This is a genomic window from Dechloromonas denitrificans, from assembly GCF_001551835.1.
GTDB lineage: Bacteria > Pseudomonadota > Gammaproteobacteria > Burkholderiales > Rhodocyclaceae > Azonexus > Azonexus denitrificans.
This window is the reverse complement of the sequence record NZ_LODL01000010.1, coordinates 55,276-164,694: the sequence shown is the minus strand read 5'-3', so window position 1 is coordinate 164,694 and position 109,419 is coordinate 55,276. Positions and strand designations below refer to the sequence as shown.

Annotated in this window: 109 protein-coding genes (1 of these 109 only partly in view); 57 read left to right on the top strand and 52 right to left on the bottom strand. The window is 62.0% G+C overall.

Annotated features, from left to right (window positions below):
- Window positions 1-91: 91 nt before the first annotated feature.
- The 3 genes from erpA to rplM all read right to left on the bottom strand — a co-directional run bounded on the left by erpA (window position 92) and on the right by rplM (window position 1,455).
- Window positions 92-442, bottom strand: a complete 351-nt coding sequence (gene erpA / locus AT959_RS05040) for an iron-sulfur cluster insertion protein ErpA (RefSeq protein WP_066881728.1) — start codon at window positions 440-442, stop codon at window positions 92-94.
- Window positions 443-624: 182 nt separating this feature from the next.
- A complete protein-coding gene (gene rpsI, locus AT959_RS05035) occupies window positions 625-1,017 on the bottom strand; it encodes a 30S ribosomal protein S9 (RefSeq protein ID WP_066881247.1) in 393 nt (130 codons plus the stop codon).
- 9 nt (window positions 1,018-1,026) lie between these two features.
- Complete coding sequence (gene rplM / locus AT959_RS05030) at window positions 1,027-1,455, bottom strand: 50S ribosomal protein L13 (protein WP_066881245.1); 429 nt, start codon at window positions 1,453-1,455, stop codon at window positions 1,027-1,029.
- A 497-nt stretch (window positions 1,456-1,952) separates the two neighbouring features.
- Here rplM and AT959_RS05025 point away from each other — a divergent pair, with 497 nt between their 5' ends.
- Window positions 1,953-2,381: an OsmC family protein gene (locus tag AT959_RS05025; protein WP_066881243.1), complete on the top strand. Its 429-nt coding sequence runs from the start codon at window positions 1,953-1,955 to the stop codon at window positions 2,379-2,381.
- 10 nt (window positions 2,382-2,391) lie between these two features.
- Here the strand turns inward: AT959_RS05025 and coq7 are convergent, their stop codons facing one another.
- The 3 genes from coq7 to AT959_RS05015 are packed head-to-tail and all read right to left on the bottom strand — an operon-like array spanning window position 2,392 to window position 4,078.
- Window positions 2,392-3,015 carry a 2-polyprenyl-3-methyl-6-methoxy-1,4-benzoquinone monooxygenase gene (gene coq7, locus AT959_RS05020; RefSeq protein WP_066881241.1) on the bottom strand — a complete coding sequence of 208 codons (624 nt, stop codon included), beginning with the start codon at window positions 3,013-3,015 and terminating at the stop codon, window positions 2,392-2,394.
- A gap of 5 nt (window positions 3,016-3,020) precedes the next feature.
- Window positions 3,021-3,539: a CNP1-like family protein gene (locus AT959_RS20330; protein WP_240481724.1), complete on the bottom strand. Its 519-nt coding sequence runs from the start codon at window positions 3,537-3,539 to the stop codon at window positions 3,021-3,023.
- Window positions 3,539-4,078, bottom strand: a complete 540-nt coding sequence (locus AT959_RS05015; protein WP_066881239.1) for an RNA pyrophosphohydrolase — start codon at window positions 4,076-4,078, stop codon at window positions 3,539-3,541. Before AT959_RS05015 ends, AT959_RS20330 begins: the two co-directional genes overlap by 1 nt.
- Before the next feature lie 112 nt (window positions 4,079-4,190).
- On the opposite strand from AT959_RS05015, the gene AT959_RS05010 reads away from it, so the two are divergent.
- The gene (locus tag AT959_RS05010; RefSeq protein WP_066881237.1) at window positions 4,191-5,921 is read left to right on the top strand and encodes a proline--tRNA ligase; all 1,731 of its coding nucleotides are present in this window, start codon (window positions 4,191-4,193) and stop codon (window positions 5,919-5,921) included.
- Window positions 5,909-6,520 carry a lytic transglycosylase domain-containing protein gene (locus tag AT959_RS05005; RefSeq protein ID WP_066881235.1) on the top strand — a complete coding sequence of 204 codons (612 nt, stop codon included), beginning with the start codon at window positions 5,909-5,911 and terminating at the stop codon, window positions 6,518-6,520. Before AT959_RS05010 ends, AT959_RS05005 begins: the two co-directional genes overlap by 13 nt.
- A 9-nt stretch (window positions 6,521-6,529) precedes the next feature.
- On the opposite strand, the gene ffh is transcribed toward AT959_RS05005, so the two are convergent.
- On the bottom strand, window positions 6,530-7,888 hold the full coding sequence (gene ffh / locus AT959_RS05000) for a signal recognition particle protein (RefSeq protein WP_066881233.1): 1,359 nt from the start codon (window positions 7,886-7,888) through the stop codon (window positions 6,530-6,532).
- 152 nt (window positions 7,889-8,040) lie between these two features.
- Here ffh and AT959_RS04995 point away from each other — a divergent pair, with 152 nt between their 5' ends.
- The 15 genes from AT959_RS04995 to slmA all read left to right on the top strand — a co-directional run bounded on the left by AT959_RS04995 (window position 8,041) and on the right by slmA (window position 20,741).
- Window positions 8,041-8,757: a cytochrome C assembly family protein gene (locus AT959_RS04995; protein ID WP_338032493.1), complete on the top strand. Its 717-nt coding sequence runs from the start codon at window positions 8,041-8,043 to the stop codon at window positions 8,755-8,757.
- A gap of 3 nt (window positions 8,758-8,760) precedes the next feature.
- A complete protein-coding gene (locus AT959_RS04990; RefSeq protein WP_066881229.1) occupies window positions 8,761-10,035 on the top strand; it encodes an HlyC/CorC family transporter in 1,275 nt (424 codons plus the stop codon).
- 74 nt (window positions 10,036-10,109) lie between these two features.
- Window positions 10,110-11,825 (top strand): type IV-A pilus assembly ATPase PilB, encoded by a 1,716-nt coding sequence (pilB, locus tag AT959_RS04985; protein WP_066881226.1) that lies wholly within the window; start codon window positions 10,110-10,112, stop codon window positions 11,823-11,825.
- Between the two features lie 15 nt (window positions 11,826-11,840).
- Window positions 11,841-13,064, top strand: a complete 1,224-nt coding sequence (locus tag AT959_RS04980; RefSeq protein ID WP_066881224.1) for a type II secretion system F family protein — start codon at window positions 11,841-11,843, stop codon at window positions 13,062-13,064.
- Window positions 13,064-13,918 (top strand): prepilin peptidase, encoded by an 855-nt coding sequence (locus AT959_RS04975; protein WP_066881222.1) that lies wholly within the window; start codon window positions 13,064-13,066, stop codon window positions 13,916-13,918. The genes AT959_RS04980 and AT959_RS04975 overlap by 1 nt, the downstream gene beginning before the upstream one ends.
- A 72-nt stretch (window positions 13,919-13,990) precedes the next feature.
- Window positions 13,991-14,254, top strand: a complete 264-nt coding sequence (locus tag AT959_RS04970) for an FmdB family zinc ribbon protein (protein WP_066881220.1) — start codon at window positions 13,991-13,993, stop codon at window positions 14,252-14,254.
- The gene (locus AT959_RS04965) at window positions 14,254-14,868 is read left to right on the top strand and encodes a DUF502 domain-containing protein (RefSeq protein ID WP_205629840.1); all 615 of its coding nucleotides are present in this window, start codon (window positions 14,254-14,256) and stop codon (window positions 14,866-14,868) included. The genes AT959_RS04970 and AT959_RS04965 overlap by 1 nt, the downstream gene beginning before the upstream one ends.
- 19 nt (window positions 14,869-14,887) lie before the next feature.
- Window positions 14,888-16,690: an aspartate--tRNA ligase gene (gene aspS, locus AT959_RS04960; RefSeq protein WP_066881216.1), complete on the top strand. Its 1,803-nt coding sequence runs from the start codon at window positions 14,888-14,890 to the stop codon at window positions 16,688-16,690.
- Window positions 16,691-16,698: 8 nt separating this feature from the next.
- Window positions 16,699-17,061, top strand: a complete 363-nt coding sequence (locus AT959_RS04955) for a guanyl-specific ribonuclease (RefSeq protein ID WP_066881214.1) — start codon at window positions 16,699-16,701, stop codon at window positions 17,059-17,061.
- A gap of 5 nt (window positions 17,062-17,066) precedes the next feature.
- Window positions 17,067-17,495, top strand: a complete 429-nt coding sequence (locus tag AT959_RS04950; protein WP_066881212.1) for a barstar family protein — start codon at window positions 17,067-17,069, stop codon at window positions 17,493-17,495.
- The gene (gene nudB / locus AT959_RS04945) at window positions 17,492-17,935 is read left to right on the top strand and encodes a dihydroneopterin triphosphate diphosphatase (RefSeq protein WP_066881210.1); all 444 of its coding nucleotides are present in this window, start codon (window positions 17,492-17,494) and stop codon (window positions 17,933-17,935) included. The genes AT959_RS04950 and nudB overlap by 4 nt, the downstream gene beginning before the upstream one ends.
- A 126-nt stretch (window positions 17,936-18,061) precedes the next feature.
- Window positions 18,062-18,478 (top strand): Hsp20/alpha crystallin family protein, encoded by a 417-nt coding sequence (locus AT959_RS04940; RefSeq protein WP_066881208.1) that lies wholly within the window; start codon window positions 18,062-18,064, stop codon window positions 18,476-18,478.
- Between the two features lie 84 nt (window positions 18,479-18,562).
- Window positions 18,563-19,450: an acetylglutamate kinase gene (gene argB, locus AT959_RS04935; protein ID WP_066881206.1), complete on the top strand. Its 888-nt coding sequence runs from the start codon at window positions 18,563-18,565 to the stop codon at window positions 19,448-19,450.
- Window positions 19,450-20,094, top strand: a complete 645-nt coding sequence (locus tag AT959_RS04930; protein ID WP_066881204.1) for a pyrimidine 5'-nucleotidase — start codon at window positions 19,450-19,452, stop codon at window positions 20,092-20,094. The genes argB and AT959_RS04930 overlap by 1 nt, the downstream gene beginning before the upstream one ends.
- A gap of 35 nt (window positions 20,095-20,129) precedes the next feature.
- The gene (slmA, locus tag AT959_RS04925) at window positions 20,130-20,741 is read left to right on the top strand and encodes a nucleoid occlusion factor SlmA (protein ID WP_066881202.1); all 612 of its coding nucleotides are present in this window, start codon (window positions 20,130-20,132) and stop codon (window positions 20,739-20,741) included.
- Window positions 20,742-20,789: 48 nt separating this feature from the next.
- On the opposite strand, the gene hemB is transcribed toward slmA, so the two are convergent.
- Both hemB and yihA read right to left on the bottom strand, forming a co-directional pair.
- The gene (gene hemB, locus AT959_RS04920; protein WP_066881200.1) at window positions 20,790-21,791 is read right to left on the bottom strand and encodes a porphobilinogen synthase; all 1,002 of its coding nucleotides are present in this window, start codon (window positions 21,789-21,791) and stop codon (window positions 20,790-20,792) included.
- Between the two features lie 132 nt (window positions 21,792-21,923).
- A complete protein-coding gene (gene yihA, locus AT959_RS04915; protein ID WP_066881198.1) occupies window positions 21,924-22,586 on the bottom strand; it encodes a ribosome biogenesis GTP-binding protein YihA/YsxC in 663 nt (220 codons plus the stop codon).
- 109 nt (window positions 22,587-22,695) lie between these two features.
- On the opposite strand from yihA, the gene AT959_RS04910 reads away from it, so the two are divergent.
- The 5 genes from AT959_RS04910 to AT959_RS04890 all read left to right on the top strand — a co-directional run bounded on the left by AT959_RS04910 (window position 22,696) and on the right by AT959_RS04890 (window position 26,452).
- Window positions 22,696-23,331 carry a c-type cytochrome gene (locus AT959_RS04910; RefSeq protein WP_083518213.1) on the top strand — a complete coding sequence of 212 codons (636 nt, stop codon included), beginning with the start codon at window positions 22,696-22,698 and terminating at the stop codon, window positions 23,329-23,331.
- A gap of 128 nt (window positions 23,332-23,459) precedes the next feature.
- Window positions 23,460-23,891 carry a CBS domain-containing protein gene (locus AT959_RS04905; protein ID WP_066881194.1) on the top strand — a complete coding sequence of 144 codons (432 nt, stop codon included), beginning with the start codon at window positions 23,460-23,462 and terminating at the stop codon, window positions 23,889-23,891.
- Window positions 23,881-24,735: an HDOD domain-containing protein gene (locus tag AT959_RS04900; protein ID WP_066881191.1), complete on the top strand. Its 855-nt coding sequence runs from the start codon at window positions 23,881-23,883 to the stop codon at window positions 24,733-24,735. Before AT959_RS04905 ends, AT959_RS04900 begins: the two co-directional genes overlap by 11 nt.
- 106 nt (window positions 24,736-24,841) lie before the next feature.
- Window positions 24,842-25,783: a protein-methionine-sulfoxide reductase catalytic subunit MsrP gene (gene msrP / locus AT959_RS04895; protein WP_066881189.1), complete on the top strand. Its 942-nt coding sequence runs from the start codon at window positions 24,842-24,844 to the stop codon at window positions 25,781-25,783.
- Between the two features lie 3 nt (window positions 25,784-25,786).
- Window positions 25,787-26,452: a protein-methionine-sulfoxide reductase heme-binding subunit MsrQ gene (locus tag AT959_RS04890; protein ID WP_066881187.1), complete on the top strand. Its 666-nt coding sequence runs from the start codon at window positions 25,787-25,789 to the stop codon at window positions 26,450-26,452.
- Here AT959_RS04890 and AT959_RS04885 read toward each other — a convergent pair whose 3' ends face one another.
- Both AT959_RS04885 and bioB read right to left on the bottom strand, forming a co-directional pair.
- The gene (locus AT959_RS04885; RefSeq protein WP_066881185.1) at window positions 26,453-27,331 is read right to left on the bottom strand and encodes a methyltransferase domain-containing protein; all 879 of its coding nucleotides are present in this window, start codon (window positions 27,329-27,331) and stop codon (window positions 26,453-26,455) included.
- The gene (gene bioB / locus AT959_RS04880) at window positions 27,328-28,311 is read right to left on the bottom strand and encodes a biotin synthase BioB (RefSeq protein ID WP_066881183.1); all 984 of its coding nucleotides are present in this window, start codon (window positions 28,309-28,311) and stop codon (window positions 27,328-27,330) included. Before bioB ends, AT959_RS04885 begins: the two co-directional genes overlap by 4 nt.
- An 85-nt stretch (window positions 28,312-28,396) precedes the next feature.
- Between bioB and AT959_RS04875 the strand changes: the two genes are divergently transcribed.
- Window positions 28,397-29,113, top strand: a complete 717-nt coding sequence (locus AT959_RS04875) for a ComF family protein (RefSeq protein WP_066881181.1) — start codon at window positions 28,397-28,399, stop codon at window positions 29,111-29,113.
- Window positions 29,114-29,165: 52 nt separating this feature from the next.
- Window positions 29,166-29,630 (top strand): tRNA (cytidine(34)-2'-O)-methyltransferase, encoded by a 465-nt coding sequence (locus AT959_RS04870; RefSeq protein ID WP_066881179.1) that lies wholly within the window; start codon window positions 29,166-29,168, stop codon window positions 29,628-29,630.
- Here the strand turns inward: AT959_RS04870 and AT959_RS04865 are convergent.
- Genes AT959_RS04865 through AT959_RS04840 form a run of 6 tightly spaced genes read right to left on the bottom strand, consistent with a single transcriptional unit; the run spans window position 29,627 to window position 32,508 of the window.
- Entirely contained in the window at window positions 29,627-30,616 is a 990-nt protein-coding gene (locus AT959_RS04865) for an NAD(P)H-dependent glycerol-3-phosphate dehydrogenase (RefSeq protein WP_066881177.1), read from the bottom strand. The two genes, AT959_RS04870 and AT959_RS04865, sit on opposite strands and share 4 nt — an antisense overlap.
- The gene (locus tag AT959_RS04860) at window positions 30,613-31,059 is read right to left on the bottom strand and encodes an SH3 domain-containing protein (protein ID WP_066881173.1); all 447 of its coding nucleotides are present in this window, start codon (window positions 31,057-31,059) and stop codon (window positions 30,613-30,615) included. The genes AT959_RS04865 and AT959_RS04860 overlap by 4 nt, the downstream gene beginning before the upstream one ends.
- A gap of 3 nt (window positions 31,060-31,062) precedes the next feature.
- Window positions 31,063-31,521 carry a protein-export chaperone SecB gene (gene secB, locus AT959_RS04855; RefSeq protein WP_066881726.1) on the bottom strand — a complete coding sequence of 153 codons (459 nt, stop codon included), beginning with the start codon at window positions 31,519-31,521 and terminating at the stop codon, window positions 31,063-31,065.
- Window positions 31,522-31,549: 28 nt separating this feature from the next.
- On the bottom strand, window positions 31,550-31,813 hold the full coding sequence (gene grxC / locus AT959_RS04850) for a glutaredoxin 3 (protein WP_066881170.1): 264 nt from the start codon (window positions 31,811-31,813) through the stop codon (window positions 31,550-31,552).
- Window positions 31,810-32,235: a rhodanese-like domain-containing protein gene (locus AT959_RS04845; protein ID WP_205629831.1), complete on the bottom strand. Its 426-nt coding sequence runs from the start codon at window positions 32,233-32,235 to the stop codon at window positions 31,810-31,812. Before AT959_RS04845 ends, grxC begins: the two co-directional genes overlap by 4 nt.
- Before the next feature lie 3 nt (window positions 32,236-32,238).
- The gene (locus AT959_RS04840; RefSeq protein ID WP_066881722.1) at window positions 32,239-32,508 is read right to left on the bottom strand and encodes an ArsR/SmtB family transcription factor; all 270 of its coding nucleotides are present in this window, start codon (window positions 32,506-32,508) and stop codon (window positions 32,239-32,241) included.
- A gap of 243 nt (window positions 32,509-32,751) precedes the next feature.
- Here AT959_RS04840 and AT959_RS04835 point away from each other — a divergent pair, with 243 nt between their 5' ends.
- From AT959_RS04835 to AT959_RS04820, 4 genes are read left to right on the top strand one after another with little or no spacing between them, the layout of a single operon-like run.
- A complete protein-coding gene (locus AT959_RS04835; RefSeq protein WP_066881168.1) occupies window positions 32,752-34,110 on the top strand; it encodes a murein hydrolase activator EnvC family protein in 1,359 nt (452 codons plus the stop codon).
- The gene (locus AT959_RS04830; RefSeq protein WP_066881720.1) at window positions 34,107-35,546 is read left to right on the top strand and encodes a S41 family peptidase; all 1,440 of its coding nucleotides are present in this window, start codon (window positions 34,107-34,109) and stop codon (window positions 35,544-35,546) included. The genes AT959_RS04835 and AT959_RS04830 overlap by 4 nt, the downstream gene beginning before the upstream one ends.
- A gap of 19 nt (window positions 35,547-35,565) precedes the next feature.
- Complete coding sequence (locus AT959_RS04825; protein ID WP_066881166.1) at window positions 35,566-35,967, top strand: hypothetical protein; 402 nt, start codon at window positions 35,566-35,568, stop codon at window positions 35,965-35,967.
- The gene (locus AT959_RS04820) at window positions 35,964-36,791 is read left to right on the top strand and encodes a HesA/MoeB/ThiF family protein (RefSeq protein ID WP_240481722.1); all 828 of its coding nucleotides are present in this window, start codon (window positions 35,964-35,966) and stop codon (window positions 36,789-36,791) included. The genes AT959_RS04825 and AT959_RS04820 overlap by 4 nt, the downstream gene beginning before the upstream one ends.
- Here the strand turns inward: AT959_RS04820 and ribD are convergent.
- Genes ribD through AT959_RS04800 form a run of 4 tightly spaced genes read right to left on the bottom strand, consistent with a single transcriptional unit; the run spans window position 36,706 to window position 40,208 of the window.
- The gene (gene ribD, locus AT959_RS04815; RefSeq protein WP_066881164.1) at window positions 36,706-37,794 is read right to left on the bottom strand and encodes a bifunctional diaminohydroxyphosphoribosylaminopyrimidine deaminase/5-amino-6-(5-phosphoribosylamino)uracil reductase RibD; all 1,089 of its coding nucleotides are present in this window, start codon (window positions 37,792-37,794) and stop codon (window positions 36,706-36,708) included. The genes AT959_RS04820 and ribD overlap by 86 nt on opposite strands.
- Window positions 37,791-38,255: a transcriptional regulator NrdR gene (gene nrdR, locus AT959_RS04810; protein WP_066881163.1), complete on the bottom strand. Its 465-nt coding sequence runs from the start codon at window positions 38,253-38,255 to the stop codon at window positions 37,791-37,793. The genes ribD and nrdR overlap by 4 nt, the downstream gene beginning before the upstream one ends.
- Before the next feature lie 6 nt (window positions 38,256-38,261).
- Window positions 38,262-39,512: a serine hydroxymethyltransferase gene (gene glyA, locus AT959_RS04805; protein WP_066881162.1), complete on the bottom strand. Its 1,251-nt coding sequence runs from the start codon at window positions 39,510-39,512 to the stop codon at window positions 38,262-38,264.
- Window positions 39,513-39,551: 39 nt separating this feature from the next.
- Window positions 39,552-40,208 (bottom strand): histidine phosphatase family protein, encoded by a 657-nt coding sequence (locus AT959_RS04800; RefSeq protein WP_066881161.1) that lies wholly within the window; start codon window positions 40,206-40,208, stop codon window positions 39,552-39,554.
- A gap of 102 nt (window positions 40,209-40,310) precedes the next feature.
- On the opposite strand from AT959_RS04800, the gene AT959_RS04795 reads away from it, so the two are divergent.
- The 3 genes from AT959_RS04795 to AT959_RS04785 all read left to right on the top strand — a co-directional run bounded on the left by AT959_RS04795 (window position 40,311) and on the right by AT959_RS04785 (window position 43,037).
- Window positions 40,311-40,904: a TRAP transporter small permease subunit gene (locus AT959_RS04795; RefSeq protein ID WP_066881158.1), complete on the top strand. Its 594-nt coding sequence runs from the start codon at window positions 40,311-40,313 to the stop codon at window positions 40,902-40,904.
- Window positions 40,904-42,379 carry a TRAP transporter large permease gene (locus AT959_RS04790; protein ID WP_066881155.1) on the top strand — a complete coding sequence of 492 codons (1,476 nt, stop codon included), beginning with the start codon at window positions 40,904-40,906 and terminating at the stop codon, window positions 42,377-42,379. Before AT959_RS04795 ends, AT959_RS04790 begins: the two co-directional genes overlap by 1 nt.
- A 193-nt stretch (window positions 42,380-42,572) precedes the next feature.
- Window positions 42,573-43,037, top strand: a complete 465-nt coding sequence (locus AT959_RS04785; protein ID WP_066881153.1) for a Dps family protein — start codon at window positions 42,573-42,575, stop codon at window positions 43,035-43,037.
- Between the two features lie 72 nt (window positions 43,038-43,109).
- Here the strand turns inward: AT959_RS04785 and AT959_RS04780 are convergent, their stop codons facing one another.
- The 3 genes from AT959_RS04780 to pmbA form a co-directional block, all read right to left on the bottom strand.
- On the bottom strand, window positions 43,110-44,198 hold the full coding sequence (locus tag AT959_RS04780; protein ID WP_066881152.1) for a TRAP transporter substrate-binding protein: 1,089 nt from the start codon (window positions 44,196-44,198) through the stop codon (window positions 43,110-43,112).
- Window positions 44,199-44,374: 176 nt separating this feature from the next.
- Entirely contained in the window at window positions 44,375-45,463 is a 1,089-nt protein-coding gene (locus AT959_RS04775) for a TRAP transporter substrate-binding protein (protein WP_066881150.1), read from the bottom strand.
- Window positions 45,464-45,561: 98 nt separating this feature from the next.
- Window positions 45,562-46,905, bottom strand: a complete 1,344-nt coding sequence (gene pmbA / locus AT959_RS04770; RefSeq protein ID WP_066881148.1) for a metalloprotease PmbA — start codon at window positions 46,903-46,905, stop codon at window positions 45,562-45,564.
- Between the two features lie 69 nt (window positions 46,906-46,974).
- Here pmbA and yjgA point away from each other — a divergent pair, with 69 nt between their 5' ends.
- Window positions 46,975-47,511 (top strand): ribosome biogenesis factor YjgA, encoded by a 537-nt coding sequence (gene yjgA, locus AT959_RS04765; RefSeq protein WP_066881718.1) that lies wholly within the window; start codon window positions 46,975-46,977, stop codon window positions 47,509-47,511.
- A complete protein-coding gene (gene mog, locus AT959_RS04760; RefSeq protein ID WP_066881146.1) occupies window positions 47,504-48,088 on the top strand; it encodes a molybdopterin adenylyltransferase in 585 nt (194 codons plus the stop codon). The genes yjgA and mog overlap by 8 nt, the downstream gene beginning before the upstream one ends.
- A 6-nt stretch (window positions 48,089-48,094) precedes the next feature.
- Here mog and AT959_RS04755 read toward each other — a convergent pair whose 3' ends face one another.
- Complete coding sequence (locus tag AT959_RS04755) at window positions 48,095-49,639, bottom strand: hypothetical protein (RefSeq protein ID WP_066881144.1); 1,545 nt, start codon at window positions 49,637-49,639, stop codon at window positions 48,095-48,097.
- A gap of 159 nt (window positions 49,640-49,798) precedes the next feature.
- Between AT959_RS04755 and AT959_RS04750 the strand changes: the two genes are divergently transcribed.
- Window positions 49,799-50,593, top strand: a complete 795-nt coding sequence (locus tag AT959_RS04750; protein ID WP_066881142.1) for a thymidylate synthase — start codon at window positions 49,799-49,801, stop codon at window positions 50,591-50,593.
- A 59-nt stretch (window positions 50,594-50,652) separates the two neighbouring features.
- On the opposite strand, the gene AT959_RS04745 is transcribed toward AT959_RS04750, so the two are convergent.
- The 4 genes from AT959_RS04745 to AT959_RS04730 are packed head-to-tail and all read right to left on the bottom strand — an operon-like array spanning window position 50,653 to window position 52,154.
- Window positions 50,653-50,898 carry a hypothetical protein gene (locus AT959_RS04745; RefSeq protein ID WP_157651209.1) on the bottom strand — a complete coding sequence of 82 codons (246 nt, stop codon included), beginning with the start codon at window positions 50,896-50,898 and terminating at the stop codon, window positions 50,653-50,655.
- Between the two features lie 23 nt (window positions 50,899-50,921).
- Window positions 50,922-51,482 carry an HPP family protein gene (locus tag AT959_RS04740; protein ID WP_205629830.1) on the bottom strand — a complete coding sequence of 187 codons (561 nt, stop codon included), beginning with the start codon at window positions 51,480-51,482 and terminating at the stop codon, window positions 50,922-50,924.
- Window positions 51,479-51,694 carry a hypothetical protein gene (locus AT959_RS04735; RefSeq protein WP_066881138.1) on the bottom strand — a complete coding sequence of 72 codons (216 nt, stop codon included), beginning with the start codon at window positions 51,692-51,694 and terminating at the stop codon, window positions 51,479-51,481. Before AT959_RS04735 ends, AT959_RS04740 begins: the two co-directional genes overlap by 4 nt.
- Window positions 51,687-52,154: an RrF2 family transcriptional regulator gene (locus AT959_RS04730; protein ID WP_066881136.1), complete on the bottom strand. Its 468-nt coding sequence runs from the start codon at window positions 52,152-52,154 to the stop codon at window positions 51,687-51,689. Before AT959_RS04730 ends, AT959_RS04735 begins: the two co-directional genes overlap by 8 nt.
- Window positions 52,155-52,280: 126 nt before the next feature.
- Here AT959_RS04730 and ccoG point away from each other — a divergent pair, with 126 nt between their 5' ends.
- The 4 genes from ccoG to AT959_RS04710 all read left to right on the top strand — a co-directional run bounded on the left by ccoG (window position 52,281) and on the right by AT959_RS04710 (window position 56,360).
- A complete protein-coding gene (gene ccoG, locus AT959_RS04725; RefSeq protein ID WP_066881134.1) occupies window positions 52,281-53,687 on the top strand; it encodes a cytochrome c oxidase accessory protein CcoG in 1,407 nt (468 codons plus the stop codon).
- Between the two features lie 167 nt (window positions 53,688-53,854).
- Window positions 53,855-54,088 carry an alpha-amylase/4-alpha-glucanotransferase domain-containing protein gene (locus AT959_RS04720; RefSeq protein WP_066881132.1) on the top strand — a complete coding sequence of 78 codons (234 nt, stop codon included), beginning with the start codon at window positions 53,855-53,857 and terminating at the stop codon, window positions 54,086-54,088.
- A gap of 91 nt (window positions 54,089-54,179) precedes the next feature.
- Window positions 54,180-55,760: a glucose-6-phosphate isomerase gene (gene pgi / locus AT959_RS04715; RefSeq protein ID WP_066881130.1), complete on the top strand. Its 1,581-nt coding sequence runs from the start codon at window positions 54,180-54,182 to the stop codon at window positions 55,758-55,760.
- 108 nt (window positions 55,761-55,868) lie between these two features.
- Window positions 55,869-56,360, top strand: a complete 492-nt coding sequence (locus AT959_RS04710; RefSeq protein ID WP_066881128.1) for a dihydrofolate reductase — start codon at window positions 55,869-55,871, stop codon at window positions 56,358-56,360.
- Between the two features lie 19 nt (window positions 56,361-56,379).
- Here AT959_RS04710 and AT959_RS04705 read toward each other — a convergent pair whose 3' ends face one another.
- The 4 genes from AT959_RS04705 to AT959_RS04690 form a co-directional block, all read right to left on the bottom strand.
- Complete coding sequence (locus AT959_RS04705) at window positions 56,380-58,608, bottom strand: arginine/lysine/ornithine decarboxylase (RefSeq protein ID WP_066881126.1); 2,229 nt, start codon at window positions 58,606-58,608, stop codon at window positions 56,380-56,382.
- A 71-nt stretch (window positions 58,609-58,679) separates the two neighbouring features.
- Entirely contained in the window at window positions 58,680-59,246 is a 567-nt protein-coding gene (gene dcd / locus AT959_RS04700; RefSeq protein WP_066881124.1) for a dCTP deaminase, read from the bottom strand.
- A gap of 71 nt (window positions 59,247-59,317) precedes the next feature.
- A complete protein-coding gene (gene apbC, locus AT959_RS04695) occupies window positions 59,318-60,409 on the bottom strand; it encodes an iron-sulfur cluster carrier protein ApbC (RefSeq protein WP_066881122.1) in 1,092 nt (363 codons plus the stop codon).
- Between the two features lie 78 nt (window positions 60,410-60,487).
- Entirely contained in the window at window positions 60,488-61,174 is a 687-nt protein-coding gene (locus AT959_RS04690) for a response regulator transcription factor (protein ID WP_066881120.1), read from the bottom strand.
- A 194-nt stretch (window positions 61,175-61,368) separates the two neighbouring features.
- On the opposite strand from AT959_RS04690, the gene metG reads away from it, so the two are divergent.
- A complete protein-coding gene (gene metG / locus AT959_RS04685) occupies window positions 61,369-63,465 on the top strand; it encodes a methionine--tRNA ligase (protein WP_066881118.1) in 2,097 nt (698 codons plus the stop codon).
- A 392-nt stretch (window positions 63,466-63,857) separates the two neighbouring features.
- Window positions 63,858-65,117 carry an FAD-dependent oxidoreductase gene (locus tag AT959_RS04680; RefSeq protein ID WP_066881116.1) on the top strand — a complete coding sequence of 420 codons (1,260 nt, stop codon included), beginning with the start codon at window positions 63,858-63,860 and terminating at the stop codon, window positions 65,115-65,117.
- Between the two features lie 42 nt (window positions 65,118-65,159).
- Here the strand turns inward: AT959_RS04680 and AT959_RS04675 are convergent, their stop codons facing one another.
- Both AT959_RS04675 and AT959_RS04670 read right to left on the bottom strand, forming a co-directional pair.
- The gene (locus tag AT959_RS04675; RefSeq protein WP_066881714.1) at window positions 65,160-65,660 is read right to left on the bottom strand and encodes a DUF411 domain-containing protein; all 501 of its coding nucleotides are present in this window, start codon (window positions 65,658-65,660) and stop codon (window positions 65,160-65,162) included.
- 2 nt (window positions 65,661-65,662) lie between these two features.
- On the bottom strand, window positions 65,663-66,814 hold the full coding sequence (locus AT959_RS04670) for an ABC transporter substrate-binding protein (protein WP_066881114.1): 1,152 nt from the start codon (window positions 66,812-66,814) through the stop codon (window positions 65,663-65,665).
- Between the two features lie 55 nt (window positions 66,815-66,869).
- Here AT959_RS04670 and AT959_RS04665 point away from each other — a divergent pair, with 55 nt between their 5' ends.
- Window positions 66,870-67,208, top strand: a complete 339-nt coding sequence (locus AT959_RS04665) for a hypothetical protein (RefSeq protein WP_066881112.1) — start codon at window positions 66,870-66,872, stop codon at window positions 67,206-67,208.
- Here AT959_RS04665 and AT959_RS04660 read toward each other — a convergent pair whose 3' ends face one another.
- Window positions 67,209-67,403, bottom strand: a complete 195-nt coding sequence (locus tag AT959_RS04660; RefSeq protein WP_066881110.1) for a CopG family transcriptional regulator — start codon at window positions 67,401-67,403, stop codon at window positions 67,209-67,211.
- A 103-nt stretch (window positions 67,404-67,506) separates the two neighbouring features.
- Between AT959_RS04660 and AT959_RS04655 the strand changes: the two genes are divergently transcribed.
- Both AT959_RS04655 and AT959_RS04650 read left to right on the top strand, forming a co-directional pair.
- Window positions 67,507-69,198 carry a SulP family inorganic anion transporter gene (locus tag AT959_RS04655; RefSeq protein WP_066881108.1) on the top strand — a complete coding sequence of 564 codons (1,692 nt, stop codon included), beginning with the start codon at window positions 67,507-67,509 and terminating at the stop codon, window positions 69,196-69,198.
- 12 nt (window positions 69,199-69,210) lie between these two features.
- The gene (locus AT959_RS04650; RefSeq protein ID WP_066881105.1) at window positions 69,211-69,552 is read left to right on the top strand and encodes a zinc ribbon domain-containing protein YjdM; all 342 of its coding nucleotides are present in this window, start codon (window positions 69,211-69,213) and stop codon (window positions 69,550-69,552) included.
- 37 nt (window positions 69,553-69,589) lie between these two features.
- Here AT959_RS04650 and AT959_RS04645 read toward each other — a convergent pair whose 3' ends face one another.
- The 5 genes from AT959_RS04645 to AT959_RS04625 are packed head-to-tail and all read right to left on the bottom strand — an operon-like array spanning window position 69,590 to window position 78,563.
- On the bottom strand, window positions 69,590-71,047 hold the full coding sequence (locus tag AT959_RS04645) for a complex I subunit 4 family protein (RefSeq protein WP_066881103.1): 1,458 nt from the start codon (window positions 71,045-71,047) through the stop codon (window positions 69,590-69,592).
- Complete coding sequence (locus tag AT959_RS04640) at window positions 71,044-72,555, bottom strand: complex I subunit 4 family protein (RefSeq protein ID WP_066881101.1); 1,512 nt, start codon at window positions 72,553-72,555, stop codon at window positions 71,044-71,046. The genes AT959_RS04645 and AT959_RS04640 overlap by 4 nt, the downstream gene beginning before the upstream one ends.
- Window positions 72,555-74,081 (bottom strand): proton-conducting transporter transmembrane domain-containing protein, encoded by a 1,527-nt coding sequence (locus AT959_RS04635; RefSeq protein WP_066881099.1) that lies wholly within the window; start codon window positions 74,079-74,081, stop codon window positions 72,555-72,557. The genes AT959_RS04640 and AT959_RS04635 overlap by 1 nt, the downstream gene beginning before the upstream one ends.
- A complete protein-coding gene (locus tag AT959_RS04630) occupies window positions 74,078-77,116 on the bottom strand; it encodes a DUF2309 domain-containing protein (protein ID WP_066881098.1) in 3,039 nt (1,012 codons plus the stop codon). Before AT959_RS04630 ends, AT959_RS04635 begins: the two co-directional genes overlap by 4 nt.
- A gap of 1 nt (window position 77,117) precedes the next feature.
- Window positions 77,118-78,563 (bottom strand): complex I subunit 4 family protein, encoded by a 1,446-nt coding sequence (locus AT959_RS04625; protein WP_088178939.1) that lies wholly within the window; start codon window positions 78,561-78,563, stop codon window positions 77,118-77,120.
- 166 nt (window positions 78,564-78,729) lie between these two features.
- Here AT959_RS04625 and AT959_RS04620 point away from each other — a divergent pair, with 166 nt between their 5' ends.
- From AT959_RS04620 to AT959_RS04605, 4 genes are all read left to right on the top strand, one after another.
- Window positions 78,730-79,329, top strand: a complete 600-nt coding sequence (locus AT959_RS04620; protein WP_066881096.1) for a peroxiredoxin — start codon at window positions 78,730-78,732, stop codon at window positions 79,327-79,329.
- Between the two features lie 134 nt (window positions 79,330-79,463).
- Window positions 79,464-80,054: a response regulator gene (locus tag AT959_RS04615; RefSeq protein WP_066881094.1), complete on the top strand. Its 591-nt coding sequence runs from the start codon at window positions 79,464-79,466 to the stop codon at window positions 80,052-80,054.
- Between the two features lie 100 nt (window positions 80,055-80,154).
- Complete coding sequence (locus AT959_RS04610) at window positions 80,155-81,672, top strand: methyl-accepting chemotaxis protein (protein ID WP_066881092.1); 1,518 nt, start codon at window positions 80,155-80,157, stop codon at window positions 81,670-81,672.
- A gap of 115 nt (window positions 81,673-81,787) precedes the next feature.
- On the top strand, window positions 81,788-83,908 hold the full coding sequence (locus tag AT959_RS04605) for a c-type heme family protein (protein WP_066881089.1): 2,121 nt from the start codon (window positions 81,788-81,790) through the stop codon (window positions 83,906-83,908).
- A gap of 1 nt (window position 83,909) precedes the next feature.
- On the opposite strand, the gene AT959_RS04600 is transcribed toward AT959_RS04605, so the two are convergent.
- Entirely contained in the window at window positions 83,910-84,380 is a 471-nt protein-coding gene (locus tag AT959_RS04600; RefSeq protein WP_066881087.1) for a WbuC family cupin fold metalloprotein, read from the bottom strand.
- A complete protein-coding gene (dnaE, locus tag AT959_RS04595) occupies window positions 84,377-87,829 on the bottom strand; it encodes a DNA polymerase III subunit alpha (RefSeq protein ID WP_066881085.1) in 3,453 nt (1,150 codons plus the stop codon). Before dnaE ends, AT959_RS04600 begins: the two co-directional genes overlap by 4 nt.
- Before the next feature lie 124 nt (window positions 87,830-87,953).
- Between dnaE and AT959_RS04590 the strand changes: the two genes are divergently transcribed.
- Window positions 87,954-90,722, top strand: a complete 2,769-nt coding sequence (locus AT959_RS04590; RefSeq protein WP_066881083.1) for a sensor histidine kinase — start codon at window positions 87,954-87,956, stop codon at window positions 90,720-90,722.
- A gap of 72 nt (window positions 90,723-90,794) precedes the next feature.
- Entirely contained in the window at window positions 90,795-91,598 is an 804-nt protein-coding gene (locus tag AT959_RS04585; protein ID WP_066881080.1) for an enoyl-CoA hydratase, read from the top strand.
- Here AT959_RS04585 and AT959_RS04580 read toward each other — a convergent pair whose 3' ends face one another.
- Entirely contained in the window at window positions 91,599-94,157 is a 2,559-nt protein-coding gene (locus AT959_RS04580) for a GGDEF domain-containing phosphodiesterase (protein WP_066881078.1), read from the bottom strand.
- Between the two features lie 122 nt (window positions 94,158-94,279).
- Between AT959_RS04580 and AT959_RS04575 the strand changes: the two genes are divergently transcribed.
- From AT959_RS04575 to AT959_RS04565, 3 genes are read left to right on the top strand one after another with little or no spacing between them, the layout of a single operon-like run.
- Window positions 94,280-95,887: an ArnT family glycosyltransferase gene (locus AT959_RS04575; RefSeq protein ID WP_066881076.1), complete on the top strand. Its 1,608-nt coding sequence runs from the start codon at window positions 94,280-94,282 to the stop codon at window positions 95,885-95,887.
- Window positions 95,884-97,017 carry a sialidase family protein gene (locus AT959_RS04570; protein ID WP_083518208.1) on the top strand — a complete coding sequence of 378 codons (1,134 nt, stop codon included), beginning with the start codon at window positions 95,884-95,886 and terminating at the stop codon, window positions 97,015-97,017. Before AT959_RS04575 ends, AT959_RS04570 begins: the two co-directional genes overlap by 4 nt.
- A complete protein-coding gene (locus AT959_RS04565) occupies window positions 97,014-97,562 on the top strand; it encodes a hypothetical protein (protein ID WP_066881072.1) in 549 nt (182 codons plus the stop codon). Before AT959_RS04570 ends, AT959_RS04565 begins: the two co-directional genes overlap by 4 nt.
- On the opposite strand, the gene AT959_RS04560 is transcribed toward AT959_RS04565, so the two are convergent.
- The 3 genes from AT959_RS04560 to AT959_RS04550 form a co-directional block, all read right to left on the bottom strand.
- On the bottom strand, window positions 97,540-98,343 hold the full coding sequence (locus AT959_RS04560) for a response regulator (protein WP_205629829.1): 804 nt from the start codon (window positions 98,341-98,343) through the stop codon (window positions 97,540-97,542). The genes AT959_RS04565 and AT959_RS04560 overlap by 23 nt on opposite strands.
- 133 nt (window positions 98,344-98,476) lie before the next feature.
- Window positions 98,477-99,031 (bottom strand): flavodoxin family protein, encoded by a 555-nt coding sequence (locus AT959_RS04555; protein WP_066881071.1) that lies wholly within the window; start codon window positions 99,029-99,031, stop codon window positions 98,477-98,479.
- A 33-nt stretch (window positions 99,032-99,064) separates the two neighbouring features.
- Window positions 99,065-99,769: a pirin family protein gene (locus tag AT959_RS04550; RefSeq protein ID WP_066881069.1), complete on the bottom strand. Its 705-nt coding sequence runs from the start codon at window positions 99,767-99,769 to the stop codon at window positions 99,065-99,067.
- 104 nt (window positions 99,770-99,873) lie between these two features.
- Between AT959_RS04550 and AT959_RS04545 the strand changes: the two genes are divergently transcribed.
- Both AT959_RS04545 and AT959_RS04540 read left to right on the top strand, forming a co-directional pair.
- Entirely contained in the window at window positions 99,874-100,785 is a 912-nt protein-coding gene (locus AT959_RS04545) for a LysR family transcriptional regulator (protein ID WP_066881067.1), read from the top strand.
- A gap of 271 nt (window positions 100,786-101,056) precedes the next feature.
- Window positions 101,057-101,473 (top strand): nitroreductase family protein, encoded by a 417-nt coding sequence (locus AT959_RS04540; protein ID WP_066881066.1) that lies wholly within the window; start codon window positions 101,057-101,059, stop codon window positions 101,471-101,473.
- An 81-nt stretch (window positions 101,474-101,554) separates the two neighbouring features.
- Here the strand turns inward: AT959_RS04540 and AT959_RS04535 are convergent, their stop codons facing one another.
- The 4 genes from AT959_RS04535 to AT959_RS04520 all read right to left on the bottom strand — a co-directional run bounded on the left by AT959_RS04535 (window position 101,555) and on the right by AT959_RS04520 (window position 105,867).
- On the bottom strand, window positions 101,555-102,862 hold the full coding sequence (locus tag AT959_RS04535; RefSeq protein ID WP_066881064.1) for a leucine-rich repeat-containing protein kinase family protein: 1,308 nt from the start codon (window positions 102,860-102,862) through the stop codon (window positions 101,555-101,557).
- An 88-nt stretch (window positions 102,863-102,950) separates the two neighbouring features.
- On the bottom strand, window positions 102,951-103,577 hold the full coding sequence (locus AT959_RS04530) for a ParA family protein (RefSeq protein ID WP_066881062.1): 627 nt from the start codon (window positions 103,575-103,577) through the stop codon (window positions 102,951-102,953).
- Window positions 103,574-104,893, bottom strand: coding sequence for a TAXI family TRAP transporter solute-binding subunit (locus AT959_RS04525; RefSeq protein WP_066881060.1), 1,320 nt, complete (start codon window positions 104,891-104,893; stop codon window positions 103,574-103,576). Before AT959_RS04525 ends, AT959_RS04530 begins: the two co-directional genes overlap by 4 nt.
- Complete coding sequence (locus AT959_RS04520; RefSeq protein WP_066881708.1) at window positions 104,893-105,867, bottom strand: quinone oxidoreductase family protein; 975 nt, start codon at window positions 105,865-105,867, stop codon at window positions 104,893-104,895. Before AT959_RS04520 ends, AT959_RS04525 begins: the two co-directional genes overlap by 1 nt.
- A gap of 60 nt (window positions 105,868-105,927) precedes the next feature.
- On the opposite strand from AT959_RS04520, the gene AT959_RS04515 reads away from it, so the two are divergent.
- Together AT959_RS04515 and AT959_RS04510 are read left to right on the top strand one after the other, a co-directional pair.
- Complete coding sequence (locus tag AT959_RS04515) at window positions 105,928-107,220, top strand: HD-GYP domain-containing protein (RefSeq protein ID WP_066881058.1); 1,293 nt, start codon at window positions 105,928-105,930, stop codon at window positions 107,218-107,220.
- 4 nt (window positions 107,221-107,224) lie between these two features.
- A complete protein-coding gene (locus AT959_RS04510) occupies window positions 107,225-107,782 on the top strand; it encodes a dihydrofolate reductase family protein (protein WP_066881056.1) in 558 nt (185 codons plus the stop codon).
- 20 nt (window positions 107,783-107,802) lie between these two features.
- Here AT959_RS04510 and AT959_RS04505 read toward each other — a convergent pair whose 3' ends face one another.
- A protein-coding gene (locus AT959_RS04505) for a UvrD-helicase domain-containing protein (protein WP_066881054.1) crosses the window boundary here: on the bottom strand, window positions 107,803-109,419 show its 3' portion. Its footprint extends 519 nt past the window's final position; the window shows 1,617 of its 2,136 coding nt (coding positions 520-2,136); its start codon lies off the right edge, out of view; it ends in the stop codon at window positions 107,803-107,805.

Genomic DNA, 109,419 nt, shown 5'->3' with positions numbered 1-109,419 from the left:
ACATTATAAAAAAACAAAGCCCCCAAACGATTGGAGGCTTTGTCAGCAATCTGAGGCGGCCAAGCCGCCTTTTCAACAGAGAAATCAAAGATTACGCAGAGAACGACGAACCACATCCGCAAGTCGAAGTGGCATTCGGGTTCCTAATAACAAACTGAGACCCCTCCAAGCCCTCGGAATAGTCAATCTCAGCACCAAGCAAATATTGATAACTCATCGGATCGATCAACAATGTGACGCCATTTTTTTCCATCGTCGTATCGTCCTCATTTACCTCCTCGTCGAAGGTAAAACCATACTGAAATCCAGAGCAACCTCCGCCCGTAACAAAAACACGCAATTTCAGGCCCGGATTCCCCTCTTCCTCAATCAACTCTTTGACTTTGTTGGCCGCATTATCAGTAAAGAGCAACGGAGAGGTCATTTCGGTCACAGCGTTCATCAGAAAAACTCCTAAAAAAATCATGTGAGATTATGCGAGTCCGCATTGCCCCGGTCAATGCAGTTAGTTTCGGGCGACCAGCTTTAGTTCCACGCATTTCCCCCATACAGCAACACATAATTTAAGCCAACGTGAAAAACAAAAAGCCGCCCAAAGGCGGCTTTTTTGCAACAGCATGCGCGTTAGCGCTTGGAGAACTGCTTGCGACGACGTGCTTTATGGAAACCGACTTTTTTACGTTCAACTTCACGAGCATCACGGGTAACAAAGCCAGCCTTGGAAAGAGCTGGCTTAAGCCCCGCATCGTACTCGATCAAAGCACGGGTAATACCGTGACGAACTGCACCAGCCTGGCCCGACTCACCACCACCGGTCACATTGACCTTGATATCAAAACCCTGAAGCTGCTCAACCAACTCAAGCGGCTGACGAACAATCATCCGCCCCGTTTCGCGAGAGAAGAATTGATCCACCGGCTTGCCATTTACAACAATAGCGCCAGAACCACGCTTCATAAAAACACGAGCAACGGCGCTCTTGCGACGACCGGTACCGTAGAAATAACTTTCAGCCATGTTGACCCCTTAGATTTCCAGAGCCTTGGGCTGCTGGGCGGTGTGAGGATGCTGTTCACCGGCATAGCACTTCAGCTTCTTCAGCATGGCATAGCCCAGCGGACCCTTCGGCAGCATACCCTTTACGGCAGTTTCCAGAGCACGCCCCGGAAAACGCTGCTGCATCTTCTTGAAGTTGGTTTCGTAGATACCGCCCGGATAACCGGAGTGACGGAAGTACTTCTTACCTTCGGCCTTGTTACCGGTTACAACGAGCTTCTCGACGTTGGTAACAACGATGAAGTCACCGGTGTCAACGTGCGGAGTATAAATAGCTTTGTGCTTGCCACGGAGGCGACGAGCAATTTCGGTGGCGAGGCGGCCGAGCACCTTGTCTGTGGCGTCTACCACAAACCACTCGCGCTTCACCTCATGTGGCTTGGCGGAAAACGTTTTCATGTGTGTGCCGTCCTGAAAAATTGGGCGCAGATTGGAGAAAGGCGCGGATTCTAGTCGACTCCAACAATCGATGTCAAGAGCTATATAGATCTTGATCTGGAGTAATTAAAAAAAACGCGGCTCGCTGAGCCGCGTTAAATCCACACCAAAGGAGGAGGGTGGAGGAGACAATCCTGAACCGCGGAAAAATCTTTAACAATCAACCTTGGTTCGTACGCTTCGTATTCTGCACGAAGAGACAGACAGAGGCAAGGTTTTTTGTGCGCCGCACAATGCATTTAATTATCAAAGAATAGTTAAAAACAATAAATCATATATCATTGTTTTTTCGCAAAAATTTTAACGCGCGTTTAATCGATACTGAAATGTTAAACCAAAAATTTTCGATATCATTGCCTCCAATCACCCTCATGTCGTTGTGCGCCGCAGCAAGGCATCGCACAACTGCCCGATGCATTGATATCCGCTAAAATCCAGACTCTTTCAAGGAGACGCAGATGGAATGCACTGTTAGATGGATGGGCAATGATGCCGGCATGTCTTTTGTCGCAGAGACAGGGAGCGGCCACGCTGTCGTTATGGACGGCGCCCCCGAAGCCGGCGGGAGAAATCTCGGCCTACGGCCAATGGAAATGGTCTTAGCGGGGACAGGTGGTTGTACCGCATTTGACGTCGTGCTTATTCTAAAAAAAGGCCGGCACGCAGTCAGTGGATGCGACGTTGCACTAACAGCGGAGCGTGCCAACACCGATCCGAAAATCTTTACAAACATCCACTTTCACTATCGCGTCAAAGGAAAACAGCTCAAACCAGAAGCAGTTGCACGCGCCATTGAGCTATCGAAAGACAAATACTGCTCCGCTTCGATCATGATCGGAAAAACAGCAACGATCACGCACGACTTCGAAATCATAGACGAGGCCTGAGACAAGCCTCCTATAGATAATAGGCAGCCTTGGTCATGATCTTGGCTGCCACCTTCATGGTGATTTTTACCAATGGCGGCAGTTCTGCAGCACCGTAATGAATCGCCATATCTGCATGCCGAATTTCATCAAGCCTCATTTGCTCGACGATTGCACGCGAACGCTGATCACCAGCAGGCAAACTAAGCAGGTGGGTATCCAGATGGGCCTCGACCTGTCGCTCTGTCTCGGCCAGGAAGCCAAGATTCCATTTGTCGCCTAGCAACCCGGCAGCAACCCCCATCGACAAGGCACCGGCGTAAAGCACGGGATTCAGGAGGCTTTTTTGCCCCCCCAACTCGCCAATACGTCGCTCAGTCCAGGCGAGGTGCTCGGTTTCTTCATTCGCAGCGATGCATAGCGCTTCGCGAACACCGGGCTCACGCGAGGTCAGCGCCTGCCCCTGATATAGAGCCTGGGCACAAATTTCACCGCAGTGATTGACTCGCATCAAGCCGACCACATGGCTTCGTTCGGCGGCACTCAGCTCAGCATCCGACAACTCTGCACCGGGTAATGGCCTGACGCTGGAAGCTGGCGCCCAGAGCGTGCGCAATACACGATCAACCTCACTGATAACCTGATCAATTGCCATCGCTCTCACCTACGCTGAGTTTCGGGATGCCCGCCTAGGCGCAGAGCTTCTCGCGCCTCTGCCGCATCACGGACGATGACGCCACCCGGGCAAAAATATTCAAGGAAAAGCGCGGCGTGATGGCGATTCCCATAAGCATCTCGGATCCGCGCCCATTGCTTGACCCGAGATTCTGACCAAGAGCCGTCAGCACGCCCGGATGCATAGATACGGCGCTCCCTGGTTTCACAGCGCATGCCCTCAAAACTGACATTGCGCCCCCCTTCTGGAGAAACGACTACGAGCGTGTAACGAACTACACCATCACCACCTACGCTCAACGTAGAAACATCAACAAAAAAGCGATTTTCTGAGGCCGCACTGACATAAAAGGGCAAAAGTGAAGCTTCAGCAGGCGGCGCCGGTAACACAATTATTGTTTCTTGCCACTGCCTGGCTTCATCATCTTCGTCCGAAGCCGCAAACCCATGACCAGACATAACGAAAGCCAGCAAAAAAAAAGCCGAACGAAGAATCGAACGCACTAAGACTCCTCACCGGCAATCGCCGAATCATCAAGCACCGCCCCTCGACGAAGACGAGCACGCCGATCGAGATCAAGAAAACGGACGAGTTCGTTCAACGCCTGCTCGTAAACCCCCCGCTTGAACTCTATAACGGCATCAAGAGGCACCCAGTAATCATTCCAGCGCCACGCATCAAATTCCGGTTTGTTGGTCGCCCGCAAACTTACATCGTTATCACGCCCAACGAGGCGTAACAGAAACCAGATTTGCTTCTGGCCCTTGTAGGATCCACGCCATTCGCGCTTGATCCAGTGTGTCGGCACTTCATAACGCAACCAGCCCTTGGTTCTTCCGAGGATGCGCACATGCTCGGGCAAGAGCCCGACCTCTTCGTACAGTTCACGATACATGGCCTCTTCCGGCGTTTCGCCGCGCTTGATGCCACCTTGTGGAAACTGCCAGGAATGCTCCCGTATGCGCTTACCCCAGAAAACCTCGTTCTTGGCGTTACAAAGAATAATGCCGACGTTCGGGCGGTAGCCTTCACGGTCGAGCATAAAAATCCTGCAAAAATTAAAAGTTGCCCCAATTCTTTCACAAAGGCTGCCCGGGTGCAAAGCACAGCCTGCGTGTAAAATGCGCTTTTCGCAACGAATTCAAGAGCATCCCATGCGCACTTCGCAGTTCTTTTTTACCACGCTTAAGGAAGCCCCGGCCGATGCCGAGGTCGTTAGTCAAAAGATGATGCTGCGCGCCGGTTATATCAAGCGCGCCGCGGCCGGCATTTACACGTGGATGCCGCTCGGCCTGCGTGTCTTGCGCAAGGTTGAAAACATCGTCCGGGAAGAAATGAACAACGCCGGCGCCCTGGAATTGCTGATGCCTGCGGTACAACCTGCCGAACTATGGCAGGAGTCCGGTCGTTGGGAGCAATACGGGCCCGAACTGCTGCGCTTCAAGGATCGCCATCAGCGTGAATTCGTGATCGGGCCGACCCACGAGGAAGTCATTACCGATGCCGTGCGGCGCGACGTCAAGAGCTATCGCCAGTTGCCGATTCACCTCTACCAGATCCAGACAAAATTCCGTGACGAAATCCGCCCCCGCTTTGGCGTAATGCGCGGCCGCGAATTCTTGATGAAAGACGGCTATTCGTTTCACACATCATTTGAAGACCTGAAACGCGAATACGGCAACATGTACGCTACCTACAGCCGCATTTTCAGCCGACTCGGCCTGCGCTTCCGCGCCGTTGCCGCCGACACCGGCTCGATTGGCGGCACTGGATCGCACGAGTTTCATGTTCTAGCCGACTCCGGCGAAGATGACATCGCTTTCTGCCCGGCTTCCGATTACGCCGCCAACGTCGAACTGGCGGAAGCACTGGCACCAGCGAACCCGCGCGCGGCCGCGACCAACACCATGAAGAAGATTGCCACCCCGGGCAAAATGGCCTGCAGCGACGTCGCCGAATTCCTGAACGTTTCGCTGGAGAACATCGTAAAAGCGATTGCCGTGGTCGGCGAACCGGATGACGGCAACAAGACCTTTGCCTTGCTGCTGCTGCGCGGCGATCATGAACTGAACGAGATCAAGGCCAGCAAGATCGCCGGCCTCACCAACCTCCGCCTCGCGCTGGAGAGCGAAGTCGAGGAATACCTTGCTTGCAAGCCGGGCTATATCGGCCCGGTTGCGGTCGACGGTAAAAAAGTTGCAATTTTTGCCGACCGCACTGTAGCCGCGATGAGCGACTTCGTCTGCGGCGCCAACGAAGCCGGCTTCCACCTGAGCGGTGTCAATTTCGGCCGCGACCTGCCGGAACCCGAAGTGTTCGATCTCCGCAACGTCGTCGCCGGCGACCCCTCCCCTGACGGCAAGGGCAAACTGGAAATCTGCCGCGGCATCGAAGTCGGCCACATTTTCCAGTTGCGCCAGAAGTACGCAGCGGCGCTGAACTGTGCCTACCTCGATGAAAATGGCAAGAGCCAGATCATGGAAATGGGCTGCTACGGGATTGGCGTGTCACGTATCGTTGGCTCAGCAATCGAACAAGGCAACGACGAACGCGGCATCGTTCTGCCCACGGCAATCGCCCCGTTCGAGGTCTGTATCGTACCGATGGGTTATCACAAGAGCGAGGCCGTCAAGACGGCTGCAGACGAACTGTATGCGCAATTGAAGACGGCCGGCATCGACGTCGTTCTGGACGACCGCAACGAACGCCCCGGGGTGATGTTCGCCGACATGGAACTGATCGGCATTCCCCACCGGGTCGTCATCGGCGAGCGCGGCCTGAAGGAAGGGCAACTCGAGTACAAGGGACGCCAGGAAGCCGAGGCAACGATGATCAGCCAAGCCGACATCCTCACCACCCTCAAAGCGAAGCTGTGCGCCGCCTGATTGCGGCCATCGCCCTGTGCAGCGCGTCGGCGGCATTCGCCGGCGCGCAGAAGTATGAACCTTTATCGGCCAGCGTTCAGGGCGCCTTGCACAAGGCCGTCTCCGACTCACGGCCGACGGTGACTTCATTCAAGAATTCGATGGATGCGGTGGACTGGCTGGGCGAAATGTCCCGCCGCCTGGAAAAACGCATTCCTAATCGCGAATACCGGATCGACCTGCTGCGCAGCGTGCATTACGAAGCCACCCGAGCCGGCCTGGACCCACAACTGGTACTCGGCCTGATGCAGGTCGAATCCGGCTTTCGCAAATATGCCGTCTCTTCGGCCGGCGCCCGCGGCTACATGCAGGTCATGCCATTTTGGCTGAAATTGATCGGTCGACCGGAGGATAGCCTGTTCGACCTGCGCACCAACCTGCGCTATGGCTGCACCATCCTGCGCCACTATCTGGATATTGAGCGCGGCGATCTTTTCCGCGCTTTAGGCCGCTACAACGGCAGCCTGGGCAAACCGGAATACCCAAATATCGTTCGCGCTGCCTGGCAAAATCAATGGGGCTATGAGAAACCGGCCCGCTTGGTGCAGGCCGGCCAGTAAATCAGCGGATCAGCGCCCCATCCCGGGCAGCATGCCTTTCATGCCGCGCATCAGCTTGCCGATGCCGCCCTTGGTCATCATCTTCATCATTTTCTGCGACTGCTCGAACTGGTTGAGCAGTCGATTGACTTCCTGCACCTGAACCCCGGCGCCCATCGCAATGCGACGCTTGCGACTGGCCTTGATCAATTCCGGCTTGGCCCGCTCGGCCGGGGTCATTGAATTGATGATGCCTTCGACGCGGCCGACCATCTTGTTCTCGGCCCCGGCAGGCAACTGACCGGCCATCTGGGCAATCTGCGCCGGCATCTTGTCCATCAGCGCCGACAGGCCGCCCATATTGCGCATCTGGCCGATCTGCTCCTTGAAGTCATTGAGATCGAAGCCCTTGCCAGACTTGAGTTTCTTGGCGAAGGCAACCGCCTTCTCCTCATCCAGCCCCTTCTTGGCTTCTTCGATCAGCGACAAGACGTCGCCCATCCCGAGAATCCGGGAAGCCATCCGCTCTGGATGAAAAGCCTCGAGCCCGCTCAGCTTCTCACCGACACCGGCAAACTTGATCGGCTTGCCCGTCACATGGCGGACTGACAGTGCGGCACCACCGCGTGCGTCGCCATCGAGCTTGGTCAGCACCACGCCGGTCAGCGGCAAGGCCTCGTTAAAAGCCTTGGCCGTATTGACGGCGTCCTGACCCAGCATGGCATCGACGACGAACAAGGTCTCAATCGGATTGATGGCGGCATGCAAGCGCTTGATTTCGGCCATCATTTCTTCGTCGACCGCAAGACGACCCGCCGTATCGACCAGCAGGACCTCGTGGTAATGACGTTTCGCCCAATCCAGAGCAGCCAGCGCGATCGCTTCGGGCTTTTCGCCCGTCGTCGACGGGAAGAAATCGACGCCAGCCTGCCCGGCCACGGACTTCAACTGCTCGATTGCCGCCGGACGATAAACGTCACAAGAGACCACCAGCACTTTTTTCTTGTTGTTTTCCTTGAGGAACTTGGCCAGCTTGCCGACCGTGGTCGTCTTGCCGGCCCCCTGCAAACCCGCCATCAACACAATCGCCGGTGGCTGGGTATTGAAATTGATGCCTTCGTGGGCATCGCCCATGATTTTCGCCAGTTCGGCATGCACCACCCCGACCAGAGCCTGCCCCGGGCTCAGCGAGCCGATGACTTCTTCACCGACCGCCTTCTCCTTGACTGCGGCGATGAAGTCCTTGACCACGGGCAGCGCCACGTCGGCCTCAAGCAGCGCCATACGCACTTCCCGAAGTGCGTCGGCAATATTGGATTCAGTCAGGCGAGCTTCGCCCTTCAACGTCTTCATGACGCGAGCAAGGCGATTGGTCAGGTTATCGAGCATGTCAGGTAGGCTTCTAGTAGAATCTGCGGATGGCCGACATTGTAATTCAGCTTCTGCCGCACATTCTCGCCGCCCTGATATATGGCGCGCTCGGGTTCCATTTTTGGAACACCCGTTGGCGCGAAGGCGAAAACCAGTGCGTAGCCTGCCCCATGCAAACCTGGGAGCGCGCGGCCATTGCCGCCGCCCTGTTGATTCACGCTTATGGACTGTATAGCGCGCTGTTTGCCGAAACGGGCATGCGCTTCTCATTCAGTTTTGCCTTGTCGCTGATGATGTGGCTGGCCGCGCTGATCTATTGGCTGGAAAGCTTCATGGCCCGAATGGAAGGCATGCAGCCCATGGTTCTGCCACTGGCTGCTGCCTGCACGGCACTGCCGGTAGCCTTCCCCAACGTTCATCTGGTTGCCCACGCCAGCGCCACCGGCTTCAAGCTCCATTTCCTGGCCGCCATGCTGGCCTACAGCCTGCTGACCCTGTCGGCGCTGCACGCGATTTTCATGGGCTTCACCGAAAACGCCCTACACAAACGCTCGATGAAACGCAGCCTAGCCAGCCTGCCACCACTGCTGACCATGGAATCGCTGCTTTTCCGGATGCTCCTGCTCGGCTTCATCCTGCTCTCCCTAACCGTGGGCAGCGGCGTCTTTTTCTCCGAAGCACTATTCGGAAAGCCGATGTCGCTTGACCACAAGACACTGTTCGCCTTTGCCTCCTGGGGCATCTTCGCCACATTGCTGGTCGGACGCCATGCCTGGGGGTGGCGTGGCAAACGCGCCCTGCGCTGGACGCTTGCTGGTTTTGCCCTGTTGATACTGGCTTACGTCGGCAGTCGTTTCGTCGCCGAGGTCATCCTCGGCCGCCTCTAGGTCGTGAACGACATTCCCTTGTCGGCGCTGGCGGCGACGCTGGTCTTGCTGTTGGCACTTTCCGCCTTTTTCTCGTTGAGCGAAACGGCGATGATGGCGTCCAATCGCTTTCGCCTGCGCCATCTTGCCCAGTCCGGCCACCATGGCGCCCAAAAAGCTATCGCTTTACTTGATCAGACAGACAAGATGCTGGGCGTCATCCTGCTTGGCAACAACCTGATCAATTCAGCCGCCGCCACCCTGGTTGGCGTCATCACCATCGAACTGTTCGGCGACGGAAAATGGGCGCTCGGTGCGGGAACACTGGCCGTCACCCTGGCCATCCTAGTCTTTTCCGAAATCACCCCGAAAATTATCGGCGCCACCTACGCCGATCGCCTGGCGCTCGTCCTTGGCTACATCCTGACTCCGCTGCTGCGCCTTTTCTATCCGGCCGTCTGGCTGATCAACCTGATGGCAGGCGGGCTGTTGCGACTCCTCAGACTCTCGCGCAATCCTTCTGGAGAGAACAGCAAGCTCTCGCCCGAAGAACTCCACAGCCTAGTGCTCGAATCATCGCACCTGATTCCACAAAAACATCGGGCTATCCTCTCCAGCCTCTTCGAACTGAACAGCATTACAGTCGAAGACGTGATGACGCCGCGAGGCAGCATTGAAATACTTGATCTTGACTGCCCGTGGGAAGAGGTCAGGACGCAGTTGGCGACCAGCCACCATAGCCGCCTTCCCGTATGCCGAGAGTCGCTTGACCAACTGATCGGCATCCTACCGGTCCGTCGCCTGCTCGCCAGCTTGGGCGACCCGGAGTTTGATGAAGCGGCGCTTCTCCAGCAATTGCAGGCGCCTTACTATATTCCTGCAGGCACGGCAGTCTTCTCCCAACTGGCTTTTTTCCAGGAAAACCGTCAACGCATCGGATTTGTGGTCGACGAATACGGTGAAATCCTGGGACTTCTGACCTTGGAAGACATTATTGAAGAGTTTGTCGGAGATTTCACCACGTCTCTTCCCGGCCTAGGCAACTCGCTGACCTGGCTTCCAGAAGGCTACGCCATCGTCGAAGGATCCCGCTCGCTGCGGGATATCAACCGCATGCTCGGCCTGGATTTCCCGCTCGATGGCCCCAAGACACTGAACGGCCTGATTCTTGATTACCTCCAGGACATTCCCGAAGCGGACGTCAGCATCAAGCTGGCTGGCATTCCTGTGGAAATTCTTCAGACCCAGGACCGCAGCGTTGTCACCGTCCGTATCTATCAGCCCGACAAGCAACTCTGACAGGGGCGCCGCCTTTACAAACAGGCGCCTACGTAGCATCATCAAACGATCTAGACGGCATTTGACTGTAATTAATGGCAGCGACCCCTCAAACATCTCCTCTTAGCGGCTTGGCGCGAGCACTGGTTCAGGCTGGGCGACTCAAAGAGGCGGAGGCGGAACAACTGATTTCCCAGGCAAATTCGGCCAAAATCCCGCTGATCGAACAAATCATCGCCAGCCAGAAAGCCTCGGCAATTGATATCGCCCGCTTTGTCGCCGATACCTTTGGCTATCCATTGCTTGATCTGGCGGCCTTCGATGAAGCCCACATCCCGGCAACGGCGATCGATCGCAAACTGATTGCCACACATAAGGTCATCCCGCTCAACAAGCGTGGCAATCGCCTGTCGGTAGCAATCGCTGACCCAACCAACCTCAGGGCACTCGACGAAATTCGTTTTCAGACAGGCTTGGCCGTCGATCCGATTGTTGTCGAACACCCGAAGCTTATTCCGCTCGTCAGCAAGTACTCGGAAACTGCCGAGGACACGCTCAGAAACCTGGCCAGCGACGACATCAATCTGGACTTCCTCGACGAGGAAGCCGCCGCCAAAGCCGATGAAGCGAACGGCCAGGACATTGATGACGCTCCAGTCGTCAAGTTCATTCAGAAAATGCTTCTTGACGCGATCAACGATGGCGCCTCCGACATCCACTTCGAACCCTACGAGAAGTACTACCGGATACGCTTCCGGGTTGATGGCATACTCCGCGAAATAGCCACCCCCCCGCTCGCCATCAAGGAAAAGATCGCCTCTCGGATCAAGGTCATCTCCAGGCTAAATATCGCTGAAAAGCGGGTACCGCAGGATGGCCGGATGAAACTGGTGCTATCAAAAAATCGCGCCATCGACTTCCGTGTCAGCACCTTGCCAACCCTGCAGGGCGAAAAAATCGTCCTGCGTATTCTCGACCCAACCTCGGCCACCTTGGGCATCGAAGCACTCGGCTATGAACCGGACCAGAAGGCAGCCCTGCTTGATGCGGTAAACCGTCCGTACGGCATGGTTCTGGTCACCGGCCCGACAGGTTCAGGAAAAACGGTTTCTCTGTACACATGCCTGAACATCCTGAACAAGGATGGCGTCAACATATCGACGGCAGAAGACCCAGCAGAAATCAATCTGCCTGGCGTCAACCAGGTAAACGTCGACGACCGCGCCGGCCTGACCTTCCCTGTTGCTCTGAAAGCCTTCCTGCGGCAGGACCCGGACATCATCATGGTCGGCGAAATTCGCGACCTGGAAACAGCCGAGATCGCGATCAAGGCCGCCCAGACCGGCCACATGGTCCTATCGACACTGCACACCAACGATGCCCCGCAGACGCTAACGCGCCTGATGAACATGGGTGTCCCCACCTTCAATATCGCCTCCAGCATCCTGCTGATTACCGCTCAGCGCCTGGCCCGTCGCCTCTGCAACTGCAAGAAGGCCATGACGGTTCCCGACCAGACGCTGCTCGATGCCGGCTACAAGGAGGCCGACCTCGACGGCTCATGGACGCTCTATGGCCCGGGCGGCTGCGATCGCTGCAAAGGAAGTGGCTACAAGGGGCGGGTCGGCATCTACCAGGTCATGCCGGTCTCGGAAACCATGCAACGCTTGATCATGAGCGGCGCCACCGCGCTCGACCTGGCCATGCAGGCAAAAGCCGAAGGCGTACGTGACCTGCGCGAATCCGGCTTGATAAAAGTAAAACAGGGCGTGACCTCGCTTGATGAAGTTCTAAGCACCACCAATGCTTAACGGGAAGGAATAACAATGGCCACAATCGCCAAATCAAAGGCCAGGATCAAGGAAAGCGCCTTTCTCTGGGAGGGCCGAAACAAGGATGGCAAGACCGTACGCGGAGAAATACGCGCCGCCAGCGAGTCCGTTGTTCAATCCACCCTGCGCCGCCAGGGGGTCATCAACGCCAAGGTCAAGAAAGTTCGCTTCAAAAGCGGTGGGAAAATCACTGACAAAGACATCGCACTATTTACACGCCAACTGGCAACGATGATGAAGTCTGGCGTTCCACTGCTGCAAGCCTTTGATATTGTTGGCCGCGGCCATTCAAACCCTGCAGTCGGCAAGCTATTACTCGACATCAAGGCCGACGTAGAGACAGGCAGCTCGCTTTCTCAGGCCTTCAGGAAATATCCGCTTCAATTCGACGCCTTATATTGCAATCTGGTTGCCGCTGGCGAGCAGGCTGGCATTCTCGATACGTTGCTCGATCGCCTTGCCACCTATAAGGAAAAGATCCTGGCCATCAAGAGCAAAATCAAGTCTGCCTTGTTCTATCCAATTGCGGTCATCGTTGTCGCTTTTGTCATTACGGCGGTCATCATGATCTTCGTGATTCCGGCCTTCAAGGACGTTTTCAAGAGCTTTGGGGCCGACCTCCCTGCACCAACACTGCTAGTCATAGCCATCTCCGATTTCTTTGTTGCTTACTGGTGGGCCATCTTTGGCATCATCGGCGGCGCGCTATATTCATTTTTTGAAAGCTGGAAACGTTCGGAAAAAGTCCAGATGGCGATGGATCGATTGCTGCTCCGCGTTCCGGTCTTTGGCGACATCATCCGTAAATCAGTCATCGCCCGCTGGACGAGAACCCTAGCCACCATGTTCGCCGCCGGCGTCCCCTTGGTCGAATCGCTGGATTCCGTTGGCGGGGCTGCCGGGAACTATGTTTACAAGGCAGCCACCAAGCAGATTCAAAACGAGGTTTCGACCGGCACCAGCCTGACCAACGCCATGCAAAACGCCAACATTTTCCCCAACATGGTGACCCAGATGGTCGCCATTGGCGAAGAGTCTGGCGCACTGGACTCCATGCTCTCCAAGGTCGCCGACTTTTTCGAACAGGAAGTGGACGACGCCGTTGAAGCGATGTCCAGCCTGATGGAGCCAATGATCATGGTAGTACTCGGCACACTGATTGGCGGCATGGTCGTCGCCATGTACCTGCCAATCTTCAAACTGGGCTCGGTGGTCTGATGCTCCCTGATTCGATGGGTGGCCTGGCTGCCATAGTCGGGCTGCTCGGCCTGTGCGTCGGCAGCTTCCTCAACGTCGTCATTCACCGTTTGCCCAAAATGATGGAGCAGGAATGGCAGGCGCAATGTGCAGAGTTGCGGGGCGAAGCACTGTCACCGGCAAGCGAGTCATTGACACTATCCACTCCCCGCTCACGCTGTCCGGCCTGCGGGCACAAAATCTCGGCCCTCGAAAACATACCTCTGATCAGCTATCTGCTGATTCTGAAAGGCAAATGCGCTGGCTGCGGCACGAGCATCTCGCCGCGCTATCCGCTTGTTGAAGCAGCTACCGGCTTGCTCTCCGCCTATACGGCCTGGCACTTCGGGCCAACGCTCGCCATGGTCGGCGCCTTGTTGCTGGTCTGGTCACTAATCGCACTGGCCGCCATTGACCTTGATACGCAACTCTTGCCAGACTCGATCACCCTGCCCTTGCTATGGCTTGGCATTGCATTCAATCTGGCCGGCACTATCGTCGACCTGCCAACCTCGACCATTGGCGCCATGGCAGGCTACCTCGCCCTGTGGAGCGTGTACTGGCTGTTCAAGCTGACTACCGGCAAGGAGGGCATGGGCTATGGCGATTTCAAGCTGCTGGCCGCACTCGGTGCCTGGCTTGGCTGGCAAATGCTGCCAACCATAATTCTGCTCTCGTCGGTTGTTGGGGCAATTGTCGGTATTACCTTGATCGTTGCCGCCCGCCATGGCCGCAACGTGCCGATTCCGTTCGGCCCCTACCTTGCTGCAGCTGGCGTCATCGCCCTGTTCTGGGGGCCGCAACTAACCAACCGCTATCTTGGTCTGATCGCTTGAAATTTCGCGCCTGACACCAATATATAAGCATCACGGACACTCGGTTATAATTCAAGGTTTTGGAGGATTCCCATGCCGATCTACGAATATCGCTGCGACTCCTGCGGTTCCCAGAAAGAGCATCTGCAAAAGATGAGCGACCCGCAGCTCACCACCTGCCCAGCCTGCGGCCAGGAAAGCTATAACAAGCTGCTCTCCGCGGCTGGCTTCCAGCTGAAGGGAAATGGCTGGTACGCCACTGATTTCAAGGGCAGCGGCAAAGCTGCCCCCAAGGCTGACAGCACGCCGCCCTGCCAGGGTGGTTCAGGAGCATGCACTCCGTGCGCGGCCAATTGATCAAACGCTATTTCATTACCGGACTCCTGATCTGGGTGCCCCTGGTCATTACCGGCTGGGTGCTGTCGCTGATCATCAGCACCCTTGACCAATCCTTGCGCCTATTGCCGGAAACGGTGCACCCGCAGAATCTTTTCGGCCTAGCGATACCTGGCGTAGGCGCCCTGCTGACGTTGGCCATGATTCTGCTGACCGGTCTGCTCGCTGCAAATTTCATCGGGCAGAAGCTGGTGAGTTGGTGGGACAAGCTGCTATCGCGTATCCCGGTCGTTAATTCCGTATACAAAAGCGTCAAACAGGTATCAGACACGCTGTTTGCCCCGAATGGCAATGCCTTTCGGAAAGCCTTGCTGGTGCAATACCCGCGCCTAGGTAGCTGGACCATCGCCTTTCAGACCGGGCAGCCGGGCGGAGATCTGGTCAATCACCTCGAAGGTGACTATGTCAGCGTATACGTGCCGACCACCCCCAATCCGACCTCCGGCTTCTTTCTGATGATGCCGGCTAAGGACGTCGTTGAACTCGACATGACCGTCGACGAAGCACTCAAATACATCATATCGATGGGTGTCGTGGCCCCGCCGCCGCACCCTCGCGTCATTACCAACATTTAAAGAACCATCGGAAAGTTTCATGCGCACCCATTATTGCGGACAACTCAACGCCGCCCTTGACGGGCAAATTGTTACCCTGTGCGGCTGGGCGCATCGCCGGCGCGACCACGGCGGCGTCATCTTCATCGACCTGCGCGACCGGGATGGCCTGGCCCAGATCGTTTGCGACCCGGACCGCGCCGACACCTTCAAGATCGCCGAATCCGTCCGCAACGAGTTTTGCCTGAAGATTACCGGCAAGGTGCGTCCGCGCCCGGCCGGCACGACCAACGCCAATCTGGCATCCGGCGAAATCGAAATCCTCTGCCACGAGATCGAAGTCCTGAACGCCTCGGTGACGCCACCGTTCCAACTCGACGAAGAAAATCTCTCCGAGAACGTCCGCCTGACCCACCGCGTCATCGACCTGCGGCGTCCGCAGATGCAGCACAACATGATGCTGCGCTACAAGACGGCGCGCGCCTTCCGCCGCTTTCTCGACGACAACGGCTTCATCGACATCGAAACGCCGATGCTGACCAAGTCGACCCCGGAAGGTGCGCGCGACTACCTCGTGCCGTCGCGCGTTCACTCCGGCCAGTTCTTCGCGTTACCGCAGTCGCCGCAACTGTTCAAGCAGCTACTGATGGTGGCCGGCTACGACCGCTACTACCAGATCGTCAAATGCTTCCGCGACGAAGACCTGCGCGCCGACCGCCAGCCTGAATTCACCCAGGTCGATATCGAAACCTCGTTCATGACCGAGGACGACATCACCGCGCTGATCGAAAAACTGATTCACTACGTCTTCAAGGATGCGATCGACGTCGACCTGCCGGCCCCCTTCCCGCGCATGGCCTACAGCGAAGCGATGAGCCGCTTTGGCTCCGACAAGCCGGATCTGCGCGTCACGCTCGAACTGACTGAAGTCACCGATGCCGTCAAGGACGTCTCCTTCAAGGTCTTCGCCGGCGTCGCCAACAGCGAGAACGGCCGCGTTGCCGCGATGCGCATCCCGGGTGGCGCCAGCCTGACCCGCGGCGAGATCGACGAATACACCAAGTTTGTCGGCATCTACGGCGCCAAGGGCCTGGCTTACATCAAGGTCAATGACGTCACGCAACTCAACGAAAGCGGCCTGCAGAGCCCGATCGTCAAGAACCTGCATCAAAATGCCCTGAAAACCATCGTCGACCGCACGGGTGCCCAATCCGGCGACCTGATTTTCTTTGGTGCCGACAAGGCCAAGGTGGTCAACGATGCGCTCGGCGCCCTGCGCGTCAAGATTGGCCACGAAAAAGGCTTCCTCAATGGCAAGGCCTGGGAACCGCTGTGGGTCGTCGATTTCCCGATGTTCGAGTACGACGAGGACGACAAGCGCTGGACGGCCTGCCACCACCCCTTCACCAGCCCGAAGGACGAGCATGTCGCGCTGCTGCAAAGCGATCCGGGCAAGTGCCTGGCCAAGGCCTACGACCTGGCCCTGAACGGCTGGGAAATCGGCGGCGGCTCGGTCCGTATTCACAAATCGGAAATTCAGGAAACCGTCTTCCAGGCCCTCAACATCGGCCCGGAAGAACAGCAGGCCAAGTTCGGCTTCCTGCTCGACGCCCTGAAGTACGGCGCCCCGCCGCACGGTGGCCTGGCTTTTGGTCTGGATCGTATCGTCACCATGATGACCGGTGCCGAATCCATCCGTGACGTCATTGCCTTCCCGAAAACCCAGCGCGCTCAGTGCCTGCTGACCGACGCCCCGTCCGGCGTCGATGAGAAGCAACTGCGCGAACTGCATATCCGCCTTCGCCAGAAGGTGGAAACCCAGCTCGAAGTAACCCAGGCCTGAAACCGGGCATGAAAAACTGGCTGCGCTTCCTGATCGTCACCTGGCTGGCGATCGGAAGCGCATTCGGTTTTAGTTTCAGCCGCGACAGTACTGCGGTCGACGTCGTCCTGGCGGCAAATTTACCCCATGAAGCGCGGCAAACGCTGACCTTGATCAAAACCGGCGGTCCGTTTCCCTACGCCCGCGACGGCATCGTTTTCGGCAACTACGAAAAACGCCTGCCGCTCCATCCGCGCGGCTACTACCTGGAATACACGGTCAAGACGCCGGGCCGGCGGGATCGCGGACCGCGGCGCATCATCGCCGGCGAACGCGGCGAGTATTACTACACCGACGACCATTACCAGAGTTTTCGGCGAATCCAGGAGTAGCCGGGATGAAACACAGCCTCTTGCAGGACGCCTCCCGGGCCGGGCTCTACCATCTGCCTGCCGCCCGCCGTGGCGAAGTACTGGCGCAGGCCGGGCAAGCCCATCTGGCACAACTCAGCGCCAACCTAAGCACCGCTGGCGACGCCGGTGAAGTCCTGCGCGAACTCGGCAGGACCTTTGAGTTCCCGATCTGGTACGGGGCCAATTTCGACGCCCTGCACGATTGCCTGACCGACCCCGACTGGCAAGCCCGCAAAAGCCTGCTGCTGCTGGTATCGGGCCTGGAGGCGCTGCGCCACAACGACCCCGAGGCATTCTCGACCTTGATCGATGTCCTGCGCTCGGCAGCGCAGATCCGCTCGGCCGAAAAGCACCCGATGTGGATTCTATTGACCAGCCCGGCCCGCGGCGTCGCCAATCTGCCGGACGCATGAAGCAATACAAACAACCCATTTCGGTTCTGGTCGTCATCCATACTGCAGCGCTCGAAGTACTCCTGCTCGAACGCGCCTCGCACGCCGGCTATTGGCAATCGGTGACCGGCAGCCGGGAAGCAACAGAGGCCCTGATCGAGACGGCACACCGCGAAGTTCTCGAGGAAACCGGCCTCGACAGCCACCACTTCCGGCTCAGCGACTGGCAACAGACCAACACCTACGAAATATTTCCGGAGTGGCGACATCGCTACGCGCCGGGCGTGACCCAGAATACCGAGCATGTTTTTTCACTGGAGTTGCCGGCGATTCAACCGGTCCGCATTGCCCCCGGCGAGCACCTGGCCTACGCCTGGCACCCCTGGCAGGAAGCCGCTGAACGCTGTTTTTCTGCCAGCAACCGCGATGCCATTCTCGCGCTGCCCAGCCGTCAGCCCTGAGCCGCAATCACCTGGACAGCTGCCCCAACAGGCATTTCGTAAACAGCCGACAACAGGCCTTGAAAGCCGCCAAGCTCACCCTATATTTGGTACACGCATTACCCACCAACCAGAAGGAGAGCAATCATGGCAAACATCACCCGTCTCGACCCGCTTGATGATCTTTTCCGCGGCTTCTTCGTTCGCCCGGTTGATATGAACGGCACGCCGCAACAGCAGCCGTCGATCAAGATGGACGTCACGGAACAGGGCAACAGTTACCTCGTTCACGCCGAACTGCCCGGCGTCAAAAAACCGGACATTCACGTCATCGTCGATGGGAATCAGGTGTCAATCAGCGCCGAGATCAAGCAGGAAAAGGAAACCCGCGAAGGCGAGCGCCTGCTTCGTTCGGAACGCTATTTCGGCAAGGTTTCCCGTTCCTTCCAACTGGCCCAGGAAATCGATGAAGCCCAGGCCGTGGCAAAATTCAACGATGGCGTTCTCGAACTGACCCTGCCCAAACGGACCGCCAGTCCGAACAAGCGACTGAGCATCGAATAGGCCACCATCGCCCCGGGAACAAGGCCGGCCCCGTTCCGGCCTTTTTCTTTGTACAATCCGCGGCGATTCCACACGGAGCACGCCATGAGTCTCGACAACCTCACCCCCGGCATCAAGGCCGCCGTTCTGGCCGAAGCCCTGCCCTACATCAAGCGTTTCCACGGCAAGACCATCGTCGTCAAATATGGCGGCAACGCGATGACCGACGAACACCTGAAAAACTGCTTCGCGCGCGACGTCGTACTGCTTGAACTGATCGGCTTCAACATCGTCGTCGTCCACGGCGGCGGCCCGCAGATCGAGAACCTGCTGACCCGCGTCGGCAAGAAGGGCGAATTCATCCAGGGCATGCGCGTCACCGACGCCGAAACCATGGAAGTCGTCGAAATGGTGCTCGGCGGCCAGGTCAACAAGGACATCGTCAACTTGATCAACCAGCACGGCGGCAAGGCCGTCGGCCTGACCGGCAAGGACGGCAACTGCATCCGCGCCAAAAAGCTGATGCTGGAGAACAAGGATAATCCGGGCGATCTGATCGACGTTGGCCAGGTCGGCGAAATCACCCAGATCGACCCATCGCTGATCGACCACCTCGACAAGGGCGCCTTCATTCCGGTCATCGCCCCGATCGGCGTCGGCGAGAACGGCGAGACCTACAACATCAACGCCGACGTCGTCGCCGGCAAGATTGCCGAAGTGCTGAAGGCCGAGAAACTGGTCCTGCTGACCAATACGCCTGGCGTACTCGACAAGGACGGCAAATTGATCACCGGCATCACCCCGAAGCAGATCGACGAAATGGTCGAGGATGGCACCCTGTCCGGCGGCATGCTGCCCAAGATCGGCTCGGCGCTCGATGCGGCCCGTAACGGCGTCAAGGGCGTGCATATCATCGACGGTCGCGTCGAACATGCCCTGCTTCTGGAAATCCTGACCGACCACGGCGTCGGCACGATGATCAAGTCGCACTGATGCTGAACGCTGGCTGCGTCTGGCTGTTCGATCTCGACAACACGCTGCACAACGCCAGCCCGCATATTTTCCCCCACATCAACCGCTCGATGCGCGAGTACATCGAGCGGCACCTGGGGGTCGATGAGGCCGAGGCCAACCGCATCCGCCAAAGCTACTGGCAACGCTACGGTGCCACGCTGCTCGGCCTGATGCGCCACCACGACACCGACCCGGCGCATTTCCTGAAGGAAACCCACCAGTTTCCCGACCTGCGCCGGATGGTGGTTTTTCCCCACCCGACCCTACATGCCCTGCGTCGCCTGCCGGGGCGGAAAATCATCTTCTCCAATGCCCCGCGCCACTACCTCGATGCCGTCCTCGACATCACCGGCTTATGGCGCCATATCGATACCGCCTATTCGGTCGAGAGCACGCGCTTTCGCCCCAAACCGATGGCCGCCGGCTATCGTGCCCTGCTCAAGGCCGAACGCCTTGATGCGCGGCGCTGCGTCATGGTTGAGGACAGCCTTCAAAACCTAATCACAGCTAAAAAACTGGGGATGAAAACCGTGTGGGTAAGCGCTGGCTCACAGAACTCGCCTTACGTAGACGTGAAAATCAAATCTGTTCTGGAACTACCGCAGCGCTGCGGTCGACTATAATTTTCGGGCAAAAACCAATAACTAAGGGGGCAACAATGGCGACAAAACCGGGCGAACGTCGCCTGCAGATTCTGCAAACCCTGGCCGGGATGCTGGAGACTCCAAAAGGGGAAAAAATCACGACCGCCGCCCTGGCGGCCAAACTCGAATGCTCGGAAGCTGCCCTCTATCGTCATTTCGCCAGCAAGGCGCAAATGTACGACGGCCTGATCGAATTCATCGAACAAAGCCTGTTCAGCGTCATCAACCAGATCACCACCGACGAAGAGCAGGGGCTGAACCAGGTCGAGCAAATCATCGCCCTATTGCTGCGCTTTGCCCAGAAAAACCGCGGCATGACCCGGGTCCTGATCGGCGATACGCTGGTCAATGAGAACGAACGCCTGCAATTGCGGATCAACGCCTTGCTCGACAAGGTCGAAGCCTCGCTCAAGCAGGCGCTGCGCATCGCCGCCACCCAGGAAAATCTGAAGCACGATGCTGACTTCGGCGCCCTGGCCAACCTGCTCCGCTGCTACGCCGTTGGCCGCTGGGAGCAATACGCGCGCAGCGGCTTCAGCCGCGAGCCCTTGGCGCAATGGCCGCAACAGTGGCCGATGCTCTACTTCGCCTGCCTGTCGCAATCCGGCACGCCCGGCAGCGACTAAAAAGCAAAGGGCGGCTGCAGCCGCCCTTCTTGCTGTAAAACAAGCCGGTTAGCGCTTCAGATACTCCGCCGCATCGAGCGCGAAGTAGGTCAGGATGCCATCGGCCCCGGCCCGCTTGAAAGCCAGCAGGCTTTCCAGCACGCATGCCTCTTCGTTCAGCCAGCCATTCTGGGCGGCGGCTTTCAACATCGCGTACTCGCCGCTGACCTGGTAGGCATAGGTCGGCACACCGAACTCTTCCTTGACGCGACGCACGATGTCCAGATAAGGCATGCCGGGCTTGACCATCACCATGTCGGCCCCCTCTTGCAAATCGAGCGCCACTTCCTTGAGCGCCTCATCGCTATTGGCCGGGTCCATCTGGTAGGAGTACTTGTTGCTCTTGCCCAGATTGGCGGCGGAACCGACGGCATCGCGGAAAGGCCCGTAGAAAGCCGAGGCGTACTTGGCCGAATAGGCCAGGATACGCGTGTGGATAAAGCCGGCACCATCCAGCCCGGCACGAATGCTGCCGATCCGCCCGTCCATCATGTCGGACGGCGCCACCACATCGACGCCGGCCGCGGCATGACAGAGCGCCTGCTTGACCAGCACATCCACCGTTTCGTCATTGAGGACATAGCCGGTATCGTCGATCAGGCCGTCCTGACCGTGTGTCGTGTAGGGATCGAGGGCGCCATCGGTAATCACCCCCAACTCCGGAAATTCCCGCTTCAGCGCCCGCACCACGCGCGGCACCAAGCCATGCTCGTTGAAAGCCTCTTCGGCCCCCAGCGACTTCAGCGAGGCATCGACCACCGGGAACAAGGCCAATGCCGGAATACCCAGCTTGGCCGCCCGCTCCGCCGTCTTCAGCAGCACATCCAGCGACTGGCGCTCGACGCCCGGCATTGAAGAGACCTTCTCGACCCGCCCCTCGCCTTCGAGCACGAAAACAGGGTAAATAAAGTCGTCGACCGTCAGCACCGACTCCCGCATCAGGCGACGCGAAAAATCATCGCGCCGCATCCGGCGCATGCGGGTTCCAGGAAAACGTCCGGTAGCACTCATGCTTCAACCTCGATTAATTCGAAAAAGAAATTCTCAAACAGCGTGGAACTTTTCGCATTGACTCACGTCAGAGTCTGCAGATGGCACGCGCTATCTCCCGCTTCACCTCCCTGAGCGGGTGCCTTGACCACGTTAAGGCATTTTGGCCCCCGGACCCCCCTTATCCGGGGGCCCTTTGTTTTCTTTCTTCTTGATTTCGATATCCAGCCAGCCAGCCAGCACGGCCTCGGCATCCTCGACTCCGGTCTTTTTCAGGCTGGAGAAAAGCTGGACGGAATAAAGCTCGGCATCCCCCCAGGTTTCCACCTCGGCCTTGACCGAGCGCAGCGCCTTGGTCTGCTCCTGGCGACTCAACTTGTCGGCCTTGGAGAGCAGGATGTGGATCGGCCGACCGGTCGGCCGGAACCAGTCGATCAATTTCAGATCAAGATCGGTCATCGGACGACGGATATCCATGATGACGACCAGACCGGCCAGCTGATCGCGCTTGCTCAGATAAGGCCCGATCAGGCCCTCCCACTGCGAGCGGATCGCCTCCGGCGCCTTGGCATAGCCGTAACCCGGCAGGTCGACGAAATACTTGCCTTCAGCCAAAGTGAAATAATTCAAATGCTGGGTTCGCCCCGGCGTCTTGCTGACATAGGCAAGCCGGACACGACCGGCAAGGGTATTGATGGCGGAAGATTTCCCGGCATTGGAGCGACCGGCAAAGGCCACTTCACGGACAGAATCCTGGGGTAAATCACGGAGATTGGCGACGGTTGTAAGAAAAACCGCCTGCTGGAACAGAGGCATAAAAAACTCGGAAGACCCGCCAAGGGGGCGGGGAACTGATATAGAATAGCAGGTTTGTAACCTTCCGTTCCGGCCAAAGCGCCCACAAACGCGTACAAGGAGCTCGATAATGATTCGCACCGCGGCAATGGCAATTCTTCTTGCCACCAGTTTCATCGCTCATGCATCCGAAGAAGCCAAGGGCAAGGCTGATCCTGCCAAGGGCAAAATCATCGCAGAAACCGTCTGTGTCGCCTGCCATGGCGCCGACGGCAACAGCGCCGCCTCCGCCAACCCACACCTGGCTGGCCAAGTCGAACAATATATCTACAAGCAGCTGCAGAACTTCAAGTCGATCGACGGCAAGCCGGCAGCCCGCAACAACCCGATCATGGGCGGCATGGCTGCCCCACTGTCCGACGACGACATGAAGAACGTTGCCGCCTGGTTCGCCAGCCAGAAAGCCAAGCCGGCCGCCGCCAAGGACGAAACCAAGATCGCCTTGGGTCAGAAACTGTGGCGCCAGGGTGACTTCAAGAAGGGCGTTCCCGCCTGTGCCGGCTGCCACGGCCCGGCCGGCGCCGGTCTGCCGGCACAGTATCCGAAGCTGGCCGGCCAGTTCCCGGAATACACCGAAGCTCAACTGAAGGCATTCCGTCTTGAAGAGCGCGCCAACGATCCGGAAAAGATGATGCGCATGATCGCCGCCAAGCTGTCTGATGCCGAAATTAAGGCAGTTGCAGAGTTTGCCGCCGGCTTGCGCTAAGCATTAAATCGCACCATGACAAAGGCAGCTACGGCTGCCTTTTTTATTGTCCGTAAAAGGCTTGGCAGCAAGATCACTCGGGGATAGACTCATTCCACGAAAACGCCCCACGAAAAGAGGAGACTCCGATGAAAACGCTGAAGCAAATGCTGTCCGGCAAACACCGCCCCTTGGCCGTTGTCGCACCAACCGACTCCGTTTTTCATGCTCTGTCCGTGATGGCCCAGAACGACGTCGGCGCCCTGCTCGTGCTCGACGGGGAACAACTGGTCGGCATATTTTCGGAACGGGACTATGCCCGGAAGATCATTTTGCACGGCAAATCCTCGAAGGAAACCCTGGTTCGCGAAATCATGAGCGACCGCGTCGCCTATGTCACGCCGTCGGCCACGCTCGACGAGTGCATGGCACTGATGACCGAGAAGCGCTTCCGCCACCTCCCAGTCCTCAATGAAGATAACAGCATCGCCGGCATGATCTCGATCGGCGACTTGGTCAAGGAAACCATCAGTTCCCAGCAATTCCTGATTACCCAATTGGAGCGCTACATTGCCGGCTGAAAAGGGCGCGGAATCGACACTGCATTTCCGCATTCTTGAGGATATCGCCCGCGACCTGTCGGGGGATATCAACTTTCCGACCTGCATGGATGCGGCCATCATGGTCAGGAACACGCTGAAAGACCCTTACGTCAACCTGGACCGTGTTGCCCTAGCCATCGGCGTCGAGCCCCTGATTTCAAGCAAGCTGCTGCGACTGGCCAACTCGGTGAGCTATAACCCGTCAGGCGTCGCCATCCAGGAATTGTCCAGCGCCATCGGGCGCCTCGGCTTCGAGGCGGTACGCACCACCTCGCTGGCCGTGGCCATGGACCAGATGCTGAAGTCTCGCAACCTTGCGGGCTACGACGAAATCGCCCGCCAAGCTTGGGAATTCTCGATTCAGGTGGCCGCCATCGCCCGCGTCCTGGCCCGTCGCCTCGGCCGGGTCAATCCGGATGAAGCGATGCTGGCCGGCCTCGTCCATAACATCGGGGTTTTTTACCTGCTCTACCGCGCCGCCGAGTACCCCGAATACCGCACTGACAAGCCGGCCATGCTTGCTCTGCTACACGGCTGGGAGGCCAGCATCGGCGAAAGCCTGCTGCACATCCTCGGACTCCCGGAAAGCATTACCGACGCCGTTCGCGATCAAGGCGAGACACGCAACGTCGAAACGCCATGCACCGTGCGCGACGTACTGTACTTTGCTAAATTGCTGGCGGGCGGCCCACAGGAATGGCAACCTGGGCAATTCAGCCCGGCAGAAATCGAAGCGCGCAATGCCGACCAGGCACGCTACGCCGACTTGCTGGAAGAGGCCGAGGAAGACATTCAGGAACTGCGTTCGGCGCTCGCCGCCTGAACCATCTGTGTAGCGGCCGGTCTGACCTCGCACCAAGCTCCCCGACGCGTGTAAGGAATTCGCTGCCGCCAGCGACTAATGAGCATGTAACCGCCAAGGAACTGACATGCTGATACGCCCCCCCGCTGACCATCTGCCATCTGAAATCACCCCGCAGGCACTTTTTGAAAAAAGGCGCCAACTGATTCTGGGTGGCAGCGCCTTGCTAGTAGGCGCCTCAGGAACATTGCCGGCCACTGCGGCAAGCACTGGCGAAAAGCTGGGCAAAACCCGGCCTGGTCCATTTTCCAGCGATGAAAAGCCGACCAGCTTCGAATCGATGACCAGCTATGGAAATTTTTACGAATTCGGCCCCGACAAGGACAGCCCGGCCAAAAATGCCCACCGCCTGCGCACCCGGCCGTGGACGCTCACCATCGATGGCGAAGTCAAGCAGGCCAGGACCTTCGCCATCGAAGACATCCTCAACTGGGCGCCACTCGAAGAACGGACTTATCGCTTGCGTTGCGTCGAAGGCTGGAGCGCCGTTGTGCCGTGGATCGGCTTTCCTTTTGCCGAATTGCTCAAGCGAGTCGACATCACCGGCAACGCGAAATTTGTCGAGTTCTGGAGCCTGGCCGATCGCGAACAGATGCCCTACATTCGCCTGCCGCTGCTCGACTGGCCCTATGTCGAAGGGCTGCGCCTCGATGAAGCCATGCACCCGCTGACCCTGTTCGCGGTCGGCATGTATGGCGAAGTGATGCCCAAGCAAAATGGCGCACCAATTCGACTGATCGTGCCCTGGAAGTACGGTTTCAAGGGGGCGAAATCGATCGTCCGTATCCGTTTTGTCGAAAAGCAACCACAAACGGCGTGGATCAAGGCGGCGCCTGATGAATACGGCTTCTATTCCAACGTTAATCCGGATGTCCCGCATAAACGCTGGAGCCAGAGCCAGGAACGCCGCCTTGGCGAGTTTTTCAAACGCAAGACCCTGCCCTTCAATGGCTATGGCGAGCAAGTTGCCAACCTGTACAGCGGTATGGATTTACGGAAGCATTTCTGAACCATGGCTTCGGCACCGGACCAACGACAACTGCAATTGATCAAGAGCGCCCTTTTCCTGCTTTGCCTACTGCCGCTCGGCCGCCTGCTGTGGGCTGCCTACACCAATGACTTCGGGGCCAATCCGGTCGAATTCGTGCAACGCTGGACCGGCACCTGGACCTTCAACCTGCTGCTGCTCACTCTTTGCGTCACACCGCTACGCGTCCTGACGAAACTGCACTGGCTACTCCGCCTGCGCCGGATGCTCGGTTTGTTTTGCTTCTTCTACGCCACCCTGCATTTTTTGTCGTTTATCGGTTTCGATCACGATTTTGTTGTCAGCGATATCGCCCGGGATGTCCTGAAGCGGCCATTCGTCACGGTGGGCTTTGCCGCTTTCGTGCTGCTGATTCCGCTGGCCGCCACCTCAAACCAATGGGCGATCCGCAAACTGGGCGGCCGCAAGTGGCAGGAACTGCATCGTACGATTTACCTGATCAGTCTGCTGGCGGCAGTGCATTACTTCTGGCTGGTCAAGGTCACCGCCCTGCTCTGGCCCCTGGCTTACTCGGCCGCGCTGGCCCTGCTGCTCGGCTGGCGAGTCCGCGAATGGCGGCGCAAGGCAATTCCGGTGCCGCAGTTCCCGACCGCCAAGCCGCTCAAGTTTTTCAAGCAGAAACCGGAATAGTTACTTCTTGCGCAGACCATCGAGCCGAACGATGGCGCGCCCGTCCGCGGTCTGTTTGGCTTCGGCCTTCCAGGCATGACCATAAACTACCTCGAAGGTAGCAGGCAACTTGCCATCCAGGCGCATGCCTTCGTAAGCGGCACGGGCCGCCGCCCATGAATTGCGGCCGGTCAGGCCATGACGCCGAGCCTTCATCGCACAGGACGAACCGGCCGCCCGCAGGTCGGCAAACACGGCATCGAGATCATCATAGGTTAGCGTGATGACTTCCATGTCCATCACCGGATCGGCAAAGCCGCAGCCGACCAGCATGTCGCCCAGGTCGTGCATGTCGATGAAGCGCTGGGTGTGGGCGTAGCCATCAGCAAAGGCCAGGCGCAGTTCACGCAGCGAATCCGGCCCCAGGGTCGAGAACATGAGCAGTCCGCCGACTTCGAGCACCCGATGCGCCTCCGCCAGGGCCGGCAGCGGGTCGTCCAGCCAGTGCAGCAGCAGGTTCGACCAGATTACTGCGGTCGACCTCGTTTTCAGGGGCAATTTCGCGGCATCGGCGGCCAGGCGTACCGGTTCGGCCGACTTGCCCAGCCCCAGCCAGCGCTGCCAGGCGGCCCGTTGCGGACGAGCCGCACTGAGCATGGCCGGCGCCACATCCAGACCGATCAGTTGTGCGTCGGGATAACGTTCCGCCAGGCTGACCAAACTCGCCCCCCGGCTACAGCCGAGGTCGAGAATGCGCTTCGGCTCGACCTTGACGTAGTCGAGCCGTTCCTGCATCCGACGATCCACTTCGCGAGCGAAGAAATCCCCTTCGGAATAGCTGGCGGCCGCCTTGGAGAAACGTCGACCGACTTGCTGCCGGTCGACAAAGCCAGCGTTCAAACTGCCTTGACGCCGAGACGGGCAAACAGCGCGTCATCGCGATCGACTTCCGGATTGCCGGTAGTCAGCAGATGATCGCCGTAGAACATCGAATTGGCACCAGCCAGGAAACACAGTGCCTGCAGTTCGTCGCTCATTTCCTGACGGCCGGCCGACAGGCGCACCCAGGATTTCGGCATGGTGATGCGGGCCGCGGCAATCGTGCGCACGAACTCGAAGGGGTCGAGACGCGGATTGTCGGCCAGTGGGGTACCGGGAATCGGCACCAGATTGTTGATCGGCACTGATTCAGGCGGCTGCGGCAGGTTGGCCAGCTGAACGATCAGCGCGGCGCGGTTCTTGCGCGACTCGCCCATGCCGATGATGCCGCCCGAGCAGACATTGATGCCGGCATCGCGCACCTGATCCAGCGTATCGAGACGATCATCGTGCGTATGGCTCTTGATCACCTGACCGTAGAATTCCTTGTCGGTGTCGAGGTTGTGGTTGTAGTAGTCGAGACCGGCATCCTTCAGCTTTTCAGCCTGACCGTCCTTGAGCATGCCGAGCGTGACGCAGGTCTGCATGCCGAGCGCCTTGACCTCGCGCACCATGTCGAGGACGCGGTCGAGATCGTTGTCTTTCGGCCCCTTCCAGGCAGCGCCCATGCAGAACCGGGAAGCGCCCTTGTCCTTGGCGGCCTTGGCGGCGGCAACCACCTCATCGAGCGGCATCAGACGTTCGCGCTGGGTATCGGTATCGTAGCGGGCCGACTGTGAGCAGTAGCTGCAATCTTCCGAGCAACCGCCGGTCTTGACCGAGAGCAGCGTCGAGCGTTGAATGGCATTCGGATCGAAATTGGCGCGGTGCACGCCTTGCGCCCGCCAGATCAGATCCATCAACGGCAATTCGTACAATTCGAGCACCTCGGCAACCGTCCAGCGCGGAGCGGTTGCAGACTGCGGATTGGAAGAAACGGCGGCGAGAGTGCTTGCTTGCATGGAGATGGCCTTGCTTGAAAAATACGATAAAAATCAGATACGAAGCGTATCGATAATTATGAATTATCGAGGACACTGCTGACAGATGTCAATTTTACCCCAGGCCAATCTCTTCCGGCGGTTCGGTCGGCGACTCCTCGCCGGCGCCCTGCCCGGCAGTTGCCTGCTGTGTAGCGGCGATAGTGCGCCAAGCCTGATCTGTGCTGCCTGCGAGGCTGATTTGCCGGCGCTGCCCGGCGCCCTCTGCCCGCTCTGCAACGAACAGACCACGCACGGCGAACGCTGCGGCGCCTGCTTGAAGGAGGCTCCGCATTTCGATCGGACCAGCGCTCGTTTCCGCTACGATTTTCCGGTCGACCGCATCATTCACGCCCTCAAGTACGGCCACCAGTTGGCCGTCGCCGACTGGCTCGCCGGGCAAATGCTGGCCCCCCTGACCACTGCCGAGGTTGATCTGATCATCCCGCTACCGCTGCACTACGCGCGCCTGCGTGAACGCGGCTTCAACCAGTCGGCCGAAATTGCTGGCCGCCTTGGAAAATTCCTCAAATTACCGGTCGACCGCAGCACTCTGTTACGCACCCGCGCCACACCACCGCAGGCCGAATTGCCGCTCAAGGAACGGCACAAAAACGTGCGCGGCGCCTTTGAATGTCGCGGCGACTTCAGCGGCCGCCGTATCCTGCTGGTCGATGACGTAATGACCACCGGCGCCACCCTGAACGAGTGCGCCCGGGTCTTGAAGCTGCATGGCGCCAGCACGGTTTGCGTCGTCGTCGCTGCGCGCGCCCTTAAACACTAGCCGGAAAAGCATGTTCTAATCCGCAACCTTGCCACTCACGGAAGCCTGAAACGTGTTCGCCGTCGTTCTCTATCAGCCGGAAATTCCACCCAACACGGGCAACATCATTCGACTCTGCGCCAACACCGGCGCCGAACTGCATCTCGTCGAACCGCTCGGCTTCGATATCACCGACAAATCGCTGCGCCGTGCCGGCCTCGATTACCACGAGTATGCCCGGGTCGTTCGTCACGCCGACTGGGCGGCCTGCAAGGCCGTCCTGGTTGGTCGCCGGCTGTTCGCGATGACCACCAAGGGTCAGGCCAGCCCGTACACGACCGCGCTGCAGGAAAACGATGTATTTGTCTTTGGCCGCGAAACCAGCGGTCTACCGCCGGAAATATTTGCCGAGTTTCCGGCAGAGCATCGCCTGCGCCTGCCGATGCAGGCCGGCCAGCGCAGCCTGAATCTCTCCAACGCTGCGGCCGTCGCGGTCTTCGAAGCCTGGCGCCAGGCCGGCTTCACTGGCTCAGTCTAGGCCAGTTCTTCCTTCGGGTCGCGCGCCATCAACTGCTCGACCGCCTGCGCGGCGCTCAGGCGACCGTCGAGCACCGCTGCCACGGCGGCACTGATCGGCATATCAACGCCGAGCTTGCGGGCCAGTTGATCGACCTCACGGGCCGTGTAAACGCCTTCGGCGACATGACCCAGCTCTTCGAGAATTTGCGGCAAAGACTTGTTTTCGGCCAACGCCAGACCCACGCGCCGGTTACGCGACAGATCGCCGGTACAGGTCAAAATCAGATCCCCCATGCCGGCCAGACCCATGAAGGTTTCGCGCTGCGCGCCGAGGGCCAAACCAAGCCGGGCGATTTCCGCCAGGCCCCGCGTCATCAGCGCGGCACGCGAGTTCAGGCCGAGCCCCAAACCATCGCAGGTGCCGGTCGCAATGGCCAGTACATTCTTGATCGCCCCACCCACCTCGACACCGACCAGATCATCATTGGCGTAGATACGCAGACGCGTCGTATGCAACTGGCGGGCTGCTTCCCGGGCGAAGGCCGGATCATTGGCCGCCAGCGCGACCGCGGTCGGCTGCCCGGCTGCCACTTCCTCGGCAAAACTGGGACCCGACAGCGCACCGCAAATGGCCTGCGGACCCAGCACCTCGGTGACGACCTGGTGCGGCAATTTGCCACTACCGGCCTCGAAACCCTTGCACACCCACAAGATCGGCAAGGTACAGCCCAGCGCCTGCAAGCGTTCGACCGTCGGACGCAGGCCGGCAATCGGCGTCGCCACCACCAGCAACTCGGCCTCGGCCACGGCGGCAGCGAAATCGATCGACACCTGCACCGCTTCCGGCAGCCGGTAACCCGGGAAGAAACGATGATTTTCCCGCGTTTCGCGCAGGTCGACCGCAACATCCTCTTCCCGCGACCACAAGGTGACCTGATGCTTACCGGCAAAGGCGATGGACAGCGCCGTTCCCCAGGCGCCAGCGCCGAGCAAGGTAATCTTCATAAACCCCAGACCTGCAATGAACGAACGTAGCCGGTCGCCCCGTCGCGGTGGCGCACCTTGGCCCAACCGGGCGAAGCCGGCTCGATGAACTCCAGACCGACGCCCTTGTCGATTTCTACAACCAGCGGCGCCTCGATCTTGTCGGACTGGCGGATTTCCGCCTTGGCCGCGGTCACCACCAGCATCCGGCGTTCGCCGAGGTTGCGGGCCTCGATCCAGGCCAGCGTTCCCTCGGCATCGCGGACCTTGCACCAGCCCTCCAGACGCACCACCACCTCGACCGGCGTCTGCGCCTTGATCAGATAGAGTTTTTTGCCCTTCTGCGAGGGGGCGTCATAGAGTACTGCCGCCGGCACGTCGACCGAACGGTAGTCAATGGCCTGCGCTGCTCCGCCAAGGCAGAGCAACGCCAGGGCTGCGATGGTCCGGCGCCGGATCTGCATGATTTACTGAATGGTGACTTCGGTCGGCTCCGAAGCCTGTTCCTGCATGCGCTGCATGTACATGGCTTCGAAATTGACCGGCTGCAGCACGATGGCCTGGAAACCGGCCCGGGTCACTGCGTCGGAAACCGCCTCGCGGGCATACGGGAACAGAATGTTCGGGCAGGCAACGGCAACCAGCGGCTCGATCTGTTCATCCGGCACGTTCATGATGCGGAAAATGCCGGCCTGACCGACTTCGACCAGGAAAACCGTCTTCTCGGCGAACTTGGCCGTCACGGTCACCGTCAGGACAACTTCGAAGACGCCTTCGCCAACGCCACGGGCGCCGGTATTCAGCTGAATTTCGACCTGCGGGGCTTCACGCTCAAGGAAGATTTCCGGCGCATTCGGCACTTCGACCGAGAGATCCTTGACGTAGAGTTTTTCGATGGCAAAAACGGGTTGCTGATTTTGTTCCATGGTCATCTTTCAGTGAATTAATCGGTTTTCAGGCAGCTTCAAGCAGGGGCTTCAGTTCGCCCGCCGCATCAAGCGCATAAAGATCATCACAGCCCCCGACATGGGTTTCGCCGATGAAGATCTGCGGTACGGTACGCCGCTTGGTTTTCTGCATCATTTCATCACGCCGCTCCGGATCGAGATCGACACGCACTTCCTCGATCTCGGTCACGCCACGATTGCTCAGCAACTGTTTGGCCCGAATGCAATAAGGGCAAACTGCCGTCGTATACATCAGGACACGAGCGCTCATTTGTTGCGTGTTCCCTTCTTGACCGGATAACCAGCGCCGACCCAGGCATCGACTCCGCCGGCCAGGCTGTAAACACGGCTGAAGCCGAGTTTGCCCAGTTCGCCGCAGCCCTTGGCCGAACGCATGCCGGCCGCACAGCAAACGATCAGCGGCTTGTCCTTGAACTTCTCGATTTCACTGACCCGGTCGGCCAACTTGGCAAGCGGAATATTACGGGCTTCCGGCAAATGCCCGGCCGCGAACTCATCCGCTTCACGCACGTCGACGATATGAGCATCTTCGCGATTGATCAGTTGGGTCGCCTCGGCCGGATTGACCTCGTTCTTGCCCGACCGCGCAAACATCGGCCAAAGCAGGCCAAGACCACTGATCACGACAATCGAAATCAGCAGGATATTCTGATTGATAAACTCCATCGGCATTACTTAACTCTCCACACCACAAAAAACTTCACGCATCATGCCGACCAGCTGCAGCGTACGTTGATCACCCACCCGATAAAACACACGATTGGCATCCTTGCGCGTCAGCAACACGCCCTTCTCGCGCAAGATGGCCAGATGCTGGGAAATATTGCTCTGCGAGGTACCGACCGCATCGACGATCTCCTGCACACATGCCTCCTGATCACCAAGCACACAAAGAATCTTGAGGCGCAGCGGATGCGCGATGGCCTTGAGCGCGCGGGCGGCCATCTCGATGTGTTCCTGCTTCTCGATCAGGTTGAAGGAAGGCTTTTCCAAGATAATAAAACCCCGTTATCGGTTAATGGATCATTATAAAATAACGATTTGCATTTCACCGACCTTAATTAACATCAATCCGTAATCGTACGCCGACAAAAAAGCACTGCGGACTCCAACCAAACTAACGAGCCCAGGCGACCAGAACGGCAGCACAAGCTCTTGCGAACCCCCTCCCCAAAAAATCTCCGGTCGATGCAGACTCCTGCGCTCGCCTTGCTGCTTGCCGCAGCTTTTGCCTCGCCCCTGGCCAGTGCAGCCAAGCCACCGGCAAGCTCGGCCAAGCCCGCCAACGCAACGCCTGAAATTGCCGAAAAACAGGCCGACCTCGGCGAACTCCGTGGTCGCATCGAAGGCTTGCGCAAGGAACTGAATGCCAGCGAGGAAAACAAGGCCGACGCGGCAGACCGCTTGCGCGAATCGGAACGCCAAATCTCCCGCTTGCAGCGCGAACTGCTTGAACTTACCGAGCAGCGCGGTCAACTGCAAAAAAAGCTGAAAGATCTGGAGTTCCAGTCACACGAACTGAGCAGCACACTTGCTCAGCAGCAAGCACAGTTGGAAAAGCTGCTCTACAAGCAATACCTGCGCGGCACGCCGGATTCGCTGCAACTCCTGCTGAACGGCAACGACCCTAACCAGATGGCGCGCGACCTGCATTACCTGTCGGCCATCGCCCTGACCCGGGCCGAACTGATGGGCGAGATCAACGCTACGCTGGACCGAAAGAAAGCACTGGCCGCCAATGCCAAGGAGCGTGCCGAAGAACTACAGGATGTCGAGACCCGGCAACAACAGCGCCATGCCGAACTGGAGAAGCAGCGGGCCGAGCGGAAAGCGCTCTACGCCCAGATTTCCGACAAGGTGAATAGCCAGCGCAAGGAAATCGGCAACCTGCAACAAAACGAGAAACGACTGACCCAGCTCATCGACCGCCTGTCGAAAATTCTTGCCGCCCAAGCCGCCCAGGCGGCGCGCGCGGCAGAAGCAGCCAAGGCCGCGGAAGCCGCCCGCCTGGCCGAAGCGGCCAAACAGAAAGCGAAACCGCGGCCGCAGCCGGAAGAGAAGGAGCCGAACCGCCCGGCGCCGGTTGCCGAAGCCAGTCGCCCCAAAACAGTCGAAGCCGAGAACCGCTACGAGCCTGTCGCCAGCGACGGCAGCTTTGCTCGCCAGCAAGGCAACCTGCGTCTGCCAGTACGGGGCGTAGTTTCGGGGCGTTTCGGCACGCCGCGTGAAGGCGGCGGCACCTGGCGCGGACTCTTCATCAAGGCCGGCAGCGGCAGCGAAGTCAAGGCCATCGCCGGTGGCAGGGTCGTTTTTTCCGAATGGATGCGCGGTTTTGGCAATCTGCTGATCGTCGACCACGGCAATGCCTATCTCTCGATCTACGGCAACAACGACTCGCTGCTCAAGCACGTCGGGCAAGCCGTCAAAGGCGGGGAAACGGTAGCCACTGTCGGCAACAGCGGGGGCAACCCGGATTCCGGTTTATACTTTGAACTCCGCCACCAAGGGCAACCGATCGACCCGATGAAATGGGCCAGTTTGAAATGAGCAAAGCGAAAACCATCAGTTTGGCATTAGGCGGCTTTGTCGCCGGCGCCCTTATCAGCCTGCACATCCCGGCCCTGGCCGACAAGGAAGTGAAACCCGGCTTGCCGATCGACGAGTTGCGTACCTTTGCCGAGGTCTACAGCGCCATCAAGCAGGGTTACGTCGAACCGGTCGAAGACAAGAAGATGATCACCAATGCCATTTCCGGCATGCTGTCCAATCTCGACCCGCATTCCGCCTACCTCGACGCCGATGCCTTCAAGGATCTGCAGGTTGGCACCCAGGGTGAGTTTGGCGGCCTCGGCATCGAAGTCGGCATGGAAGACGGTCTGGTCAAGGTCGTTTCACCGATCGAAGACACCCCGGCCTACCGTGCCGGCGTCAAGGCCGGCGATCTCATTTTCAAGCTCGACGACACGCCGGTCAAAGGTCTGACCCTGAGCGACGCCGTCAAGAAAATGCGCGGCAAGCCGAAGACGCCGATCAAGATTTCCATCATCCGCAAGGGTGAAAGCAAGCCGATCGAAATCACGCTGGTTCGTGAAGTGATCAAGGTCCAGAGCGTCAAGTCCAAGCTGGTCGAACCCGGCTACGGCTGGGTGCGCATCACCCAGTTCCAGGAAAACACCATTGGCGAACTGGCCAAGGCGGTCAGCGGCCTGTACAAGGACGGCAACAAGCTGCAAGGCCTGGTCCTCGATCTGCGCAACGACCCGGGCGGCCTGCTCAACGGCGCCATCGGCGTCTCGGCGGCCTTCCTGCCGCCGGATGTCAAGGTCGTTTCGACCGACGGTCGTACCGAGGATGCCAAGCAGGAATTCAAGGCACGCGCCCAGGATTACCTGCGCGGCTCCAAGGAAGACCCCCTGAAGAGCATGCCGATCGACATCAAGAAGGTGCCGATGGTCGTGCTGGTCAATGGCGGTTCGGCCTCGGCCTCAGAAATTGTCGCCGGCGCCCTGCAGGACCACAAGCGAGCCATCATTGTCGGTACGCAAACCTTCGGCAAGGGCTCGGTGCAGTCCGTCCTGCCCCTTCCCGGCAACACGGCCATCAAACTGACCACGGCCCGTTACTACACGCCGGATGGCCGCTCGATTCAGGCCAAGGGGATCGTCCCCGACATCATCGTCGAAGAAACGGCAAACGGCAGCGCTGGCGGCATGCGTATCCGCGAAGCGGACCTTGATCGTCACCTGATCAATGACCGCGAGAAGGAAGCCGGTAAGGACGCGGCCAAACCCGAAAGCAAGCCGGAAGCCAAACCGCAGGCGAAGCCGCAGAGCAAGTCCGGCAAGGACAAGGGCAGCAAGGACGACGCCGAGGATGAAGTGCCGGCACGCATGGAATATGCAAGCAAGGGCGACTACCAGTTCCAGCAAGCGCTGAATCTGCTCAAGGGCTTGCAGATCATGCAGGGCAAAGCAAAGGACTAGTGCTCAAGGGGGAAGTGCGATGAGTTCGTCTGACCTGAAAAAGCAACGCGAGATATTGTTCGCCAAATTCCCCCCCGGCCAGGTGCCCGAGGCAGCAGATGACCTCGGCCACCTGGACGAGGTGGAGGCAGCGCCAAAGATCGAGAAACGTGCGGTGGCCGTGGCTTACGAGTTGCAGCAGCACACGCTGCAGGAACTCGAGGCGCATCTCGAAGACAAGGGCTACCATCTCGATAACACGCTGATGAGCAAACTGACCCGGGCCTTGATCCATTACGTCGAGGACACCCAGTTGCACAATCTGGGTGCTCCGGAAAAACGCCTCAAGCGCTCGTCGCAGGAAGCCTACGTGCACGCCTGGGAACACCGCCCGCACGGCGACCACGACGACACCCCGCCGGAGTGGCGCGAATACAAGTGACGGACGAGCAGCTTCTTCGCTATAGCCGACACATTCTGCTGGATGCACTGGGGATCGAAGGTCAGGAACGCATCCTGGCGACCCACGCGCTAATCATCGGCGCTGGCGGCCTCGGTTCGCCGGCGGCGCTCTACCTGGCTTCAGCCGGCATCGGCAAAATCACGCTGGTCGATGACGACAGCGTCGACTTCACCAACCTGCAGCGCCAGATCCTGCACACCCAGGCTCGCGTCGGCATGGCCAAGGCCGAATCCGGCCGCCAGGCGCTGGCCGCGATCAATCCGGAAATTGAGATCGTGCCCTTGCAGGCCCGTCTCTCCGGCGCGGCACTGGACGATTTGGTGGCAAGCGCCGACCTCGTTCTCGATTGCACCGACAATTTCGCGACCCGTCACGCCATCAACCGCGCCTGCGTCCATCACAGAAAACCCTTGGTCTCCGGCGCCGCGATCCGCTTCGATGGCCAGATCAGCGTCTATGACCTGCGCCGCGACGATGCGCCGTGCTACCACTGCCTCTTCCCGGAAGGGGAGGATGTCGAGGAAGTGCGCTGTGCGGTGATGGGCGTTTTTTCCCCGCTAACCGGCATCATCGGCACCATGCAGGCGGCAGAGGCGCTGAAACTGGCAGCCGGCATCGGCGAGAGCCTGAGTGGTCGCCTACTACTGCTCGATGCGCTCGATATGGAGTGGCGCACCGTCCGCTTCAAGAAGGACGGCGGCTGCGCCGTCTGCGGCCCTACTGCGGCCGGGCAACTACCCGGATATCTGCCCCGACCTGACGCAGATCACGAATCTGCAACGGGTGCTTGTCGTCTAGCGTAGTCAGCGCCGGCAGGTTGAACAGCCCGCTCGCCTCGTGGCCGATCAGGCAAGGCGCCAGATAGAGCAGCAACTCGTCGACCAGGCCTTCACGGAGCAACGAGCCGTTAAGTTTGAAGCCGGCCTCGGCGTGCACTTCGTTGACGCCGCGCTGCGCCAGTGCTTCCAGCAAGGCCTTGAGTTCGACCTTGCCGGCAGCGTTGGGCAGAATTAGCACTTCGGCGCCGGTCGACCGCAGCAATGCCGCTTTTTCGGCATCGTCGACCGCGCCGGCAATCAAGACCGGGCCACCCTGCAGAACCCTCGCGCTCAGCGGCGTTTCCAGCCGGCTATCAACCACCACGCGCAGCGGCTGGCGCGTCGTTTCGACATCGCGGACCAGCAGTTGCGGATCATCGTCGCGCACCGTGCCGATACCAGTCAGGATGGCACAGGCCCGAGCGCGCCAGGCATGGCCGTCGCGCCGCGCATCCGGCCCGGTGATCCACTGGCTGGCGCCGTTGTTGAGGGCCGTCTTGCCGTCCAGGCTGGCCGCCGCCTTCAGGCGCAGCCACGGCCGCCCCCGGGTCATCCGCGAAACGAAGCCGATGTTCAGTTCGCGCGCTTCGTTTTCCAGCAGGCCGGCTGCCGTCTCGATGCCGGCCGCCTGCAATATGGCCAGGCCCTTGCCGGCGACCAGCGGATTGGGATCGGTCATCGCCGCGACGACGCGGCTCACCCCCGCCGCAACCAGGGCTTCGGCGCAGGGCGGCGTACGACCGTGATGGCTGCACGGCTCCAGGGTGACATAGGCGGTGGCGCCTCGCGCCTGCTCGCCGGCTGCGCGCAAGGCGTGAACTTCGGCATGCGGCTCGCCGGCTTTTTCATGCCAGCCCTCGCCAATGATTTCGCCATCGCGCACCAGCACACAGCCGACTCGCGGATTGGGCGATGTCGTCCATAGCCCGCGCTCGGCCAGCTGCAGGGCGCGGGCCATCATGCCGTGGTCGACGGCGCTGAAATTCATTTTTTCTTGGGAGTCGGTGAAACTTCGCGAATCGCCCGGGAAAAGGCATCCACGTCTTCAAAATTGCGGTAAACCGAGGCAAAGCGGATATAGGCCACCTTGTCGAGCTTCTTCAATTCACGCATGACCAGCTCGCCGAGCTGTTGCGTACTGACTTCCCGCTCGCCAGCAGTAAGCAGCATTTCCTCGATATCGGCCACCGCCGCATCGAGCGACTCGATCGAGACCGGCCGCTTGCGCAAGGCCAGCTCAAGACTGGCCCTCAATTTGTCGCGATTGAATTCGGTACGCAGACCGTTCTTCTTGACCACCTGCGGCAGGCGGATTTCCGCCCGCTCGTAGGTGGTAAAACGTTTGTCGCAGGCATTGCACTTCCTGCGGCGACGAACGACGTCACCTTCGTCATTCAGACGAGTATCGGCAACTGCCGTTTCATCCGCACCGCAGAAAGGGCATTTCACTGGCGCTTAGGCCCCGTAAACCGGGAACTTCGAGCACAGTTCGGCGACCTTGGCGCGCACCTTGGCAGCCACTGCCTCGTCGTTCGGCGCGTCAAGCACGTCGGCGACCAGATGGGCAACCGTTTCGGCTTCGATTTCGGTGAAGCCGCGAGTCGTCATGGCCGGCGAACCGATACGGATACCGGAGGTGACGAACGGTTTCTGCGGGTCGTTCGGGATGCCGTTCTTGTTGACCGTGATGTGGGCACGGCCGAGGGCAGCTTCGGCATCCTTGCCGGTGATGTTCTTGGCGCGCAGGTCGAGCAAAAAGACGTGGCTTTCGGTACGGCCGGAAACGATGCGCAGGCCGCGCTCTTCACCCAGCACACGGGCCATGACACGGGCGTTGGCGATGACCTGTTCCTGGTAGTTGCGGAATTCCGGCGTCGCGGCTTCCTTGAAGGCGACCGCCTTGGCAGCGATGACGTGCTCCAGCGGACCGCCTTGCAGCCCCGGGAAGATGGCGGAATTGAGGGCCTTTTCGTGCTCGGCCTTCATCAGGATGACACCACCGCGCGGGCCGCGCAGGGTCTTGTGGGTGGTCGAGGTGACGACATCGGCGAACGGCACCGGATTCGGGTAGAAACCAGCGGCGATCAGGCCGGCGTAGTGGGCCATGTCGACCCAGAAAATGGCGCCGACTTCTTTGGCGATCTTGGCGAAGCGTTCCCAGTCGATACGCAGGGCGTAGGCCGAGGCACCGGCGACGATGATTTTCGGCTTGTGCTCGCGGGCCAGCGCTTCCATCTTGTCGTAGTCGATCTCTTCCTTTTCATTCAGGCCGTAGGAGACGACGTTGAACCACTTGCCGGACATGTTCAGTGCCATGCCGTGGGTCAGGTGACCACCTTCGGCCAGACTCATACCCATAATCGTGTCGCCCGGCTTGGCAAAGGCCATCAGCACGGCCTGGTTAGCCTGCGAACCGGAATTCGGCTGGACGTTGGCAGCTTCGGCGCCGAACAGCTTCTTCAGGCGATCGATCGCGATCTGCTCGGCGATATCGACGTATTCGCAGCCACCGTAGTAGCGCTTGCCCGGATAGCCTTCGGCGTACTTGTTGGTGAGCTGGGAGCCTTGGGCTTCCATGACTGCGTTGCTCACGTAGTTTTCGGACGCGATCAGTTCGATGTGGTCTTCCTGACGCTGGACTTCGGCCTGCATGGCCTGCCAGAGTTCAGGGTCAACTTTTGCCAGGGTGTCTTTCGCGGAAAACATGGGGAATGCCTCAAGCCATTGAAAAGGGCAGGAATTTTATCACGAGGGAAGCTCGTCGAGCGCCCCCGCCTCCAGATGCTCGGTTTCAGCCCAAGTTTCGATGTGCCAGCGGCCGTCGACCGCAGCAATCCAGTTCAGGCCGGCATTCGGAATCAGGAAGTCGCGCGGCGTTTCCAGGCTGTTGCCACGCACGAAGCGGTTGATGATGTCGAGCACGCCCCCATGCAGCACGACAACGACATTCTGGCCCGGATGGCAGGCGGCAATTTCCTGCAGCTTGCCGGTCACGCGCTCGAACATCGCCAGCAGGCTCTCGCCATTCTCGAAGTCGTAATTGGCATTACGCCCTTCGAAGGCGGCATAGCCGGCTGGATATTTTGCCTTCGCTTCGTCATAGGTCAGCCCTTCGAAAACGCCGTAGCGGCGCTCACGCATCTCGGGCACCGCCACCGGGGCCAGCCCGAGCGCTCGGCCGATGGCCTGCGCCGTGGCCCAGGCGCGCTTGAGATCGCTGCCATAGACGGCCGCAATGCCGGCCCCCCGCAGCCAGCGCCCGGCCGCCTCGGCCTGGCGCATGCCGATCTCGTTCAAACCGATGTCGATCTGCCCCTGAATTCGACGGGCAGCATTCCATTCCGTCTCGCCGTGACGCACCAGACAGATACGGGTTGGCTGGCTTGTAGGGATTTCCACCATGTTCGCTCTATGACCTTCGCGGTAAATTTCGATCAGTGGGATTTTCCATTAACCCCGGACCATCTAGAAGCCGGGAATTTTACCAATCGAGGAGGACTTTCCGTGACCCTTCTGCTCAAGCTCTCGCAGCTGATCGACTGGCTCAATGAGCGCGTCGGCAAAGGTGCGTTCTGGCTGGTGCTGCTGATGACTGTCATCAGTGCAGGCAACGCCACCGTGCGTTTCATCTTCAACTACAGTTCGAACGGCCTGCTGGAAATCCAGTGGTACCTGTTCGCCGCTGTCTTCATCCTCTGCTCGCCCTACACGCTGCAGAAAAACGAGCACGTCCGCATCGACGTCGTGTCCGGCAAGCTGTCGCCCCGAAGCCAGGCCGTCATCGACATCATTGGGACGCTGTTCTTCCTGCTGCCCATGGTCATCGCCGTCCTCTGGCTGTCGCTGCCGCTGGTCGCCGACTCGATCAAGATCAATGAGATGTCGGCCAACGCCGGCGGCCTGATTCGCTGGCCGGTCAAGATCCTCTTGCCGATCGGCTTCACGCTGCTCGCCCTGCAGGGCATTTCCGAACTGATCAAGCGCGTCGCCTTCCTGGCCGGCCTGATCGCCGACCCGAACAGCAAGGCCGCCGGCCCGACACCCGAAGAAGAACTGGCTGCCGCCATTGCCGCCGCCAAAGCCAAGGAGGCCAAATAATGGAATGGATTATCGGCAACATGGCGCCGCTGATGTTCGGCGCCCTGGTTCTCTTCCTGCTGTTCGGCTACCCGGTCGCCTTCGCGCTGGCCGCCAACGGCATCGTCTTCGGCCTGCTCGGCATCGAACTCGGCCTGCTCCAGCCGGCCCTCTTCCAGGCATTGCCGGAGCGCATCTTCGGCATCATGGCCAACGACACGCTGCTCGCCATCCCCTTCTTCACCTTCATGGGGCTGGTGCTTGAGCGATCCGGCATGGCGGAAGATCTGCTCGACACCATCGGCCAACTGTTCGGTCCGCTGCGTGGCGGTCTCGCCTACGCCGTCATCTTCGTCGGCGCCCTGCTCGCCGCGACGACCGGCGTGGTCGCCGCTTCGGTGATCTCGATGGGTCTGATCTCGCTGCCCATCATGCTGCGCTACGGTTACGACAAGCGCCTGGCATCCGGCGTCATCGCCGCTTCCGGCACCCTGGCCCAGATCATCCCGCCGTCACTGGTTCTGATCATCATGGCCGACCAGCTCGGCAAGTCGGTCGGCGACATGTACGAAGGCGCAATGATCCCGGGTCTAATCCTGACCGGCCTCTACGTCGGCTACGTCGTCCTGCTCACCATCATCAAACCGAACGCCGCCCCGGCCCTGCCGCCGGAAGCCCGCAGCCTGCGCGGCTTCAAGCTGGCGGTGCGTGTTCTGACGACGATGGTGCCGCCGCTGGTCCTGATCTTCCTGGTCCTCGGCACCATCTTCCTCGGCATCGCGACGCCGACCGAAGGCGGCGCCATGGGCGCAGCCGGCGCGCTGATCCTGGCCGTTGCCCGCAAGCGCCTGTCCTGGAAGCTGCTCAAGCAGGCCATGGAAACCACCGGCAAGCTGTCCTCGTTCGTGGTCTTCATCCTGGTCGGCTCGACGGTATTCGGCCTGGTCTTCCGGGCAGTGAACGGCGACCTCTGGGTCGAGCACCTGCTGCTCTCCCTGCCCGGCGGCCAGTTGGGCTTCCTGATCGTGGTCAACGTCCTGGTCTTCCTGCTCGCCTTCTTCCTCGACTTCTTCGAACTGTCCTTCATCATCGTGCCGCTGCTCGGGCCGGTGGCCGACAAGCTGGGCATCGACCTGATCTGGTTCGGCGTGCTGCTCGGGGTGAACATGCAGACCTCCTTCATGCACCCGCCGTTCGGTTTCGCGCTGTTCTATCTGCGCTCGGTGGCACCGGCCTCGATCAAGACGACGGACATCTACTGGGGTGCCATTCCCTTTGTCTGCATCCAGATCATCATGGTCGCGCTGATCATCATCTTCCCGAACATCGTCAGCTACGGCGACGACGCACAACGCGAAGCGGCGCGCCTGGAAAAAGCCGGCGAAGGCCCGGCCCCGGTCGATCTCGACACCCTGATGCAAGGCGACCAGAACGAAGGCGCCAAGAGCCAGGATCCGAGCACCGACCTGCTGAAGAACCTGCAAGGCGACAAATAAGCCGTAGCCATACCGGCAACGAACAAAGGCGGGGTTTCGACCCCGCCTTTTTTATTTCATAGGCGCCGTCTATATCGTCTATCAACACAAAACATTGGCATGAACACAGAAGGCCGGGCAGAATTGAAATATAGGCATTTCCAGCGGTTGACCGCCGGAATCCCCCACCACCAGCCTCTGAAGGGAGCACATCATGGATATTGGAATCAGCAAAAAAGATCGTGAAAAAATTGCCGAAGGCCTTTCCCACCTGCTGGCCGACTCGTTCACGCTTTACCTGAAGACCCACAACTTCCACTGGAACGTCAAAGGCCCCATGTTCAACACGCTGCACGTGATGTTCATGGACCAATACACCGAACTGTGGAATGCACTGGACCTGATCGCCGAACGCATCCGTGCCCTCGGCGTGGCCGCCCCCGGTACCTACCGTGAATTCGCTAAGCTGACCGTTATCCAGGAAAGCGAAGGCGTGCCGACCGCAACCGAGATGATCAAGCAACTGGTCGCCGGCCAGGAAGCAGTCACCAAGACCGCCCGCGGCATCTTCCCGCTGGTCGACAAGGCGGGCGACGAACCGACCGCTGACCTGCTGACCCAGCGCATGCAGATTCACGAAAAGAATGCCTGGATGCTGCGCAGCCTGCTCGAAGACTAAAGCGCGCCGCCGTGTAAGCCAGGCAATAAAAAACCCGCCGGAAGGCGGGTTTTTCTTGGTCGGTAGGCTTGCTTAGCGGTGTGACTGCAGGAAGGAGTCCATGCGCATTTCAGCAATACTGAACCAGGCATTCTGGCTCTTGCGGTACTTGTCGAACTCGGTATAGATCTTCTTGAAAGCCGGGTTCTTGCTCGATTCGTCAGCGTACAGCTCCTGGGCAGCCTTGTAGGCGGCAGCAAGAATCTCGTCAGAGAACTTCTGCAGCTTGACGCCGTTCTGCAACAGCTTGGAGAGCGCGATCGGGTTCTTGTGATCGTACTCGGCCATCACCGTCACGTTGGCCTCGTAGGCTGCGGCCTGGAAGGCTTCCTGATAGTCCTTCGGCAGCTTGTCCCATTCCTTCTTGTTGACGAAGAAGTGGAAACAGGTGCTCGGCTCCCACCAGCCCGGGTAGTAGTAGTTCTTGGCAACCTTGTAGAAGCCCAGCTTTTCGTCGTCGTAGGGACCGATCCACTCGGCGGCATCGATCGTGCCTTTTTCCAGCGCCGGGTAGATGTCGCCACCGGCGATCTGCTGCGGCACGACGCCGAGTTGCGAGAAGACGGTGCCACCGAGGCCGGCGATGCGCATCTTGATGCCCTTGAGGTCAGCCACGGTCTTCACTTCCTTGCGCCACCAGCCGCCCATCTGGGTACCGGTGTTGCCGCCGAGGAAGGAGACGACGTTGTAGTTGGCATAGAACTCGTCGAGCAGCTTCTGACCGCCGCCATAGTAGATCCAGGCATTCATCTGGCGGGCATTCATGCCGAACGGCACAGCCGTGCCAAAACCAAAGGTCTTGTCCTTGCCGACGTAGTAGTAGGAGCAGGTATGGCAGACTTCGACGGTACCTTGCTGCACAGCGTCCAGCGCCTGCAGGCCGGGAACGATTTCACCGCCGGCGAAAACGCGAATGTCGAACTTGCCGTTGGTCATCGCACGCAGGCGATTGGCCAGCACTTCGGCACCACCATAAACGGTATCCAGGCTCTTCGGGAAGCTGGAGGTCAAACGCCACTTGATAGTCGGCGCCGACTGGGCGAAGGCCGGGGCAGCCACGGTTGCGGCAGTGCCGGCAGCGGCACCCAGCGAAGCCTTCTTGAGAAAATCACGACGTTGCATTCTGTCTTGTCTCCGGGGAATAAAATACGTCACGACTGTGACCTGCTGATTCTAATCATCCCGTTCATTCCGAATACTGCTGAAATCCCTTATAGGCAGCATGAAAAAACCCCGCGCTGCATAACAGGGCGGGGTTTCCGAATCGACAGCCCCGCGGGGCTGCAGACCGACTCGACTTACTTGTGCGACTGCAGGAAGGCGTCCATGCGCATTTCAGCAACGCTGAACCAGGCATTCTGCGTCTTGCGGTATTTGTCGTACTCGGTAAAGATTTTCTTGAAGGCCGGATTCTTGGCGGACTCGTCAGCGTAGAGCTGCTGGGCGGCCTTGTAGGCGGCTTCGAGAACCTCGTCGGGGTACTTTTGCAGCTTGACGCCGCTCTGCAACAGCTTGGACAGCGCGATCGGGTTCTTGTGATCGTATTCCGCCATCATCGTCACGTTGGCCTCGTAGGCAGCGGCCTGGAAGGCTTCCTGGTATTCCTTCGGCAGCTTGTCCCATTCCTTCTTGTTGACGAAGAAGTTGATCATCGGACCCGGCTCCCACCAGCCCGGGTAGTAGTAATTCTTGGCGACCTTGTAGAAGCCCAGCTTCTCGTCGTCGTACGGGCCGACCCATTCGGCGGCGTCAATGGTGCCTTTTTCCAGCGCCGGGTAGATATCGCCACCGGCGATCTGCTGCGGCACGGCGCCGAGCGCAGCGAAGACATTGCCGCCCAGACCCGCGATCCGCATTTTCAGACCATTGACGTCGGCCAGGCTCTTCACTTCCTTGCGGAACCAGCCACCCATCTGGGTCCCGGTATTGCCGCCCGGGAAATGAATGACGTTGTAATTGGCGTAGAACTCATTGAGCAGCTTGTCGCCGCCGCCGTAGTACAGCCAGGCATTCATCTGGCGGGCATTCATGCCGAACGGGATGGAGGTGCCGAAACCGAAGGCCTTGTCCTTGCCGACGTAATAGTAGGAACAGGTGTGGCAGACTTCGACGGTACCTTGCTGCACGGCATCGAGCGCCTGCAGGCCGGGGACGATTTCACCGCCGGCGAAGACGCGGATGTCGAACTTGCCGCCGGTCATGGCGCGCAAGCGGTTGGCCAGCACATCGGCACCGCCGTAAATGGTGTCCAGGCTCTTCGGGAAGCTGGAGGTCAGACGCCATTTGATGGTCGGGGCGGATTGGGCGATGGCCGGGGCGGCCAGCGTGGTGGCAGCACCCGCGGCAGCACCGATCGATGCTTTTTTCAGGAAATCACGACGTTGCATATTGTCTCCTCAGGAATTATTGGGAACGTCAAGCGATGTAGCGCCTCGATTCTATCCAAAGCGACAACTTTGGCGAGTGGTGGAAAACCCTTAGAAAACTACTCCCCGGCGACGGTCATCCGGTCGAGCAGGATGGAGCCGCTTTGCTTCGAACCGCGGACCTGGACATCGTTACCAACGGCGACGATGCCGGCCAGCATCGCCTTCAGGTTGCCGGCAATGGTGATCTCCTCGACCGGGTAGGCGATCTTGCCGTTCTCGACCCAGTAGCCGGCCGCCCCGCGCGAGTAATCGCCGGTCACGTAATTGACGCCGTGGCCGAGCAGTTCGGTCACCAGCAGGCCGCGCCCCATCTGGGCGAGCAGGCCGGCCAGATCGAGGTCGCCCGGCTTGATGATCAGATTGTGGCTGCCGCCGGCATTGGCCGTAGTCTGCATGCCCAGCTTGCGTGCGGTGTAGGTGCTCAGGAAATAGCCTTGCAGGATGCCGTCGGTGACCACTTCACGGTCATAGGTCGCAACACCATCGCTGTCGAACGCCGAGGAGCCGAGGCCGCGCTTGATGTGCGGCCGCTCGCTGATCTGCACGAATTCCGGCATCACGCGTTTGCCAAGGTGATCGAGCAGGAAGGAGGATTTGCGGTAGAGCGCCCCGCCGCTGGCGGCATGAACCAGGCTGCCGAGCAGGCCGCTGGCCAGCGGCGCTTCGAACAGTACCGGGAACTCGCCGGTCTTGACCTTGCGGCCACCGAGGCGGGCGACGGCACGTTCGGCGGCGATGCGACCGACGGTGGCCGGGTCGTCGAGTTCATCGGCGCAACGGCGCGTCGTGTACCAGTCGTCGCGCTGCATCGCCTCCTGCTCGCCGGCAATCACCGAGCAGGAAATGTAATGGCGCGAGGTCGGGTAGCCGCCCATGAAACCCAGGCTGTTGGCCGAAACAAAATGCGCCTGCTGGGTGGACACCGAAGCGCCTTCGGAATTGCTGACCAGCGGGCTGGCGTCGAACGCGGCCTGTTCGCAGCGGCGTGCGGTGGTGATCGCATCTTCGACGGTCAGCGCCCAAGGATGGTACAAATCCAGGTTCGGGCAATCCTTGGCCATCAAGGCCGCCTCGGCCAGACCGGCGCAATCGTCTTCGGCGGTGAAGCGGGCGATGTTCAGGGCCGCTTCGACCGTCTCGCGCAAAGCCTGCGCCGAGAAGTCGGAAGTACTGGCGTAACCCTTCCGCTGGCCGGAATAGATGGTGATGCCGATGCCTTTGTCGCGGTTGAACTCGATGGTCTCGACTTCGTCGCAACGGACCCCGACCGACTGGCCAAAACCTTCCGAAACGTCCACCTCGCAAGCGCTCGCCCCTTTGTCGCGAGCATGCTTGAGGACATCCTCGGCCAGTTGCTGCAAGGTCGAAAAGGCGTAGGAAAAGCTGGCGACTTCAGGCATGGATGGGGCGTCCGAACGGGAAAATCGCTATCATAGCAGCCCGACATTGTCAGCCCGCGAATGCGCCCCATGCACGAAGAAGATTTCACCGAGAGTACCAGCCGCCCTTCCAAGACCAAGCAGAAGGAGGCGATGCATGAATTGCGCGATCTCGGCGCCGAACTGGTCGAACTTTCCGTCGGCCAGCTGAAGAAGATCAAGCTGCCGGAAGAGATTTTCGAGGCCGTCCGCGCCTGCCAGAAGATCACCGCGCACGGCGCCCGCCGCCGCCAGGTGGCCTATCTTGGCAAGCTGATGCGCAATGTCGACGACGAACCGATCCGCGCCGGCCTGGCGCTCCTGCGCGGCGAATCGTCGGCCGAAATCGCCCGCATTCATCGCCTGGAACGGCTACGCCTGCGCCTGCTCGAAGACGAGTCGACGCTGGCAGACATCGCTGCCCTCTGGCCGAGCGTCGACCTGCAACATCTCCGCCAATTGCGCCGCAATGCGCTGAAGGAGCAGGAAGCCAAGAAACCGCCGAAGAACTTCCGCGCCATTTTCCAGTTGCTGCAGGAACTCGATGGCGCCCCGGCTCCCGTTGAACAGGAAACGGACGATGAGTGAAGAACTGATCATCGGCCTGGTCTCGATCAGCGACCGCGCCTCGACCGGCGTTTATGAAGACAAAGGCATCCCGGCCCTGCAGGAATGGCTGGCCAGTGCACTGACCACTCCGTGGCGGGCGGAAACCCGCTTGATCGCCGACGATCAGCCGAGCATTGAAAATACGCTAATTGAACTGGTCGACCGCAGCCATTGCCATCTGGTACTGACTACCGGCGGCACCGGCCCGGCCTTGCGCGATGTGACGCCGGAAGCGACACTGGCCGTCGCCGACAAGGAAATGCCAGGCTTCGGTGAGGAAATGCGGCGGATCAGCCTGAATTTCGTGCCGACCGCGATCCTGTCGCGGCAGGTCGCCGTCATCCGCAAGCAGGCGCTGATCATCAACCTGCCCGGCCAGCCGAAGTCGATCAAGGAAACGCTGGAAGGCGTCCGCGCAGCCGACGGCAGCGTCGCCCACGTCGGCATCTTTGCCGCCGTCCCCTACTGCATCGACCTGATCGGTGGCCCCTACGCCGAAACGAATGAGGCCGTGATCAAGGCTTTCCGGCCCAAATCGGCGATTCGGGCCAAATAACTCGACTTAGCTGATGACGCTCTGGCGGTAACGCGCCAGTTCGTAATCGGCAGTCTGCTCGACCAGAGCCACCGGGGCCAGCAGATACCGCTGGCCGCCCTGGCTGAATTCCAGACTCTCGCGCAGGTCGAACGAGGCCGGCGGCAGAATGACGCGGACCTCGCCAGCTTCCGCCGCCTCATGGATCAGCAGCGCCGGCAGCCCGGCCACGGCGGCGTAGCTGGATGCCGTGCGCACCTTCAACTCGGCCGACACCGCCGTTCGGGCCAGCGTTTCGATGCCGACCCGCGCCTCACGCTCGGTTTCGCGGTGATAGCGACGGACGATGCCGAGCAGCCAGTTGTCGCCGCCGTCCGGCTGCATGGCGATCAGCGCGCCAACTTTCAGCCATTCTGCCGGAATGCTGTTCAGTTGCGCCCCGAAACCGCCGCGACTGACATTCTCAACGACCCAGCTTTCGATCTGCAAACCGGCCGGTCGACCGCCAAATTCACCGGAAAACACCACGAAGGCGTTGATCAGCCCGTTCAGCACCGACATCCGGTGCTTGACGTGATGCCGGTCGTGCCGGCGTTGCGGCGGCACCGGCGCCAGATAGGCCGACAGGTGGCGCAGCACCGGCATCAGCAGGCGCGGATGATAGCGGTCGCCGAGATTGATCTCGGGCGGCAGGTCGCCGCCACGCTCCAGCGTACGCAGCAAGGCCTGCATCGCCTCGTTGGCCGCCCCCGGCTTGAAGAAACGCTGAGATGGCGCAGCCTGGGCCGGCATCCGGGCCATCCGCAAGGGCGGCTGGGGCTGGCTGAGATCGACCCAATAGACGCTGTCCTCATGCACCGCCGGGCCAAAAATGAAGGCCGGCAGATAGTGGGCGATCAGGCGTTCGGCCAACTCGATTTCGAGCGGCAACAGGCTGTCCATCGAGGCCGCCTGAAAAACCAGGACTTTCAGATATTCCTGCTGGGCGCAGGAAAGGCCGGCCAGCGGGCGAATCGGCGTCACTTTGCTCGCCACGCCAGCCGCTTCCGCCGTCGCCAGCGCCCGCCCCAGACGGAACCAGATTTCGCCGGGCGACGGCCCGTAATGAAACTGTTCCCACTTGAGGACCGCGCCAAGCGCCGCGATCAAACGAGTGCACAAGGCCGGCAGCAGGGGCCGCAGGGCATCCGCCGTGCGGCCAGGTGTGGCCAGGGCGAGCAGGCAGCGCTCGTAGGCCGCGGCGAGCAGCGTCCAGAAACCGTAGTTGATCGACCACAGGCGCTTTTCGTCCGAGCGGTTGAGGCGTGCCGTGTGCAGGTATTCGCGCGACAGGCGCTTGAGATGCGGCGCGGCGGCCTCCTCCAGTTGGTAGGCGGCTTCGTAGATCCGGTCGGCGGCGAGCGTGTCGGCCGCCAGCAGGGATTCGAGCCAGCCGGCGATTTCGTCGAGCGACTTGAAGGCGTTGTTGCCCGGCAGTTCGGCCAGGATTCTCCGCAATTCGTGGGCATCGGCCAGCGGGTGACTATCTTTTTGGGCAAACAGCCCGCCCAGCACGGGCATCTTGGTCAGCAACTTTTTCTCCGTCAATCGCGCTGCGAGCGGAAATTTTAGCCGCAGACCGGGGTTTCCGGCGTGAACAATTTGGCCCCGCCCTGCAATTTCCGGCATTTGCGGTGGGAGCGCCCAGTTCAGATAAAATCGGCGGCTTACTTTGCCAAGCCCTGAACTCCCATGCAGCAATATCTCGACCTGATGCGCCATGTGCTGGACAACGGCCACGACAAGTCCGACCGCACCGGCACCGGCACCCGTTCCGTCTTCGGCTGGCAGACGCGCTTCGACCTGAGCCAGGGCTTCCCGATGGTGACCACCAAGAAGCTGCATCTGAAGTCGATCGTGCACGAGTTGCTGTGGTTCATCCAGGGCGACACCAACATTGCCTATCTGCAACAGAACGGCGTCCGTATCTGGGACGAATGGGCCGATGAAAACGGCGATCTCGGGCCGGTTTACGGCAAGCAATGGCGGCGCTGGGAAACCCCGGACGGCCGGTTGATCGACCAGATCTCGCAACTGGTGCACAGCCTGAAGCACAATCCGGATTCACGCCGCCACATCGTTTCGGCCTGGAATCCGGGCGACGTGGACAACATGGCGCTGCCGCCCTGCCACTGCCTGTTCCAGTTTTACGTCGCCGACGGCAAGCTGTCCTGCCAGCTCTACCAGCGCAGCGCCGACATTTTCCTCGGCGTCCCCTTCAACATCGCTTCCTATGCGCTGCTGACCCTGATGCTGGCCCAGGTTTGCGGCTACCAGCCGGGCGAATTCGTGCACACCTTCGGCGACGCACACATCTACTCGAACCATTTCGAGCAGGCCCGCCTGCAATTGTCACGCCAGCCACGGCCGCTGCCGAAGATGTGGATCAACCCGGACGTCAAGGATCTGTTCGCCTTCCGTTTCGAGGATTTCCGTCTCGACGGCTACGACCCGCATCCACACATCGCAGCCCAGGTTGCTGTGTAAACGAGCTGCGGCCGGATTTTTGCCGATTCCGGCGGTCGACCGCAGGAATCGGCAAATTCTCAGTTCGGCACTCTCGACCAGCCGCGCTCTTGTAAGCAGGCATGCATGCGACGCACGGTGGCATTGGTCACCGCGCCGTCATTCCCGGCGTAGGTTTTGGCCTTGCACTGGGTTTCGTCGAACTTGTAGTCGGCCTCGCTCGCCCCCTTTTTCTCCCAGCGTGAGGACGGGAATAGCGCGCAACCGGCGATGGCAGCGGCCAGGACGAGCAACAGGTTGAATTTCAGAACGTTGGGTAGAGACACGAGACAGATCCTTGGTGGTGGCGCTAGAACCATATTTCGGGATAGCGCCGCGAGCGGGGGATATTGTTGATCAGCAAGGCCACCACCAGCAAGATCAAGGGGCCGAGCGTCGCCGGCACCAACACGTACCAGAAGCCGAGATGGTGGATTTCCGGCGAGCCGATTACCGCGATCAGCGCCGTTGCGCCGCCCGGCGGGTGCAATGTGCGCGTCGCGTGCATGATGGCGATGGCGGTCGCCACCGCCACCGCCGGCGCCAGCCAGGGTACGGGTTGCAGCAGTTTCCAGCTGAGCACGCCGATCAGCGCCGAAATTATGTGGCCGCCAAGCACATTTCGCGGCTGGGCCAGCGGGCTGCGCACCGCGCCGTAAAGCAGCACGGCCGAAGCACCGAAGGAGCCGATCATCAATACCAGATCGCTGCCGTCGAAAAACAGCCGGCCGCTCCAGACCAGCGCCGTGATGCCGAGAAAGGCCCCGACCCAGGACCAGAACATCTCGGCATTGCTGACCCGCGGCGGGCTGCCGCGCGTCGTGCCGCGCATCTTGCGTAAATACTCGCGCCAGTGGCGCTCGATCATCATGCGGCCGCATCCTTGTCCGAACCATTCGCCGACAAGCCTTGCAGGCGGGCCAGGGCATGGCGCCAGGCGAGATGGTAGACGGTGCGGAAATCCTCGGTACTGATGTCGATATAGCCGGAAACGTGGGCCAGCGCGTCAAGAATGTCCTCGTCGGAGAGTTCCAGTTCGAGCGCGTGTTCGATCTCGCTTTTGTCCAGTGGCTGCTCATTCATGATTGAGGTTCTCCGTTGGTCGGGTGATGGCGATCGGGCAGGCCGCCGGCAGCATCCCTTTCCCGTTGACCAGCAAATCGGCCAGCGTATAGCCATCAAGTACCAGAAACAGCGCGCTCAAGGCCTCGCCGAGAATGGCGTGCAGGCCGCAGGCGCCCTGAATGCGGCAGCTTGCGCCGTCGGTGAAGCATTCGGCCAGCGCGAAATCGCTTTCCGTCTGGCGGATGACCTCGCCCAGCACGATCTTGTGCGGGGCATGGGCCAGCCGCATGCCGCCGCCCTTGCCGCGCACCGTTTCGATATAGCCGCAACGCCCGAGTTGATGCACCACTTTCATCAAATGGCCCTCGGAAATGGCGTGCACCGCAGCGATCTCGGCAATCGTCGCCAGCCGGTCCGGCTGCCCCCCGAGGTACATCAGGACGCGCAGGCTGTAATCGGAAAAGGTGCTCAGTCGCATGATCGCTATAGGATTTATAGGAAATATTGCTTATGCCGGGGAGGGTTGTTAGCATCAAGATATATTTTATTTATATCTTATGGCAAACCGGCAGCCCACGCCATGCCGTTCGCCAACCGAGACCCCATGTCGAAAACACCCAGCCAGAGAAAAGTCATTGAGATCAAGCCGCTTTCCGACCCGGACGCCAAGGTTTACCCGCGTTCGATCAGCGGCCCCTACACACGCTGGCGCTGGGTTTTCGTCTGGCTGACCCAGATTGTTTTCTACGGCCTGTGCTGGCTGCCTTGGCACGGACGGCAGGCGGTGCTGTTCGACATCGACACCCGCAAGTTCTACTTTTTCGACCTCGTCCTTTGGCCGCAGGACACGATCTACCTCGTCTTGCTGATGATCCTCGGCGCCCTCGCCCTCTTCCTGTTCACCGCGGTAGCCGGTCGACTATGGTGCGGCTATACCTGCCCGCAGACCGTCTACACGGAAATCTTCCTGTGGTTCGAGAAAGTCATCGAAGGAGAACGGCCGCAGCGCATCAAGCTTGATGCGGCGCCGTGGTCGGCCCGCAAGCTGGCGCTGAAGAGCGCCAAGCATGCGACCTGGGTGCTCTTCTCACTGTGGACCGGGATCACCTTCGTCGGCTACTTCATGCCGATCCGCGATCTGATGCACGATCTGCTCACCCTGTCGCCGGGCGCCTGGTCGGCCTTCTGGGTCGTTTTCTACGCCTTCGCCACCTATGGCAACGCCGGCTTCCTGCGCGACCAGATGTGCCGGCAGATCTGCCCCTATGCCCGCTTCCAGTTCGTGATGTTCGACCCCGACACGCTGATCATCGCCTACGACGCCAAGCGCGGCGAGTCGCGCGGCACCCGCGCCAAGGGTGTCGATCATCGCGCCCAAGGCCTCGGCGACTGCGTGGACTGCGGCATCTGCGTCCAGGTCTGCCCGACCGGCATCGATATCCGCAACGGCCTGCAGAACGAGTGCATCGGTTGCGCCGCCTGCATCGACGCCTGCGACCAGGTGATGGACAAGATGAACTACCCGCGCGGCCTGATCCGTTATTCGACCGAGAACGCCGACAGCATGCGTTACACGCCGAAGGAGATCATCCGCCGGGCGGCCCGCCCGCGGGTCATCGCCTATACGGCCATCCTCATTCTGCTGACCGCCGCCACCGCCTGGTCGCTGGCCACCCGCATTCCGCTGAAGGTGAACGTCCTGAAGGACCGCAATGTCTTGTCCCGGGAAGCGGACGACGGCTCGATCGAGAACAGCTACCGCCTGCAGATCATGAATACCGGCGACCAGACGCGGACTTTCCGCATCACCATTGCCGGCAGCAGCGGCCTGCGCCTTGATGGCGACAGCGAAATGACCATCGCCGGCGGCGAGATCGGCACCCAGACGGCCATCGTCAAGGCCGAGCCGGGCGCGACCCCTGCCGGGGCGACGCCGATTACTTTCAATATTGCCGATGTCGCCGAGCCGGCCGTGGCGGTGATGGAAAGCTCGAAGTTCTGGATGCCTTGAAGCGGCGGCGGGGTGCCCGGCCCCGCCAGCCCGCTTGACCGCCCGCCATCCGGCAAGGCAGCATCTGGCGTAATTTCCCGACGCCGGCCAGGCAAGTGGTCTGCCTTGCCGAACACCGCTTCTCGCCCTCCTGCATCTCGCCGCGCCCCACTGCGCAGGGATCTGAGATGCTCGACGTGCTGTATGATGGCGACATTTCCGGTGGTTTCGCTCGGGCCCAGGTACTGAACGAAAGCCAATTCCTGGTTCTCGAAGACGGCCTACGCACTGGCCGTAGTAGGCTACGCATGTCAATTCTGGTAAAAATTGAAGGTCGACCGCAGCAAACAGTCTCCCAATCGGCGGCCGGCTTTGAGAAAATCATGCTTGGCGCCAGGATCATGGAACCCATCGCCGCATGACCGGAACTGCCTCCCCGGAATACCGTATCCGTACTCTCCCGACGCATCCCTCGCTTATCCACCAATTTGAAACGGGCCTCAAGGTCTGGTTATGAATCTGATTGAAACCCCTGCCTGGCAGGCACTCGCCGCCCATGCCGAAAAACTTCGGCCGCAACACCTGCGTCAGCTATTCGCCGACGACCCCGATCGTTTCCAGCGCTTCTCGCTACAGCATGATGGCCTGCTGCTCGATTTCTCGAAGCAGCGGATCACCGCCGAAACCCGCACGCTGCTGCAGGAACTCGCTCGAACAGCCAGGCTCGATGAGTGGAAGCAAAAAATGCTGGCCGGCGAGCCGATCAACCACACCGAACAGCGCGCCGTCCGCCACATGGATCTGCGCGCCGGCGAGCAGGCGCCGCCCGAAGTCCGCGCCGTCCTCAAGCGCATGCGGGATTTCTGCGAGCAGATTCATAGCGGGGCCTGGCGCGGCTTCTCCGGCGACCGCATTACCGATGTCGTCAATATCGGCATCGGCGGCTCCGATCTCGGGCCACGGATGGCCACCCGGGCGCTGATCGCCCGCCATCACCCGAACCTCGACGTGCATTACATCGCCAATATCGATGCCGCCGATATCGCCCCCTTGCTGGCCCGCCTCAATCCGCGCACGACGCTGTTCATCGTCGCCAGCAAGACCTTTACGACACTGGAAACGCTGACCAATGCACGCAGTGCCCGCGACTGGCTACTCGCCGCCGCCAGCCACGAAAGCGCCATCGCCCGCCATTTCGTCGCCATCTCTACCAATCTGGAGCTGACCCGCCAGTTCGGCATTGCCAGCGAGAACGTTTTCGAATTCTGGGACTGGGTCGGCGGCCGCTTTTCGCTGTGGTCGGCAATTGGCCTGTCGCTGGCGCTAGCCATCGGCTGGCGTCCGTTCGAACAACTGCTGGCCGGCGCCCACGCCATGGACCGCCACTTTATCGAAACGCCGGCCGCTGACAACCTGCCACTGACGCTGGCCCTGCTCAGCCTGTGGAATACCGACTTTCTCGACGCGTCGACCGCCGCCATCCTGCCCTACGCCCAATCGTTTGCGCTGTTGCCGGCCTATCTGCAACAACTGGAAATGGAAAGCAACGGCAAGCAGACCGATCGCGACGGCCAGCCACTCAGCGTCGCAACCAGCCCGATCCTCTGGGGCGAAGCCGGCACCAATGGCCAGCACTCGTTCTATCAACTGTTCCACCAAGGCGGCCGGATCATTCCCAGCGACTTTATCGTCTTGCGGACCTCCGACTTCCCGCTGCCCGGCCATCATGTCTCGCTGCTCGCCAACTGCCTCGCCCAGTCGGCAGCGCTCGCCTTCGGCCAGACCGCCGACGAAGTGCGGGCCGCCGGCGTGCCGGAAGCACTCTCGCCTTACAAGATATTCCCCGGCAACCAGCCGTCCACCACCTTCGTTCTGCCGGCGCTGACACCCTATACGCTGGGCCAGTTGCTCGCCCTGTTCGAGCACAAGGTTTTCTGCCTCGGCGTGCTGTGGAATCTCAACTCCTTCGACCAATGGGGCGTCGAGCTCGGTAAGCAGCTGGCCAGCCAACTGACCCCGCTGCTCGAGGGCGATGGCGATGCGCACGGCTTCGATACATCGACCCGGGGCCTGATCGCGGCATTGCGAGGCTGATACAATCACGCTCCATTTCCTTGTCCGTCTCTAAAATGCACCCTGGATTCACGGCCGGCGGCCTCGCCGACAATAGCATCATCGCCCGTCACCACCGAGAACCATCGCATGCCTGAAATCGTCCTCATCGCCGCCGTCGCCAGCAACCGCGTCATCGGCCGCGACAATAAAATGATCTGGAACATCCCGGAGGACATGGCGCACTTCAAGGCGCTGACCGCCGGCCATTGCGTTCTGATGGGGCGCAAGACCTGGGAATCGCTGCCGCCGCATTTTCGCCCGCTGCCGGGACGGCGTAACATCGTGATCAGCCGGCAGGAAAACTACGCCGCACCCGGCGCCGAAGTCGCCGACTCGCTGGAAAACGGCCTGCAACTGGCGTCCACCGACGGTACTGTCTTCATCATCGGCGGCGAGCAGGTCTATCGGCAAGCCATGGCGGTCGCCGACCGCCTGGAAATCACCGAAGTTGCCCTCGAACCGGAAGGTGACGCCTGGTTCCCCGAGATTCCGGCGGTCGACTGGCGGGAAGTGCAAAAAAACACCCCGTCCAGCCAGAGCGGAACGGGGTTTTCCTTTGTCACCTACCGCCGCAAGTAGCGGCGGTTTTCAGGACCGGTCAGCGCACGCAATCGACGTAGTAACGGCCGTCGGCGCCCTTGACCAGACCGTGCACGTCGGTCTCGAAACCGGGGAAGGCAGCATTGAACTCGCGAGCGAATTTCAGGTAGTTGCAGATCGTCCGGTTGAAGCGCTCGCCCGGAATCAGTAGCGGAATACCCGGTGGGTAAGGCGTCAGCAGCACGGCGGTGACCCGGCCTTCGAGCTCGTCGACCGGCACCCGCTCGATCTCGCGGTGCGCCATCTTGGCAAAAGCATCGGCCGGACGCATCGCCGGCACCATGTCCGACAGGTACATCTCGGTGGTCAGGCGGGCGACGTCGTTGTGCTTGTAGACGCTGTGAATCTGCGTACACAGATCACGCAGGCCGACCCGCTCGTAGCGCGGATTCTTCTGCACAAATTCGGGCAGCACGCGCCATAGCGGCTGGTTCTTGTCGTAGTCGTCCTTAAACTGCTGCAGCGCGGTAACCAGCGTGTTCCAGCGGCCCTTGGTGATGCCGATGGTGAACATGATGAAGAAACTGTACAGGCCGCACTTCTCGACGATCACCCCGTGCTCGGCCAGGTACTTGGTGACGATGGCGGCCGGGATGCCGAATTCGTCGGCGAAATCGCCATCGACGTCGAGGCCCGGCGTGATGATGGTTGCCTTGATCGGGTCGAGCATGTTGAAACCGTCGGCCAGGTTGTTGAAACCGTGCCAGCGTTCACCGGGCTTCAGCATCCAGGCGTCGCGTTCCTCGATGCCCTCTTCCGACAGATCGTCCGGCCCCCAGACCTTGAACCACCAGTCGACGCCCCACTCCTCATCGACCTTGCGCATGGCACGGCGGAAATCGAGGGCTTCGGCGATCGATTCCTCGACCAGCGCCGTACCGCCCGGCGCTTCCATCATCGCCGCCGCTACATCGCACGAGGCAATGATCGAGTACTGCGGCGAGGTCGAGGTATGCATCAGGTAGGCCTCGTTGAAGATGTCGCGGTCGAGCTTGTTGTTCTCGGCATCCTGGACCAGGATCTGCGAGGCTTGGCTCAACCCGGCCAGCAGCTTGTGCGTCGATTGCGTCGAGAAGACCATCGACTCCTTGCAGCGCGGCCGGTCGGCGCCGATGGCATGGTAATCGCCGTAGAAATCGTGGAAAGCGGCATGCGGCAGCCAGGCTTCGTCGAAATGCAGGGTGTCGATCTTGCCGTCCAGTTCTTCCTTGATGTCCTCAACGTTGTAGAGGATGCCGTCGTAGGTCGACTGGGTGATGGTCAGCACGCGCGGCTTGGCCGTCTTGTCGGTGATGAACGGGTTGGCGGCGATCTTTTTCTGGATGCTTTCCCAAGCGAATTCGCTCTTCGGGATCGGCCCGATGATGCCGAAGTTGTTGCGGGTCGGCATCAGGAAGACAGGAATCGCCCCGGTCATCATGATCGCATGCAGGATGGACTTGTGGCAGTTGCGGTCGACGACGACGATGTCGCCCGGCGCCACCGTCGAGTGCCAGACGATCTTGTTCGACGTGGACGTGCCGTTGGTCACGAAGTACAGGTGATCGGAATTGAAGATGCGCGCCGCATTGCGCTCGGAAGCGGCGACCGGGCCGGTGTGATCGAGCAACTGGCCGAGTTCTTCGACCGCGTTGCAGACGTCGGCGCGCAGCATGTTCTCGCCGAAGAACTGGTGGAACATCTGGCCGACCGGGCTCTTCAAGAAGGCAACGCCGCCCGAGTGGCCGGGGCAGTGCCAGGAGTAGGAACCGTCGGCGGCATAGTGGGTCAGGGCGCGGAAGAACGGCGGCGGCAGCGACTGCAGGTAGGCCTTGGCTTCGCGCTTGACGTTGCGGGCGATGAATTCCGGCGTGTCCTCGAACATGTGGATGAAGCCGTGCAGTTCGCGCAGCACGTCGTTCGGAATATGGCGCGAGGTGCGCGTCTCGCCGTGCAGGAAAATCGGAATTTCCAGATTGCGGTTGCGAATCTCGGTCACGAAGGCGCGCAGTTCGGCCAGGGTTTCTTCCGGCTCCAGCGCCAGTTCCTCGTCATCGATCGACAGAATGAAGGCACTGGCCCGCGATTGCTGCTGGGCAAACGAGGTCAGATCGCCGTAGCTGGTGACGCCGAGCACTTCCAGCCCTTCCTTTTCGAGCGCTTCGGCCAGGGCGCGAATACCGAGGCCGGAAGTATTCTCCGAACGGAAGTCTTCGTCGATGATGATGACGGGAAAGTGGAAGCGCATGTTGAATCCTTGAAAAGCGGCGACCCGCCGCAGCGGGTCACAGAATAAGACGTTTTCTTTACAGGCCCGGGTCAGATCTTGGGCAGCGTGACGCCCACCTGCCCCTGATATTTGCCGCCTCTATCCTTGTACGAGGTTTCGCAGATTTCGTCGGACTCGAAGAACAGGACCTGGGCGCAGCCTTCGCCGGCGTAAATCTTGGCCGGCAGCGGCGTCGTGTTGGAGAACTCCAGCGTCACGTAGCCTTCCCATTCCGGCTCGAAGGGCGTCACATTGACGATGATGCCGCAGCGGGCGTAGGTCGATTTGCCGAGACAGACGGTCAGCACCGAGCGCGGGATGCGGAAATATTCCATGGTCCGGGCCAGCGCGAAGGAGTTCGGCGGAATGATGCAGACGTCGGATTCGATCTCGACGAAAGACTTCGGATCGAAAGCCTTGGGATCGACCACCGTCGAATTGATGTTGGTGAACACCTTGAATTCGCGGGCACAGCGAATGTCGTAGCCGTAGCTCGAGGTACCGTAGGAAACGATCTTCTGGCCATTCGCCTCACGCACCAGTTCCGGCTCGAACGGCTCGATCATGCCGTGCTCGGCCGCCATGCGGCGTATCCATTTGTCTGATTTGATGGCCATTTTCTCGTATCCGGTCGACAAAAAACAAAGGCGGGATTTTACCCGCCTTTGTGTGGGGATTTGGCAAAAAATTAGGTGTTCTGGACCACGATGTTCGGGAACTTGGAGGTCATGTCCTTGGCCTTCTCGGCGATCTTGACCGCGACGCGGCGGGCGATGCCGCGATAGATCTCGGCCGTCCGCGAATCGGGCGCGCCGACCACGGTCGGCTTGCCGCCGTCGGCCATCTCGCGGATCGCCATTTCCAGCGGCAGGCTGCCGAGGAATTCGACATCGTAGTCCTGGCACATCTTCTCGCCGCCGCCTTCGCCGAAGATATGCTCTTCGTGGCCGCACTTCGAGCAGATGTGGATGCTCATGTTCTCGATGATGCCGAGAATCGGCACATTCACCTTCTCGAACATCTTCAGGCCCTTGCGGGCGTCGATCAGCGCGATGTCCTGCGGCGTGGTGACGATCACCGCGCCGGTCACCGGCACCTTCTGGGTCAGCGAGAGCTGGATGTCGCCGGTGCCCGGCGGCATGTCGACGATCAGATAGTCGAGGCCGCGCCAGTTGGTCTGGCCGAGCAATTGGTCGAGCGCCTGGGCGACCATCGGGCCGCGCCAGACCATCGGCGTTTCGACATCGACCATGAAACCGATCGACATCGCCTGCAGGCCGTAGGCTTCGAGCGGCTCCATGCTGCTGCCGTCCTTCGATTCCGGCTGCTGGCCGGCCAGGCCGAGCATTTGCGGTTGCGACGGGCCGTAGATATCGGCGTCGAGAATGCCGACGCTGGCGCCTTCCTGGACCAGAGCCAGGGCCAGGTTGACCGCGGTCGTGCTCTTGCCGACCCCGCCCTTGCCGGAGGCGACGGCAATGATGTTCTTGACGCCCGGCAGCAGCTTGACGCCCAGTTGCACCGAGTGGGCGACGATCTTGCTGAAGACGTTGGCCGAAATGTTGCCGACCCCGGGCACAGTGCGCACGGCGGCGATCACCTGCTTGCGGACGAGGTCAATCTGGGTCTTGGCGGGGTATCCGAGCTCGATATCGAAGGCGACATCGTCACCGTCGATCTTGATGTTCTTGACGGCCCTGCCGGCAACGAAATCCTTGCCGGTATTGGGGTCGACCGCAGCACTCAGGGCGGTCTTGATCTGCTGTTCTGTAAGACTCATGGAAACTCCGGGTTGGGGTGAACGGCCGGGCAATACCCGAGCAATTTGGTCCAGTATACCGCAAAGCGGAGCGTCGAATCAGCCTTGCTGGACGGTATCCAGGCGGTAGCCCTGACCATAAACCGAGGTCAGCATCAGGCCGCTTTCGCCGGCCAAGCCGAGCTTCTTCCGCAAACGGCTGGCATGGGTATCGACGGTCCGCGTATCGACCTCGCTTTCCTTGACCCAGACGTTGGCCAGCAGTTCTTCACGCGGCAGGACCCGGCCGATATTGCGCAGGAAGATCACCGCCAGATCGAATTCGCGCTGCGTCAGATCGACGTCGGCGCCGCCCAGACGAATACGCCGGCCATCGAGATCGACTTCGATGCCGCCGACGCGCAAGGCGCTGGGCCGGACATGCTGGCGGCGGCGCAGCAGCGACTGGATGCGCGCCATGAACTCCATGTAACGGATCGGCTTGGGAATGTAGTCATCGGCGCCGAGGCGCAGGATATCGGCAGCACTTTCTTCCTCGGTGCGTGCCGTGCAGAAAACGACCGGCACTTCCCAGCCGCACTGCTCCCGGATGTGCTTGAGCACCTCGTCACCGCCAATGTCCGGCAGCGTCCAGTCGATGACAAAAAAATCGAACGAGCGCGTTTTCAGGGCCTCCAGGCAAGCCTTGCCTTCGGCAAAGACCTCAACCTGATGGCCTTCGCTCTTCAACAAGGCCTTGAGCACTTCAGCCTGGCTGCGGCTGTCTTCCACTACGGCAAAATTCATGAGATCTCCCTAATATGTCAATTCTGCCGCCATCACCTGTCTTCAGCAATAATCCATTCGGCTAAATTTACCAAGCCATTACAATCGTTTACCGATTGCAACAATCGGCAGCCGCGGCAGCGGACTTGCTATAAACGGCGCGCCGCAGCCGCTCGCGGTAAAATCACGCTTTATTTTTCTGCCTGACGCTCCCGATGCCGCGCAAAATCCTCGTCACCTCCGCCCTGCCCTATGCCAACGGCGCCATTCACCTCGGCCACCTGGTTGAATACATCCAGACCGACATCTGGGTCCGCTACCAGAAAATGTCCGGCAACGAATGCTGGTACGTCTGCGCCGACGACACGCACGGCACGCCGATCATGCTGCGCGCCGAGAAGGAAGGCATCACGCCCGAGCAACTGATCGCCCGCGTCCATGGCGAACATTACCGCGATTTTTCCGGCTTCCACGTTGGGTTCGACAATTATTACAGCACCCACTCCGACGAAACCCGCGACTGCGCCAACGACATCTACGGCAAGCTGAAGGCGGCCGGCCTGATCGAGACGCGGACCATCGAGCAGTACTACGACCCGGTCAAGCAACTGTTCCTGCCCGACCGCTTCATCAAGGGCGAGTGCCCGAAGTGCCACGCCAAGGACCAGTACGGCGACAACTGCGAAGTCTGCGGCGCCGCCTATGCGCCGACCGACCTGATCGAGCCGTTCTCCGCCGTCTCCGGCGCCAAGCCGGAACTGCGCACTTCCGAGCACTATTTCTTCAAGCTGTCCGACCCGCGCTGCGAGGCTTTCCTGCGTCAGTACACCAGCCGCGACAATGGCGTGCTGCAGAACGAAGCGGCCAACAAGATGCAGGAATGGCTGGGCGCCCCCGGCGACAACAAGCTGACCGACTGGGACATTTCGCGCGATGCGCCCTACTTCGGCTTCGAGATTCCCGATGCACCGGGCAAGTATTTCTACGTCTGGCTCGATGCCCCGATCGGCTACATGGGCTCCTTCAAGAACCTGTGCAGCAAGAACGGCCTCGACTTCAACGAGTACTTCAAGCCGGATTCGACAACCGAGCTCTACCATTTCATCGGCAAGGACATCCTCTACTTCCACGCGCTGTTCTGGCCGGCCGAACTGGCCCACGCCGGCTACCGGACGCCGACCAAGATCTTCGCGCACGGTTTCCTGACGGTCGACGGCGCCAAGATGTCGAAATCGCGCGGCACCTTCATCACCGCCCAGAGCTTCCTCGATACCGGCCTCAATCCGGAATGGCTGCGCTATTACTATGCCGCCAAGCTGTCGGCGAGCATGGAAGACATCGACCTCAACCTGGAAGACTTCTGCGCCCGCGTCAATTCCGACCTGGTCGGCAAGTACGTCAATATCGCCAGCCGCTCGGCCGGCTTCATCACCAAGCGCTTCAACGGCCAACTGGCGCCGGCCGCCGCCGACCTGCCGACGATCAAGGCCATCCAGGAAGCGGCCGGCCGCATTGCCGAACTCTACGAAGCCCGCGAATTCGGCAAGGCGATGCGCGAGATCATGGCGCTGACTGATGCCGCCAATCAGTACGTCGATAGCGTCAAGCCCTGGGAACTGGCCAAGCAGGAAGGCAAGGAAGTCGAACTGCACGCCGCCTGCAGCAATGCGCTGAACCTGTTCCGTCTGCTTACCGTGCTGTTGAAGCCGATCCTGCCGATCGTCGCCGCCAAGGTCGAGAAATTCCTCAACATCGCGCCGCTGGCCTGGACCGACACCGGGAGCCTGCTCGCCGCCGGCCACGGCATCAATGCCTACGAGCACCTGATGACCCGGGTCGATCCCAAGCTGATCGAAAAACTGGTCGAGGCCAACCGTGAATCGCTGGCCCCGGCCCCGACCCCGGAAGCGCAATCGCAGCAGCGCCATGCCGAGCACCAGCAGAAGGAAATCAAGGCCGAGGCCGGCAGCGACAAGCTGTGCACCATCGACGACTTCATGAAGGTGGATCTGCGCATTGCGCTGATCGCCAACGCCGAACACGTCGACGGGGCCGACAAGCTGGTCCGCCTGACGCTCGACATCGGCGAGGAAAAGACGCGCAACGTCTTCGCCGGCATCAAGGCGGCCTACGACCCGGCGCAACTGATCGGCCGGCTGACCGTGATGGTCGCCAACCTGGCGCCGCGCAAGATGAAGTTCGGACTCTCGGAAGGCATGGTGATGGCCGCTTCGGACAGCGACGGCAAAACGCCGGGAATCTTCCTGCTGTCGCCGGATGCCGGCGCCCAACCCGGCATGCGAGTGAAATAATCTGCAGCATCGACAACGGCCTGCCTCGCAGGCCGTTGTCTTATTGCAGCGCAGCAAACAATGCCCAAAACCTAATGTAGTACTTTAAGTTCAGGAGCCAATCTAGGTATAGGGTTTAGGCTTTTCGAACTATCCACAAAATCTGTGGATAAGTCTGTGAATGAATCGTGGGCGGATTCGCTAAGTCACCGTCCCACAAGGCTTTTTCTTACCCTGCCCGAAACTTGAGCGAAGTTTCAAGCCGTTGTTTTTATTGATAATTTTAAATACGAACACAAGTCAAGCCTTCAAACGCTGTTTAATTGCCGGCCAACGAAAAAAGATTCTTCACTGTGCATAAGTCAGACCTTGACAATCACTTTGTCAAGGCTTTTATCAAACAAGATTGAACCATGAAACGCCGAACCCTTCTAAGCGCCACTCTCGGATTAGCCGCTGCAGCATTCCTGCCTGCCGCCCGGGCCAGCAATGGCCGCGTCGTCATCGTCGGCGGGGGGTGGGGCGGCCTGGCCGCAGCCCGCCAGCTACGCAGCCTGGCGCCGGCACTGGAGGTCGTTCTGGTCGAGAAGAATGCCGCCTTCTGGTCGCGCCCGCTCTCCAACCGCTGGCTGGTCGGCCTGGCCGATGGCAAGGCGCTGCAGCACGACTACCGGCAGGCCGCCCAGCGTCACGGCTATCGTTTCCTGCAGGCCGAAGTCACGGCGATTGACCGCGCCCGGCGCAAGGTCGTCTGCCCGACCGAAGAACTCGATTACGACTGGCTGATCATCGCGGCCGGCATCCGCGAGGACTTTTCGCCCTGGTACGGCGTCGACCGCAGCGCTGCCGAGCACAGCCGCCTGAACTTCCCGAGTGCCTTTGCCGACAGCGACGGCCACCTGCGACTGAAGGCGAAACTGGAGAAGTTCACCGGCGGCGACCTGGTGATGACCGTGCCGCCGATGCCTTACCGCTGCCCGCCGGCCCCCTACGAGCGGGCCGGGATGATTGCCTGGTGGATGAAACAGCGCGGCATCAAGGGTCGGCTGATCGTGCTCGACCCGAATCAGCCGGCACTCAGCTTCGATCGGGTCTTTCGCGACAGCTACCGCGACCAGATCACTTACCTGCCGCAGGCCCGGGTCAAATCGATCGACCCTTACAAGAAACAGCTGAGCACCGATTTCGACACCATCGATTTCGACGATGCCATCCTGATGCCGCCGCAGCAGGCCGCCGATATCATCTGGCAGGCCGGCCTGATCGGCCAGGGCAGCGACGGCAAGCCGAGCGGCTGGGCGGCGATCGACCCGGTACATCTGCATGCGGTTGGCGATGAGCGCGTTTTCCTGGTCGGCGACCAGATCGACAAGGCCTCGCCGCTGTTTGGCCATTACCCGAAGACCGGCCAGATGGCGGCCCGCCTCGGGCAGATCGCGGCGCAGCAGATCGCGGCGCGGGCGGCCGGCAAGGTACCGGAAAAGCTGTTGCCGGACAGCACCTGCTATGTACTGAACCGGATCGAGCCGATGGAGATGGCGCGCCTCGAAACCGCCTACCGTTTCCGCGGCGACGGTCTGATCCAGCAGAGCGTCCGCCAGACCTACAACCCTCAGCCCGACAACGAAGATGTCCGGTGGGCGACGGGCATGTTCGCCGCCCTCGGTTTTTGACACCCCGCCGCAGCGGGGTTCAGCCGGAACGCAGGCAGCGTTTCAGTGGCGCGCCCAGATGCTGGTCGAGCCGTCCGGCTTGACCAGCAGGGTATTGAACAGGTCGCGCTGGACCTCGCGCTCGCCGCTGGTCAGATCGAGCGTCGTACAGGCTGTTTCGCAGGTCGGGTTGGAATACTCCCGGCCCGGCGCGCCGCGCGGCAGCCCGGGGGCCGCAATGCCGCGAGCCTTGGGTTTGTCGCGCAGCAGTTCGTGGATATCCTCGGCGTACACGTGGCCTTCGACAAAATAGCGGCCGACAACGGCGGTATGCACCGATTCGACCTCTTTCGGCACCTTCAGCCGCTTCTTGACGGCCGCCATGTCGGCCGTCTCCTTGTAGCTGACCTTGAAGCCGTTGTCGGCCAGATAGGCGCCCCAGTCAATGCAGGCCAGGCACGGCGACGGCATGTAGATCTCGACCAGCGGCTTGGCCGCCTCATCCGCCACCACCGTCATTCCAGCCAGGGCCAGCCAGCCGGCAACCAATAAACGCTTGAGCATCATCATTCCTTGAGCAAGACCCATTTGCCGCCCTTGACGGTCATCATGACCCGGGCCCGTGCATCCATGCCGTTATGGTTCTGCGCCGTCATGTTGAAGACGCCCTGGGCGCCGACCACTTCCTTCGAACGTTCCATCGCGTCGCGCAGGGCGGCGCGGAACTCCGGCGTGCCCGGCCTGGCCTTCTTCAGCGCCTCGGGAATCGCTTTCTGCAGCAGCAGACCGGCATCCCAGGTATTGGCCCCGAAGGTGGACATGCTGCCGGCGCCATGCTTGCCCTCGTACAGTTTGATATAGCCCTGCGCCACCGCCTTGATCGGGTTGGCGGCCGCCAGGTCATCGGCGGCGAGCAGCGGGCCGCCGGCCATCAGGGTACCCTCGACCGTCTTGCCGCCGAGGCGGATGAAGTCGTTGGTCGCCACGCCGTGCGTCTGGTAGATGCGGCCCTTGTAGCCCTTTTCCTGCAGGCCGGCCTGCGGCAGCACGGCCGGGCCGCCGGTGGCAGCGATGAAGACGGCGTCCGGCTTGGCCGAGATGACCTTGAGCACCTGGCCAGTGACCGAGTGATCGGTCCGGTTGAAGCGCTCGTTGGCGATGATCTGGATGCCGGCCTTTTCGGCCATGCCACCGAACACCTTGTACCAGTTCTCGCCATAGGGATCGTTGAAGCCGATGAAACCCAAGGTTTTGACGCCGTTCGCCGTCATGTGGGCGAGCACCGCCTCGGCGATCAGGTCGTCGTTCTGCGTCGTCTTGAAGACCCATTTCTTGCGCTCGTCCATCGGCAGGACGACGGCCGAAGAACCGACCGTGGTCAGCAGCGGCGTTTTCGACTCGGCGACGAAATCGAGCATGGCCAGCGCGGCCGGCGTCGTCGTCGGGCCGATCAGCGCATCGACCTTCTGCTCGCCGATCAGTTTCTTGACGCCGGTCACCGCATTGGTCGGATCGGAGGCGTCGTCGAGCACGATGTATTCGACCTTCTGGCCGGCGATTTCGGTCGGCAGCAGGGCCGCCGTGTTCTTTTGCGGAATGCCGACCACCGCGGTCGGCCCGGTCGAGGAAGCGATGATGCCGACCTTGATGTCGGCGTGAACCAGACCGCTCGTCATCAGCAAAGCGGCAATCAGCGATATACGGGGAAACCTCAGCATACGACGGCACCTTCTTCGGGCAAAATGGGAATTTCTCGCATTATAGCCACGGCCCATGCTCAATAACCCGATTCGCCCGCCCCGCCCGCGCCTGACCGGCCCGATCTTTCTTTACGCGATGGCCGACGTCTTCGGCCTGTCCTGCGTCGGTGTCGGGGCCAGCTGGTTCCCCGCCCAGAAAGGCGCCATTTTTGCCAATTTTCCGACGTCGACCGCCGAAGCCGTGGCCTGCACCGCGGGCGGCGTCGTCGTCATGATCTGGGCGGTCACCCGCATCCTGCGCGAGATCCACAAGCAGGGCCCGGAAATGCAGGCCCGCTACGACCAGTACATCGCCATCCACCACCCCGACAAGGTGCGCCCCAAGCCCCCGGTCGAGCCGGACGAAAGCTAGTCAGTCGCCGGCCTTGCCGGCCGCCTTCAGCCACTCCGGCAGCTCGCGGCTGCCGGCATTGTCGATGATGTACTGACGGATCAGCTTGCGCACGACCTGCGACGGGGTCAGGTCCTGCGCCGCGCAAATTTCTTCGAAAATCTGTTTTTTCTGCGGATCAATCAATAAGGTCAGGCGGGCGGTACGCTTTTCCATCGCGGCCTCCAATCAGTCGGATTGCATCATGTTAACATATGATTAACATTGACGAATAATCGCCTGCTCATATAATCCAACGCTTCTCCCGAGAGCGTGCGCCATGAAAATCGCCTTCCGCCCCAAGCTGCTGGATTGCCTGCCAAGCTACGACCGCGCGCAGTTCGGCAAGGATCTCGCGGCGGGCATCACGGTTGGCGTACTAGCCCTCCCACTGGCCATGGCCTTCGCCATCGCCTCCGGCTGCTCGCCGACGGCCGGCATCTGGACGGCGATCGTCGCCGGCCTGATCATTTCGCTGTTCGGCGGCTCGCGGGTGCAGATCGGCGGCCCGACCGGCGCCTTCATTCCCATCATCTATGGCATCGTCGCCATGCACGGCTTCGCCAACCTGATGGGGGCGACCATCCTGGCCGGCCTTTTCCTGCTCGGCATGGGCCTCGCCCGGATGGGACAACTGATCCGCTTCATCCCGGTCACCGTCGTCATCGGCTTCACCAACGGCATCGCCGTCGTCATCTTTCTCGCCCAGCTCAAGGATTTCTTCGGCCTGAAGATCGACAGCCTGCCGGCCGAGTTCTTTCTCCGCATCAAGACGCTGGCCGCCCACGCCCATACCGTGGACCTTCCGACGCTCGGCCTGGCCAGCACCTGCTTCGTCTTCCTGATTTTCTACAACAAGCTGGCCCAGTACGTTGGCGTGCTGCGCCGAGCCCCGGGGCCGCTCGCCGTGCTGGTCGTCGGCACGCTGGTCGCTTATTTGTTTGACCTGCCGGTCGAGACCATCGGCAGCCGCTTCAACGGCATTCCGCAGGAACTGCCCAACATCGGCTTGCCCAGCCTGTCGATCCACGATTTCGGCAAGCTGATTTCGCCGGCCATCACCATCGCCCTGCTCGGTGCCATCGAATCGCTGCTCTCGGCCCGCGTCGCCGACAGCCAGATCGACGACCGCCACGACCCCAACCAGGAATTGATCGCCCAGGGCCTGGCCAACATCGTCGCCCCGCTCTTCGGCGGCTTCGCGGCGACCGGCGCCATTGCCCGCACCACGACCAACGTCAAGACCGGTGGCCGGACGCCGATTGCCGGCATCATCCACGCCCTGGTCCTGCTCGGGATCGTGCTGGTCGCCGCGCCGCTTGCCGCCTACGTGCCGCTCGCCACCTTGTCGGCAATTGTCATGGTGGTTGCGGTCAACATGGGCGAATGGCACGAATTCAAGGAACTGCGCCGCTACTCCTACAACTACCGGGTCATCCTGCTCGCCACATTCTTCGTCACCGTCGTCTTCGACCTGACCATCGCCGTCGAGCTCGGCATGGTGCTGGCCTGCCTGTTCTTCATCTACCGGATGTCGGAACTGACCCGCGTCGAGCGCCGCCACTTGCGCGAAGAAGCCAGCGAACCGCAATTCCTCTACCCGGACGGCTCGATGCGCGTCGCCGCCTGGCAGTTGTTTGGCTCACTGTTCTTCGGCGCCGTGAACAAGCTCGAAGCGCTGCTCGACCCGGCGGCCGGCCATCCGGAAGTCGTCATCCTCGACATGACGCAACTGATCCAGCTCGACACCACCGGCCTCGAAGGTCTGGAAAACCTGCTCGACAAATTGAAGAAGCGTGGCTGCACGCTGCTCGTCTGCGGCCTCAACTCGCAACCCGGCTCGCTGCTCTACCGCTCCGGTTTCATCGACCACCTCGGCGACGACAACGTCTGCGCCGACCTCGCGGCCGCCCTGCAGCGCGCCTACATCCTGCTGCCCAACCTGATGGGCGGCAGCGAAGAAGATTACTAACTAGGAAAAACCATGAGCGATTTGCCGAAATGCCCGCAGTGCAGTTCTGAATTCACCTACGAAGACGGCAGCATGTACGTCTGTCCTGAATGCGCCCACGAATGGAGCAAGGAAGCCGGCGCCGAGAGCGCCGAGCAGGCCAAGGTGTGGAAGGACGCCAACGGCAATGTGCTGCAGGACGGCGACACCGTCACCGTGATCAAGGACCTGAAGATCAAGGGCTCGTCGTCGGTCGTCAAGGTCGGCACCAAGGTCAAGAACATCCGCCTGATCGACGGCGATCACGACATCGACTGCAAGATCGACGGCATCGGCGCCATGCAGTTGAAGACGGAATTCGTCAAGAAGGTCTAAAGCAGCAACAACCCGCGGCGGGCGACGCCCCGCCGTCTCAACGCGCCAGTCCGGCCGCCCAGGCCTCGGCGGCCGGGCGGACGATCTCGATCCACGGCCCCGGGTAAATGCCGATCGCCACGATCATCACGATCAGCGCCACCAGCACGGCCCATTCGCGCGGCCGCAGATCCTGCGCCTGGCTCACTTCCGGCCGCGTCACCGGACCGAAGAAGGCCTTGCGATAAAGTGCCAGGAAGCCGCCGGCCGCGATCGACAGGCCAAACAGCGCCGCCATGCCGGCCCCGGTATGGCTGTGCAGCGCGGCGATGATCAACAGGAACTCGCCGGGAAAACTGCTGGTCCCCGGCATGCCGACCCCGGCCAGGCCGCAGATCAGGAAGCCGGTGGCAAGCAGCGGCATGGTTTTGGCGGCGCCGCCCAGGGCATGGATGTCGGTCGAACCGGTCCGCTGACGGAGGAATTCGAGAAGCAGGAAAGCGCCGCCGGTCGCCACCGAAAAACTGAGCAGCAGCGACACCGCGCCCTGCGTACCCTGCGCCGTGAAGGACGCCAGGCCGAGCACGGCCAGGCCGACGTGGCAGATGCTGGCGTAGGCCAGGCCGACCCGCAGATTGGTCTGGGCCAGCATGCCGACCGCGCCGTAGAGGATGGCGACGGTGCCGAGGCCGGCCAGCAGCCAGTGCATGTCCTGCGCCGCGGCCGGGGCCAGTGGCACGGCAAAGCGGATCAGGCCGAAAGCACCGAGCTTGAGGCCGAGCAGCAGGGCAGTCAGCGAGCCCGGCGCGGCCAGCGCGAACTGCGGCAACCAGGTATGCATCGGCACCAGCGGCACCTTGACGCCGAAACCGAGCAGGCAGAGCAGGAATACCGCCGTCTGCGTCGAGCGCGGCAGCTGGGCGTCGAGCAGCACCGTCAGGTCGAAGGTCGGCACCGGCTGGCTGGCGGCGAGCAGGACGAAAGCGAGCAGCAGCGGGATGCCGCCGGCCAGCATGAGCAGGAAATAGCGCGCCGCCGCCTGCGGGCTGCTGCTACTGACACCCCAGCGGCCGAGCAGGAAGTAGAGCGGCACCAGCGTCAGTTCCCAGAAGACGAAGAACAGCACGGTGTCGAGGGCGCAGAAGATGCCTAGGATCGCCGTCTGCAACAGCAGCAACAGGCTGTAATGCAGCCGGGCCGAGGTCTGCACGACATTCCAGCAGGCGACCAGCGAACCGAGGAAGAGCAAGGCGGTGGCCGGCAGGAAGAGGATGGACAGGCCATCGACGCCGAGCCGGTAATGCACGTTCAGGCTGGCAATCCAGCTCGCCTGTTCGAGCAACTGGAAGCGCGCTCCGGCCGGTTGGTAGGCGACCAGCGCCGCCACGCCGAGCGCCAGCGTCGCCAGCATGCTCGCCGCCGTCAACCAGCGGGTGGCGCGGGCCGGCAGCAACCAGAGCAGGCCGGCGCCGAGCAGCGGCAGGAAGACGAGCAGCGAGAGCAGCGGCAGTTTCATCGGGCAAACCTCGCAGCCGCCGCCTGGCTGGCGCTTTCGGTCAAATGCAGCCAGGGTTCGGTGAAGAAGCCGATGGCCAGCATGGCGGCCAGCGCGATGCCGCAGACGACATATTCCATCGGCAGCGTGCGGTCCACATCGTAGGCACCGCTTTTTGCCTGCGACAGGAAGGCTCGCTGGAAGGCCCAGAGCAGGAAGCCGGCCGCGGCGACGTTGCCGAGCGCGGTCGCCACCGTGAGCAGCGCCCCAAACTGGTCGATAGCCGCCTCAAGGATCAAGTGGGCGGCGTCGAAACCTGGCGTGCCGGGCATGCCGACAATGGCCAGGCCGAAGCCGAGAAAGGCGATGGCGAGGAAGGGAATGCGCTCGAAGAGGCCGGACAGTTCGTGCAACTCGGTCGTCCCGGTACGGCGGAAAACGAAGCCGACGATGAACCACATGCCGGTCGCCGCCAGCCCGAAATTGGCGGCGAGCAACATCGCCCCCTGAATGCCGGCTTCGTGCAGACTGAAAACGCCAATCACCAGCAGGCTGGTGTGGCTGACCACGGCAAAGGCAAGCAGGCGGCGCAGGTTGGTCTGCTGGAAAGCAAGCGCAGCGGTGAAGAAAACACCGGCCCCGGCGAAGCCGACGACGTAAGGCTGCCAGTACTCGACGGCGACCGGGGTCAGCGGCAGCACGAAGCGGAACATGCCGTAGATGCCGACCTTGACGCCGACCATCAGCGCCGGGGCGACGGCGATCAGGCCGTGCTGCGCCATGTTCGGCAGCCAGCCGTGCAGCGGAAAGAGCGGCGTGCGCACCGCCAGCCCGTAAAACAGCAGGTAGAAGGCCGCCGTCTGGAACTTGCCGACCGGCACCGCGCCGATCAGATCAAACAGGTCGAAACTCCAGCGCCCGGCATGCGCTTCGGCATGCCCCCAGCCGAGCACGACGCAGCCGGCGGCAAATAGCCCCCAGCCGAAAGCCTGGTACTGAACAAAACGCGCCAGGGCCTGGGTTTCGGCATGCGACGAGGCCCAGCGCCGGAGCAGATAGACGACCGCCCACAATTCCAGCGCCGAAAAGGCGGCAAACCAGGCGACATTGAGCGTCACCAGCATCCCGACCAGGCCGGCCTCGGCCAGCAACAGCACGGCGAACAACCGGCCCGGCGAAATCATGCCGCGGCTCATGCCGTACAGCGTCATCAGGAAGGTCAGCAAGGCGGCGACCAGCACGAAGATCAGGCTGACCCCATCGACCCCGACATGGTAGGCCAGCGGCGCGAAGCGCTCGGCCAGTTGCAGGGCGGTGCTGGTCGGCTGGAGACGGCTGACGACGACGATGGCGAGCAGCAGTTCGGCCAGCGCGAAGAGCTTGCCGGCGAGGACTGCGGTCGACCGCTCCTTGAAGGCAAAAACCACGGCGGCGCCGAACAGCGGCAGCAATTGCAGGAGCAGCAGCAAGGGCAGGCCGGCCTGTTCGTACCAGAAAACTTCGCTGAGGCTGCCGAGCGTGCCGTTCATCACAGGATCACCACAAAAGTCGCCATCACCGCCATCATCAGATAGCGCGGCTGTTCGAGCAGGCCTTCCAGCGTGCGCAGATAGCTGCCCAGCCGGTGCAGCAGCTTTTCCGCCGTGCCGCCGCGGCCGCGCAGCAGCAGGCGGTTCTCGATCCTCTGCAGGGCGTCCGAGACGGCGGCCAGCGCCTGGCCCGGCAAGCCGTCGGCCAGCACCAGCGGACGCTCGGCATGGACCGCCTGGCCCTGCCCCGGCTGGCCGATGGCATGGTCGATGAAATGCTCCTCCAGGCCGCGCACGTCGCGCGCGAAGGACTCGGTCGGCTTGACGAGCAGAACCTCACTCAGCTTGTCGAGCCAGAAACGCTGCAGCGCCGCCGTATACAGCAACTGGTTGCGGCACAGCCAGGCCGGCGGTGGCGGCGGCCGCTGCCGGGTCAGCACCAGCCAGGACGGCGCCAGCAGGAAGTGCCAGGCCCGCCACGCGGCATGCAGGCAGAGATGAACAAGCGCCAGCGTCGTCCAGCCGAGGCCGATTTCAACGAACATCAGCGCCACCTGGAACACGGTGGCGAAGACCAGCGCCGACTTGACGTCGCTCTGCACCAGGCCGCACAACCAGGCGTAGAGCGCGGTCAGCGCACCGGCCAGGACCAGCCCGAACATCACGTCGGGCACCTGCAGCAACAAGGGTTCCAGCCGGAGCAGCAGATAGACGCCGGCATGCACCATCACCGCGCCGTAGAAAATGGCCGACGACGGCGTCGGCCCTTCCAGCGCCCGGGTGATCCACGGCGTGAACGGTAGTTGCGCCGACTTGGCAAGCGCCGCGATGACGAAGCCGATGACCAGCAAGCGGTCATTGACGACGCTGATCTGCGAAGCCCTGGACAGCGCCGTCCATTCGAAACCGCCAAGCCAGGCCGCGGCCAGGCCGAGGGCCAGCAGAAAACCGGCATCGCCACCGCGATTGGTGACGAAGGCGAACAGCGCATTGCCGGTCGCCACCGGGCGCTGCCAGGCGTAGCCGATGAGCAGGAATGAGGAGACACCGCACATCTCCCAGCCGACGAAGGCGAGCAAGCCGTTGCCGGCGAGCAGTACGAGCTGGATGCCGGCCAGGAAGAAGGAGAGCGCGATGAAGAAACGGTGAAAACCGGCCTCGCGATGCAGGTAATTGGCCGAAAAACGGATGACCAGCCAGCCGATCAGCGCCGTCAGCGTACTGATGCTCAGCGACAGCGGGTCGAGCAGGAAGGAGAAGGTCGCCTCCCAGTTGCCGCTGCCGAACCAGTGGCCGAGGCGGCGATGGCCCGGCGCACCGTGCGCCAGCGCCAGACCGTCGATCGCCAGCAGCAAGACGAGACCGGCGAAAGCAGCGAGCGAGGCGAGGCGGGCGGTGAGCGGCTCGGCCGCATCGCCGACCGCCCGCCCAAGCAGAACGCGGGCGGCAGTGACGACGACGGCGAGCAGCGACAGGGCCGGGACCAGCCAGATGGCGTCGGACAGACTGTGCAACAGCGGATTCATGCGTGCGCCCCCAGGATGACGGCCGGCGGCAGCGGCCCCGATTCGCCGGCAAACCAGGCGGCCGACTGTGCCACCTGCGGCAGCACGGCCGACCCGGACCAGGGCAACCAGCCGCGGCGCGGGCAATACAGCGCGATGCCTGCGGTAAACGGGCATTTAGAAGCCAAAACGATCCAGGCGTTGTCGATCAGCTCCTGCAGCGGCGGCTGACGCTGGAGAATGGCCGCCAGCACCGCCGGCGTCTGTTCGACGACGACGAGCAGACGCATCGGCTCGTGGATCTCGACCATTTGCCAGGGCAGGCCGGTACGCAGGTCGGAATCGGCGCCCTCCATGACGCCGAACAGGCCGGTGATGTTGTGGGTGATCTTCGAACCGCAACCGAAACGCTCGTTATCGACCGTCGAGAAATAGTATTCGAGGGCAATGCCGGCCCCGACCGGGCCGGCGGCCAGCAGGATGTTTTCGACCAGGCGGCCATCATCGTCGCCGGTCGGGTCGTAGGAAATCAAAAAGACGCGGCGGTCGAGAAAGAGGCCGCGGCTCATCTGGCGGCGGCCGATGAAGGCGGCGGCATTAGTCGCGTGGCCGAGTTCGGGCCGGGCCTGCGAAATATCGTGGCTGCGCCCGACGACGTGCTGCCGGGCCTGCCACGGCGATGGCTTGAACGGGGCCGAAGCCAGCCGGCGACAGCGCTCGGCGGCATGCGCCCGGCAGGCTTCGTTCAACTGCTGCAGTAGTTTGTCGAGTGCCGCCTGGAAAGGCTCGGGCACGTCATCGAGGTCATACCAGGCAATCGCGTCGTCGCAGGTATTGTGTTCGGCGGCGACGAACCAGCTGCTGGCCGGGATGCACACACCGCGTTCGGCCAGGCCGCGCCGGACCTCGGGGCGGTTGGCCATCGCCGCGAAGACGCGGGCGTTCGGCCCGCCGTGCCGGCCGGAACAGGCACCGCAGTCGTAGGCGGCAAGATGCGGATTGTTGCGGCTGCCGGAACCGTGGCCGAGCAGCAGGACGAGCGGCGCGAAGCCTTCGCTCAGGCCGATCATGCGCAGGAAGGCAGCGACGCGGTCGACCTGCTCGGCATCGCTCAAACCGGCTTGCGGCGCGCTCGGCGTGCCGGCTTCATCACCGACCGCGTTGAGCGCCAGTTGGCTGGCCACCGGCCCTTCGTAGCCGCGTCGCCAGCGCTGCAGCGCCTCGCCGAACCAGCCGGGGGCGAGCGTCGTCGCGGTCAATGCGGCAAGTGCCGGCACCGCCGCCAGGCTGCTCAGCAGCGGGCCGCCGAATGCGGCGCGACGCGTCGTCTGATAGAGCCGCTCGCGCCAGCGCAACCGTTTTTCGCGGCGAGCGGCATGCGCGGCCAGCGCGGCTTCGGCCCCGGGCTCGGCCGTTTCGCGGACCAGATGCGTCGGCTGGACGACGACCGGACAGAGCGCCGTCTTGTCGGCATCGTCCAGCCCCTGCCAGTAGATCGGCACGCCGAAAAAGCCGGCGGCGCCGTAAGTCGCGATATCCGGCGCGATCTCTTCGAGATGCCGACGCGTCCCTTCCTCACGGTCGTCCATGCACATGATGACCTGGGCCGAGGGCATCGGCGGGCTGTACTGGCGCGCCTGATTGGCGTTCAGCGCGGCGAACAACTGTTCGCGGTAATGGCGTTCGTAGGCCAACAGCCAGACCTGGCCGCGGGCCAGTTCGTCCAGGCTGTCGGCGGCGGCGAGCAAGGCGATGGCATCGTCAGGGCTCAGGCCGGCCGCTTCAGCCGGGGTCAGCGCCAGTTGCCCGAGCAGGCCGGCCAGCCGCCGGGCCGCCACGGCCGGCGCCGTTGTCTGGCGGCTAGCCGCGATACTGGCAGCCAGCGCTGCCCAGGCCGCGTCGTCCACCGGGGCATGTTCGTCCGGTTCGAGCAGGCGGGCGGCGCGGTGCTGCAATTCTTCGTTCAGCTCGCCCCGGCGCAGCGCGTCGCGGACCGCGAACTCGGCCAGTTCGGTGGTGAAGTAGCCGCGCAGTTCGTCGAAGCCCATCGGCACGCCGGTCAGCCGGCGGATCAGGTCTTCACAGAGCAGGCGTTCGAGCAACACGCGGACGGCCAGGTAGTCGAGCATCGCGACGCCGGTGCCGTCGCCCCGCCCCGGGTTGCGGTCACGCCACAGGAACATGCCGGCCCAGCCCGGCTGCTCCAGGGCCAGCCGTTCGAGGTAGCCCGGCCACAGTTGCTCGTCGGGCAGCAGGCGACCCAGTTCATCGACCAGCACATCAAGCGCCTGTTCGGGCAGATGAACGATCTCTTCGCGTACGTTGTGCAGATCGTCGATTTCCCAGGCCAGGTCCTGCCCGGCGCTGGCCCGCCAGGCGGCGAAGAAGCCCTGCCACTGCTGCGGATTGCGCCAGGCGGCGACGCCCAGATCGAGATGGGCCGCCAGATGGCGCTGCAAGCTGCTGCGCACTTTTTCCAGCACGTCCTCGCCGCTCAGGTATTCGAGCAGGCTGCGCAGCGTCCAGTCCCGACCGACCCGCTCGCAAAGGGCGTTCCAGCGGGCCAGTGCGGCCCCTTCCCAGGTTTCGGGCACTTCCTCGGCAATGCCTGCGGTCAACGTGCCGGAAATGGCAAAAATGGGGTCGGCCAAACCGCCCGTTTCGCGCGCCGCCCAAGCTGTGCGATGCGCTGTCGGCGGGGTCAGCGGCTCGCGCAAGCTGGCCGCCAGGATGTCCCGCCGGCGCAGGCCGCGGATCACTTCCGCCTCGAGCCCGGCCAGGCCGGCATCGTCGAGCGCCGCCTGCAAATCGTCGGGGCCGATCCGGCCGGCGGCATAGGCGGCGTGAAAGTTGGCCTCCGGCCAATAGACCTGGGCCCCGCTCAGGCGCCGGGCGGCGCCCAGGGCTTCCGCGAATGGCAGGTGCTGGAAGCCGTGCAGCGTGTTGTGATGGACGAAATCGCGGATCGGCGCTTGCGCCGGCAGGATGTGGCAGAGGTGCTCGACCCAGTGCTGCAGGCGCTCGCGGATCGGCAGATCGTCCAGGTCGCCCGCCATCTCAACTCCCGAACAAACGGCTGAGCTGGCCGACGCTGCCCGCCACCAGATCGAGCAGCGGCGCCGGCCACAGGCCGAGCAGCAGCAGCGCGGCGCAGAGGATGGCGGCGGCACTTGTCTCGGTCCGCGTCATGTCGGCCAGCACCATTGCCGGGCCCGGCAGGCACAGGCGACCGATGACGCGCAGGCTGTAGGCGGCGCCGATCAGCATGGCCAGGCCGAGCAGCAGCACCCAGCCACCCCAGCGCACGAAGCCGCCGAGCAGGGCATGCAGTTCGGCGATGAAGCCGGCACTGCCCGGCAGGCCGATCGCCGCGAGCAGCGCGAAAGCGATGAAGAAAGCAAAGCGCGGCGCTTGGCCGAGCAGCGAGTGGTAGTCGGCCAGATCGCGGCTGTGCGTCCGCTGGTAAAGCAGACCGACGATCAGGAACAGGGTGCCGGCGCTCAGCCCGTGCGCCACCATCTGGAACACCGCGCCGGTCAGGCCGGTGACGTTCAGCGTGGCGATGCCGAGCAGGACGACGCCCATATGCGAGATCGACGAGTAGGCGACCATCGCCTTCAAGTCCTGCTGCCGCCAGGCGAGGATGCCGCCGTAGAGCAGGCTGATCAAGGCCAGGATGGCCAGCCAGTCCTGCGTCGCCAGCAAGGCGGCGGGCAGCGTTTCGGCGGCGCGGATCAGGCCGTAGGCGCCCATTTTGAGCAGCACGCCGGAGAGCAGGATGGAGACCGGGCTCGGCGCCTCGACGTGGGCCAGCGGCAACCAGCCGTGCAGCGGAAAAACCGGCATCTTGACGCCGAAGCCGATGAACAGGCCGGCGAAGATCAGCAATTGCGTCGGCAGCGGCAGGCCTCGTCCGCCCTCGGCCATGTCGGCCATCGCAAAGCTGTGGCCGGGCGCCGCGTCATAGAGAAAGAGCAGCGCGACCAGCATGAAGACCGAACCGCCCAGCGTATACAGAAAGAAATTGAGCGCCGCCTTCTGCCGGTTCGGGCCGCCCAGACGGTCGATCAGGAAGAACAGCGGCAACAGCGTCGCCTCCCAGAAGACATAGAACAGCGACCAGTCGCGAGCGGTGAACACGCCGAACATCGCCGATTCGAGAAGCAGGACAAGGACGAAATAGAGCCGCGCCCCCGCCTCCATCCGCCGCGACACGAGCACGGCTACCAGGCTGAGCAAGGCGGTCAACAGCAGCATGGCCAGCGAAATGCCATCGACGCCGAGGGCGAAGTAGGTGCCGAGCCGGGCATTCCAGGCCCGGCTGTCCAACATCTGGATCGCCGCACCGGCCGGGTCGAAGCGCGCCGCCAGCCAGCCGACATAGGCCAGCGCCGCCAGCGCGAACAGCATCGTCAGCTGCCACAGCGGCAAGGCGCGCCGGGCCGGCAGCACAGCCACCGCCGCCGCCCCCAGCACCGGCATGAAAACCAGCACCTTCAACACGCCCCACCCCTCCACCGGTTTTGGCAACCGTCATTATTTTGATTTTGTGATTATGCCAGTGCCAACGCGCTTGCTGGCAAGCCCGGCCGGTTTGACAGCAAAACGGGCCTTCGCTAAATTCGCCGCTTACCCCAACCCCAGATCAAATCATCATAAGGAGATCACCATGGCCGTTCTCGTTGGCAAGCCAGCCCCCGACTTCACCGCCACTGCCGTCTACGGCAACAATGAAATCAAGGACCTGACGCTCTCCCACTTCAAGGGCAAGCCGGTTGTCCTGTTCTTCTACCCGCTCGACTTCACCTTCGTCTGCCCATCCGAACTGATCGCCTTCGATCACCGCCTGGAAGAATTCAAGCAGCGCGGCGTCGAAGTGATCGGCGTTTCCATCGATTCCCAGTTCACCCACCTGGCCTGGAAGAACACCGCAGTCAAGGACGGCGGCATCGGCCAGGTCGGCTATCCGCTGGTCGCCGACATCAAGCACGACATCTGCCGCGCCTATGACGTCGAACTCGAAGAAGCCGGCGTTGCGCTGCGCGGTTCCTTCCTGATCGACAAGGATGGCGTCGTCATGCATCAGGTCGTCAATATGCTGCCGCTCGGTCGCAACATCGACGAAATGCTGCGCATGGTCGATGCCCTGCAATTCTTCGAAGAGCATGGCGAAGTCTGCCCGGCCGGCTGGAACAAGGGCAAGCCCGGCATGGTCGCCTCGACCGAAGGCGTTGCCGCCTACCTGGCAAAGAACGCCAGGAAGCTGTAAAAGACACTGAAATCGCACCGCTGGACGGTGCGCTTTCCGCCAACCCCGATTACTACTTGTTAATCGGGGTTTTTTTACGCTACAAAAACAGGCCGGAAGGGGCTAGAATTTAGCACTTTTGCAATTCTGGAAAAATGATGGCCGACTCGGAATTCCTCAGCACCCGCCAGGCGGCACTGCGCCTTGGTGTTTCTCTGGGCACTGTGCAGAACATGGTGGAGAGCGGCGCGCTGGAGGCCTGGAAGACAGCGGGCGGCCATCGCCGCATCCCGACCGCCTCGGTCGAGGCCATGCTGGCCCGCCGCCGGACCCTGACCCCGAGCGTCCAGGAAAGCGGCGGCCAACTCGACGTCCTGATTGCCGAAGACGACCCGACCCTGCAGGCGCTGTACCGCGCCACCTTCGAACACTGGAACCTGCCGATCAAGCTGCGCCTGGTCAATAACGGGTTCGAAGGTCTGATGCAAGTCGGCCAGAATGCCCCCGACATCCTGATCGCCGACCTGATGATGCCGGGCATGGACGGTTTCGAAATGATCCGTCATCTACGCGCCAACCCGGACCTTGCCCGCATGGACATCATCGTCGTCAGCGCCATCGACCGCGAAGAAGTCCTCCATAAGGGTGTCCCGGCCGATGTCACCATTTTTGGCAAGCCGATTCCCTTCCACGAAATCAAGGGTTTCCTGCTCGGCCGACTGGCCGCCCGCCAGCGCCCCTACTGACCGAACGAACAGCACCTTCCAGGTGCTGTTTTGCCATTCAGCCGCCCCTCTTTGCCGCCAGTCGGGCCGGCCTCAAAAAAAATATACGCAGGAGACATTCATGGGCTTGTTTGGAAAAAGCGCCTCGCTCAACAAGATCGACCGCGACCTGGCCGCCATTGCCGAAGGTAGCGCCGATCTCTCGCTGACCGTCGGCACCACTGGCCACGATGCCGAAGGACGCATTTCGGCCAATATCAACCGCTTTTTCAGCCGCGTCCGCGGCCTGATCTCCCACGCCCGCGAACGCAGCGTCAGCATTGCCGCCGACGCCGCCCGCATGAACCACCTGGTGCAACTGACCGACGACGCGGTGCGGCGCCAGGAAGCGCTGGCCAGCGCTGTTTTTGAATCGAGCAACCGGGTCAATATGGCGGTCGGCGAAGTCGCTACCAACTCCGATGCCATCCAGGCCTCGACCAAGAACAATCTCGATCTCGCGCAGCGCTCGCTGACCCAGATGGAAACCGTGGCGAGCACGATGCGCTCGACCAACCAGCATATCGAGCACTTCTCGTCCACGGTCGGTGAACTGCACACCAGTTCGATGAAGATCAACGAAATCGTTTCGCTGATCAACGATATTTCCGACCAGACCAACCTGCTCGCCCTCAACGCGGCGATCGAGGCGGCCCGGGCCGGCGAAGCCGGGCGCGGCTTTGCCGTGGTCGCCGACGAAGTGCGAAAACTGGCGGAAAAGGTCAAGACGGCAACCCAGGTCATTGGCCAGAATACCCAGTCGATGATCAATCTCGTTTCCGACACTTCGGCCAAGACCCAGACCATCGTCGGCGAGGTGACCCGTGCCAACGAATACATCGAAACCTCGGCCGCCGACCTGACCACAATGGTGGGCGACTTCCGGCAGACGACCGAGCAGTTGTCGACGATTTCTTCCGCCATCTACAACCTGCGCGAGAGCAATCAGACGATCCACGGCGAGGTTGAGGAAATCCGCAATCATTCGCTCGATATCTCCGGCCGCATGAAGCAGTGTCTGGATTCGGCGAAAACCCTGCGCGAATCGACTGAAGACCTGCAATGCACGCTGGCCGATTTCCGCACTGGCAACAGCAAGTTCGATACGCTGCACGACAAGTGCGCCGCCTTCCGCGACGACGTGGCCGGCATCCTGCAGCGCCTGGCCGAACGCGGCGTCAATGTTTTCGACCAGGCCTACAAGGATATCCCCGGCTCGAACCCCAAACGGTTCACGACAGCCTACGACGGCCAGTGCGACAGCGAACTGACCCGTCTGTACGACGACACGTTGCGCGACGTGCCGGGGCTGACCTACTCGCTGGCCGTCGACAGCAACGGCTACGCGCCGGCCCACAACGGCATCTTCTCGAATGCCCCGAGCGGCGATCCGGCGATCGACCTGACCAAGTGCCGGCACAAGCGGATCTTCAACGACCCGGTCGGCATCAAACTGGCCCGCAACCAGAAGTCCTCGTTGTTCCAGACCTATGTCCGCGACACCGGCGAAATCCTCAACGACCTCTCGATGCCGATTGTCATCAACGGCCGGCACTGGGGTGCGGTTCGCATCGGCTTCAAATCCGACATGGTCGTTTGAAATCAAACACTTCCATACTGTATTTGATATTCATCAAATTATATAAATCCCTGGCGCATGACAATGCGCTGATGCCAGAAGCAATATCCCTCCCCTCCCCCTGCCGAAGGACGGCATGAAACTCCGGGCCAAGATCTGGCTCTGGATGGGGGGGCTGATGCTTGCCTCGCTGGCTTTGAGCCTCGCCCTCAACTATTACAAGCTCGAACGCTACGTCGAGCAGAGCGCCTATCAGGAAGCGCTGAACCTGCGCGCGACGCTGATGGCGGTACGCCGCGTCTATCACCATCAGTTCATCGACAGCGGCATCGAGTTGACCGACAAGACGCTCGGCTTTCTGCCGGCCCACGCCATGTCGCGCATATCGGCCGATCTGCAGAACTGGTCGAAAGGCGGCCTGATTTTCAACAATGTCTCGGATACGCCGCGCAATCCGGCCAACCAGGCCGATGCCGATGAAATGCGGGCCATCGAATGGTTTCGCAGCCACCCGAAGGACAGCGAGTTCAAGCAGGAAATCGGCGGCGCCCAGGGCGAGCGCTACTTCCACTTCACCAGCCCGATCTGGGTTGAGGCCTACTGCCTGCAATGCCACGGCAGCCGCGAGAGCGCTCCGGAAACGATCCGTCGCCAGTATGACCAGGCCTATGACTACAAGCTGGGCGACCTGCGCGGCGTGATGAGCATCAAGATTCCCTTGCGCGATGTCCGCGAACGCACCCAGCAACTCTGGCTCGGCAACCTGTTCAACCAGATGCTGGGCTTCGGCATCGTTTTTCTCGCCCTCGGCTGGCTGATCTCGCGTCAGGTTGCCCGGCGCCTGGCCAACCTGGAGGCCAAGGCCGGCGATTTTGCCGCCGGCAACTTCAAGGCCCGCAGCGACGAGCAGGCCAGCGACGAGATCGGCACGCTGGCCAGGTCGTTCAACGAGATGGCCGGAACCATCGAGGAGCGCGACCGCAGCCTGAGCGATGTGGTCAGAGAGTTGCAGCGCAACACCGCCGAACTGGAAGCCGAACGCGCCCTGCTCGAACGCCGGGTGGCCGAGCGCACTTCGGAACTGGTCGGCGCCAAGAATGAAGCGGAACAGGCCAGTCGGGCGAAGAGTGCCTTCGTCGCCAACATGAGCCACGAAATCCGCACGCCGATGAATGCCATCATCGGCTTCACGCATCAACTCCGCAAACACGCCAGCGACAGCGAGACCCAGCACCAGCTGGCGCAGATCACGCACTCGGCCGACCATCTGCTCGACATCATCAACAACATTCTCGACATCTCGAAAATCGAATCCGGCAAGCTGCAGATCGAGCAACGCGAGTTCAACGCCAAACGTCTGCTCGAAGATGCCATCCAGTCGCTGGCCGACAAATGGCAGGCCAAACAGCTCGCACTGCATTGCGAAATCGCCCCCGGCCTCGACCACCTGTTTCTCGGCGCCCCCCTGCAACTCAAGCAGATCGCGCTCAACCTGCTGAGCAATGCGATCAAATTCACCAGGGCCGGCAGCATCACCGTCCGCGCCGAGATCAGCGAGGAAAGCCCGGCCATCGCCTGGCTGCGCCTGGAAGTCATCGACACCGGCATCGGCATCCCGCCGGAGAGCCGGGATCGGCTGTTCCAGGCCTTTGAACAGGCCGACATGTCGACGACGCGCCAGTTCGGCGGCACCGGCCTAGGGCTCGCCATCTGCCGCCGTCTCAGCGAACTGATGGGCGGCCAGATCGGCGTCGACAGCGAGTTGGGGCAGGGCAGCCGCTTCTGGTGCGCCATTCCGCTGCTGCCGATCAAGGAGGCCGACACCCGGCAAACGGCCGGCGCCGTATCGCAGGCGGCCGAGCAGGACCTGCGCCAGCGCTTTGGCCGCACCCGGTTGCTGATCGCCGAAGACAACCCGATCAACATGGAAGTCGCACTGGCCATCCTGCACGATATCGGCTGGTCGATCGACACTGCCGGCAATGGTCGCGAAGCCGTCGACCTGGCCGGCCGCAACGCCTACGACCTGATCCTGATGGACATGCAGATGCCGGTGATGGATGGCATTGAAGCGACCCGGCTGATCCGGCAACTGCCGGCGCATGTCCGGACACCGATCATCGCGATGACCGCCAATGCCTTCGAGGAAGACCGCCAGCTATGCCTGAAGGCCGGCATGAGCGACCACATCGGCAAGCCGGTCGACCCGAGCCTGCTTTACAAACTACTGCTGCACTGGCTGGAAACGCGCCACTAGTTCACGCGAACAGGCGGTGCAGCGCGGCCAGGTAAGGCGCCACCTCGGGCGAGCCCTCGGCCGGGGCCCACGCCGCCCTTTCCGCAAGACTCAGCGGCACATAGGGGCCGGCCTTGGCTTCGAAAAACACCGTACCACTGTCCAGGGCCAGCACCGTATGGAAAACACCGTGCGGAATATCGATGCCGACCACCTCACCGGCCGGTGCCAGCACAATGCTGCGGTCGACCTCGCCAGAAGGGCAAAAAAGGACAACGCCCAGGCGGCCGCGCAGGCAGAGGATGGTTTCATCCTTGTGCGGATCGTAATGGCAATGCGGCATCACGTAGGAATCGGGCTCGATGCCGTTGAGCAGGCGATGCCCCGGATAATCGTCGGCCGGATGGAAGTTGCGGTTCTTGCGGCGGCGCGGCGCCAGCCGGGCCTCGTTGCTGACCGTCGTCAGCAACGGCTGATCGATCAGTGTGCTCATTGGTAGACGATCTCGACGTTTTCCGGCTTCAGCCAATCGCCGAGCGCTTCGAGCAGCAGGTCGTCGAGGCGGACCCGGGCGTTCTCGCCGAGGATCATTTCGCATTCGGCGGCCGGATTGGCGTAACGCAGGCGAACGGCGGCCGGCCCCGGGGCGAAGGGCATAAGCAGGGTTTTCAGCTTGCGCGCATCGGTATTGCCGTTCATGCGCAACAGCAGGTATTTGGCGAAGCGGGCGCGCGCTTCGCCGACGGTCATCAGCTTGTCGGCGGTAACGCTGTTGCTGCCGGAAAAATCATCGTACCTGACCTTGCCTTCGATGATCAGCACCTCGTCGGTGACGATCTTGGCCCGCTCGGCTTCGAACAGTTCGTTGAAGACCGTCACCTCGATCATGCCGGTGCCGTCGTCGAGCTGCACGAAGAGCATCTTGCCGCGCCGGGTCATCTGGGTCCGGACGCCAACCACCACGCCAGCCAGCATGGTCAATTCCTTGGACGGCTCAAGCTTGTTGAGTGGCCGGCGGATGAAGCGCGACAGCTCTTTCTTGCAGGTGTTGTACGGATGGCCGGAGAAGAAGAAGCCGAGCGCCGTCTTCTCCTGCATCAGCTTTTCCTTTTCGTCCCACGGCTTGACGTTGACGTATTGCGGCGCATGCTCCTCGGCGACGTTGCCGATGTCGAACAGGCTGGTCTGCATCGCATTGCGTTCGGCCTGATCGGCAAACTCCATCGCCACGCCGACCGAAGCGAGCAGCTTGTAGCGATCGCTGTCGATACTGTCGAAGGCGCCGGCCTTAATCAGCGCCTCGGTGGTGCGACGGTTGACCATGCGCTTGTCGCAGCGCTGGCAGAAATCGAACAGGTCCTTGAACGGCCCGCCCGCCTCGCGCGCGCGCAGAATGTCGTTGACCGCCTGCTCGCCGGTACCCTTCACCGCGCCCAGGCCGTAGCGGATAGTGCTGCGGTCGACCGGCTCAAAACGGTAATTTGAGGCATTGACGTCCGGCCCGAGCATCTTCAGCTTGTTGGCCGGCCCCACGGCATCTTCATAGAAGATCTTGACCGAGTCGGTGTTGTCCATGTCGGACGACATGGTCGCCGCCATGAAGGCGGCGCAGTGGTAACGCTTCAGCCAGGCCGTATGGTAGGTGACGACGGCATAGGCGGCGGTGTGCGACTTGTTGAAGCCGTACTCCGCGAACTTGGTCATCAGGTCGAACAACTGTTCGGCCAGCGCCGGGTCGTAGCCCAGCTTCTTGGCGCCCTCGGCGATGGTCTCGCGGTGCTTGGCCATTTCCTCGGGCTTTTTCTTGCCCATCGCCCGGCGCAGCATGTCGGCACCACCCAGCGTGTAGCCGCCGATGATCTGCGAAATCTGCATCACCTGTTCCTGGTACACGATGACGCCGTAGGTCGGCGACAGGCAGGCGGTCAGGTCGGGGTGGAAATAATCGATGGCCTGCTGGCCTTTTTTACGCAGGATGAAGTCATCCACCATCCCGGAGCCGAGCGGGCCGGGACGATAAAGCGCCAGCACAGCGATGATGTCTTCGAAACGGTCGGGCGCCAGCTTCTTCAGCAGCTTCTTCATGCCCTCCGATTCGACCTGGAAGATCGCCGTCGTATTGGCGTCCTTGAGGATCTGGTAGGCCCCCGGATCGTTGAAGCCGAGCGCCATCAGGTCGAGCTTCTCGCCGGTCATCCGGCGGATGTACTCGACGGCCAGCTCGATAATGGTCAGATTTCGCAGACCCAGAAAGTCGAACTTGACCAGGCCGACCTTCTCGACGTCGTCCTTGTCAAACTGCGAAACCGACGATGCATCGGCACCGGTCGCCTGGTAGATTGGGCAGAACTCGGTGATCTTGCCGGGCGCGATCAGCACGCCGCCGGCGTGCATGCCGACGTTACGCGTCAAGTCTTCCAAACGGCCGGCCAGGTCGAACAGTTCGCGGATGGTTTCGCCATCGCCGTCGCCTTCCATCATTTCCTTGAGCTGTGGCTCCTGCTCAAGCGCCTCGGCCAGCGATACCGGCTTGTTCTGGACGATCGGGATCAGCTTGGAAATGCGGTCGCACATCGAGTAGGGCAGGCCGAACACCCGGCCGACGTCGCGGATCACCGCCTTTGAGGACATCGTGCCGAAGGTGGCGATCTGGCTGACCGCGTCCTCGCCGTAGTGCTGGCGGACGTATTCGATGACGCGCCAACGGTTGTCCTGGCAGAAGTCGACGTCGAAGTCGGGCATCGAGACCCGTTCCGGGTTCAGGAAGCGCTCGAACAGCAGGGCATAGGCCAGCGGGTCAATATCGGTAATCAGCAGGCTGTAGGCGACCAGCGAGCCGGCACCGGAACCCCGCCCCGGCCCGACCGGCACGCCGTTCGCCTTGGCCCACTTGATGAAGTCGGCAACGATCAGGAAGTAGCCGGGGAAGCCCATCTGGACGATGGTATTGCACTCGAAAACCAGCCGCTCGTCGTATTCCGGCCGCCGTTTGAGGCGCTCATCCGGATCCGGGTAGAGTTGGGCCAGACGCAGCTCCAGACCCTTCTTTGCTTCATCGACCAGGAATTCGTCGATGGTCATGCCTTCCGGAATCGGGAAATTGGGCAGGAAATTCTTGCCCAGCGTCAGTTCGATATTGCAGCGCTTGGCGATTTCCAGCGAATTTTCCAGGGCTTCCGGCAGGTCGGCGAACAACTCGGCCATTTCATCCTGCGTCTTGAAATACTGTTCCTCGGTGTAGATCTTCGGCCGCCGGGTGTCGCCCAGCACGTAGCCTTCGGCGATGCAGACGCGCGCCTCGTGCGCCCGGAAGTCGTCGCGGTTCATGAACTGGACCGGATGCGTCGCGACCAGCGGCAAACCAAGCTCACCGGCCAGATCGGCCGTCTGCTGAACAATTGCCTCCTGCTGCGGTTGACCGTAGCGCTGCACCTCGAGATAGAAGGCGCCCGGGAAGATCGCCTCCCAAGCCTTGGCCCGCTCGCCGGCCAAGTCGAAATTGCCGTTGATCAGGGCTTCGCCGATGTCGCCGAGATGGGCGCCGGAGAGCGCGATCAGGCCGTCGCAGCCGATTTCGCCGAACCATTCGCGGCGAATTTCGGCGCGGTCGCGCCGCCCCTCGACCAGATAGGCCTTGGACAGCAACTCGCACAACTGCTGGTAACCAGCCCGGTTGCGGGCCAGCAGCAGCAAGCGATAGGCGTCGTCCGGCGACTCGGGATTGGAGATCCAGACATCGGCGCCGGCAATCGGCTTGACGCCCTTGCCGCGCGCCCCGGAGTAGAACTTGACGAGGCCGAAGAGGTTGCCGAGATCGGTCAGCGCCATGGCCGGCATGCCATCGCCGGCGGCACGCTTGACGGCATCGCCGATGCGGACGATGCCATCGGTGACGGAATATTCGGAATGGAGACGGAGGTGTACGTAGCGCGGGGAATTCATGGGCGCAATTTTACCGCTTGCCACCCCGCACCGCTTGGCCGGCAGCAATGGACGGCACGCGGCATTTAGACAAAGTCCGGCCAGCACGCTACTCTAGCCGCCAAACAATAGCGGGGGAGAGAGAATGCTGCAGCACGCCTGGCCACCGGCTAAGACGGGCAATCGTTCAGCGCCGGCGCTGCTGCTTGCCGTGCTGCTCCTGCTGACCAGCGCCCTCCGGCCGGCCCTCGCCGCCCCTGCCGAACGGCAGCACCTACTGGTCATTACCGCCTACCATGCCGGCCTGGCGTGGACTGACGGCCAACTGGCCGGATTGCAGGATGGATTTGCCGCAGCCGGCCACCCGGTCGAGTTGCATGTCGAATTTCTCGACACCAAGCGCCTCAGCCCGACGCCGGAATATTTCGCCCAGGTCGCCCGCCTGCTGAAAGAAAAATACCGCACCCAGAAAATCGACCTGGTCATCACTCAGGACGACGACGCGCTCGATTTCGCCCTGCACCAGCGCCAGACCGGCGCCCTGCCCGGCAACATCCCGATCGTCTTCAGCGGCGTCGCCGGCAAGCGCTCGGCGACACTGGAAGCCGAGCCGGCCCTGACCGGGGTTTTCGACGATGCCGACATCGACAGCAACATCATCCTGCTGAAAAAACTGCGGCCGACGCTGCAGCGCCTGTTCTTCATCCATGACCAGAGCCGTACCGGACTGGCCCAGGCGGCCGGTGCCGCTGCCCTGGCCGCCAAACACCCGGAACTGCGCTTCGAGTTTCTCAGTGCCCTGCCGGTCGGTGCGATCCAGGCCAGGCTGGCCGAACTCGACGCCAATAGTGCCGTCATCATGCTGACCTTCAACCGCGACAGCACGGGACGCCAGCTATCGCATGCCGAAGCCTCGCAACTGTGGGCTGCCGCGGCCCCGGTGCCGCTGATCGCCAAGGAAGACGGCATGCTGGTCCCCGGCGTCCTCGGCGGGCTGGTCGTCAGCAGCCATCGCCAGGGCCTGCAGGCCGCCCAGTTGGCCAGCCGCATCCTGGCTGGCGAAGATCCCGAGACAATGCCCTTGAGCCGGGGCTGGAGCGAGGCGATTTTCGACTATCGGCAACTCGCCCGCTTCGCCATCGACCCGGACCTGCTGCCGGCCAACGCGGAAATCCGCCATCGCCCGCCATCGCTGCGCCAGACGTACCCGCGTGAATTCTGGCTGAGCCTGGCCCTGATCGGCAGCCTCGGCCTCGTCGCGCTGCTGCTGGCGGTCCTGATGCGCCGTTCGCAACGTGCCCAGCGCACGCTGGCGAGCAGCGAGCGCAACTACCGGGAAATTCTCGCAGCGACCAACGAGGCGATCATCATCCAGACGCCGAGTGGCGAGATTGTCGAAGCCAATGAAAGCTTCAGCCGCCTGTACGGCCATTCGACCGCTGACGCGCGCCACCTCAGCCTCGCCGAACTGAGCAGCAACCAGCCGCCATTCACACAGAGCGAGGCCCTCCAGCGCCTTACTCAGGCACAGCAAGATGGCGTCCAGGTCTTCGAATGGCATGCCCGGCACCAGAACGGCCAACTGTTCTGGGTGGAAGTGGCGCTGCGCCCGGCCGAAATCGGCGGCCAGCCGCGCCTGGTCGCCGCCGTCCGCGATATCGAACAGCGCAAGCAGACGGAGTCGGCCCTGCGCGCCAGCGAAGAACGCTACCGCCTGCTGCTCCGCCACTCGCCAGTCGGCATCGTGCATTTCGATCTCGACATGAAGATCACCTATGCCAACGACCGCTTCGCCGAAATCCTGCAGGCGCCGCGCGACAAACTGATCGGCATCGACCTGACCCGCCTGCGCGACCAATCGCCGATCCCGGCCTGCCGGCAGGCCACCGAGGGTACGCCGGGCTACTTCCAGGGCGAATACCAGAGCACGCTGTCCGGCCACCGGACCTGGGTCTCGTTCCGTACCGCCCCGGCGATCAGTGCCCAAGGCGAACTGATCGGCGGCATCGGCATCGTCGAGGATATTTCGGCACGTATCGCCGCCGAAAAAGCCGTCCTTCAACTCAATGAAGACCTCGAACACCGCGTCGCCGAACGGACCACGGCGCTGGTCAAGGCCAATGCCGAAATCAAGGCGGCGATGACGCAATTGGCCCAGGCCGAGCGCCTGGCCGCACTGGGCAGCCTGGTGGCCGGCGTCGCCCACGAGCTGAACACGCCGCTTGGCAATGCCAATACCGTGGCCAGCACCTTGCGCGGCCGGATCAAGGAACTCAAGGGCAGCCTCGATGCCGGCGCCCTGAGCAAATCCGCCCTGCTCGGCTTCATGAGCGACATCAGCCAGGCCAGCGCGCTGATCGAGCGCAACATCGAACGGGCGGCCGAACTGATCAGCAGCTTCAAACAGGTCGCAGTCGACCAGACCAGCATCCGGCGCCGCCGCTTCGATCTCGCCCAGGCCGTGGAAGAAATGCTCGCCACTCTCCGGCCACGCCTGAAACGGACGGTCCACCAGCTAAAAGTCGAGATTCCCGCGGGTATCGTCTTCGACAGCTACCCCGGGCCACTCGAACAGATCGTCGCCAACCTGGTACTCAATTCGCTGACCCATGCCTTTACAGCGGAAATGGTCGGTGAAATCGCGCTGAGCGCCCACCGGGAAGGCGACGAAGCGGTACTCGAGTACCGCGATAACGGGCGTGGCATGGATACGGCCGAAGCCTCCCGCGCCTTCGATCCGTTTTTCACGACCCGGCTCGGCAATGGCGGCAGCGGCCTCGGCCTCTACATCACCCACAACCTGGCTAATGACGTGCTGGGCGGCAAGCTGCAACTCGACACCGTGCCCGGCCAGGGCGTCCGTTACACCCTGCGCCTGCCGCTCAATGCGCCGTTCAAGATCGGCGAAAGCTGAAGCCGCTTCCCGCCGCGCTGCTGGCCGGGCTACATTAACGCTTTCTAATAAAACAGCTTCCGGAGACCAAAGATGACTGTAGCAAGCACCACCGAAAACACCCCGCTCGTCCTGCGTAACGACCGTGCCGACGGCCTGAGCACGCTGACCCTGAACCGGCCGGGCCAGTTCAATTCACTGTCCAAGGAGATGTTGACCGCAGTCAAGGCCGAACTCGATGCCATCGCCGGCAACCCGGCCATCCGTGTCGTCGTCATCGGCGGGGCCGGCAAGGCCTTCTGCGCCGGCCACGACCTCAAGGAAATGCGCGCCAACCACAGCAAGGAATTCATGCAGGCGCTGTTCCGCCAGTGCGGCGAACTGATGCTCACCATCACGCGCATGCCGCAACCGGTGATCGCCCGCGTGCACGGCATCGCCACCGCCGCCGGTTGTCAGTTGGTCTCGATGTGCGACCTGGCGGTGGCCGCCGATGTCGCCAAGTTCGCCGTTTCCGGGATCAACGTCGGGCTTTTTTGCTCGACACCCGCCGTCGGCCTGGCCCGCAACCTCGGCCGCAAGGCGGCGCTCGAAATGCTGCTCACCGGCGAATTCATCGATGCCATGGAAGCCAAGGCCAAGGGCCTGGTCAACCGCGTCGTGCCAGCCGATGCGCTGGACGCCGAAATCGAACGGCTGGCCGGCAGCATCCTCGGCAAGAGCGCCGTCGCCATCCGTATGGGCAAGGGCATGTTCTACAAGCAGCTCGAAATGGGGCTTGCTGAAGCGTACGACTACGCCGGTGAAGTGATGGCCTGCAACATGATGAGCGACGATGCCGGCGAAGGCATCGACGCTTTCATGCAGAAACGGCAGCCAGCCTACAAGGGCTGCTGATTACTCGGCCGGCTGCCAGTCGATCGGCAACAGATTGCGGGCCGGCCGGCCGATGTAATAGCCCTGGGCGCGGTGCACTTCCAGCCGCTCGAGTTCGCCGAGGACTTCGGCCGATTCGACATACTCGGCGACCACGGTGATACCCATTTCGCGCGCCAGCGAACGGATGCTGGTGACGAAGGTGTGGTCCTTGTCGCTATTGAGCATGTTGGCGATGAAATCGCCCTCGATTTTCAGATAGTCGATCGGGAAGCGCCGCAGGTAGTGGAAGGACGAGAAGCCGGAACCGAAGTCGTCGATCGCCAGCTTGAAACCGTCCGCCTTCAGGTCGTTGAGGAAACGTTCGAGCAGCCCGAGGTTCTTCACCGTGTCGCGCTCGGTGATCTCGAAGACGATGTGTTCCGGCGAAATGCCACTCTGCGCGACGATGCGACGCAAATCACGGGCAAATTCGTTGAAGACCAGCGAGCGGGGCGACAGATTGACGAAAATTTCACCCTCGTGCCCCTGGGCGGCCAGAATGGCCAGCGCCTGCTCGAGCACCAGCATGTCGAGGCGGTGAATGACCCCCATCTTCTCGGCGATTTCGACGAATTCGTCGGCCCGGATGATCTCACCGTCCAATTCGATGCGCGACAGGATTTCGTAGGCGACGATGCGCTTGCTGGCGACATCGAGAATCGGCTGGAAGAAGGGCACGACCCGCCGCGCCTCGATCGCTTCGAGGACCATGACGCTCTTCTGGGAGATGTCCCGGAAGATCGCCACCACATCCTCTTCGGTCGGCACCGCAACCTGGTCTTTGCCGGCCGCCTTGGCGCGATACATCATGTTGTCGGCAAAGAGCAGCAGATCCTTGGCGTTGTCGGCATGGTCGGGATAAACGGCGAGGCCGATCGAGGCCGTGCCGCGGATGGTAATGCCCTCCGGCGTCTGGATCTCGATCGTCTCGATCGCCCGCCGGATCCGCTCGGCCACCATCGCCACCGCGTCGGCCTGCGCTTCCGGCAGCAGGGCGACGAATTCGTCGCCACCATAACGGGCCAGGATGTCGCCATCGCGCAGGGCACTCTGGACCTGCCGGGCAAAGTGCTGCAGGTAGCTGTCGCCCACCGTGTGGCCGTAGTTGTCGTTGATCAGCTTGAAGTTGTCGAGATCGATCAGCAGCAGGCCGAAGCTGTAGTTGTGGCGCTGGGCGCGGCCGACTTCGTAGGAACTCAGCTCCCAGAAGACGCGCTGATTGAAGAGATCGGTCAGCGGGTCGCGGGTGGCGTAATACTCGAGGTCACGGGTGTACTTGTAAATCGCCTTGACCGAACCGACGACGTTGAGCAGCGTGGACAGCACGCCTTCCATGACCAGATAGCGGGTTTCGTCTTCCAGCACACCGGCATGGACGCCGATGCCGACGATGCCGCCGATCTTCGGCTTATCGACAAAGAAGGATTTGACGTGCAGCGCAACCTCTTCTTCGGTGAGTTCGATCGAAGCGCCCTGCGGGTTGGCGACGTGGTGGTAGATGTTGCACGAACCGAAATCGGAGAAGGCCGCCAGACCGCCCAGTTCCTGGCGGATGTAGCGCTCCATCATCGCTCGCGTCTGGCCGGTGACCGGGCCGCGCCAGAAGATTTCGAGATCGAACAGTTCGTCGTCGATCTTGAAAATCGAGAACAGCGTATGGGCCGGCAGCACGCTGTTGATATCGGTCAGCAGGCGCCCGACGTAGTCGCGCCAGTCGCGCACGACATCGGAGGTGATGACGAATTTTTCGAGCAACCCGATTTCGAAGGTCAGGATATCCTTGTCGACGGCAATCGTCCGCAGCTTGTCGAGCAGGCGACCGAGCGCGCCGACCAGCTGGTTCAGTTCGACAAAACCGAGGTCGTGCTTGGCGATGGTGATATTGCGCAGGTCACCGATGGCATTGACCTGGTCGAAGTCGGCCTGCAATTGCTCGACCGAGCTTTCGATACGCCGACTGACCCACCAGACGGCACCGGCGGCGAACAGGAAGGCGAGCGGCAACAGCACGGCAAAGGCGAGCAGCAGTTCGCGCCGGGCATCGGCCAGCAGGCTGGCGTATTCCTGACGAACCTCGACCGCACCGAGCACGGCGCCGACCTCGGCATTGCGGTGGCAACGCAGGCAACGTTCCTGGGCAATCAGCGGGTAGATGTGGCGGGCGTAGTCGTGAGTGCCGCGGCGCACCGTCTGGCCGCTGGTCATGACGTTCTTCAGGTCATCATCGAGTGGCGGCTGCTCGATTTCGTCGTAGAGATCGACAACCACCTGGCTGCGATAGATCTGCACCGTCAGGCCACTGTCCTTGCCGGATTCGGCCATCGCGCGCAGGAAGGCATCGGCCTGGCTGCGCCGCCAGCCCTGGCTCATCAGCTGGTACATCGAGGCGAAGGCGATGCGGGTGGTCGCCTCCGAAGTCCGCGTCGCATTGGCGCGGACCACGTGATCGAACACCCGGTCGAGCGACCAGTAGGCGCCGCCAAAGAAAAGCATGGCGACAATGGCCGAGGCGCCAAAGACGAAATATCTTATCCGCATTATTGTTAATCTCCCTTGTGCGCAGGATTATCCCCGATTTCAGCGGCGAGAGAAGGCAGCGCGCGCAGACCGGGAAAAGCGCAGCCCGCGGCGCGGCGGAAGGCGGGGTAAAATCCCGCCCCATGTTCGCCCTCTCTCCCGCCCGCCAGACCCTGCTGCTGTTCCTGCTTGCCCTCGCCGTACTGCTGCCCGGCATCTGGGAAGCGACCGGGCTGACCGGCAAGGATGAATTCTTCCTCGGCCTGCGCACGCCGATGGAAATGCTCGAAGGCAATCACTGGCTGGTACCTTTCCTCGACCACGCGCCGCGCATTCGCAAGCCGCCACTGCTCTACTGGCTGGGCCGCGCCAGTTTCGAAACCTTCGGCATTTCGTTGGTGAGCGCTCGCTTCGTTGGCGTCCTTTTTACCGCCTTGCTCATTGTCGCTACCGCCGGCATCGCCCGCCGCTTGTCCGGCAAGGCTGAAACCGGCTGGCTGGCCGGCTGCATCCTGCTCGGCTGCCTCGGCATCGCCACCGAAGGTCGTCGTTTCATGCTCGACGTACCGGTCGCCGCCCTCTCGGCAACGGCCTTCTGGGCCTTTCTGATCTGGCTGGATTTACGCCGTTTCTGGTGGTTGACCGCAGCCACCCTGCTCCTTGCCGCCGGTTTCCTGACCAAGGGGCCGATCGTCGCCCTCGTCTTCGGCGGCGGCTGCCTGGCGCTGCTCTTCGGCCGCCGCCTGCGTTTCGGCGATCTCCGGCCGCAACTCGGCAGCCTGGCGCTGCACGGCGTGCTGTGGGCAGTGCTGGCCCTGCCCTGGTTCTTCATCGTCCGCCTGCTTTACCCGGAAGCGGTCGACCTGGTGTTGGCCGACGAACTGGAATCCCGCCAGTTCTTCAACCTCTCGCCCGGCATCATGCTCGGCCTGCTCAACGTCGCCCTGCCCTGGGTCTTCGTCTTCGCGCTCGCCGTCTGGCAACAGCGACGGGCCTCGGCGACGGCCCGGCTGGCCCTCGTCTGGTTCCTCGCCACCTTCCTGCCTTTCCTGTTCATCAAGAGCTTCGACCGCTACCTGATCGGCTCGCTAGTCCCTTTCGCCATCTTCCTGGCGCTGACCCTGCCGCAGATCCGGGCGCGCTGGCCGTTCCGTCTCGGCGCCCTGCTCGCCCTGCTGCTCGGCGCGGCACTGGCCGGCTTCACCGCCTGGTTCGGACTGGGTGGCTGGTACTGGCTGCTGCTGCCCGCCCTTTACCTCTGCTGGGCCTGGTGGCAAGCCCGCGGCCTCGGCCATACGCTGGCCGCGCCGGCCCTGTTCTGGATCGCACTACTCTGGGGCGTCTTCCCGGCCATCGGCGTCAATGCCGTGCCGGACAGCGTCATCGAGCTCGGCCGCCAGCAGCCGGTCGCCATGTTCGACGGCCCGCAACCGGCCATGCTGCCGATTTTAAGCGGCCAGGCCCAGCGCCATTACGCCGGGCTCGACCAGTTCGACCTGGTCGAACTGGCCGCCAGCCGGACCCCGGTTTTCCTTGAAGACAAAGACCTCACCCGCTTCCAGCAGAGCTTGAGCGCCGCCGGCTATACCGCCCGCCAACTCGGCAGCTACCAGACCCTGGCCTCGCACGGCTCGGGCCTGCGTTTCGCCCGCGTCGGCGCGAGGACAGCCGACTGGCAGGCGGCGCTGGCCAGCCGCTCGCTGGCGCCGCTGCTGACTACCGTGCGCTGGTTCGAGGTCAAGGCCAAATGATGCAAATGCCCGAAAAACTGCCACGCTGGCTGGCTCCGCTCCTCTTCGCTGCCGCCGTGGCCGGCGCCTTCTGGCGCGCCCCGAGCCTGGAAGCAGCCGCTTTCGTGCCGCCGCCCACCGCCGCTCCGTCGACGCTGCCCGCCGTCTTCGCCGCCGAGATGCTGCCCCGGGTCGCTGCCTCGGCGCACGCCGCCAGCCTGGCCCAACTGGCCGACGGCCGCATCGCCGCCGCCTGGTTCGCCGGATCGAAGGAAGGGGCCGATGATGTCGCCATCTGGTACAGCGCGCTCGGCCGCGATGGCTGGAGCGAAGCGCAGCCGATCGCCAACCGGGAGAGCACGGCCGGCGGCACCTTCGCCCATGTCCGCAAACTCGGCAACCCGGTGCTTTATACCGAAGGGAGCTGGCTGCACCTGTGGTACGTCAGCGTTGCCGTCGGCGGCTGGGCCGGCAGTTCGATCAACCACAGCATGTCGACCGACGGCGGCAAGACCTGGAGCAAACCGAGCAAGCTGCAGACCTCGCCCTTCGCCAACATCAGTACGCTGGTCCGCACGCCGCCGCTGCCGCTGGCCGATGGCGGCCTCGGCCTACCGGTCTATCACGAATTCATCGCCAAGCACGGCGAATGGCTGCGCCTGTCGGCGACCGGCCAGATTGTCGACAAGGTCCGCATGCCGCATGCGGTGCGCACGCTGCAACCGGCAGTCGTCGCCCTTGACGCGCAGCGTGCCATCGCGCTGCTGCGCGATGCCGGCCCCGGGCCAGGCAAGGTGCAAGTGTCAGCGACGCAGAACGGCGGCCAGCTCTGGGAAGAAGGCGAAGCGCTGCCAGTGCCCAACCCGAACGCCTCGGTCGCCCTGCTCCGTTTGAAGAGCGGCCGCCTGCTGCTGGCCGGCAATCCGCAGGACAGCCGCGAAGCCATGCTGTTGTGGCTGTCGTCCGACGAAGGCAAGACCTGGCAGCCGAGCCGCACCGTCGAGAGCGCTCCCGACGGCGGCGCCGAATTCTCCTACCCGGCCTTGCTGCTCGGCCGCGACGGCCGTATCCACCTGGCCTATACCTGGCGCCGCCAGGGAATCAAGCACGCCACCTTCAGCGAAGCCTGGCTGGACGGGGAAACACCATGAATGCACTGGCCGCCTACGGTCTACTCGCCCACGGGCTGATTTTTGGCGCCCTCGCCACCTTGCTGCCACTCGGCGAACTGCGCGCCCGCGTCGCGCTGGCGGCGACGACGCTCGCCTTGCTGGTCGGCATCGCCCCGGTCATGCACGGCACCTTCGGCACGCCATCGCTGACCTTGCTGCAACTGGCCATCCTGCACTTGGCCAACCGCCAGCCTTCGCCGCTGAGTTTCGCTCCGGCCCTCGGCCTGCTCGGTTTCGTTGCCTTGTTTTATCCGGCGGCGCTGGGCTGGGGGGCGTTCGACCCCTATGCCCTGGGTTACCAGCCGTGGGCGCTGCTCGTCGCCTTGCTGCCGGTCGCTGCGGCGCTATGGTGGCGGCGCCAGGACAGCTGGTTGCTGATCCTCGCCATCGACCTCGCCGGCTACGCCAGCGGCCTCTTCGCCAATCTGTGGGATGTGCTGTTCGACCCGCTGCTGACGCTGCTGGCGCTGGTCATCGTCGGCCGCCGCGCCGTCATCCGCCTTATCGCGTCAAGGACTCGCTGATCAGCTTGCGGATGTTGCCGGCCTCGAAAGGCTTGTCGCAGATCGCCGAAACGCCGGCCCGTTCGACGGCGGCCAGCCGGCCCGTGTTCTGCTCGCTGGTCACCATCAGTACCGGCACCGAGTTCTGCCAGCTTTGCGTGCGGATGTATTCGGTCAGTTCGCGGCCATCCATTTCCGGCATGTTGTAGTCGGTGATGACCAGATCGACCATCGTTTCCTGCAACAGGTCGACCGCCTCCTTGCCGTTGACCGCCTCGGTGATCCGTTCGATTCCAAGCTCCTCGAGCAGGCGGCGCAAATGGCGGCGCGAGGCCAGGCTGTCATCAACGAGCAGGACGCGCAGGCTTTCGATTTCGGCGACATCGAGGTCTTCCGGCGGGTTCAGATAGTCGGCGGCGGCGAACAGCGCCCGCGACAACTGCTGCTCGCTGAACGGCTTGGCGACAATACTGCAGGCACCCGACTGGCGAACCGGCTCCAGCACCTGTGGCCGGGTTTCGCTGGAGACCAGGATGAAGGGAATGCTTTCCAACTCCTCGTCGGCGCGCATCGCCATGACCAGCTCGGTGCCTGCCATGTCCGGCAGGTAGAGGCTGCTGATCACCACCCAGCCGGCCGCCGCCCCCTCCGTCAGCGCGGCAAGGGCCGCCTCGGCGGTATCGACCACCTTGATCTGCCGCACGCCCTGGTGTTGCAGCATGCGCGTCACCAGATTGGCCTGCATGTGGGAAGGTTCGACCAGTAGAACGGACAGGTCAGCCAGCGAGGTGGTCAATGCCATGCAGTCACTCCGGAAAGCGGGGGAATGGCTGCACTATAGCAGTGCGCGCCATTTCACGATGTCCGGCATGCAGGCAAAAAAATGCCGCACCGGGTAAGGCCGGTACGGCATTGGGACGAACTGCCTGCGACGATCAGCCGTGTACGCGGGCGGCGACTTCGGCGATGCGCTGGCCGTAGCGCTTGGCGGTATCGAGGTCGCCCTGCGGGATTTCGTCCACGCTGGCATCGGACGGCGACTGGACGAGCAGGCCGACCGAGCCGCCCAGGCTGTTGACGTCCTGGCGGGTCGATTCCTTCTTGTTGCTCGGCAACAGGCCGAGGCTGACCCAGATGCCGCCGTGCTGCGAGGCCAGCGTCTGCAGGCTGATCAGCGTCGCGCCCTTGTCGCCGACCGGGCTGGCGCTGTTGGTGAAGGCGCCGAACACCTTGTCCTGCCAGGCACGGGTGAACCAGGCCTTGGACGAGGCATCGGCGAATTTCTTGAACTGCCAGCTCGGGCCGCCCATGTAGGTCGGCGTGCCGAAGATGATGGCATCGGCGGCGTTCAGCTTGTCCCAGGCGTTTTCCGGCAGATTGCCTTCGGCGTCGATGGCGAGCAGTTCGCCCTGGGCGCCTTCGGCGACATGCTGGGCGACGCGCTGGGTATGGCCGTAGCCGGAGTGATAGACGATGACGACTTTACTCATGGAGTTCTCCTGAAGGGATTGATTTATAGATACTCAAACGGGCGGCAGGTCGAAGAGCAGGAATTCCGTCTCTTCGCCGGCCAGGAATTGCAATGCGCTTTCATCGGCAATCTTGGCACCGTCGCCGGTCGCCAGGTTTTGGCCGTTCAGGGCCAGTCGACCGCGGACGACATGAACATAGGCCAAGCGACCCGGCGCCAGGGCATAGGATAATGATTCACCAGCACCGAACACGCTGGCCCACAGCCGGGCGTCCTGGCCGATGGTGGTGCTGCCCTCGGCGCCGTCCGGCGAGGCGACCAGATGCCAGTGGCCGCGCATCTCGCCGATGCCCAGCGCCTGCTGCTCGTAGCTGGCCGGCCGGCCGCGGACGGCTGGTTCGATCCAGATCTGCAGCAGATGGGTGGCCTCGTCGGGCGAGGGGTTGAATTCGCTGTGCAGGATGCCGGTGCCAGCCGACATGCGCTGCACTTCGCCGCGCCGGATGACGTCGCCGTTGCCCAAGCTGTCCTTGTGCTCCAACACACCGGACAGGATGTAGGTGACGATCTCCATGTCGCGATGGCCGTGCCGGCCAAAGCCGGTGCCGGGGGCGACGCGGTCTTCGTTGATGACGCGCAGCGCGCCCCAGCCCATTTCGGCGGCATCGTAATAGTCACCGAAGGAGAAGGTGTGCCGGGCCAGCAGCCAGCCATGGTCGGCCAGGCCGCGTTCAGCCGAGGGGCGAAGGGTGATCATGGCAACTCCTTGTGAATAATCGATATAGCTTAGTTACGATGGTAGGCGTAGAGTTCAGCAACAACCAGCGAATTATTCCGGGCATATCGTTCAATTAAATTCACATGAAAATCAGCCTCGACCTGTTGCAGATTCTCGATGCCATCGAGCGCCACGGCAGCTTCACCGCCGCCGCCAACGCCCTGCATCGCGTCCCCTCGGCCCTGTCGCATGCCGTCGCCAAGCTGGAAAGTGAACTCGACGCTCAACTGTTCAGCCGCAGCGGCCGCAAGGCGACGCTGAACGAGGCCGGCCGCACCCTGCTCGACGACGGCCGCCACCTGTTGCGCGCCGCCGACGAACTGGAACGCCGCGTCCAGCGCATCGCCACCGGCTGGGAGGCCGAACTGCGCATCGCGATCGACGCCATCATTCCGCTCGAACGCCTCTACCCGCTACTCGAGCGCTTCTATGGCGCCGGCCACGGCACGCAGATCCGGCTCTCCTACGAAGTGCTCGGCGGCTGCTGGGATGCGCTGGCCACCGGCCGGGCCGACCTGGTGATCGGCGCCCCCGGCGACATGCCGGCGCGCAGCGGCATGGCGACCCGGCTGATGTGCGCGCACAGCGACTTCGTCTTTGCCGTCGCCCCCACGCACCCGCTGGCCGCCTGGCCGGGCGTCATCCCGAACAGCGAGCTGCTGCGCCATCGCGCCATCGTCGTCGCCGATACCTCGCAGGAACTTGACGCGCGCAGCATCGGCCTGATCGAGGGGCAGCCCGCCTTGCGCGTCCCCGACATCCGCAGCAAGGCGAGCGCCCAGGTCGCCGGCCTTGGCATCGGCCACCTGCCACGTTGGCTGGCCGCCCCGGAAATCGTCGCCGGCCGCCTGGTCGAGAAAGAAATCAGCGACCCGCGCCCGGCCATGCCGCTGCATCTGGCCTGGCGTAGCCGGCAGCCGGGCAAGGCCCTGGCCTGGTTTCTCACCGAACTGGCGAAAAATGACGAAATCGAGGCGTTGACCGCAGGACTCTGATGGCTCAGGATTGCCATTCATTCGCCATACAAACCCAACCCCTACGGCATAAATGCAGGCAGCTCGGCCCGCCAACGGTTTCCGCCCAATTCTGCCAAGTTGCTGGAACCATTACCGAAAAACCAAGTCCCTTACTTGGATCACGGTATTTTTTCAGAATTTACAATTGATACCATTATTTCAAGCAAGCCTGAGCCTTAAGCCGCAGACTGGAATGCATTGGTCATTGACGGATAGCGTTGCAGCCGAACCCTGTCGAGAAAGGTGACCTATGGCATACGAAGTTGATTGGGAACCTGAAGGACTCCTCAAGCGTTTTTCCGGTTTTGTCAGTGGCCGGGAGTTCATCCAGGCCGTCGAACAGACGCAGGCCGACCCTCGCTTCGACGAGGCGCACTACGTCATCAATGACTTTTCGGAAGCCAGCGGGCATAGCTTGTCGGAAGAAACCCTGACCCAGATTTCGGCGATCAATTACGGTGCCCACGCCAGCAATCCGAATTGCCGGATCGTCTATGTGACGACCGACGAAAGCCTGAAGGAACGGGTCAGACAGGTTCTCATCGCCTCCAACATGTCCTCCTACCAGACCGAAGTCTGCCCCAGCCTTGCCGAGGCCCGGGACTGGCTGGACAGCCAGCCCAAACTGCACCTGCTGAGCAACGTCATGGGCTTCCGCAACATCTAGTCGCTGCCTGACAATCGACATATTTGATATTTTAGGCATTTTCGCCCGTCGACCGCAGCAATACCTGCACTCGCCGGTCGACTAGCCGAATTCGGCCAGTTGCTCGGCAATCTCAGCGAACAAGGGGCGGCGCCCCACTTCCGGGTCATGGCAACGCTCCGCCAAGGCCCGCAGGGCGCTCAACGTCTGCGGCGGCTCGCCGGCCGGGCAAAGATCGAGCAGTTCATCGAGCAGGCAGGCGAAGGCGCGCACCTCGATGCGTTGCAGGGCTTGCGCCCGGGCCTTCGCCTCCGGCTCGAAGAAGGAAGCGGCACCAAAGTCGCCGAGCAGGCAGTCACCGGCTGTGTGGTAGAGGATGTTGTGGGCGTAGAGATCGCCATGCAGGATGCCCTGGCCGTGCAGGTGGCGGGCCGCCGAGGCGATGCCGCGGGCAATGCCGAGGACGGTCGGCAGCGGCAAGCCGGCGCCGGCCGGGTAGATGTCGCGGGTACAGGAATCGAGGCTGGGCGGCCCGGCCAGATTGAGGTAATCGGTCGCGATCAGCGCCATCACCAGGCCATCGGCCGCCTGCGGATGGCCGGCTACTTTGCCGAGCACCGGAATCAGGTTGAGATGGGTGCCGGCGGCGATGCAGGCATCCATTTCGCTGTGCGGCAGGCCGTCGCTGGTCAGCGCCCCCTTGAACAGCTTGACGGCGACCTCGCCCGCCCCACCGGTGGCCCGGAAGATCTCGCCGGAAGCGCCTTCACCCAGTTTCTCGGCCAGACTCAGGGTCGTCCAGTCGATCTCGCCAATCGGGTGACGGGCCAGCACCGAGGCTTCCGAGCGGTCGCTGAACGGGTTGCCGGAATAGGCCAGCCAGGCCAGCCGGGGCAGCGTCAGCAGCCAGTCCGGCAAGGCTTCCAGCCGGTTGGCGGCAATCCGCAACAGTTCCAGATTGCGACAGTCGGCCAAGGCCGCGGGCAGGGCTTGCAGCCGGTTACCGGCCAGCATCAGTTTCTGCAGCGATTTGCAGCGCCCGATCGCGGCCGGCAGTTCTTCGATCCGGTTGTCGGTCAGCACCAGCCAGCGCAAGTCGGGCGGCAGGGCGGCGGCCGGCACCTCGGCAATCTGGTTGGCCCGAAAGCCGATCATGCTAAGTTGCGGGCAGGCACCGAGCACCTCCGGCAGCCGGGTGAAGCGGTTGTCGGAGCAGAAGATGATGCGCAGCTTGTGCAGCCGGGGCAGATCGTCGGGCAGGCGGCTCAGGGCGTTGCCGGAGAGGTTGAGAATCTCCAGCGTATCGGCCAGCGCGAAAATCTCGGCCGGGAATTCGGTGAGGCCGCAGCTCAGGTCGAGCCGCCGGATGCCGGCCAGCTGGCCGGCACGCAATCGGGAAAGGGTATCCATGGCTTTCGGCCGCTCGCAGCGGCAGGGTGAAAATTGGCCAAATTGGCAGGTCGACCGCAGGCATCGCCTGCCGGGCACCACAAGCGGTCTATTCGGCTTCCGCCCACTCGATGATCGCCCGCCATTGCTCGAGATCGCGCTCGGCCCGGGACGGCGGCAGGTCGAAGATGGTCATGCCGGCACCGGCGGCCTGGACATAGACCTGGGTATCGCGCAGATAGGCGAGCACCGGCAGCTCGAAAGTGGCGAAAAACCTTTCCAGCTCGCCGGCGGCACGCGTCCGCGCATCGACCCGCATGCCGATCACCGCGACATCGGCCCGCCCCTTGCGCACGGCCTTTTCGGAAAGCAGTTCGGTCAGGAAATGACGGGTCGCCAGCATGTCGAACATCGACGGCTGGACCGGCACGATGACCCGGGTCGACAGCTTGAGCACCTTGTCGAGCATCTTGCCGTGCAGGCCGGCCGGCGTATCAAGGACGACATGGCTGGTGCCTTTCGGCGGCCGCGAAATGTTGTCGGCGCCGATTTCCCAGGTGTCGATGCTGGGCAGCGCGAAAGGCCGGATGGCCAGCCATTCGCGCGACGATTGCTGGCGGTCGATGTCGCCGAGCATCACTTCATGCCGCTTGGAGGCGAAATAGCCGGCCAGGTTGGTGGCCAGCGTGCTTTTGCCGGAGCCGCCCTTGGGATTGGCGACGAGAAAGGCTTTCATGCCTGCAACTCCCGTTTGTCGAGGATGTGCCGCACCAGATTGACGTGTTCGCGCAGCGTATAGACCAGGTCGGTGAAGCCGAGCGGCACGTGCAGCTGACTGGCTTCGTCGTCGAGCGTATCGAGCCGGCTGCGGTATTCGGCCAGCTTGGCGGCATCGAAATGATGCTTGAGGTCTTCTTCGAGGAACTTCAGTTCGCCGTAGCAGCGGAAGACCTTGGAACGGACCCGCCAGGTGTAGATGGCCGGGGCGATCTTGAGCAGCGGGATGAGCAGGGCGACGATCGGTACCAGCAGCACGATCAGCCGGTCGACCAGGACGGCCAGCCAGAACGGCAGGTAGCGCTGCAGGAAGGAGGGGCCGGACTTGTAGTAGCGCGCAGCGTCGGGCGACAGCGGCAGCATCTGGTCCTTGTAGGCCGGGAATTCGCCGGCATCCTGGAAGAAGCCGGATTTGCCATGCACTTCGCTGGCCGCCTGCAGCAGCAGGCTTTGCAGGGCCGGATGCAGGTCGTCGCGGACGATCAGGTTGGCGGTCGGCGCCAGCACCTTGATGTCGTCCGGCGGGAAGTCGCGGACCAGATCGGCAACGCCGTGCGGAAAAGTCAGCTTGGTCAGGAAGGGAAAGCGGCGCTGGTAGGCGCCGGCCTGGGCAAAGCTCATCAGCTTGATGCCGGGGGAACGGAGCAGCACCTGAACGACCGGCGCCGTTTCGGCGGCGATGATGAAGGCGGCATCGATCCGCCCCTGCTGCAGTTCCTCGGCCGCCTTCAGACCGGCCAGCGGCACCAGGTGCTGGCCGGCCGGAATTTCGTTGGCGGCCAACAGTTGCTGCGCCAGTTGCCGCACGCCGGAGCCTTCCTGGCCGATCGCGATGCGCTTGCCGCGCAGTTCGGTCAGCCGGGTCAGAGGCTTGTCGCCACGATAGAAGACCCAGACCGGCTCGTAGAAAACGCTGCCGAGCGAGCGCAGACCGTTGTCCTCTTCCTCCGCATCGTCCTTCGGCGCAATGACGCCGCCCTGGACGAAACCGATTTGCGCCTCGTCCTTTTGCAGGCGCTCGAGGTTTTCCAGTGAACCGGCCGAAGTCTTGACCTCAAGCGTGATGCCGTCGCGGGCGAGAATCGCCGCGTAGCGCTGGGCAAACTGGTAGTAGGCGCCGCTCTCGCCGCCGGACGTGATGACGATCCGGTTCGGCGGCGCCGGCTGGACGAACTGGTAGGCGACGATGAAGCCGATGCCGACGATCAGGAAGATCCACCAGGCGGTGGCGAACAGGTCGCGCAGCGAAAGCAGGCCAGCCTTGATCTTCGCCATCACGGCAGCAGGATGGTCGAACCGGTCGTCTGCCGCGCTTCCAGATCGCGCTGCGCCTGGGCCGCATCCTTCAGGGCATAGCGCTGATTGACCTCGATCCTGACCTGGCCGCTTGCCACCACGGCAAACAGTTCGGCCCCCAGCGCCAGCAAATCCTCGCGCTTGGCGGTGTAGCCCATCAAGGTCGGCCGGGTGATGAACAACGAGCCCTTTTGCGACAGCAGCAGCAGGTCGACCGGCGGCACCGGGCCGGAGGCGTTGCCGTAGCTGACCATCATGCCCTGCGGCCGCAGGCAGTCGAGCGAACCGATGAAGGTATCCTTGCCAACGCCGTCATAGACCACCGGCACCCCTTCGCCGCCGGTAATTTCACGGACGCGCTGGGTGAAGTTCTCGTTCGAATAATTGATCACGTGGTCGCAGCCATGCGCCCTGGCCAGTTCGCCCTTGGCGGCCGAACCGACCGTGCCGATCACCGTCGCCCCCAAGACCTTGGCCCACTGGCAGGCAATCAGGCCGACCCCGCCAGCCGCGGCATGAATCAGCACGTGATCGCCGGCCTGCACACGGTAGGTGCGGCGCAGCAGGTAGGCAGCAGTCAGGCCTTGCAGCATCATCGCTGCCGCCGTCTCGAAGGGAATGCTGTCCGGCAGCTTGAGCAGGCGATGCGCCGGAATGTTGCGCGCCTCGGCATAGGCGCCGACCGGGCCGCCGGCATAGGCGACGCGGTCGCCCACCTTGACCTCGCTGACGCCCTCGCCGACCGCCGCGACGACCCCGGCGCCTTCAAGGCCGAGCCCGGATGGCAGCGGCAACGGGTAGAGGCCGCTCCGATGATAGGTATCGATAAAATTGAGGCCGACCGCGTGGTGGCGGACGGTGGCTTCGCCCGGGGCCGGGGCGGCCAGCTCGACTTCTTCCCAGCGCAGCACTTCCGGGCCGCCGGTCTGATGGATGCGAATGGCGTGGGTCATCATCGTCTCCTGTTAAGGCTGTAATAATCTTCCGGAAAGTCCTGAGCGTATCATTAGGGAATGATTTCAATCCACCGCATCGTACTGCGCCGGCTACTGCTGGCCTGGGTTGCCGTCTCGCTGCTGGTCGGCGGACTGACCTACTATTTCGAACTCGAACAGATCGACGATGCGGTCGTCGCCCTCGCCGCCAGCCAATCAACCCATTTCGCCCCGGAAGGCCTGAAGACCGGCACCCACACAGCCGAGGAACTGCGTGTCCTGGAACAGCGGGCCGGCGAGTTCGTCAAACGCAACTTCGTCGTCATCGAGGTCTATGACCGCCAGGAGCAACGTATCCTGGAAGCGGTCAATCCGCAGTATGCGCACATCGAGGCGGAACTGAAACGATTCAAGCACAGTTTTCCGCACGACACCCACAGCCATTACCAGAAGTTCGTCATCGGCGACGACACAGTCGTCCAGGTGCTGGTCCCGCTGCCCAGCAAGAACGGCGGCAATGCCGGCTTTTTCGAGGGCGTTTTCGTCGTCGACCGCGCCACCCTGCACGAATTCCGCGACCGCCTGTGGCACACGCTGGCCACCGTGCTATTCGCCGTGCTGGCGACCACCGTGCTGCTCTACCCGGTGATCATCGCCCTCAACCGCGACGTCATCCGCTTCTCGCAGGAGGTTCTCAAGGGCAACCTGGAAATGGCCTCGGTGCTCGGCGCCGCCATCGCCAAGCGCGACTCGGACACCGGCGACCACAATTACCGCGTCACGCTGTACGCCATCGAACTGGCCGAAGCGGTCGGCCTGAGCGCCGGCGAAATGCGCCAACTGATTCTCGGCGCCTTCCTGCACGATGTCGGCAAGATCGGCATCAGCGACAACATCCTGCTCAAGCCGGGCAAGCTGACCGCCGAGGAATTCGCCATCATGCGCACCCACGTCGCGCTCGGCGTCGACATCGTCGAGCAATCGGACTGGCTGCAAGGGGCGCGTGCCGTCATCGAGGGCCACCACGAGAAGTTCGACGGCTCGGGCTATCTGCGCGGCCTGAGCGGCAACGACATTCCGCTCAATGCGCGGATCTTCTCGATTGTCGACGTCTTCGACGCGCTGACCTCACGCCGCCCCTACAAGGCGCCGATGCCGCTCGACGGGGCGCTCGGCATCATCCAGAAGGATGCCGGCACGCACTTCGATCCGCGCCTGGTCGAGCACTTCCTGGCCATCGCCGCCGACCTGCACGCCCGTATCGGCCTCGCCAGCGAAGCCGAACTGCAGGCCCGGCTGCGCGAACAGGCGATGCGCTACTTCCTGCGCGCCTCGGTCGAAGCCAGCGCCCCGGCGGCTGTAGCGGCGTAACGACATGCCCACCAGCAAGCCACGCGTCTCGGTCTTCATCGCCACCAGCCTGGATGGCTTCATCGCCCGCCCCAACGGCGAACTCGACTGGCTGGAGCGGGGCAATGCCGTGGTGCCGCCTGGCGAAGATTGCGGCTATCAGGCCTTCATGGCGTCGGTAGATGTGCTGGTCATAGGCCGGCTGACCTACGAGAAAGTCTTGAGCTTTGGCGATTGGCCATATGCCAGCCAGCGCGTCATCGTGCTGTCCAGCGGCAAGCAGGTCAGGCCAGCCCCCGCCCCCTATGTCGTCGAATCGTCAAACGAGGCGCCCCGGCAACTGCTGGCGCGGCTCCACAGCGAAGGCTGCCGGCATGTCCATCTCGATGGCGGCCTGACCATTCAGGGTTTTCTGCGCGAAGGTCTGGTCGATGAACTGACCATCACCACCATCCCGGTCCTGCTCGGCAGCGGACGCCCGCTGTTCGGGCCAGTGAACCAGGACATGCCTTTCCGGCTCACGGCCAGCCAGTCATTTGCCTTTGGTTTCGTCCAGAACACCTATCTGCGCAGCAACAGCTGAGCCAACAGCGGACAACCGCCTCAAACCGGCGTCAGCTTGGCGTATTCCAGCGCCAGCCACTTCATGCCGCTGCCGCCGAAATTCACTTGCACCCGTGCATCGCCTCCGCGCCCTTCCGTCGAGACGATAACCCCGACGCCGAACTTGGCGTGCTCCACCGTCATGCCGATGCGCAGGCCGCCTTGCACCGTTTCGGCGTAGCCGCCGCCAAACGAGCCGAAAGCCGGCACAGCCGACTCCGCCTTCTTGTTCAGCTTCTTCAGCAGGTTTTCCGGGATTTCCTCGAGGAAGCTGGACGGCACGCAGTAGCGCGTCTGGCCGTGCAGCATCCGGGTCTGGGCGCAGGTCACGTAGAGGCGCTGACGGGCTCGAGTAACGGCGACGTACATCAGCCGGCGCTCTTCCTCCAGGCCGTCACGGCCCTGATTGACCGAATTTTCGTGCGGGAACAGCCCCTGTTCGAGGCCGGTAATGAAGACGACGTCGAATTCCAGGCCCTTGGCGGCGTGCACCGACATTAGCTGGACCGCTTCCTGACCTTCGCCGGCCTGGTGCTCGCCGGCTTCCAGCGAGGCCAGGGTGAGGAAGGAAACCAGCGCGCCGCCTTCGCCGATCGCCCCTTCGTCGTCGATGAAGGTGGCGGCGGCGTTGATCAGTTCGTCCAGGTTTTCCAGCCGGTCCTGGCCTTCCTTCTCGGTCCGGTAATGCTGGGCCAGGCCACTCTTTTCGATGATGTGCTCGACCATTTCGGGCAGCGGCAGACCTTCGGTTTCCTGGCGCAGGCTTTCGATCAGCCGGATGAAGGCGCCCACCGTCTGGCCGGCCTTGCCGGTCAGCGAGGCAGCGGCGTTGTAGAGGCTGGAATTCATCTGGTGCGCGGTGGCCTGCAGATTTTCCAGCGAGCGGGCGCCAATGCCACGGGTCGGGAAATTGACGACGCGCAGGAAGGCGGTGTCGTCGTCCGGATTGCCCAACAGGCGCAGGTAGGCCAGCGCGTGCTTGATTTCCTGGCGCTCGAAGAAGCGCAGGCCGCCATAGACCTTGTACGGTACATTCTTGGTGAACAGCTCGTTTTCCAGCACGCGCGACTGGGCGTTGGAGCGGTAAAGCAAGGCGATCTGCGTCGGCGAGACGCCTTCGCGGACCAGTTCGCGGATTTCCTCGACAATGAAGCGCGCCTCGTCGAGGTCGGAATAACCCTCGAAGGCGCGGATCGGCTCGCCTTCGCCGGCATCGGTCCACAAATTCTTGCCGAGACGTTCGCGGTTGTTCTTGATCAGCGCATTGGCGGCAGCCAAGATGTTGCCGTGCGAACGATAGTTCTGTTCGAGGCGGATGATGTTGTTGCCGGCGTAGTCGCGCTCGAAGTCGCGCATGTTGCCGACTTCGGCGCCGCGGAAGGCATAGATGCTCTGGTCGTCGTCGCCGACCGCGAAGACCTTGGCGCCACCGCCGGCCAGCAGTTGCAGCCAGGCGTATTGCAGCTTGTTGGTGTCCTGGAATTCATCGACCAGGATGTAACGGAAGCGCTCCTGGTAATGCTGGCGCAATGGTTCGTTACGTTGCAGCAATTCGTAACAGCGTAGCAGCAATTCGGCGAAATCGACGACGCCTTCGCGATTGCACTGGTTTTCATA

Coding starts and splice junctions, on each gene's coding strand:
- erpA (WP_066881728.1), bottom strand. CDS start 442: ATGAACGCTGTGACCGAAATGACCTCTCCGTTGCTCTTTACTGATAAT.
- rpsI (WP_066881247.1), bottom strand. CDS start 1,017: ATGGCTGAAAGTTATTTCTACGGTACCGGTCGTCGCAAGAGCGCCGTT.
- rplM (WP_066881245.1), bottom strand. CDS start 1,455: ATGAAAACGTTTTCCGCCAAGCCACATGAGGTGAAGCGCGAGTGGTTT.
- AT959_RS05025 (WP_066881243.1), top strand. CDS start 1,953: ATGGAATGCACTGTTAGATGGATGGGCAATGATGCCGGCATGTCTTTT.
- coq7 (WP_066881241.1), bottom strand. CDS start 3,015: ATGGCAATTGATCAGGTTATCAGTGAGGTTGATCGTGTATTGCGCACG.
- AT959_RS05015 (WP_066881239.1), bottom strand. CDS start 4,078: ATGCTCGACCGTGAAGGCTACCGCCCGAACGTCGGCATTATTCTTTGT.
- AT959_RS05010 (WP_066881237.1), top strand. CDS start 4,191: ATGCGCACTTCGCAGTTCTTTTTTACCACGCTTAAGGAAGCCCCGGCC.
- ffh (WP_066881233.1), bottom strand. CDS start 7,888: ATGCTCGATAACCTGACCAATCGCCTTGCTCGCGTCATGAAGACGTTG.
- AT959_RS04995 (WP_338032493.1), top strand. CDS start 8,041: ATGCAAACCTGGGAGCGCGCGGCCATTGCCGCCGCCCTGTTGATTCAC.
- pilB (WP_066881226.1), top strand. CDS start 10,110: ATGGCAGCGACCCCTCAAACATCTCCTCTTAGCGGCTTGGCGCGAGCA.
- AT959_RS04980 (WP_066881224.1), top strand. CDS start 11,841: ATGGCCACAATCGCCAAATCAAAGGCCAGGATCAAGGAAAGCGCCTTT.
- AT959_RS04975 (WP_066881222.1), top strand. CDS start 13,064: ATGCTCCCTGATTCGATGGGTGGCCTGGCTGCCATAGTCGGGCTGCTC.
- AT959_RS04970 (WP_066881220.1), top strand. CDS start 13,991: ATGCCGATCTACGAATATCGCTGCGACTCCTGCGGTTCCCAGAAAGAG.
- aspS (WP_066881216.1), top strand. CDS start 14,888: ATGCGCACCCATTATTGCGGACAACTCAACGCCGCCCTTGACGGGCAA.
- AT959_RS04955 (WP_066881214.1), top strand. CDS start 16,699: ATGAAAAACTGGCTGCGCTTCCTGATCGTCACCTGGCTGGCGATCGGA.
- AT959_RS04950 (WP_066881212.1), top strand. CDS start 17,067: ATGAAACACAGCCTCTTGCAGGACGCCTCCCGGGCCGGGCTCTACCAT.
- nudB (WP_066881210.1), top strand. CDS start 17,492: ATGAAGCAATACAAACAACCCATTTCGGTTCTGGTCGTCATCCATACT.
- AT959_RS04940 (WP_066881208.1), top strand. CDS start 18,062: ATGGCAAACATCACCCGTCTCGACCCGCTTGATGATCTTTTCCGCGGC.
- argB (WP_066881206.1), top strand. CDS start 18,563: ATGAGTCTCGACAACCTCACCCCCGGCATCAAGGCCGCCGTTCTGGCC.
- AT959_RS04930 (WP_066881204.1), top strand. CDS start 19,450: ATGCTGAACGCTGGCTGCGTCTGGCTGTTCGATCTCGACAACACGCTG.
- slmA (WP_066881202.1), top strand. CDS start 20,130: ATGGCGACAAAACCGGGCGAACGTCGCCTGCAGATTCTGCAAACCCTG.
- hemB (WP_066881200.1), bottom strand. CDS start 21,791: ATGAGTGCTACCGGACGTTTTCCTGGAACCCGCATGCGCCGGATGCGG.
- yihA (WP_066881198.1), bottom strand. CDS start 22,586: ATGCCTCTGTTCCAGCAGGCGGTTTTTCTTACAACCGTCGCCAATCTC.
- AT959_RS04910 (WP_083518213.1), top strand. CDS start 22,696: ATGATTCGCACCGCGGCAATGGCAATTCTTCTTGCCACCAGTTTCATC.
- AT959_RS04905 (WP_066881194.1), top strand. CDS start 23,460: ATGAAAACGCTGAAGCAAATGCTGTCCGGCAAACACCGCCCCTTGGCC.
- msrP (WP_066881189.1), top strand. CDS start 24,842: ATGCTGATACGCCCCCCCGCTGACCATCTGCCATCTGAAATCACCCCG.
- AT959_RS04890 (WP_066881187.1), top strand. CDS start 25,787: ATGGCTTCGGCACCGGACCAACGACAACTGCAATTGATCAAGAGCGCC.
- bioB (WP_066881183.1), bottom strand. CDS start 28,311: ATGCAAGCAAGCACTCTCGCCGCCGTTTCTTCCAATCCGCAGTCTGCA.
- AT959_RS04875 (WP_066881181.1), top strand. CDS start 28,397: ATGTCAATTTTACCCCAGGCCAATCTCTTCCGGCGGTTCGGTCGGCGA.
- AT959_RS04865 (WP_066881177.1), bottom strand. CDS start 30,616: ATGAAGATTACCTTGCTCGGCGCTGGCGCCTGGGGAACGGCGCTGTCC.
- AT959_RS04860 (WP_066881173.1), bottom strand. CDS start 31,059: ATGCAGATCCGGCGCCGGACCATCGCAGCCCTGGCGTTGCTCTGCCTT.
- secB (WP_066881726.1), bottom strand. CDS start 31,521: ATGGAACAAAATCAGCAACCCGTTTTTGCCATCGAAAAACTCTACGTC.
- grxC (WP_066881170.1), bottom strand. CDS start 31,813: ATGAGCGCTCGTGTCCTGATGTATACGACGGCAGTTTGCCCTTATTGC.
- AT959_RS04845 (WP_205629831.1), bottom strand. CDS start 32,235: ATGCCGATGGAGTTTATCAATCAGAATATCCTGCTGATTTCGATTGTC.
- AT959_RS04840 (WP_066881722.1), bottom strand. CDS start 32,508: ATGGCCGCCCGCGCGCTCAAGGCCATCGCGCATCCGCTGCGCCTCAAG.
- AT959_RS04835 (WP_066881168.1), top strand. CDS start 32,752: ATGCAGACTCCTGCGCTCGCCTTGCTGCTTGCCGCAGCTTTTGCCTCG.
- AT959_RS04830 (WP_066881720.1), top strand. CDS start 34,107: ATGAGCAAAGCGAAAACCATCAGTTTGGCATTAGGCGGCTTTGTCGCC.
- AT959_RS04825 (WP_066881166.1), top strand. CDS start 35,566: ATGAGTTCGTCTGACCTGAAAAAGCAACGCGAGATATTGTTCGCCAAA.
- ribD (WP_066881164.1), bottom strand. CDS start 37,794: ATGAATTTCAGCGCCGTCGACCACGGCATGATGGCCCGCGCCCTGCAG.
- glyA (WP_066881162.1), bottom strand. CDS start 39,512: ATGTTTTCCGCGAAAGACACCCTGGCAAAAGTTGACCCTGAACTCTGG.
- AT959_RS04800 (WP_066881161.1), bottom strand. CDS start 40,208: ATGGTGGAAATCCCTACAAGCCAGCCAACCCGTATCTGTCTGGTGCGT.
- AT959_RS04790 (WP_066881155.1), top strand. CDS start 40,904: ATGGAATGGATTATCGGCAACATGGCGCCGCTGATGTTCGGCGCCCTG.
- AT959_RS04785 (WP_066881153.1), top strand. CDS start 42,573: ATGGATATTGGAATCAGCAAAAAAGATCGTGAAAAAATTGCCGAAGGC.
- AT959_RS04780 (WP_066881152.1), bottom strand. CDS start 44,198: ATGCAACGTCGTGATTTTCTCAAGAAGGCTTCGCTGGGTGCCGCTGCC.
- AT959_RS04775 (WP_066881150.1), bottom strand. CDS start 45,463: ATGCAACGTCGTGATTTCCTGAAAAAAGCATCGATCGGTGCTGCCGCG.
- pmbA (WP_066881148.1), bottom strand. CDS start 46,905: ATGCCTGAAGTCGCCAGCTTTTCCTACGCCTTTTCGACCTTGCAGCAA.
- yjgA (WP_066881718.1), top strand. CDS start 46,975: ATGCACGAAGAAGATTTCACCGAGAGTACCAGCCGCCCTTCCAAGACC.
- mog (WP_066881146.1), top strand. CDS start 47,504: ATGAGTGAAGAACTGATCATCGGCCTGGTCTCGATCAGCGACCGCGCC.
- AT959_RS04750 (WP_066881142.1), top strand. CDS start 49,799: ATGCAGCAATATCTCGACCTGATGCGCCATGTGCTGGACAACGGCCAC.
- AT959_RS04740 (WP_205629830.1), bottom strand. CDS start 51,482: ATGATGATCGAGCGCCACTGGCGCGAGTATTTACGCAAGATGCGCGGC.
- AT959_RS04735 (WP_066881138.1), bottom strand. CDS start 51,694: ATGAATGAGCAGCCACTGGACAAAAGCGAGATCGAACACGCGCTCGAA.
- AT959_RS04730 (WP_066881136.1), bottom strand. CDS start 52,154: ATGCGACTGAGCACCTTTTCCGATTACAGCCTGCGCGTCCTGATGTAC.
- ccoG (WP_066881134.1), top strand. CDS start 52,281: ATGTCGAAAACACCCAGCCAGAGAAAAGTCATTGAGATCAAGCCGCTT.
- AT959_RS04720 (WP_066881132.1), top strand. CDS start 53,855: ATGCTCGACGTGCTGTATGATGGCGACATTTCCGGTGGTTTCGCTCGG.
- pgi (WP_066881130.1), top strand. CDS start 54,180: ATGAATCTGATTGAAACCCCTGCCTGGCAGGCACTCGCCGCCCATGCC.
- AT959_RS04710 (WP_066881128.1), top strand. CDS start 55,869: ATGCCTGAAATCGTCCTCATCGCCGCCGTCGCCAGCAACCGCGTCATC.
- AT959_RS04705 (WP_066881126.1), bottom strand. CDS start 58,608: ATGCGCTTCCACTTTCCCGTCATCATCATCGACGAAGACTTCCGTTCG.
- dcd (WP_066881124.1), bottom strand. CDS start 59,246: ATGGCCATCAAATCAGACAAATGGATACGCCGCATGGCGGCCGAGCAC.
- apbC (WP_066881122.1), bottom strand. CDS start 60,409: ATGAGTCTTACAGAACAGCAGATCAAGACCGCCCTGAGTGCTGCGGTC.
- AT959_RS04690 (WP_066881120.1), bottom strand. CDS start 61,174: ATGAATTTTGCCGTAGTGGAAGACAGCCGCAGCCAGGCTGAAGTGCTC.
- metG (WP_066881118.1), top strand. CDS start 61,369: ATGCCGCGCAAAATCCTCGTCACCTCCGCCCTGCCCTATGCCAACGGC.
- AT959_RS04680 (WP_066881116.1), top strand. CDS start 63,858: ATGAAACGCCGAACCCTTCTAAGCGCCACTCTCGGATTAGCCGCTGCA.
- AT959_RS04675 (WP_066881714.1), bottom strand. CDS start 65,660: ATGCTCAAGCGTTTATTGGTTGCCGGCTGGCTGGCCCTGGCTGGAATG.
- AT959_RS04670 (WP_066881114.1), bottom strand. CDS start 66,814: ATGCTGAGGTTTCCCCGTATATCGCTGATTGCCGCTTTGCTGATGACG.
- AT959_RS04665 (WP_066881112.1), top strand. CDS start 66,870: ATGCTCAATAACCCGATTCGCCCGCCCCGCCCGCGCCTGACCGGCCCG.
- AT959_RS04660 (WP_066881110.1), bottom strand. CDS start 67,403: ATGGAAAAGCGTACCGCCCGCCTGACCTTATTGATTGATCCGCAGAAA.
- AT959_RS04655 (WP_066881108.1), top strand. CDS start 67,507: ATGAAAATCGCCTTCCGCCCCAAGCTGCTGGATTGCCTGCCAAGCTAC.
- AT959_RS04650 (WP_066881105.1), top strand. CDS start 69,211: ATGAGCGATTTGCCGAAATGCCCGCAGTGCAGTTCTGAATTCACCTAC.
- AT959_RS04645 (WP_066881103.1), bottom strand. CDS start 71,047: ATGAAACTGCCGCTGCTCTCGCTGCTCGTCTTCCTGCCGCTGCTCGGC.
- AT959_RS04640 (WP_066881101.1), bottom strand. CDS start 72,555: ATGAACGGCACGCTCGGCAGCCTCAGCGAAGTTTTCTGGTACGAACAG.
- AT959_RS04635 (WP_066881099.1), bottom strand. CDS start 74,081: ATGAATCCGCTGTTGCACAGTCTGTCCGACGCCATCTGGCTGGTCCCG.
- AT959_RS04630 (WP_066881098.1), bottom strand. CDS start 77,116: ATGGCGGGCGACCTGGACGATCTGCCGATCCGCGAGCGCCTGCAGCAC.
- AT959_RS04620 (WP_066881096.1), top strand. CDS start 78,730: ATGGCCGTTCTCGTTGGCAAGCCAGCCCCCGACTTCACCGCCACTGCC.
- AT959_RS04615 (WP_066881094.1), top strand. CDS start 79,464: ATGATGGCCGACTCGGAATTCCTCAGCACCCGCCAGGCGGCACTGCGC.
- AT959_RS04610 (WP_066881092.1), top strand. CDS start 80,155: ATGGGCTTGTTTGGAAAAAGCGCCTCGCTCAACAAGATCGACCGCGAC.
- AT959_RS04605 (WP_066881089.1), top strand. CDS start 81,788: ATGAAACTCCGGGCCAAGATCTGGCTCTGGATGGGGGGGCTGATGCTT.
- AT959_RS04600 (WP_066881087.1), bottom strand. CDS start 84,380: ATGAGCACACTGATCGATCAGCCGTTGCTGACGACGGTCAGCAACGAG.
- dnaE (WP_066881085.1), bottom strand. CDS start 87,829: ATGAATTCCCCGCGCTACGTACACCTCCGTCTCCATTCCGAATATTCC.
- AT959_RS04590 (WP_066881083.1), top strand. CDS start 87,954: ATGCTGCAGCACGCCTGGCCACCGGCTAAGACGGGCAATCGTTCAGCG.
- AT959_RS04585 (WP_066881080.1), top strand. CDS start 90,795: ATGACTGTAGCAAGCACCACCGAAAACACCCCGCTCGTCCTGCGTAAC.
- AT959_RS04580 (WP_066881078.1), bottom strand. CDS start 94,157: ATGCGGATAAGATATTTCGTCTTTGGCGCCTCGGCCATTGTCGCCATG.
- AT959_RS04575 (WP_066881076.1), top strand. CDS start 94,280: ATGTTCGCCCTCTCTCCCGCCCGCCAGACCCTGCTGCTGTTCCTGCTT.
- AT959_RS04570 (WP_083518208.1), top strand. CDS start 95,884: ATGATGCAAATGCCCGAAAAACTGCCACGCTGGCTGGCTCCGCTCCTC.
- AT959_RS04565 (WP_066881072.1), top strand. CDS start 97,014: ATGAATGCACTGGCCGCCTACGGTCTACTCGCCCACGGGCTGATTTTT.
- AT959_RS04560 (WP_205629829.1), bottom strand. CDS start 98,343: ATGGCATTGACCACCTCGCTGGCTGACCTGTCCGTTCTACTGGTCGAA.
- AT959_RS04555 (WP_066881071.1), bottom strand. CDS start 99,031: ATGAGTAAAGTCGTCATCGTCTATCACTCCGGCTACGGCCATACCCAG.
- AT959_RS04550 (WP_066881069.1), bottom strand. CDS start 99,769: ATGATCACCCTTCGCCCCTCGGCTGAACGCGGCCTGGCCGACCATGGC.
- AT959_RS04545 (WP_066881067.1), top strand. CDS start 99,874: ATGAAAATCAGCCTCGACCTGTTGCAGATTCTCGATGCCATCGAGCGC.
- AT959_RS04540 (WP_066881066.1), top strand. CDS start 101,057: ATGGCATACGAAGTTGATTGGGAACCTGAAGGACTCCTCAAGCGTTTT.
- AT959_RS04535 (WP_066881064.1), bottom strand. CDS start 102,862: ATGGATACCCTTTCCCGATTGCGTGCCGGCCAGCTGGCCGGCATCCGG.
- AT959_RS04530 (WP_066881062.1), bottom strand. CDS start 103,577: ATGAAAGCCTTTCTCGTCGCCAATCCCAAGGGCGGCTCCGGCAAAAGC.
- AT959_RS04525 (WP_066881060.1), bottom strand. CDS start 104,893: ATGGCGAAGATCAAGGCTGGCCTGCTTTCGCTGCGCGACCTGTTCGCC.
- AT959_RS04520 (WP_066881708.1), bottom strand. CDS start 105,867: ATGACCCACGCCATTCGCATCCATCAGACCGGCGGCCCGGAAGTGCTG.
- AT959_RS04515 (WP_066881058.1), top strand. CDS start 105,928: ATGATTTCAATCCACCGCATCGTACTGCGCCGGCTACTGCTGGCCTGG.
- AT959_RS04510 (WP_066881056.1), top strand. CDS start 107,225: ATGCCCACCAGCAAGCCACGCGTCTCGGTCTTCATCGCCACCAGCCTG.